Source organism: Microbulbifer sp. TB1203, from assembly GCF_030997045.1.
Lineage (GTDB): Bacteria > Pseudomonadota > Gammaproteobacteria > Pseudomonadales > Cellvibrionaceae > Microbulbifer.
The window spans coordinates 1903162-2018504 of sequence record NZ_CP116899.1 but is presented as its reverse complement, the minus strand read 5'-3'; the positions used below and the strand labels follow the sequence as shown (position 1 = coordinate 2018504).

Annotated in this window: 94 protein-coding genes, 4 tRNA genes and 1 pseudogene (2 of these 99 only partly in view); 65 read left to right on the top strand and 34 right to left on the bottom strand. The window is 58.0% G+C overall.

Annotated features, from left to right (window positions below):
• Positions 1-1534, bottom strand: partial view of an NAD-dependent DNA ligase LigA gene (gene ligA / locus PP263_RS08605; protein ID WP_308367993.1) — the 5' portion only. The gene continues 518 nt to the left of window position 1, outside the view; the window shows 1534 of its 2052 coding nt (coding positions 1-1534); it begins with the start codon at positions 1532-1534; its stop codon lies beyond the left edge, outside the window.
• A 113-nt stretch (positions 1535-1647) separates the two neighbouring features.
• Complete coding sequence (locus tag PP263_RS08600; RefSeq protein ID WP_308367992.1) at positions 1648-2640, bottom strand: tRNA-dihydrouridine synthase; 993 nt, start codon at positions 2638-2640, stop codon at positions 1648-1650.
• Between the two features lie 207 nt (positions 2641-2847).
• Between PP263_RS08600 and PP263_RS08595 the strand changes: the two genes are divergently transcribed.
• From PP263_RS08595 to PP263_RS08560, 8 genes are all read left to right on the top strand, one after another.
• Positions 2848-3087: an OadG family protein gene (locus tag PP263_RS08595; RefSeq protein ID WP_308367990.1), complete on the top strand. Its 240-nt coding sequence runs from the start codon at positions 2848-2850 to the stop codon at positions 3085-3087.
• Between the two features lie 44 nt (positions 3088-3131).
• Positions 3132-4916 carry a sodium-extruding oxaloacetate decarboxylase subunit alpha gene (gene oadA, locus PP263_RS08590; protein WP_308367989.1) on the top strand — a complete coding sequence of 595 codons (1785 nt, stop codon included), beginning with the start codon at positions 3132-3134 and terminating at the stop codon, positions 4914-4916.
• Between the two features lie 18 nt (positions 4917-4934).
• Complete coding sequence (locus PP263_RS08585) at positions 4935-6260, top strand: sodium ion-translocating decarboxylase subunit beta (RefSeq protein WP_308367988.1); 1326 nt, start codon at positions 4935-4937, stop codon at positions 6258-6260.
• A 489-nt stretch (positions 6261-6749) separates the two neighbouring features.
• Positions 6750-7523 carry a co-chaperone DjlA gene (gene djlA, locus PP263_RS08580; RefSeq protein ID WP_308367987.1) on the top strand — a complete coding sequence of 258 codons (774 nt, stop codon included), beginning with the start codon at positions 6750-6752 and terminating at the stop codon, positions 7521-7523.
• 23 nt (positions 7524-7546) lie between these two features.
• A complete protein-coding gene (locus PP263_RS08575; RefSeq protein ID WP_308367986.1) occupies positions 7547-7858 on the top strand; it encodes a BolA/IbaG family iron-sulfur metabolism protein in 312 nt (103 codons plus the stop codon).
• 301 nt (positions 7859-8159) lie between these two features.
• Positions 8160-8939 (top strand): OmpW family outer membrane protein, encoded by a 780-nt coding sequence (locus PP263_RS08570; RefSeq protein ID WP_308367985.1) that lies wholly within the window; start codon positions 8160-8162, stop codon positions 8937-8939.
• A 168-nt stretch (positions 8940-9107) separates the two neighbouring features.
• Positions 9108-9974 (top strand): OmpW family outer membrane protein, encoded by an 867-nt coding sequence (locus tag PP263_RS08565; protein ID WP_308367984.1) that lies wholly within the window; start codon positions 9108-9110, stop codon positions 9972-9974.
• A 227-nt stretch (positions 9975-10201) separates the two neighbouring features.
• Complete coding sequence (locus PP263_RS08560) at positions 10202-10957, top strand: OmpW family outer membrane protein (protein ID WP_308367983.1); 756 nt, start codon at positions 10202-10204, stop codon at positions 10955-10957.
• A gap of 111 nt (positions 10958-11068) precedes the next feature.
• Here the strand turns inward: PP263_RS08560 and PP263_RS08555 are convergent, their stop codons facing one another.
• Positions 11069-12022, bottom strand: a complete 954-nt coding sequence (locus PP263_RS08555) for a glycoside hydrolase family 43 protein (RefSeq protein WP_308367982.1) — start codon at positions 12020-12022, stop codon at positions 11069-11071.
• Positions 12023-12126: 104 nt separating this feature from the next.
• On the bottom strand, positions 12127-13512 hold the full coding sequence (locus tag PP263_RS08550) for an MFS transporter (protein WP_308367981.1): 1386 nt from the start codon (positions 13510-13512) through the stop codon (positions 12127-12129).
• 245 nt (positions 13513-13757) lie between these two features.
• On the opposite strand from PP263_RS08550, the gene PP263_RS08545 reads away from it, so the two are divergent.
• Positions 13758-14501 (top strand): FadR/GntR family transcriptional regulator, encoded by a 744-nt coding sequence (locus PP263_RS08545; RefSeq protein WP_308367980.1) that lies wholly within the window; start codon positions 13758-13760, stop codon positions 14499-14501.
• 133 nt (positions 14502-14634) lie between these two features.
• On the opposite strand, the gene araD1 is transcribed toward PP263_RS08545, so the two are convergent.
• On the bottom strand, positions 14635-15630 hold the full coding sequence (gene araD1 / locus PP263_RS08540) for an AraD1 family protein (RefSeq protein WP_308367979.1): 996 nt from the start codon (positions 15628-15630) through the stop codon (positions 14635-14637).
• Between the two features lie 189 nt (positions 15631-15819).
• Between araD1 and PP263_RS08535 the strand changes: the two genes are divergently transcribed.
• From PP263_RS08535 to ligB, 16 genes are all read left to right on the top strand, one after another.
• Positions 15820-17559: an IlvD/Edd family dehydratase gene (locus PP263_RS08535; protein ID WP_308367978.1), complete on the top strand. Its 1740-nt coding sequence runs from the start codon at positions 15820-15822 to the stop codon at positions 17557-17559.
• Positions 17560-17691: 132 nt separating this feature from the next.
• Complete coding sequence (locus PP263_RS08530) at positions 17692-18465, top strand: SDR family oxidoreductase (RefSeq protein ID WP_308367977.1); 774 nt, start codon at positions 17692-17694, stop codon at positions 18463-18465.
• 17 nt (positions 18466-18482) lie between these two features.
• On the top strand, positions 18483-20078 hold the full coding sequence (locus PP263_RS08525) for an aldehyde dehydrogenase (NADP(+)) (RefSeq protein WP_308367976.1): 1596 nt from the start codon (positions 18483-18485) through the stop codon (positions 20076-20078).
• The gene (locus PP263_RS08520) at positions 20065-21120 is read left to right on the top strand and encodes an aldose epimerase family protein (RefSeq protein ID WP_308367975.1); all 1056 of its coding nucleotides are present in this window, start codon (positions 20065-20067) and stop codon (positions 21118-21120) included. Before PP263_RS08525 ends, PP263_RS08520 begins: the two co-directional genes overlap by 14 nt.
• A gap of 150 nt (positions 21121-21270) precedes the next feature.
• Positions 21271-22218 (top strand): ABC transporter substrate-binding protein, encoded by a 948-nt coding sequence (locus tag PP263_RS08515; RefSeq protein WP_308367974.1) that lies wholly within the window; start codon positions 21271-21273, stop codon positions 22216-22218.
• Between the two features lie 15 nt (positions 22219-22233).
• The gene (locus PP263_RS08510; RefSeq protein WP_308367972.1) at positions 22234-23724 is read left to right on the top strand and encodes a sugar ABC transporter ATP-binding protein; all 1491 of its coding nucleotides are present in this window, start codon (positions 22234-22236) and stop codon (positions 23722-23724) included.
• A gap of 201 nt (positions 23725-23925) precedes the next feature.
• Positions 23926-24996 carry an ABC transporter permease gene (locus tag PP263_RS08505; RefSeq protein ID WP_308367971.1) on the top strand — a complete coding sequence of 357 codons (1071 nt, stop codon included), beginning with the start codon at positions 23926-23928 and terminating at the stop codon, positions 24994-24996.
• The gene (gene yjfF / locus PP263_RS08500; RefSeq protein ID WP_308368584.1) at positions 24996-25964 is read left to right on the top strand and encodes a galactofuranose ABC transporter, permease protein YjfF; all 969 of its coding nucleotides are present in this window, start codon (positions 24996-24998) and stop codon (positions 25962-25964) included. The genes PP263_RS08505 and yjfF overlap by 1 nt, the downstream gene beginning before the upstream one ends.
• A complete protein-coding gene (locus tag PP263_RS08495) occupies positions 25957-26853 on the top strand; it encodes an SMP-30/gluconolactonase/LRE family protein (protein ID WP_308367970.1) in 897 nt (298 codons plus the stop codon). Before yjfF ends, PP263_RS08495 begins: the two co-directional genes overlap by 8 nt.
• Before the next feature lie 234 nt (positions 26854-27087).
• Positions 27088-28473, top strand: a complete 1386-nt coding sequence (locus tag PP263_RS08490) for a family 43 glycosylhydrolase (RefSeq protein ID WP_308367969.1) — start codon at positions 27088-27090, stop codon at positions 28471-28473.
• Positions 28474-29085: 612 nt separating this feature from the next.
• Entirely contained in the window at positions 29086-30150 is a 1065-nt protein-coding gene (locus tag PP263_RS08485) for an Ig-like domain-containing protein (protein ID WP_308367968.1), read from the top strand.
• A gap of 19 nt (positions 30151-30169) precedes the next feature.
• Positions 30170-34462, top strand: a complete 4293-nt coding sequence (locus PP263_RS08480; protein ID WP_308367967.1) for an RHS repeat-associated core domain-containing protein — start codon at positions 30170-30172, stop codon at positions 34460-34462.
• 637 nt (positions 34463-35099) lie between these two features.
• Positions 35100-35678, top strand: coding sequence for a hypothetical protein (locus PP263_RS08475; RefSeq protein WP_308367966.1), 579 nt, complete (start codon positions 35100-35102; stop codon positions 35676-35678).
• Between the two features lie 140 nt (positions 35679-35818).
• On the top strand, positions 35819-36253 hold the full coding sequence (gene tnpA, locus PP263_RS08470; protein WP_308365546.1) for an IS200/IS605 family transposase: 435 nt from the start codon (positions 35819-35821) through the stop codon (positions 36251-36253).
• Positions 36254-36579: 326 nt separating this feature from the next.
• Positions 36580-36816: a hypothetical protein gene (locus PP263_RS08465; protein WP_308367965.1), complete on the top strand. Its 237-nt coding sequence runs from the start codon at positions 36580-36582 to the stop codon at positions 36814-36816.
• A gap of 203 nt (positions 36817-37019) precedes the next feature.
• Positions 37020-38849: an NAD-dependent DNA ligase LigB gene (ligB, locus tag PP263_RS08460; protein WP_308367964.1), complete on the top strand. Its 1830-nt coding sequence runs from the start codon at positions 37020-37022 to the stop codon at positions 38847-38849.
• Positions 38850-39064: 215 nt separating this feature from the next.
• Here ligB and PP263_RS08455 read toward each other — a convergent pair whose 3' ends face one another.
• A complete protein-coding gene (locus tag PP263_RS08455) occupies positions 39065-41437 on the bottom strand; it encodes a glycoside hydrolase family 127 protein (protein ID WP_308367963.1) in 2373 nt (790 codons plus the stop codon).
• A gap of 198 nt (positions 41438-41635) precedes the next feature.
• The gene (locus PP263_RS08450) at positions 41636-42685 is read right to left on the bottom strand and encodes an arabinan endo-1,5-alpha-L-arabinosidase (RefSeq protein ID WP_308367962.1); all 1050 of its coding nucleotides are present in this window, start codon (positions 42683-42685) and stop codon (positions 41636-41638) included.
• Positions 42686-42842: 157 nt separating this feature from the next.
• On the opposite strand from PP263_RS08450, the gene PP263_RS08445 reads away from it, so the two are divergent.
• The 5 genes from PP263_RS08445 to PP263_RS08425 all read left to right on the top strand — a co-directional run bounded on the left by PP263_RS08445 (position 42843) and on the right by PP263_RS08425 (position 50767).
• Entirely contained in the window at positions 42843-43862 is a 1020-nt protein-coding gene (locus tag PP263_RS08445; RefSeq protein WP_308367961.1) for a glycoside hydrolase family 43 protein, read from the top strand.
• A 50-nt stretch (positions 43863-43912) separates the two neighbouring features.
• Positions 43913-44941, top strand: a complete 1029-nt coding sequence (locus tag PP263_RS08440; RefSeq protein WP_308367960.1) for a glycoside hydrolase family 43 protein — start codon at positions 43913-43915, stop codon at positions 44939-44941.
• Positions 44942-45029: 88 nt separating this feature from the next.
• On the top strand, positions 45030-46970 hold the full coding sequence (locus PP263_RS08435; RefSeq protein ID WP_308367959.1) for a glycoside hydrolase family 97 catalytic domain-containing protein: 1941 nt from the start codon (positions 45030-45032) through the stop codon (positions 46968-46970).
• A 199-nt stretch (positions 46971-47169) separates the two neighbouring features.
• Positions 47170-48987 (top strand): family 43 glycosylhydrolase, encoded by a 1818-nt coding sequence (locus PP263_RS08430; protein ID WP_308367958.1) that lies wholly within the window; start codon positions 47170-47172, stop codon positions 48985-48987.
• Between the two features lie 232 nt (positions 48988-49219).
• Positions 49220-50767: an alpha-L-arabinofuranosidase C-terminal domain-containing protein gene (locus PP263_RS08425; RefSeq protein ID WP_308367957.1), complete on the top strand. Its 1548-nt coding sequence runs from the start codon at positions 49220-49222 to the stop codon at positions 50765-50767.
• Between the two features lie 156 nt (positions 50768-50923).
• Here PP263_RS08425 and PP263_RS08420 read toward each other — a convergent pair whose 3' ends face one another.
• The 9 genes from PP263_RS08420 to PP263_RS08380 all read right to left on the bottom strand — a co-directional run bounded on the left by PP263_RS08420 (position 50924) and on the right by PP263_RS08380 (position 61942).
• Complete coding sequence (locus tag PP263_RS08420) at positions 50924-51583, bottom strand: HAD family phosphatase (RefSeq protein WP_308367956.1); 660 nt, start codon at positions 51581-51583, stop codon at positions 50924-50926.
• Positions 51584-52321: 738 nt separating this feature from the next.
• On the bottom strand, positions 52322-52936 hold the full coding sequence (locus tag PP263_RS08415) for a hypothetical protein (protein WP_308367955.1): 615 nt from the start codon (positions 52934-52936) through the stop codon (positions 52322-52324).
• A gap of 633 nt (positions 52937-53569) precedes the next feature.
• Positions 53570-54175, bottom strand: a complete 606-nt coding sequence (locus tag PP263_RS08410; RefSeq protein WP_308367954.1) for a hypothetical protein — start codon at positions 54173-54175, stop codon at positions 53570-53572.
• 1 nt (position 54176) lies between these two features.
• On the bottom strand, positions 54177-55010 hold the full coding sequence (locus tag PP263_RS08405) for an RHS repeat-associated core domain-containing protein (protein WP_308367953.1): 834 nt from the start codon (positions 55008-55010) through the stop codon (positions 54177-54179).
• 196 nt (positions 55011-55206) lie between these two features.
• Entirely contained in the window at positions 55207-55743 is a 537-nt protein-coding gene (locus PP263_RS08400; RefSeq protein WP_308367952.1) for a hypothetical protein, read from the bottom strand.
• Between the two features lie 135 nt (positions 55744-55878).
• Positions 55879-56490 carry a hypothetical protein gene (locus PP263_RS08395; protein ID WP_308367951.1) on the bottom strand — a complete coding sequence of 204 codons (612 nt, stop codon included), beginning with the start codon at positions 56488-56490 and terminating at the stop codon, positions 55879-55881.
• A gap of 396 nt (positions 56491-56886) precedes the next feature.
• Positions 56887-58113, bottom strand: a complete 1227-nt coding sequence (locus tag PP263_RS08390) for an IS256 family transposase (protein ID WP_308368583.1) — start codon at positions 58111-58113, stop codon at positions 56887-56889.
• Between the two features lie 57 nt (positions 58114-58170).
• Positions 58171-58599, bottom strand: coding sequence for a hypothetical protein (locus PP263_RS08385; protein ID WP_308367949.1), 429 nt, complete (start codon positions 58597-58599; stop codon positions 58171-58173).
• Between the two features lie 592 nt (positions 58600-59191).
• Positions 59192-61942, bottom strand: coding sequence for an immunoglobulin-like domain-containing protein (locus PP263_RS08380; protein WP_308367948.1), 2751 nt, complete (start codon positions 61940-61942; stop codon positions 59192-59194).
• 416 nt (positions 61943-62358) lie between these two features.
• Here PP263_RS08380 and PP263_RS08375 point away from each other — a divergent pair, with 416 nt between their 5' ends.
• From PP263_RS08375 to PP263_RS08360, 4 genes are all read left to right on the top strand, one after another.
• Positions 62359-62670: a hypothetical protein gene (locus tag PP263_RS08375; RefSeq protein WP_308367946.1), complete on the top strand. Its 312-nt coding sequence runs from the start codon at positions 62359-62361 to the stop codon at positions 62668-62670.
• Positions 62671-62743: 73 nt separating this feature from the next.
• Positions 62744-65560: a TonB-dependent receptor gene (locus PP263_RS08370; RefSeq protein WP_308367945.1), complete on the top strand. Its 2817-nt coding sequence runs from the start codon at positions 62744-62746 to the stop codon at positions 65558-65560.
• A 303-nt stretch (positions 65561-65863) separates the two neighbouring features.
• Positions 65864-67612 (top strand): RHS repeat-associated core domain-containing protein, encoded by a 1749-nt coding sequence (locus PP263_RS08365; protein ID WP_308367944.1) that lies wholly within the window; start codon positions 65864-65866, stop codon positions 67610-67612.
• Between the two features lie 2 nt (positions 67613-67614).
• Entirely contained in the window at positions 67615-68145 is a 531-nt protein-coding gene (locus PP263_RS08360; protein WP_308367943.1) for a hypothetical protein, read from the top strand.
• A gap of 307 nt (positions 68146-68452) precedes the next feature.
• Here the strand turns inward: PP263_RS08360 and PP263_RS08355 are convergent, their stop codons facing one another.
• Entirely contained in the window at positions 68453-69679 is a 1227-nt protein-coding gene (locus PP263_RS08355; RefSeq protein WP_308368583.1) for an IS256 family transposase, read from the bottom strand.
• A 79-nt stretch (positions 69680-69758) separates the two neighbouring features.
• On the opposite strand from PP263_RS08355, the gene PP263_RS08350 reads away from it, so the two are divergent.
• Positions 69759-69902 carry a hypothetical protein gene (locus PP263_RS08350; protein WP_308367942.1) on the top strand — a complete coding sequence of 48 codons (144 nt, stop codon included), beginning with the start codon at positions 69759-69761 and terminating at the stop codon, positions 69900-69902.
• Between the two features lie 452 nt (positions 69903-70354).
• Positions 70355-71907, top strand: a protein-coding gene (locus PP263_RS08345; RefSeq protein ID WP_308363956.1) for an IS3 family transposase whose coding sequence is annotated in 2 segments (ribosomal slippage) — positions 70355-70808 and positions 70808-71907 — 1554 coding nt in all. Because the reading frame shifts where the segments join, the coding sequence is not laid out codon by codon here.
• Here the strand turns inward: PP263_RS08345 and PP263_RS22695 are convergent.
• The 6 genes from PP263_RS22695 to recQ form a co-directional block, all read right to left on the bottom strand.
• On the bottom strand, positions 71863-72120 hold the full coding sequence (locus PP263_RS22695; protein ID WP_374693704.1) for a metal-dependent hydrolase: 258 nt from the start codon (positions 72118-72120) through the stop codon (positions 71863-71865). The genes PP263_RS08345 and PP263_RS22695 overlap by 45 nt on opposite strands.
• A 169-nt stretch (positions 72121-72289) precedes the next feature.
• Positions 72290-72466 (bottom strand): hypothetical protein, encoded by a 177-nt coding sequence (locus PP263_RS08340; protein WP_308367941.1) that lies wholly within the window; start codon positions 72464-72466, stop codon positions 72290-72292.
• Positions 72467-72638: 172 nt separating this feature from the next.
• Positions 72639-74321 carry a non-reducing end alpha-L-arabinofuranosidase family hydrolase gene (locus tag PP263_RS08335; protein ID WP_308367940.1) on the bottom strand — a complete coding sequence of 561 codons (1683 nt, stop codon included), beginning with the start codon at positions 74319-74321 and terminating at the stop codon, positions 72639-72641.
• A 593-nt stretch (positions 74322-74914) separates the two neighbouring features.
• Positions 74915-76414 carry a CoA-acylating methylmalonate-semialdehyde dehydrogenase gene (locus PP263_RS08330; protein WP_308367939.1) on the bottom strand — a complete coding sequence of 500 codons (1500 nt, stop codon included), beginning with the start codon at positions 76412-76414 and terminating at the stop codon, positions 74915-74917.
• A 211-nt stretch (positions 76415-76625) separates the two neighbouring features.
• On the bottom strand, positions 76626-77960 hold the full coding sequence (locus PP263_RS08325; protein ID WP_308367938.1) for an aspartate aminotransferase family protein: 1335 nt from the start codon (positions 77958-77960) through the stop codon (positions 76626-76628).
• Between the two features lie 254 nt (positions 77961-78214).
• Positions 78215-80041 carry a DNA helicase RecQ gene (recQ, locus tag PP263_RS08320; protein ID WP_308367937.1) on the bottom strand — a complete coding sequence of 609 codons (1827 nt, stop codon included), beginning with the start codon at positions 80039-80041 and terminating at the stop codon, positions 78215-78217.
• A gap of 208 nt (positions 80042-80249) precedes the next feature.
• On the opposite strand from recQ, the gene PP263_RS08315 reads away from it, so the two are divergent.
• On the top strand, positions 80250-80678 hold the full coding sequence (locus PP263_RS08315; protein ID WP_308367936.1) for a hypothetical protein: 429 nt from the start codon (positions 80250-80252) through the stop codon (positions 80676-80678).
• On the opposite strand, the gene PP263_RS08310 is transcribed toward PP263_RS08315, so the two are convergent.
• A complete protein-coding gene (locus tag PP263_RS08310; RefSeq protein WP_308367935.1) occupies positions 80656-81510 on the bottom strand; it encodes a glutaminyl-peptide cyclotransferase in 855 nt (284 codons plus the stop codon). The two genes, PP263_RS08315 and PP263_RS08310, sit on opposite strands and share 23 nt — an antisense overlap.
• Before the next feature lie 9 nt (positions 81511-81519).
• On the opposite strand from PP263_RS08310, the gene PP263_RS08305 reads away from it, so the two are divergent.
• Entirely contained in the window at positions 81520-82140 is a 621-nt protein-coding gene (locus PP263_RS08305) for a DUF502 domain-containing protein (RefSeq protein WP_308367934.1), read from the top strand.
• A gap of 177 nt (positions 82141-82317) precedes the next feature.
• On the opposite strand, the gene mnmC is transcribed toward PP263_RS08305, so the two are convergent.
• The 4 genes from mnmC to PP263_RS08285 all read right to left on the bottom strand — a co-directional run bounded on the left by mnmC (position 82318) and on the right by PP263_RS08285 (position 86238).
• Positions 82318-84498 carry an FAD-dependent 5-carboxymethylaminomethyl-2-thiouridine(34) oxidoreductase MnmC gene (mnmC, locus tag PP263_RS08300; protein WP_308367933.1) on the bottom strand — a complete coding sequence of 727 codons (2181 nt, stop codon included), beginning with the start codon at positions 84496-84498 and terminating at the stop codon, positions 82318-82320.
• Positions 84495-85019 (bottom strand): flavodoxin FldB, encoded by a 525-nt coding sequence (gene fldB, locus PP263_RS08295; RefSeq protein ID WP_308367932.1) that lies wholly within the window; start codon positions 85017-85019, stop codon positions 84495-84497. The genes mnmC and fldB overlap by 4 nt, the downstream gene beginning before the upstream one ends.
• A gap of 9 nt (positions 85020-85028) precedes the next feature.
• Complete coding sequence (gene trmL / locus PP263_RS08290; protein ID WP_308367931.1) at positions 85029-85493, bottom strand: tRNA (uridine(34)/cytosine(34)/5-carboxymethylaminomethyluridine(34)-2'-O)-methyltransferase TrmL; 465 nt, start codon at positions 85491-85493, stop codon at positions 85029-85031.
• 211 nt (positions 85494-85704) lie between these two features.
• Positions 85705-86238: an ACT domain-containing protein gene (locus tag PP263_RS08285; RefSeq protein ID WP_308367930.1), complete on the bottom strand. Its 534-nt coding sequence runs from the start codon at positions 86236-86238 to the stop codon at positions 85705-85707.
• Positions 86239-86380: 142 nt separating this feature from the next.
• Here PP263_RS08285 and PP263_RS08280 point away from each other — a divergent pair, with 142 nt between their 5' ends.
• The 4 genes from PP263_RS08280 (at position 86381) to PP263_RS08265 (ending at position 88449) form a co-directional block, all read left to right on the top strand.
• Positions 86381-86683 (top strand): MTH1187 family thiamine-binding protein, encoded by a 303-nt coding sequence (locus PP263_RS08280; RefSeq protein ID WP_308367929.1) that lies wholly within the window; start codon positions 86381-86383, stop codon positions 86681-86683.
• Between the two features lie 21 nt (positions 86684-86704).
• Positions 86705-87514 (top strand): methyltransferase, encoded by an 810-nt coding sequence (locus PP263_RS08275; RefSeq protein WP_308367928.1) that lies wholly within the window; start codon positions 86705-86707, stop codon positions 87512-87514.
• Between the two features lie 64 nt (positions 87515-87578).
• On the top strand, positions 87579-87803 hold the full coding sequence (locus PP263_RS08270; protein WP_308367927.1) for a YheU family protein: 225 nt from the start codon (positions 87579-87581) through the stop codon (positions 87801-87803).
• The gene (locus PP263_RS08265) at positions 87796-88449 is read left to right on the top strand and encodes an alpha/beta fold hydrolase (protein WP_308367925.1); all 654 of its coding nucleotides are present in this window, start codon (positions 87796-87798) and stop codon (positions 88447-88449) included. Before PP263_RS08270 ends, PP263_RS08265 begins: the two co-directional genes overlap by 8 nt.
• Here the strand turns inward: PP263_RS08265 and PP263_RS08260 are convergent.
• Positions 88424-88711 (bottom strand): antibiotic biosynthesis monooxygenase, encoded by a 288-nt coding sequence (locus tag PP263_RS08260; RefSeq protein WP_308367922.1) that lies wholly within the window; start codon positions 88709-88711, stop codon positions 88424-88426. The two genes, PP263_RS08265 and PP263_RS08260, sit on opposite strands and share 26 nt — an antisense overlap.
• A gap of 126 nt (positions 88712-88837) precedes the next feature.
• On the opposite strand from PP263_RS08260, the gene tusA reads away from it, so the two are divergent.
• Positions 88838-89071: a sulfurtransferase TusA gene (gene tusA, locus PP263_RS08255; RefSeq protein ID WP_308367921.1), complete on the top strand. Its 234-nt coding sequence runs from the start codon at positions 88838-88840 to the stop codon at positions 89069-89071.
• Positions 89072-89214: 143 nt separating this feature from the next.
• Here the strand turns inward: tusA and PP263_RS08250 are convergent, their stop codons facing one another.
• Entirely contained in the window at positions 89215-89901 is a 687-nt protein-coding gene (locus tag PP263_RS08250; RefSeq protein WP_183458648.1) for a hypothetical protein, read from the bottom strand.
• A 240-nt stretch (positions 89902-90141) separates the two neighbouring features.
• On the opposite strand from PP263_RS08250, the gene PP263_RS08245 reads away from it, so the two are divergent.
• The 5 genes from PP263_RS08245 to PP263_RS08225 all read left to right on the top strand — a co-directional run bounded on the left by PP263_RS08245 (position 90142) and on the right by PP263_RS08225 (position 94907).
• Positions 90142-90708 carry an elongation factor P hydroxylase gene (locus PP263_RS08245; RefSeq protein WP_308367920.1) on the top strand — a complete coding sequence of 189 codons (567 nt, stop codon included), beginning with the start codon at positions 90142-90144 and terminating at the stop codon, positions 90706-90708.
• Positions 90705-91598, top strand: coding sequence for a 5'-3' exonuclease H3TH domain-containing protein (locus PP263_RS08240; protein ID WP_308367919.1), 894 nt, complete (start codon positions 90705-90707; stop codon positions 91596-91598). Before PP263_RS08245 ends, PP263_RS08240 begins: the two co-directional genes overlap by 4 nt.
• Complete coding sequence (locus PP263_RS08235) at positions 91595-92764, top strand: 4-phosphoerythronate dehydrogenase (RefSeq protein ID WP_308367918.1); 1170 nt, start codon at positions 91595-91597, stop codon at positions 92762-92764. Before PP263_RS08240 ends, PP263_RS08235 begins: the two co-directional genes overlap by 4 nt.
• Complete coding sequence (locus PP263_RS08230; RefSeq protein ID WP_308367917.1) at positions 92761-93897, top strand: ATP-NAD kinase family protein; 1137 nt, start codon at positions 92761-92763, stop codon at positions 93895-93897. Before PP263_RS08235 ends, PP263_RS08230 begins: the two co-directional genes overlap by 4 nt.
• Positions 93898-93977: 80 nt before the next feature.
• The gene (locus tag PP263_RS08225) at positions 93978-94907 is read left to right on the top strand and encodes a class I SAM-dependent methyltransferase (protein ID WP_308367915.1); all 930 of its coding nucleotides are present in this window, start codon (positions 93978-93980) and stop codon (positions 94905-94907) included.
• A 97-nt stretch (positions 94908-95004) separates the two neighbouring features.
• On the opposite strand, the gene PP263_RS08220 is transcribed toward PP263_RS08225, so the two are convergent.
• Positions 95005-95403 carry a hypothetical protein gene (locus tag PP263_RS08220; RefSeq protein WP_308367914.1) on the bottom strand — a complete coding sequence of 133 codons (399 nt, stop codon included), beginning with the start codon at positions 95401-95403 and terminating at the stop codon, positions 95005-95007.
• Entirely contained in the window at positions 95400-96617 is a 1218-nt protein-coding gene (locus tag PP263_RS08215; protein WP_308367913.1) for a pyridoxal phosphate-dependent aminotransferase, read from the bottom strand. The genes PP263_RS08220 and PP263_RS08215 overlap by 4 nt, the downstream gene beginning before the upstream one ends.
• A gap of 130 nt (positions 96618-96747) precedes the next feature.
• On the opposite strand from PP263_RS08215, the gene msrB reads away from it, so the two are divergent.
• The 11 genes and pseudogenes from msrB to queF all read left to right on the top strand — a co-directional run bounded on the left by msrB (position 96748) and on the right by queF (position 103139).
• Positions 96748-97152, top strand: coding sequence for a peptide-methionine (R)-S-oxide reductase MsrB (gene msrB, locus PP263_RS08210; protein ID WP_308367912.1), 405 nt, complete (start codon positions 96748-96750; stop codon positions 97150-97152).
• Positions 97149-97895 carry a DUF1499 domain-containing protein gene (locus PP263_RS08205; RefSeq protein WP_308367911.1) on the top strand — a complete coding sequence of 249 codons (747 nt, stop codon included), beginning with the start codon at positions 97149-97151 and terminating at the stop codon, positions 97893-97895. Before msrB ends, PP263_RS08205 begins: the two co-directional genes overlap by 4 nt.
• Before the next feature lie 160 nt (positions 97896-98055).
• A tRNA-Glu gene (locus tag PP263_RS08200) sits at positions 98056-98131 on the top strand.
• 1 nt (position 98132) lies between these two features.
• Positions 98133-98208, top strand: a tRNA-Gly gene (locus PP263_RS08195).
• A gap of 218 nt (positions 98209-98426) precedes the next feature.
• Positions 98427-98502, top strand: a tRNA-Glu gene (locus PP263_RS08190).
• Between the two features lie 41 nt (positions 98503-98543).
• A tRNA-Gly gene (locus PP263_RS08185) sits at positions 98544-98619 on the top strand.
• A gap of 200 nt (positions 98620-98819) precedes the next feature.
• Entirely contained in the window at positions 98820-99941 is a 1122-nt protein-coding gene (locus PP263_RS08180) for an IS110 family transposase (RefSeq protein ID WP_308367910.1), read from the top strand.
• 40 nt (positions 99942-99981) lie between these two features.
• A pseudogene (locus tag PP263_RS08175) lies at positions 99982-100119 on the top strand (IS110 family transposase); the annotation flags it as partial.
• A 432-nt stretch (positions 100120-100551) separates the two neighbouring features.
• Positions 100552-101487, top strand: coding sequence for an ABC transporter ATP-binding protein (locus tag PP263_RS08170; protein ID WP_308367909.1), 936 nt, complete (start codon positions 100552-100554; stop codon positions 101485-101487).
• Complete coding sequence (locus PP263_RS08165) at positions 101487-102260, top strand: ABC transporter permease (RefSeq protein WP_308367908.1); 774 nt, start codon at positions 101487-101489, stop codon at positions 102258-102260. The genes PP263_RS08170 and PP263_RS08165 overlap by 1 nt, the downstream gene beginning before the upstream one ends.
• Before the next feature lie 48 nt (positions 102261-102308).
• A complete protein-coding gene (gene queF / locus PP263_RS08160) occupies positions 102309-103139 on the top strand; it encodes an NADPH-dependent 7-cyano-7-deazaguanine reductase QueF (protein ID WP_308367907.1) in 831 nt (276 codons plus the stop codon).
• A 256-nt stretch (positions 103140-103395) separates the two neighbouring features.
• Here the strand turns inward: queF and PP263_RS08155 are convergent, their stop codons facing one another.
• Together PP263_RS08155 and PP263_RS08150 are read right to left on the bottom strand one after the other, a co-directional pair.
• Positions 103396-104079: a response regulator gene (locus PP263_RS08155; protein WP_308367906.1), complete on the bottom strand. Its 684-nt coding sequence runs from the start codon at positions 104077-104079 to the stop codon at positions 103396-103398.
• A 16-nt stretch (positions 104080-104095) separates the two neighbouring features.
• The gene (locus tag PP263_RS08150; RefSeq protein ID WP_308367905.1) at positions 104096-104812 is read right to left on the bottom strand and encodes an ATP-binding protein; all 717 of its coding nucleotides are present in this window, start codon (positions 104810-104812) and stop codon (positions 104096-104098) included.
• Positions 104813-104846: 34 nt separating this feature from the next.
• Between PP263_RS08150 and PP263_RS08145 the strand changes: the two genes are divergently transcribed.
• The 6 genes from PP263_RS08145 to PP263_RS08120 all read left to right on the top strand — a co-directional run.
• Positions 104847-105101 carry a hypothetical protein gene (locus tag PP263_RS08145; protein ID WP_308367904.1) on the top strand — a complete coding sequence of 85 codons (255 nt, stop codon included), beginning with the start codon at positions 104847-104849 and terminating at the stop codon, positions 105099-105101.
• Between the two features lie 89 nt (positions 105102-105190).
• Positions 105191-105472, top strand: a complete 282-nt coding sequence (locus PP263_RS08140) for a hypothetical protein (protein ID WP_308367903.1) — start codon at positions 105191-105193, stop codon at positions 105470-105472.
• Positions 105473-105591: 119 nt separating this feature from the next.
• Positions 105592-106626 carry a helix-turn-helix domain-containing protein gene (locus tag PP263_RS08135; RefSeq protein WP_308367902.1) on the top strand — a complete coding sequence of 345 codons (1035 nt, stop codon included), beginning with the start codon at positions 105592-105594 and terminating at the stop codon, positions 106624-106626.
• Between the two features lie 491 nt (positions 106627-107117).
• Positions 107118-108179 (top strand): POTRA domain-containing protein, encoded by a 1062-nt coding sequence (locus tag PP263_RS08130; RefSeq protein WP_308367901.1) that lies wholly within the window; start codon positions 107118-107120, stop codon positions 108177-108179.
• A gap of 281 nt (positions 108180-108460) precedes the next feature.
• Positions 108461-108856 (top strand): hypothetical protein, encoded by a 396-nt coding sequence (locus PP263_RS08125; RefSeq protein WP_308367900.1) that lies wholly within the window; start codon positions 108461-108463, stop codon positions 108854-108856.
• A gap of 51 nt (positions 108857-108907) precedes the next feature.
• On the top strand, positions 108908-115343 hold the 5' portion of the coding sequence (locus PP263_RS08120) for a LamG-like jellyroll fold domain-containing protein (RefSeq protein WP_308367899.1). It continues 230 nt past the right edge of the window; only the first 6436 of its 6666 coding nucleotides appear in the window; the start codon lies at positions 108908-108910; its stop codon lies off the right edge, out of view.

Genomic DNA, 115343 nt, shown 5'->3' with positions numbered 1-115343 from the left:
ACAACTGGGTGGCGGAGCGCTCGGCGAAGCCATCCAATGACTTGAAATCGTCCGTATCCAGGGTGTAGAGGTCCGCGAGGTTGTGTACCATCTCCCGCCGCACCAGCTGATCGGCGGCCTTTTCCCCCAGGTGATCGATATTCATCGCATCCCGGGCCGCGTAGTGCTGGATGTGGCCACTCAGTTGCGCGGCGCAGGAGAGGCCGGCGGTGCACAGGTGGTAGGCGCCCTCGCGCACCACTTTAGAATTGCAGACCGGGCAGCGCTTGGGCATTTTAAAGATCTTGCCGCGCTTCCTGCCGGGCTGTACAACCCGCTCCTCCACTTCCGGAATCACATCGCCGGCGCGAATGATGCGCACGCTATCACCCACGCGGATATCCTTGCGCTGCACCTCCCCCTCGCTGTGCAGGGTGGCGCGGCTTACGGTGACGCCGCCGATATCCACCGGCTGCAGCAGGGCGACCGGGGTCAGTATGCCGGTGCGACCCACCTGCACCGCGATATCCTCCACCTGGGTCACCTCCTTGCGGGGTTCGAATTTCCAGGCGATCGCCCAGCGGGGATTGCGGTCCCGGGTGCCCAGGGCTTCCCGCAGGCTGTGGTCGTTCACTTTGATAACGATGCCGTCAATTTCGTAGTCGAGATGGTCGCGGCGTTCGGCGAGTTTGCGGTGGTAGTCTTCGATCTGTTTGAGGGAGGAGGCGGATTCATTCAGCGGGCTGGTCTTTAGCCCCCAGCGGGACAGCTGCTTCAGCACTTCTTCGTGGGTCGGCGGCAGGTCTCCGTCGAGCGCGAGTATCTCGTAAAAGAACAGGCTCAGTGGCTTGCCGGCAACCTGGCGCGATTTGTACTGGCGCATCAACCCGGCGGCGGCGTTGCGGGGATTGGCGAAGGGTTCCTCGTCGCGTTCCACCCGCCGTTTATTCAGGGCCAAAAACCCGTCCCTGGGCATAAAGACTTCACCGCGGACTGCCAGGGTGGCGGGCGCGTCATCCCGGTGCTGCAGCGAGAGCGGCAGTGCGTGAATCGTTTTCAGGTTATGGGAGATGTCCTCGCCCACTTCACCGTTGCCGCGGGTGGTGCCGTATTTGAAGCGCCCTTTTTCGTAGATCACTTCCACAGACAGGCCGTCGAACTTCGGCTCCAGGACGTACTTGACCGATTGGCTGTCCGCTTTTTTGCACGCCGTTTTCAGGAAGGATTCAATATTTTTTTCGTCGAGACTGGCCTGCAGGCTGAGAAGCGGCACCTTGTGTTTTATCTTTTTCAACTGGCTGACCGGTTCGGCGCCAACGCGTACTGTGGGCGAGTCTCCGGACCGGAGATTGGGGAAGGCTTCTTCAAGGTCCTGTAGCCGTTGAAACAGTTTGTCGTAGACGGCGTCGGAAATTTTGGGCGAGTCTTTTACGTAGTAGAGATGGTCGTGGTAATTGATGCCTTCGCGCAGTGCGCGAATCTCCTCGGTGGCTTCTTTTTTGCCGAGTTTGTCGATGCCCTTGAAATGGGTGTCAGGATTGCGTTTGAAATCCATATGGATATGAAGATAGCAGTGGAATCCGGTTTTCCCCTGCCGAGGGTTCGCGGCGATTGGATTCCGGCTTGCGCCGGAATGACGGAGGTGCGAGGGCGGGTTTTGTATTCGACCTAGGCCGCTGCGCTTACCGCCAGCTCCCGCGCGAAGGCGTCCTCGATCACCGAAGCCTCCCGGTGGCGCTTGATCTTTTCGAAGAAGACCCCGGCTTCCGGGTAGGCGAGTTTCAGGTAGGCCAGCCACTGCTTGATGCGGTTGCCCAGGTACTTGGTCGGGTAGCACTCGCGGGTGATCTGGTAGTAGTCCCACAGCAGTGCGGCTACCTGCTGCCAGACCATGGGCGTGTAGTCCCGCCCGCTGCACAGGGCTTTGATCTGCAGGCCCAGGTCCGGGCGCGCCAGCAGGCTGCGGCCAAACATAAAGGCGTCGCAGCCGGTCACTTGGTGGCAGCGGAGAAATTCGTCCGGTGTCCAGATATCGCCATTGGCGATCACCGGGATATGCAGCTGCTGGCGTATCTCACCGATATATTCCCAGTAGGCAGGGGGCCGGTAGCCGTCCACCTTGGAGCGGGCGTGCACGGCGAGTTCGCCGGCACCGCCGGCTTCGGCGGCGCGGGCGTTGTCCAGGTAGCTGGACCTGTCCTGGTAACCCAGTCGGATTTTCGCGGACAGAGGAGTCGAGTCGGGGATGGCGCGGCGCACCGCCGCCACTATCTCCTCCACCCGCCTGGGACTCTGCAGCAGACAGGCGCCGCCGTCGCTGTTGTTCACGGATTTGGCCGGGCAGCCGAAATTCAGGTCGATGGCGCGGGCACCCACTTCCACCGCCCTGGCGGCGTTGTAGGCCATGGCCCGGGGATTGCCGCCCAGCAGTTGCAGGCGCACCGGGGTGCCGGTCGCGGTGGCGGCATCGGTTTCCAGTTCCGGGCACAGGCGCACAAATACCCGCCGCGGCAGGCGGGTGTGGGTCACCCGCAGGAATTCGGTGACGCAGATATCGATACCGCCGATGGCGGAGAGCAGGGCGCGCAGATGGTGGTCGATCACGCCTTCCATCGGGGCCTGGTAGAGCCGGGGAGTAACGGAGTCTGTCTTGTCGGTCATTGTTGATTGGGGTAACCACTGAATCTGGGCGCGGATTCTATCATGGAGCCGCCAGTGGCAAATGGTAGGAGCGGCCATGGGCCGCTCCTACCGGCGCGCGGTCATTCCGGGCGTTTCGATAGTTGCTACTGCAACCAATAACCGTTTGATTTTGCGGGTTTTTTGTAACGATAATAGCGGCCGCCAAAGCAGATCTAGGGGGAAAAAGTGCAGGAGACATTACTGCAACAGGGGCTGGACATTACGCTGTTCGGCATGGGAATTGTTTTTACTTTCCTGTTTTTGCTGGTGATTGGTACCGGCATTATGTCCCGCATCATCATCCGCTATTTCCCCGAGGCGGAGCCGGCGGCTCCCGCTGTCGGCGGCCAGGCTGCCGGCGATGCGCACCTGCGCGCGGTGATCCAGGCGGCGATCGAACAACACCGAAAAAATAAAAGACGCTAATCGTTCGCCGAACAACTTCAATCAATTGCCGAGAGAGACGACCCATGACTGAGGTTAAAAAGCCATTGGGAATCACCGACGTGGTTCTGCGCGATGCCCACCAGTCACTGTTTGCCACCCGCATGCGGCTGGACGATATGCTGCCCATCGCTTCAAGCCTCGACAAAGTTGGTTTCTGGTCACTGGAGTCCTGGGGCGGTGCCACTTTCGATGCCTGCATCCGCTATCTGGGCGAGGACCCTTGGGAGCGCATCCGCGAGCTGAAAAAAGCCATGCCCAACACGCCGCAACAAATGTTGTTCCGCGGCCAGAATATTCTCGGCTACCGCCACTACGCCGACGACGTGGTGGAGAAATTCGTCGAGCGCGCGGCGGAAAACGGCGTGGACGTTTTTCGCGTGTTCGATGCCATGAACGATATGCGCAACCTGCAGACCGCTTTGCGCGCGGTGAAGCGGGTGGGCAAACATGCCCAGGGCACCATTTCCTATACCGTCAGCCCGGTGCACACCCTGGATTTGTGGGTGGACCTGGGCCGGCAGATCGAGGACATGGGCGCGGATTCAATCTGCATCAAGGATATGGCCGGCCTGCTGCGTCCCTACGAGGGTTACGAGCTGGTGAAGCGCCTGAAGGCTGCGGTGGAAATTCCCATTCATATGCAGTGCCACGCCACCACCGGCCTTTCCACCGCCACCGCATTGAAATGCGTCGAGGCGGGAATCGACAATGTGGACACGGCGATTTCCTCCATGTCCATGACCTACGGCCACAGCCCCACCGAAGCTCTCGTGGCCATCCTGCAGGGCACGGATCGCGACACCGGGCTGGATATCGAGCTGTTGGAAGAGATCGCCGCCTACTTCCGCGAGGTGCGCAAGAAATACGCCAAGTTCGAGGGTTCCCTGCGCGGTGTGGACTCGCGCATCCTGGTGGCCCAGGTGCCCGGCGGTATGCTGACCAATATGGAAAACCAGCTGCGGGAGCAGGGCGCCGGGGACAAGCTGGACCAGGTGCTGGAGGAAATTCCCCGGGTGCGCGAGGACCTGGGTTTCCTTCCCCTGGTCACTCCAACCTCCCAGATCGTCGGCACCCAGGCGGTACTGAACGTGCTCACCGGCGAGCGCTACAAATCCATCTCCAAGGAGACCGCGGCAGTACTCAAGGGCGAGTACGGCGCGACCCCGGCCGCGATGAACAAGGAGCTGCAGGCAAAGGTGCTGGACGGCGCCGAGCCGATCAGCTGCCGCCCGGCGGACCTGCTGGAGCCGGAGCTGGAAAAGCTCACCGCCGAGCTGCGGCAGAAGGCCAATGACGAGAGCGTTCCGCTGACCGATGGAGAGGGGGAGATAGACGATGTGCTCACCTATGCGCTCTTCCCGCAGATCGGCCTCAAGTTCCTCAAGAACCGCGGCAATCCCGACGCTTTCGAACCGGTGCCCACCGGCAATGAGGGCAATGCGGTCACCAATGAAAACGGCGAAGAGGTGTATACGGTCACCGTTGAGGGCAAGAGTTACACAGTAACCGTGGCCGACGGCGGGGATGTCACCGGTATGGTGCCGGTTTCCGGCGGAGCCTCCGCCGGCAGCGCTGCGGCCCCGGCTGCCGGTGGCGGCAAACCGGTGGCGGCGCCGCTGGCGGGCAATATCTTCAAGGTGCTGGTGAACCCCGGCGACCAGGTGACCGAGGGCCAGACCATTATCGTGCTGGAAGCCATGAAGATGGAGACCGCGGTCAGCGCGCCGCGGTCGGGCAGCGTCACCGAGGTGGCGGTGAAAGAGGGCGATTCCGTGGCGGTGGGCGACACCCTGCTGTCCATCGCGTAACCCGGTTAGGAGTCGCTTGTGGAAAACCTTATCAATCTCTGGCAATCCTCCGGCGCCTACCAGATGGCGTCGGGCCAGTTTGTGATGATCATGGTAGGCCTGCTGCTGCTGTTCCTGGCCATCAACAAAAAGTTCGAGCCGCTGCTGCTGGTGCCCATCGGCTTCGGTGGCATCCTGGCGAATATTCCCGGCGCGGACCTGTCCCTCTCCGCCGCGGAGGCGGCGGTGGCGGGTGGCGATCCCCGTGTATTGCTGCAGATGGCACAACTGCTGGGTGTGGAGCAACTGGAATCCGCCTATGCGTTTGAATCGGCGCTGAAGGAGACCCTGGGCAATGCACCGGCGGCGCTGCAATTGCGGGCTGAGCAGGTGGCGCTGGATGCGGGCTACAGCAACGGCATGCTGTATAACTTCTACTCTGTGGCCATTGCCTCGGGAGCGGCGCCGCTGGTGATCTTTATGGGCGTGGGCGCGATGACCGACTTCGGCCCGTTACTCGGCAACCCGCGCACCCTGTTCCTGGGCGCCGCGGCACAGTTCGGCATCTTTGCCACGGTGCTCGGCGCGGTCGGCCTGTCGGTGGCCGGCATTATGGATTTCTCCATCGCCGATGCCGCAGCCATCGGTATTATCGGCGGCGCCGACGGTCCCACCGCCATCTATGTATCCAGCCTGCTGGCCCCGGATCTGCTCGGCGCCATCGCCGTGGCCGCCTATTCCTATATGGCGCTGGTGCCGCTGATCCAGCCGCCGATCATGCGCGCGCTGACCACGCCGGAAGAGCGCAAAATCGAGATGGTGCAGCTGCGCCATGTGAGCAAGCGGGAGAAGATCACTTTCCCGCTGCTGCTGCTGATCCTGGTGGCGCTGTTCCTGCCGGACGCGGCGCCGCTGCTGGGGATGTTCTGCTTCGGCAACCTGATGCGCGAGTGCGGTGTGGTGTCGCGCCTGTCGGATACCGCGCAGAACGCGCTGATCAATATCACCACCATCTTCCTCGGTCTGTCCGTGGGTTCGAAGCTGGCGGCGGATAAATTCCTCGATCCGAAAACTCTCGGCATCCTCGCCCTGGGTATTGTCGCCTTCGCCATCGGCACCGCCGCCGGCGTACTGATGGCGAAATTGCTGAATCTGGTGAGCAAGCACAAGATAAACCCGCTGATCGGCTCCGCCGGTGTTTCCGCGGTGCCCATGGCGGCGCGGGTATCCAACAAGCTGGGGCTGGAAGCCAACCCGCACAACTTCCTGCTGATGCACGCCATGGGCCCCAACGTGGCCGGGGTGATTGGCTCCGCGGTGGCCGCCGGGGTGATGATCACTATGGTTCGCGCAATGACCGGCTGACGCCCGGGACCGCGGAGCTATTTACCCTCGCAGCTGAAGGCTCCAGCTCCGCTCGCGGGCCCAAGGCCCACGCCCACGGCTTCCCGGTCCTTAACAGGCACCGGGGCGGCCCTGCTGCCGGTGGTTGTTCGCGGCACGGGCTGGGCGCCCCCCTTAAATCCATCCATGGAGGCTTGTCCGCGAGGTCCCTCTCGCAGACAAAACGGCAGGACTGCCGTTTTTGGACGCCGAAGGCGCCCGGAGGGCGAGGACCAGGGATGGTCCGAGTCACAGTCCCGCAAAAAGCCTCCGGCATCAGGACCTTCGCATCGCGCTCCGGTATTCTTTTCCGGGTGTCCCCGACCGGGCATCGGAAATATCCCCTTTTGCCATCGAAATCTGCGCCTGACCAGATGGTCGATCCCGTATCAGGGAGCGGCTCAAGCCGTGGTATCATAGGCGCGTTTTTTATTTTGGATCGGGCGCAATGGGGCGTCCAAAGGAGAGATTATGTCCTGGTTGGGCGCGGGAATCGGGGCCGGTATCGGTTTGATGTTCGGCGGTCCTATCGGTGCGGCGCTGGGTGCCTGGATCGGCAGTTCTTTCGGTTCCGGCCTGCAGCGCGCCGCCGGCGGCGCGGGCTCCCTGAACAGGGAAGGGGCGCAGGCCGTCTTTATCGTCACCCTGTTTTCCATGCTGGCGAAGATCGCCAAGGCAGATGGCCAGGTGTCCAAGGCGGAAGTCCGCCTGGTCGACGATTTTATTCAGAACAACCTGCGCCTGAGTGTGGAGGACCGCAAGCACGCCATCCAGATTTTCCAGAACGCAAAGAGCGACACCTACAGCATCTACGATTACGCCGAGCAGTACCGGCAGTTGGTGCACAACCAGGCGATGCGGGAAATGGTGTACCGCCTGCTATTTGCCGTGGCCTATGCGGATGGTGAGCTGCACGCGGCGGAAGAGGAGATCCTGCGGCGTATTCCCTCCCACCTGGGATTACACGAGTCCATCTTCAACGCCATGCACGGGGAATTCGGCCGGAGTGCGCAGTATTCGACGGCCTCACTGCAGCAGCACTACGACATCCTGGAGTGCCGCCCGGATGCCAGCGATCGGGAGTTGAAACTGGCTTATCGACGCAAGGCGGCGGAATTCCATCCAGACAAAATCGCCGCCAAGGGATTGCCCGAAGAGTTTATGCGCTACGCGGAAGATCAGATGAAAAGTATCACCGTCGCTTACGACACCATTGTCGCCGCGCGCAAGCGGGAAATAGCGTAACCGGAATAATAAGGAGGTAAGACATGAGCCTGGCAAAGCAGATAGAAGAGAAACTGAGAGCGGCCTTTGCGCCACAGCATATCGAAGTGCAGTGCGAGAGCCATTTACACAATGTGCCCGCCGGTGCAGAGATGCATTTTCGCGTGGTGCTGGTGAGCGACGCTTTTGTCTCGCTGCGCAAGGTGCAGCGGCACCAGCGGGTTTACGCTGTGCTGGCGGATGAAATGGCGGGGCCGGTACACGCGCTGGCGCTGCATACCTTTAGTCCGGAGGAGTGGGCCGGGCAGGCACCGCAGAGCCCGGAGTGCCTGGGGGGCGGAAAAAAGCAGGGCTAAAACGACGTTCCTGTTGTCGCACCTTTCCTTTAAAAAGAATATTTTCCGGACAAAAGGCAGGCGGTTTGGCGCTCGCTTCTTTATTTCTCATCTTATTTCGCGCCTGCCGAAGCGTTGAATCCCTCTTCTTCCGCTAAATTAAGTGCCAAAAAATAATTGGGCTGCCAAGTCTATATAAAAGTTCCAAATTCCGGGCGCTTTTTCGGGTGTTTTTTCTCCAGTGGTTCTTTTTCGCGTCTAGACTGACAAGTGATTGGGTTGATTGCTGTTCAATTTGCCGAAAATTGACGGAGCTATCAACATGAAAATGACGCGCATTCTGACCCCCTTGGCATTCGCCGTTGCTTCAACTGCGGCATCGGCGGGAGACTCCGGATACGTTCCGGCGCCTGCTGCTGCACCGGCACCGGTTTATGAAGCTGGCTCGGCGGTAGTTCGTATCGGTGCTTCCCATGTGAACCCCGACGAGGATTCAGATGAACTGAATTTCGCCGGCGTGTTCCTGCCAGACTTCGAAGGCAGCGACTACAGTATCGACAGCGACACCACCTGGAACTTCTCCGCCGCCTATTTTCTGGTGGACCATTTCGCGGTGGAGTTTGTCTATGTCGGAGAATCGGACCACGACACGGATGTGGACGGATTCCTCGGATTCTTTCCCCCCGAAGATAGGCTGCATCTCGGTGACATCGAGCGCCGTTCTTCCAGCCTTTACCTGAACTGGTTTCCGGTTTGCAAGGAGTCGTGGGTGCAGCCGTATGTCGGAGCCGGCATTGGCTACACGGATTTTGACGACAACAACGCGGGTACTGTGGCAGACGCGTACTTCGCCGACACTTTTGGCGCTGTCGGCCCTGCCACGCTCGAAGTGAAGGACGACTGGGGCTGGACTGGCCAGGTTGGCGTGGACGTGATGCTGGGACGCGACAGCAACTGGCTGGTTAACGCCGCAGTGCAATATATGGATGTCGACACTTCCACCCGGCTGAAATTTCCGGTGCCGGGCGCCATCGCAGGATTGCGCGCCGGTTTGGATTTCGATCCCTGGATTTATAACCTGGGTATCGGCTATAAGTTCTGATGACAGACGAAGAAGGGCGCTTTGGCGCCCTTTTTTAAATCAGTAACCCTGTCTTTACATTTTTTTTAGTTATTTTTTTCTACAAACAGGAAAACCCGGTCTAGACTAAAAATTAATCGGATGAGTTGCTCTTCGATTTACCGGATGTTCTAAATGGAGTTTTCATCTATGAAAATGATGCGCATTCTGCCTCCCTTGGCATTGACAGTTTTTTCCGCAGCAGCAGCAGCCGGACCTGCCGGATATGCTCCGCCTCCTGTACCGGACAAGATCTACGGTGCTGGAACGGTTGTGGGCCGTCTCGGCATTTCCTATATACACCCGGCGAGCGATGAGGTGACGTTCGCCAATGAATTATTTTTCGAGCCTGTCTTCGTCGATGCTTTCCGGGCGGACGTGGATCCGGACGGCGAGTGGGGCTGGAACGTCAGTGGCATGTGGTTCCCTATCGATCACTTTGCCCTGGAACTGAGCTTCGTCTACGGTAATGAGCACGATGGAGGAGATGACCACGGTTTCGTTGACATCGGTGGTTTTATCCCTGTCAATGGTTTCATCCCCGTGGACGGTTTCCGCAGAGACCGTGATGATCTTGGCGAGTTCGAATCGCGGAAGAGCCAGGCGATGATCAACTGGTATCCTCTCGATCCCACGTGCATGTTCCAGCCCTATATCGGTGTCGGTATCAACTATACCGATTTCCACGACGAAGATTTCACTCTCTTCAGAAGGGACAACCAGCCTTTCCAGGACGTCATTCTGGACGGTCAACTGGACATGGGGCACTCCTGGGGCTATGCGTGGCAGATAGGTGCAGACTGGGTCTTCGGCCGGGACAGCGCCTGGCTGGTTAACGCCGCCGCGGTCTGGGTGGATTCGGAAACCGAATTTGGCTTTGATATCTTTGCGGTAGATGGCTTTGTGGATGATGACGATGACTTCTTCGTTGAGGAGGTGATCTCATCCTATTCCGGCGACTACCGTTACAATCCCTGGACTTTCAACCTGTCAGTCGGTTACAAGTTCAGTTTCTAACTCATCGGAGTTTCTTCGAATGATGGGAAGGGCGCTTCGGCGCCCTTTTTTTGTATTACTTATCCGGCTTCCGTAGGGCCCGTCTTCCAGACTGGAATAGTCCGGCTAGTTATACCTTTATTTGCGCCGATTTTCTCGTTTCCCGGGAAACGCAGTTCTTTGCTGTCTAGACTGGACGCTGAGGGAATGGATTGCGCTTGGATCTCAAGCGCGGAATGGAGTTGCCAATGAAAATTATCCGTGCCACTCATACGCTGGCCTTCGCGGTTCTTGCCTTGGCTGGCGCGCCGCAGGTAATGGCGAATTCGGGCTATACCGTCGATACTTTTCTTGTCCGTATCGGGGTCTCCTACGTAGATCCCGATGAAGACAATACCAATTTTGTATTCGACGGTCTTTTCACGCCGGACTTCTTCGGCGCCGAACTGGATATCGAGGAGGAGTGGGGCGGAAATATATCCGCTGTCTGGCTGCCAGTGGAACATTGGGGGCTGGAGTTGATGTTGACCGCCGGGGTAAACCACGATGCCGATCTCCGTCATTTCAGGAGCCTGCTACCGGTTACTGATCGGATTCACCTGGGCAGCTTCGATGTGCAGATGTCTGATTTGTTTCTCAATTGGTATTTCCTGGATCCCAGCTGCCTGGGGCAGCCGTACCTGGGCATCGGAGTCAACTATACCGATTTTCACGATGAAGACCTCAGCAGTGTCGTCAGCCAGTACCTGATCGATAATCATAGTGCCATCGACTTCGGTTCGCTGGGAATGGGGTATTCCTGGGGTGTTGCAGCCCAGGCGGGCATCGACTTTATGTTCGGCCGGGACAGCCAGTGGCTGGGTAATGCTTCGATTATTTACCGCGATGTGGACGTGGACCAGATTACCATATCTTTTCCTGTCCCTGATGGTGGGAATCGGCTGATTGCCGATTTCGATTACGATCCCTGGACCCTGAATCTGGGGGTGGGTTACAAGTTCTGAAGTTCCCACCCCCGACGGAAATCATCCTGTAGGAGCGGCGACCGTCAGGGACGGCGGAAATGCAGATTTTGCAGGAGCAAAAATCTGTCCATGGGCCGCTCCTGCAGGGACTCAGGGCTCCGCGGGGTTGCCGAATACCGGCATTCCATCATCCGACCAGCCAAACGCCTTGATATAGGTGTGGCGGTTGGGGTCCCACAACGGATCTCCTTCGATCTTTGTGTAGGTGCGCGCGTGGTAGACCAAGATGTCCCGTTCGCCGTCCTCGGAGACGGTAAAGCTGTTGTGTCCCGGCCCGTAGATGCCCCGTTGGTGACAGCTCTGGAACACCGGTTGTGGTGACTTGTGCCAGCTGGCCGGGTCCAGCAGGTCTGCGTCCTCGTCGGCGTAGAGCAGTCCCATACAGTAGTTGTGGTCGGTGGCACTGGCGGAATAGCTGATAAACACCCGGCCGTGGCGCGCGATCACCGCGGGCCCCTCGTTTACCGCAAAACCCACGGTCTCCCAATCGAACTCCGGTATGCTGAGCCGGATCGGCTTGCCGACGATACTGGTGGGGGAGTCCATTGGCGCTATATACAAGTTCGAATTCCCGGGGATTCCGGGCTCCTTTTGCGCCCATAGATAGTAGCGCTCGCCCCTGTGGGCAAAACTTGTGGCGTCGAGGCAGAAGGCGTCGATGCCGCTATCCACCTGTGCCAGCTGCCAGTTCCCTTCCTGCGGATTGTCTGCGGTGGTGGTCAGTGCGTACATGCGGTGCTGGAAGAGGTTGTCGAGAATCTCCCGCGACGGCGCCGCGGCGAAATAAATACACCAGGTGCCGTCTATAAAGTGGATCTCCGGTGCCCAGATAAGGTCGGAGTAGGGGCCGGTTTCCGGCTTGCGCCACACAGTGATCCCGGGAGCTTCCGCGAGTCCGGCCAGTGTCTGTGAGCGGCGCAGCTCCAGGCGGTCATACTCCGGTACCGAGGCGATAAAGTAGTAATAGCCGTCGTGGTGTTTATAAATATAGGGGTCTGCACGCTGTTCGATCAGCGGTTCTATCAGGGGGGCGGATTCCGTCACGATTAACTCCAACAATTACTTCGGTGTAACAGGTTTCTGGCTGGTTGCCTGTGGGTTCCTATCGGGTCCCACAGGAAAACCGCCAATGGCCAGGCGTATTCGTATCAAGGCGCTGAGGGCTTCAGTTCAGTTGCAGAAACTTCGCTGTCGCTGTCCGGGCTGATTTCTCCACGCTTCAGGCGCTGGTAGTAGTCGTTGGTAATAACGTATTTGCGCATCAGCAGTCCCATCAGAAAATGAAAAAATCCGGGGATGATGGTCAACATCAGCGCAATTCCCATCAGCGAAAAATCACTCTGCGGCTGGTCGGGCACATAGTCGAAGAATGCCAGCAGTGAGCCCACCATGGCGCCCGCAACCCCCATGCCCGCTTTCTGGAAGAAGGAGATACCGCCGAACGCCAGGCCGGAGACCCGTTTGCCGGTTTTCACTTCGCCGTAGTCCACCGCTTCGGCGATGGCCGACCAGAATATCGGGGCGTGCAGGTCGACCACGAACGAGAGCACGAAATAGAATACGAAGGCCAGCACCAGATCGCCGGGCCCCACGGCAAAATACATCGCCAGGCTGATAGCGCCAACCAGCAGCTGACTGCGGCTGAACAACTTCACCTTGCAATAACGCTTGGTGATCCAGGTGGAAGCCACCATGGCCAGGATCGCCGCCACCACGCCGGTTGCGAGAAACAGTGACAGAGTCTGCGCATCCCCGCCCAGGTAGTACTTGGCGTAATAGGCAGCGACGGAGCCGCGCACCACATAGCCAACGGTGCCCACCAGGCAAACCCCGGTGAGGATCAGCCACTGATCATTGCGCAGCAGCGTCCTGGCCTGGACCAGCAAGGGGGTCTGTTCCGGCTGGTAGTGGACCCGCTCGGTGGTGGTGAAAAAGCAGAAGATAAACAGCGCGGTGGCAAGCGAGGCCATCAGCCCCATGGACACCTGGTAACCCAGGGCCAGCCTGTCCTCACCCCAGGAGGCCGCGAGCATCGGCACTACGATGGTGACCAGGAAGGCGGCGATTTTGGCGAAGAACAGCCGGTAGCCGTTGGCGGAGAGGCGCTCTTTGGGGTCGTCGGTCAGCACGCCGATAATGGAAATGTAGGGAATGGTGACCGCGGTGAACATCATTGTCACCAGGATATAGGTGGCGTAGGCCCATACCAGCTTGCCGTTGTAGTCCAGATCCGGCGTGCTGAAGGTCAGGAACACTGAGATGCCAAAGGGCACAGCCAGGAACAGGAAGTAGGGCCGGTAGCGCCCCCAGCGGGTAGTGTAGCGGTCGGTGATGGTTCCCATCAGCGGGTCGGTAACGGCATCGATCAGCCGCACCACCAGGAACAACAGGGCCATATCTGCCGGCTTCAGGCCGTAAATGTCGGTATAGAAGAAGGAGATGATCAGCATCATCGATGAGATGACCACATTCACGGCCATATCCCCGGCGCCGAAGCCGATCTTCTCGAGTACGGAGAGCCTATTGGACTGCATATTTATTCTCCCATCGCTGCAGGGGGACTGCGCGTTCTTATAATATTTGCAGTTATATATATTATTGTAGTATTAATGTCAAAAGTATACTGTGGGTGAAAGGGCGATCCGCAACGGGACTGCGATAAACTGTTAGGATGCATTAACCCCCGGTTTTTACCAGCCTCCTTCGGCAACTCGTCAAAAGGTCATAAGGTGGGCTCAAATAGGGTACTATTGCGACGATTGAGTCGAAGGAAACGAACATGGCGATACAAGCGAGAGACAAGCGGCCGCGGAGTGTGCACGCTTGGGTGGCTTACGAGTTGGGTACACGGATAGTCAGCGGCGTCTATGCTCCGGGCGAGTATATTCCCAATGAGGCCACCATTGGTGAAGAACTGAAGGTCTCCCGGACGGCACTGCGGGAGGCGTTCAAGCTGCTCACCGCTAAGGGGCTGCTGGAGTCGCGTCCCAAACTGGGTACGCGGGTGCGCCCGAAAGAGTCCTGGAACATGTTCGATTCCGATGTGCTCAAGTGGTGTTTTGAATCCCAGCCCTCGCCGGAATTTCTGCGTGCCCTGTTTGAGGTGCGTGAGGTCATTGAGCCCAGTGCCGCCGCCATTGCGGCGCAGCGGGCGAGCGAAGAGCAGATAGCTGCGATCGAAAAGGCCTACAATGCCATGACGGAGGCGGAAACCGAGACCGAAGATCACATCCTTGCGGATATTGATTTCCATATGGCCATCCTGCGGGCCACCAATAATGAATTTATGGTTTCCCTCGGCGAGTCCATCAAAACCGCGCTCACCGGCCTGTTCCGTATCAGCAGTTCACAGGAGTCGGAGTATGTCGGCTCGCTGCCCGGGCACAAAGCGGTCTATCTTGGTATCCGCGACCGCGACCCGGAGCGGGCCCGGTTTGAGATGAAGTCCCTGCTGTCCAAGTCTGTGCGCGGCGCCCTTGAGAGCCTGGGGCAGGAAAGCCAGAATATGGATGTTGCGGTATAGATTTACCCATCCCTTCGCATTTCCCCACCGTTGTATTGTAGGAGCGGCGGGGCGGCCATCCGCCCATGGCCGCGATCGATCTGGACTACGAAGTGACCTCGATCGCGGCCATGGGCCGCTCCTACAGTTCCCGCTACAACGGTTTCACCTCGGGAATTTTTCTCTCGTCCACCACCAACTGGTTGCGCAGCGGTCGGCCAAAAACCTCGGCTTCAATTTCGAAGCGGTCGCCTGAGCGGGGCTGGATACCATCGCCGAAACTCAGGGTGGCGGTGCCGAAAAAGTGCACGTGCACTTGGCCCGGGCGGCAGAAGCCGGCGTACTTGAAGTGGTGCGTCTCCAGGTTGGCGATGGTGTGCGACATGTTGTCCTCACCGCTCAGGAAGGCTTTCTCCCAGAGGACTTCGCCATCGCGCACAATCCGCGAGACACCTTCTATATTCCCGGGCAACTCGCCAAGCAGCAGTTCGGGGCCAATGGCGCAAGGGCGCAGCTTGGAGTGGGCCAGATAGAGGTAATTCTGCCGCTCAGTGACATGGTCGGAGAGTTCGTTGCCCAGGGCGAAGCCGATGCGGTGCGGTACCCCCTCGCTGTCGTTGAGGTAAATTCCGGCGATTTCCGGTTCCTCTCCCGCGTCCAGGGCGAAGGACGGGCTCACCAGGTCCGCTTCCGGAGCGGCGATAATGCTGCCGTCGCCCTTGTAGAACCACTCCGGCTGTACGCCGATTTCCCCCGCTGCGGGTTTGCCGCCCTCGACACCCATGCGGAACATTTTCATGGTATCGGTGAGGGATTCCTCGGTACCTTTCTGGTTTTGCGCATGCATGGCGGCGCGGGTGTCGGCACTGCCCAGGTGGGTCAGCCCGGTGCCGGCCACCAGCAGGTGGGCGGGGTCCTGATGGTCAATGGGTGCCAGCAGGCGGCCCTCTTCGATAATGCGCTGGTAGTCGAGGCGGGTGTCGGAGAGTTGCTCGCGTGCACGGTTCTCCAAAGTTGTCCCTGCCTCCAGGGTCTGCTGTGCCAACTGGTAGATGCTGTCGGCCCCGTTCAACTGGTAGATAGTGTCGGCGCTCTCGACGACACCCACTGCCCGCCGGCCGTCTTCAGTCAAAAACTGGATCAGTCTCATCTCTCTCCCTTCCTGCCTCTTGCTGTTTTTTGATGGTCTCGCACTAGCGAATTCTTATATCATACTATATGATATATTTCAATTAACCCGATCCCAGCCCCGCTCGCCCGGGATGGTCACGGTGAATACTTGTTTCGCAAAATATTAAGTCATACAATAATATCATTAAGAGCGAGTTGAGGCTAAGTTATGGCCAGTGATGATAAGAAAAAGACAGTGTTGCGGTCGGCCAGTTGGTTCGGAACGCGGGACAAAAACGGGTTCATGTACCGCAGCTGGATGAAGAACCAGGGCATTCCGGACCACCATTTCGAGGGTAGGCCGGTAATCGGCATCTGCAATACGTGGTCTGAGCTGACCCCGTGCAACGCGCACTTCCGCAAGGTCGCCGAGCATGTAAAGCGCGGCATCTATGAGGCCGGCGGTGTACCGGTGGAGTTCCCGGTATTTTCCAACGGCGAATCCAACCTGCGGCCCAGCGCCATGCTGACCCGCAATCTGGCGGCGATGGATACCGAAGAGGCCATTCGTGGCAACCCCATCGATGGCGTAGTGCTGCTGGTGGGTTGCGACAAGACCACCCCGGCGCTGCTGATGGGCGCCGCCAGCTGCAACCTGCCCACGATCGTGGTCACCGGTGGGCCCATGCTGAACGGCAAACACAAGGGTAAGGATGTGGGTTCCGGCACCCTGGTGTGGCAGATGCACGAGGAGTACAAGGCCGGCAATATCTCCCTGCACGAATTCCTCAGTGCCGAGGGCAGCATGTCCCGCTCGGCCGGTACCTGCAATACCATGGGCACCGCTTCCACCATGGCCTGTATGGCCGAATCCCTGGGTACCAGCCTGCCGCACAACGCCGCCATTCCGGCGGTGGACTCGCGCCGCTATACCCTGGCGCACCTTTCCGGCATGCGCATCGTGGATATGGTGCACGAGGACCTCACCTTGTCGAAGGTGCTCACCAAGGAGGCCTTCCACAACGCCATCCGCACCAATGCGGCGATCGGCGGTTCCACCAATGCGGTGATTCACCTGAAAGCCATTGCCGGCCGTATCGGCGTCGACCTGGAGCTGGAGGACTGGAAAGAAGGGCGCGGCGTGCCCACCCTGGTCAACCTGCAGCCGTCAGGGAAGTATCTGATGGAGGATTTCTACTACGCCGGCGGCCTACCCGCGGTGCTGAGGCGCCTGGGGGAATCCGGCAACCTGAACCGGGACTCGCTTACCGTAAACGGTAAGACCATCTGGGAGAATGTTGTCGATGCTCCCTGCTACAACGAGGATGTAATTCGCCCGCTGGACAATCCGCTGGTGGAAAATGGCGGTATCTGTATTCTCAAGGGCAATCTGGCCCCCCGCGGTGCGGTGCTCAAGCCTTCCGCCGCGACCCCTAAGCTGATGAATCACCGCGGCCGCGCCGTGGTATTCGAGAACTTCGACCACTACAAGCAGCGTATCGTCGACCCGGACCTGGATATCGACGAGAACTGTGTGATGGTGCTGAAAAACTGTGGTCCAAAAGGCTATCCGGGCATGGCCGAGGTGGGCAATATGGGCCTGCCGCCGAAATTGCTGAAGCGCGGTATCAAAGATATGGTTCGCATATCCGATGCGCGCATGAGCGGGACTGCTTTCGGCACCGTAGTTCTGCATGTGGCCCCGGAAGCGATGGAACTGGGCCCCCTGGCGGCGGTGCGCGATGGCGATATGATCCACCTGGATGCGGAGAGCGGTCGCCTGCACCTGGAGGTCTCCGACGAGGAACTGGCTGAACGCCTGGAGACTCTGAAATCCCAGCAGGTCATCGCCTCCACCGGCGGCTACCTGGAGATCTATCGGGAGCGTGTGCTGCAGGCAGACGAGGGCTGTGATTTCGATTTCCTCGTAGGTTGCCGCGGCGCCGAGGTGCCGTCTCACTCCCACTGAGCCGGCCCGATCCACCCTGTAGGAGCCGACTTACAGAGAAGGCTGCAAAGCCGGCTCTTGTTCGTCAGTAAGCGGGCTCCTACGGTGTGAGTGCCATGACCGACAGACACAGATGACAAAAGCGAACGAACAATGACGCTAACCAACCAATATCCCAGCCTGAAAGGCAAAACCGTATTTATCTCCGGCGGCGGTTCCGGTATCGGCGCCAGCCTGGTGGAATCGTTCTTTCGCCAGGGCTCCAAAGTGGCATTCGTGGACATCCAGGAGGATACGTCTCTGGCGCTGGTGGAGCGGCTGCGCCAGGAGCCGGGCGCAGCGGGCAGCGTGCATTTCTATCCCTGCGACCTGCTCGATATCGAAAAGCTGCAGAACACCATCGAGCGCGCGGCCGGTGAACTCGGCCCTATTTCCGTCCTGATCAACAACGCCGCCAACGACAACCGCCACGACTTCCGCCAAGTGACGCCGGAACAGTGGGACCAATGCACGGCGGTCAACCTGCGCCACCAGTTTTTTGCCGCACAGGCAGTCTACCCGCAGATGAAGCAGCTCGGCGGTGGCTCCATCGTCAATTTCGGTTCCATGAGCTGGCACGCGGGGCAGGGCGGCATGCCCGGCTACACCAGCTCCAAAGCCGCGATCGAGGGCCTGACCCGCGGCCTGGCCCGGGACATGGGGCCGGACAAAATCCGCGTCAACACCCTGGTGCCCGGTTGGGTGATGACGGAAAAGCAATTGCGCGAGCGGGTGGACGAGAACACGGCGGTGGAGATCGACCGCAACCAGAGTCTCAAGGAACGCTTGATACCTGAGAACATCAGTGCAATGGTGCTGTTCCTGGCTTCCGACGACAGCTGTATGTGTACTGCACAAAACTTTATAGTCGACGGCGGCTGGATCTAAGCAGAGGAGAATCAAAAATGTCGATTACTGGTAAACAACTGATCGCCGGCGAGTGGAAAGCCGGCAACGCGGACGGCTTCCGTGCCGTGAACCCCGCCACCGGGGAGAATCTGGAGCCGGAATTCATCGGCGCCGATGAACAGCAGGTGGCCGAGGCCGTAGCCGCAGCCAGTGCCTGCGCCGCGGAGTTTGCCAATACTGCGCCCTCGGTACGGGCGGAGTTTCTCAACCGTTGCGCCGAAGAAATTATGGCCCTGGGCGACGAACTGCTGGACCGGGTCACCGCCGAAACCGGCTACCCGCGTGCGCGGGCAGAGGGCGAGCGGGGCAGAACCTGTGGCCAGCTGAAGCTCTTCGCCGAGTGGATCGTCTCCGGTGAATATCTCGACGCGCGTATCGATACCGCATTGCCTGACCGCCAGCCGCTGCCGCGCCCGGATCTGCGCAGTTTCAACCAGGCGTTGGGCCCGGTGGCGGTATTCGGCGCGAGCAACTTCCCGCTGGCGTTTTCCGTGGCCGGCGGCGACACCGCCTCGGCCTTTGCCGCCGGATGCCCGGTGGTTGTGAAGGGACACAATTCCCACCCGGGGACCAGCGAACTGGTGGCCCGGGCAGTCGGCCGGGCGGTGGAGAAATCCGGCCTGCCGGGCGGCGTCTTCTCGCTGATCCTGGGTGCAGGCAGCCGCGTGGGCGCCGAGCTGGTGAAGGCGCCGGGCATCAAGGCGGTGGGCTTTACCGGATCCTTCACCGGCGGCACCGCGCTCTTTAAACTGGCCAATGAACGGCCGGAGCCGATTCCGGTGTTCGCGGAAATGGGCAGCGTAAACCCGGTGGTGCTGCTGCCGCAGGCGCTGGAGAATTCTGCGGAGACCATCGCCGAAGGTTTTATCACTTCGCTGAATATGGGCACCGGCCAGTTCTGCGTCAATCCGGGGCTGGTACTGTCAGTCGAAGGGGAAGGCCTGGACCGCTTTACCGCGGCGGCGGGGGAAGCCCTGTCAAAGGTCGGCGCCGGGGTAATGCTGAACAAGAATACCCTCAGCGGCTACCGCAGCGGCGTGGGCCATCTGCGCGACCAGGCGGGTGTGGAGCAACTGGCGGCGGGTGAAAGTGCCGGCGAAGACGGCGGCTTCACCTGCCAGGCCGGCCTGTTCACCGTCAGCGGAGCGGAATTCCTCGCCAACCCCGCACTGCAGGAAGAGGTTTTCGGACCGGTATCCCTGGTTGTGAAGTGCCGCGATCGCGAGGAGCTGCTGGCGGTTGTAGGGTCCCTGAAGGGCCAGCTCACCGGCACTCTCCAGTGCGCCGAGGGCGAACTCGACAGCTACGGTGACCTGGTGCAACAGCTGCGCCAGCGGGTGGGAAGAATAGTGGTCAACGGTTTCCCCACCGGCGTGGAAGTGTGCCATGCGATGATGCACGGCGGCCCCTTCCCGGCGGCGACAGACAGCCGTTTCACCTCGGTGGGCACCATGGCCATAGCGCGCTTCGTACGCCCGATCTGTTTCCAGAACTACCCGGAAAACCTGCTCCCGGATGCGCTGAAAAACAGCAATCCCCTGGGAATTTCCCGGCTGGTCAACGGCAGGAAAACCAGCGATGGCATCGGTTGAGACTTCCCTGGATTCCACCGTTGCCCGGTCGCAGCTTGCGCTGGAAGGGCTGGAGGAGCCGCTACAGGTTTTTACCCTGGGCAACCGGCGCGGCACCCAGGTGCAGCTTGCTGACCTGGGCGCGAGCCTGCTATCGGTACACACCGCGGATCGCAATGGCCGCCGCGGCAATATCCTGCTGACTTACGGCGACCCGAGCCATTGGTTGGACAACAGCTGGTTTCTCGGTGTCACCGTGGGCCGGGTGGCCAACCGGATCGGCAGGGCGCGCTTCCCCCTCGGCGAGGGGGAGGTGCAGCTGCCGGTCAACGATGGCGAAAACCATCTGCACGGCGGCCCCCAAGGCCTGGGCACCCGGCGCTGGTCTGCCAGCCCGGGGCCCGGTGCCGCGGTGACCTTCCGCTGCGAGAGTGCGGACGGCGACGGCGGCTACCCGGGCCGGGTGGAAGCCGAGCTGACCTACCGGTTGAGTGAAGAGGACGAACTGACTCTCGAATACCGGGCCCGCAGTGACTGCCGTACACCGATAAGTCTTACCAACCACGCCTACTGGAACCTGGCGGCGGGGGGCAGCATTCTCGATCACGAGTTGCAGATAAACGCGGCGCAATACCTGGAACTGGACAGCGGGCTGGTTCCCACCGGCCAACTGCTGAACGTGGACAGCACGGCGCTGGATTTCCGTCGGCCCAAACCGATCGGCCGGGACATCGACCGGCAGCCCGGTGGCTACGACAACTATTGGGTGGTGGAGCGGACAGGTGACAAAGCGCTGAAGTCCATCGCATCCCTGTGGGACCCGCTTTCCGGACGGCGCCTGGAGGTGATTTCCAGCGAGCCGGGAGTGCAGTTCTACAGCGGTAACTTCCTCGACGGCACCCGCAACCGCGAGGACGGCTCACCCATGGCGCACCGCAGCGGGCTCTGCCTGGAAACCCACGGGTTTCCGGATGCGCCCAACCATAGCGAATTTCCTTCCGTAATGCTGGAGGCGGGAGAAGAATACAGGCAAACGACCATTTATAGATTTTCTGCAAAGTAACAGAAGATTTAGTGCCGTAGGGTGCGCCGTGCGCACCGCCATAAGCTGGCGCGAGCTTCAGATCTTTTGGTGCGCACGGCGCACCCTGCGATTACTGCCGCGCCCAAAAAATAAATATAAACGAACGAACCTTGCGATGAGGAGGTTTCCATGAAAGTCATCCAATCACTAACCGCTGGCTTGGCCCTGTTGTTCTGCCTGGTGCAAAGCGCCGCTGCCATTACCGTGGGTTTCTCCCAGGTGGGTTCCGAGAGCGGCTGGCGCACCAGCTTCAGCGAATCCGTCAAGGCCGAGGCCAAGCGCCGCGGTATCGAGCTGAAATTTTCCGACGCCCAGCAAAAACAGGAAAACCAGATCAAGGCGGTACGCAGCTTTATCGCCCAGGGTGTGGACGCCATCATGATTGCACCGGTGGTGGAAACCGGCTGGAAGCCGGTGCTGCGCGAAGCCAAACGGGCGCGCATCCCGGTGGTGATCCTCGATCGCAATGTCGATGTCAAGAATGCCTCCCTTTTCCTCACCCGCATCGCTTCCGACTTTGTCGAGGAGGGGCGCCGCGCGGCCAACTGGTTGATGGAGGAGACCGGTGGCAACTGCAATATTCTGGAACTGCAGGGCACCGTGGGGGCCACCGCGGCCATCGACCGCATGAAGGGTTTCAACGAGGTCATCGCCAAGTACCCCAACGCTAAAATCGTGCGCAGCCAGACCGGCGAATTCACTCGCACCAAGGGCAAGGAAGTGATGGAGGCCATGCTCAAGGCGGAGAACAGCGGCAAGGACATCTGTGCACTCTGGGCGCACAACGACGAGATGGCCCTGGGCGGCATCCAGGCGATCAAGGAAGCTGGCCTGAAGCCCGGCGTGGATATGCTGGTGGTATCCGTCGACGGCGTGCCGGACTATTTCAAGGCCATGGCCGACGGCGATGCCAACGCCACCGTGGAGCTCAACCCGCATCTGGGTGCGCCGGCGTTCGACGTCATCGAGCGCTACCTGAATGGCGATCGCAAGATCGACAAGCTGATCACCACCACCGGCGATCTCTTCACGCAGGAGACTGCGGCCGAGGAGTACAAGAAACGCGCGGCCAAGTAATTAGTGGCGGTAACCATGACACTGTTAAGTCTCAGTAAAGTCGAAAAGCGCTACCCGGGTGTGAAAGCGCTGGACGGTGTCGACTTCCATTTGCGCGCGGGAGAAATCCACGCGCTGCTCGGTGAGAACGGTGCCGGCAAATCCACCCTGGTGAAGGTGATGACCGGCGCCCTGGAGGGCGACGGCGGCTCCATGACCTACCTGGGCGAGCCCCTGCGGCTGAAGAGCACCGCCCAGGCCCAGGCACGGGGAATCAGCACCGTCTATCAGGAGGTCAACCTGCTGCCCAATCTCAGCGTGGCGCAGAACATTTACCTGGGGCGCGAGCCGAAGAAATTCGGCCTGATCGACTGGAAGCGTATCCACCGCCAGTCCGCGGAACTGCTGAAGCGTTTCGCGCTGGATATCGATGTCTCCCGGCCGCTGTCGAGCTATTCGGTGGCGGTACAACAGCTGGTGGCCATTGCCCGCGGCGTGGATATGTCAGCCAAAGTGCTGGTGCTCGACGAGCCCACCGCCAGCCTGGATGCCGGCGAGGTGCAGCAGCTGTTCGGGGTGATGCGTGAGCTGAAGGCCAAGGGCATCGGTATCGTATTTATCACCCACTTTCTCGACCAGGTGTACAGCGTTTGCGACCGTATTACGGTGCTGCGCAACGGCACGCTTGTCGGCGAATTCGAAACCGCCAGTCTGTCGCGGGAAGAGCTGGTCGCGCATATGCTCGGCAAGGAGTTGCAGCGTGAGGCGCACCGCGGTGAGGCCCGCGAACAGCGGGAGGAAGGCGAGGCGCTGTTGTCCCTGCAGGGTGTCAGTGTGCGCGGTTCCCTGGGGGAAACCGATTTGACGGTGAACCGCGGCGAGGCGGTGGGGCTGGCCGGCTTACTGGGCTCCGGTCGCACCGAAGTTTGCCGCGCCGTATTCGGTGTGGATAAAAAATCCAGCGGATCGATAATTTTCAACGGCCGCGAGCGGAGTTTCAAACAGCCCGCCGACGCCATCGCCGCGGGCCTGGCCCTGTGCCCGGAGGACCGCAAGACCAGTGGTATCGTCGGCCCACTGTCGATCCGCGAGAATATCGCCCTGGCGGTACAGGCGCGGCGCGGCTGGTGGCGCCCAATGGGGCGCGCTGAACAGCAGAAGCTGGCGGAGCGCTTTATTGCGGAGCTTCAGATCGCCACGCCGGATGCGGACAAGCCTATCGAGCAACTGAGTGGCGGCAACCAGCAGAAGGTGATCCTGGCCCGCTGGCTGGCCACTGACCCGCAGTTACTGCTTCTGGATGAGCCGACTCGCGGTGTCGATATCGGCGCGCACGCGGAAATTCTCAAACTGATCAAGAAACTTTGCAGTGAGGGCATGTCACTGCTGGTGACTTCCTCCGAGCTGGAGGAACTGGTGGCCTTTTCCGATCGCGTAGCGGTGATGCGCGATCGTCGCAAGGTGGCGGAGATCAAGGGCGAGGATATTTCCGAAAGTAATATTATGCGGGCCATTGCCGAGGCCTGATCGGCAATCGCATCCAGGGCACCGTCGTCATTCCGGCGAATGCCGGAATCCAGGCTCCACAAAACTGGAACCAGTAACTGTAGAGCGGCCCACGGCCGCGATCGGGGGTGGACAATGCGGAAAATCCAATCGCGGCCATGGGCCGCTCCTACAGGGTGGTTTATTGGATTGCTGCGGAATTAGATAACAACGAGGCGTGATGTGAGTAACCTGCAAACCGCTGCCGTCGAAGAGCAGCCAGTTTCGTCGGCCGGCCCGCGTGGCAAGCTGCCCTCTCTCTCCGGCCGATACCTGTGGCCACTGCTGGGATTGGGTCTGCTGTTGGCCATCAACCTGGTTCTGGCTCCGGAATTTTTTCATATTGAAATCAACGACGGCCGCCTCTACGGCAGCCTGATCGACGTATTAAATCGCAGCGCGCCGGTGGCGCTGCTGGCCATCGGTATGACCCTGGTGATCGCCACCGGCGGTATCGACCTGTCGGTGGGCGCCACCATGGCCATCGCCGGCGCGGTGTGTGCCAGCCTGATAGTCGGCGGTGTGGATAGCGTGTTTCTGGTACTGGCCGCCGGCCTCGGCGCCGGGCTGATTGCCGGAGCGGTGAACGGCAGCCTGGTCAGCTACCTGGGAATTCAGCCGATCGTCGCCACACTGATCCTCATGGTGGCGGGCCGCGGTATCGCCCAGCTGATCAATGCCGGGCAGATCGTTACCTTCCAGCACTCCGGCTTTGCCTTCCTGGGAACCGGCGATTTTCTCGGCGTGCCTTTTCCCATTGTGCTGGTCCTGATTGTCTTCGCCGCGGTGCAGTTGCTGATGCGCAAGACAGCGCTGGGGCTGTTTGTGGAGGCGGTGGGCTGCAATTCGGGTGCCAGCCATTACCTGGGCATCAATGCGCGCGCGGTAAAAATGCTGGTGTACTGTATTGCCGGCCTCTGCGCGGCGCTGGCGGGGATGATCGCAACAGCGGATATCCAGGGTGCCGATGCCAACAATGCCGGCCTGTGGCTGGAGCTGGATGCGATCCTCGCGGTGGTGATCGGCGGCGCCTCGCTGATGGGCGGGCGTTTTTCACTGCTGTTGTCGCTGGTGGGCGTACTGGTGATCCAGTGTTTGAGCACCACCATTATCATGAGCGGGCTGCCGCCGAAATTTAACCTGTTGATCAAAGCCCTGGTGGTGATTTTTGTGTTGCTGTTGCAGTCGCCGCGCTTCCAGGCGCAGATGGCCGCATTGTTGTCGATGATGAAGCTGAAGGGGAGCCGGGCGTGATGCAATCGAAGTACACCACTCTCTATGTAACTGCGGGCCTGTTTGTATTGCTGTTCCTGGCTGGATCGCTGCAGTTTTCCGGCTTCGGCAGTACCCGCGTCTTTGCCAACCTGTTCAGCGACAACGCCTTCCTGGCGATTACCGCCATCGGCATGACCTTTGTGATTATCTCAGGTGGTATCGACCTTTCGGTAGGCGCGGTGATCGCGCTCACTGGGGTGGCCAGCGCCCTGTTGATCGGTGAGTACGGAATGCACCCGTTGCAGGTTTTCCCCCTGGTATTGATCGGCGGCGGCCTGTTCGGCGCGGGCATGGGGGCGCTGATTCACTACTACCGGCTGCAGCCATTTATTGTCACCCTGGCGGGCATGTTCCTGGCACGTGGACTGGCCACCACCCTGAGTGAAGAGTCCATTCCCATCGACCATCCGTTTTACGACGCCGTGGCGGATTTCGGTCTGCTCCTGCCGGGCAACGCCTGGGTGGGAACCTCTACGCTGGTGTTATTGTTGGTGCTGGTCGCCGCGGTATTGCTCGCACATTTCAGCCGGCTGGGAGGGTATATCTACGCCCTCGGTGGCAGTGCGCAATCGGCACAGCTGATGGGCGTGCCGGTGGCGCAAACCACTATCACCATCTATGCCATCAGCGGCTTTCTGTCGGCACTCGGTGGCATTGTTTATACTTTTTACACCTTCTCCGGCTACTCCCTGACCGGGGTAGGCCTGGAGCTGGACGCCATCGCCGCGGTGGTTATCGGCGGCACCCTGCTTACCGGTGGCTCCGGTTACGTGATCGGCACCCTGGTCGGCGTGCTGATCATGGGGGTTATCCAGACCTATATTTCCTTCGATGGCACACTCAATAGCTGGTGGACAAAAATCGTTATCGGCCTGTTGTTGTTCGCCTTTATCGCCATGCAGCGCCTGCTGACCGGCAGTGGAAAAGGAGGGGCAGCCCATGCATGAAGTACAGCTGCTCGATGCGTTCGAAGTGGGGAATACCCTCGGTGAGGGCGTTCAATGGAATGGTCAGGACCAGAGTGTCTGGTGGACGGATATTCAGGAGTGCAGGCTCTACCGCCTGCACTGGCCGAGCCGGGAGTTGGAGGTTTTTGATACGCCGGAGCGGCTCTGCGCCTTCGCATTCACCGACCGGGAGAACTGTATCGTCGCCGCTTTTGAAAGGGGCTTTGCTCTCTACGACTACCGGCGCAGCGAGATCCTTTGGGAGAAAGCACTGCTGCCGCCCGATTCCGGTATGCGCTTTAACGATGGCAAGATAGACCGCCAGGGCCGTTTCTGGGCCGGCACCATGGTCGAAGACGACTCCCCGGATGCAAAGGCGAGCCTGTATCGCCTGGAGGGAGACGGCACTGTGACGCAAATGGCCGGCGATATCCATATTTCCAACGGCAGCTGTTGGAGCCCGGACTCCAGCCACTTTTATTTTGCCGATTCGGTGCGCAGAAGCATCTACCGTTACGATTTCGATGCGCGAAGCGGCGACATCGGCAACCGCCAACTCTTCGCCCGCACCATGGTCAATCGCTATCCCGACGGCGCTACGGTAGATACGGAGGGGTATCTTTGGTCGGCCCAGTGGCGCGGGGCGCGAGTCGAGCGCTATGCGCCCGACGGCAACACGGCGGGCGCAATTCCTATGCCGGTCAGCCAGCCCACCTGTGCGGCTTTCGGCGGCGAGAATATGGATCTGTTGTTTGTCACTTCCGCGCGGGATTCCCTGAGCGAGTGGACGCTGGATCAGGAACCGCAGGCAGGCAGCCTGTTTGTGTTCCGGACACCGTTTCGCGGTCTCCCCGACTGCCGGTTCGACGCGGCATCACTTGTCGGTTAGACCGGCGGTTTATCTCCCACGGTGTGGGCAGGGAAACCTGTCCACTGCCGCTCCCCTCTTGATACCTGTCAATGGTGTCATTCATGACAGCATAACCTTGGACATTTGGGACAGAAGTCTCAAATCTTTTGCTGGCATGGTCCGGATTACTACTCCTCAGCTTTTCAGCAGCATATAATAATACAAATAACTTACGTCCCACCCATCCTTCAAAAATAAAGAAAGGTAAAAGCAATGATGCTGCGCACTTTAATCCGTGTGTTACTTCCCCTTTGCCTGAGTTTCCAGGCAATGGCGCTGGAGCTTACCGGCTTGGATAACTCCCACGATCCCGCGGCCCTGGTCAAAGATGACAGCACCTACTACCACTTCACCACCGGTGACGGTATCTGGTACTCCACTTCCCAGAACCTGGTGGAGTGGACTCCCGGTCCCCAGACAGTGTTTCCTCTCAACAGCTGGCCATCCTGGATCGACAGTGCAGTGCCCGATTTCGACGGCGAATTCTGGGCGCCGGATGTCATTCACATGAACGGCTATTACTATCTCTACTATTCGGTGTCCACATTCGGTTCCTCGCGTTCGGCGATCGGTGTAGTGCGTACGCCGTCGCTGAACAACCCCAACTGGCAGGACCTGGGTATGGTGATCAGCTCCAATGGGGGGATGGACGAGATAAACGCCATCGACCCGGCGCTGTTCCGGAATAACGACGGCAGGGTCTACATGTCCTACGGCTCCTGGCACGGCGGCATCGGGATTATCGAAATCAATCCCTCCACCGGAAAGACCATCGGTGGCGTGACGCACCTCTACGGCGGCGGCCACCAGAGTATCGAGGCACCCTACATCACCAAAAACGGTAACTATTACTACCTCTTCGTAAACCGGGGAGTCTGTTGCGACGGGCTGGACAGCACCTACTACATAGAAGTCGGCCGCTCGACCAGTGTTACCGGGCCTTACAGCGGCTGGCGCACCATATTGCCCAACCATGATGGCAAGTATCACGGGCCAGGGCATATCGGCCTGCTGCAGGAAGGCAGCTGCAGCTACGTGTCCACCCACTACTACGACGCCACTGACGGCGGCGCCGCCAAGCTGGATATCCTCAGCCTGACCTATTCCGCCGACTGGCCGGTCCTGTCCCGGGACTTTACCCCCGGAAATTGCCCTTCAGTCGCCGGCCCGCCCACCGACGGCACCTATATCATCGAGGCGCGGCACAGCGGCAAGGCGCTCGCGGTGGCAAACAACTCCACAGACAACGGCGCCAATGTTGAACAGGGCAGCTATGCCGGCTCCGCGGGCCAGCGCTGGCGGCTGAGCGACCTGGGCAACGGCTACTACAGCCTGATCAATGACCGCAGCGCCAAAAGCCTGGATGTATGGGAGGTCTCCATGGATGCCGGTGCCAATATCGCCCAGTGGGATTATTGGGGTGGTGAAGGCCAGCAGTGGCAGCTGGAAAGAGTCGGCGCCGGCTATTTCCTTATCCGCTCACGCCTGAGCGGCCATGTGCTGGACGTGAGCAGCAAGAGCCAGTCCGAGGGTGCCAATGTTATCCAGTGGTCCGAGACAGGCAGGAGCAACCAGGAGTGGTATTTCCGCAAGCCCTGAATTGAAGTAATGCGTTAAAGAAAAAGGAGAGCAATCGCTATTGGTGGTTGCTCTTTTTATTCACTACTCAGAAGGAAAAATCGTAGGAGCCTGCCTGCAGGCGAAAAAATATTATACCTCTTCTGATCTCTGGCTCAGTCCGTGCCACGTCAACATGACACCCTACCGATTGACAAAACACTCCTTCCATTTGTATCGTAGTACCGTACCTTAAATATAGTATGTGCCAAGGAATTTTTTATGAGGCCTAGGAAGAAAAACAAAAATTTCACGCTGTTGTCTGTCCGGGGAATAATTTTAATAGCGTTTGGGTTATGCGCTGCAGTGGCCAGAGCCTCTGACATTAGCGCAAGTGGCGTGACGCCGAGTTGGGGATGTGATGGTGGCGTGTGCTCTGTTACTGGCCAGGTGACGCTGAGTGGGTCTTGCTGGTCCGTCACCCACCAGTGCACTCTTAGTGCCACTAACGGTGCAACCCTATCCGATACCACCTTCACTGATGGAAGCGGGCAGGCAATACCCTACGAAACTGTTGCCACGGTTAGAACGGGTACCACCAGATTTACTCTGGAGTGGGTGGAATTGCAGTACGAGCAGGGGAGCTATAGATATGTGACCAAGACAGCTAGCGCAACGGTTTCTTTAACGAACCAGGCTCCCACCATTAGCAATATCGCCAATCAAAATATCAACGAAGATGGCACCAAGACAGTTTCTTTCAGTATCTCGGACAGGGAAACACCCGCGGGGCAGCTGAGCCTGTCCAAAAGTTCCAGCAACACCACACTCCTGCCCAGCGGCAACATCACTTTTGGTGGTTCCGGTGGCAGCAGGACTGTTACTCTCAAACCAGCGGCAAACAAGAGTGGTAGCACAACTATTACCATCAGCGTTTCCGATGGCGAAAAAACGGTGCAGGACAGCTTTATCCTGACAGTCAACGCAGTCAACGATACGCCGACCATCAGTAATATCGCCAATCAGGCCATCAATGAAGATGGTTCCAAAACGATCTCTTTCAGCGTGTCTGATGTGGAAACTGCGAACGGCTCCCTCACGCTATCCGCCACCTCCAGCAACACCGCGCTCCTGCCGATCAGCAGAATTACCTTCGGCGGTTCTGGTGGCAGCAGAACGGTAACGCTAAAGCCCGTCGCTAATAAAAGTGGCAGCGCGACTGTCATCATTACCGTTTCTGACGGCAGCAAGAGCGCCAGCGACTCCTTCCTGCTCACGGTTAATCCGGTCAACGACGTTCCGGTTATAGGGGTGATTTCAGATAAGACCACGAACATGAATACCACGGTGGAATTAATCGTTGCCATTTCTGATGTGGAAACCTCGCTCAGTTCCTTGCAGGTATCAGCCAGTTCCAGCAACACAACCCTGCTCCCCAATAATCAGATACAGCTTGCCAGTCACTCCGGTGGCAAACGGATCATACTAACTCCAGTCAGATATAAGTCCGGCAGTGCCACTGTAACTCTTACAGTTAACGACGGCACGGCTAGCGTGAATAAAAGTTTTACCTTAACCATCAAAGAACCTGGTGGCTTAGTGAGTTACCGCTATGATGAGCTGGGGCGCCTGGTTAAGGTTGTCGGCACTGACGGTAAGACAGCCAATTACCAGTATGACAAATCTGACAATAGAACAAACAAAAGTGTGAGCGAATAATCGAAAATAAGGAAGTTCGATGAATAAGATTTCATGTAACAACAGATTGTATTTTCTGCTTATATTTTTCGTTTTATCTGTGACAGCAAAAGCAGAGACCAGTCCCGATCAAGGTGTAACCGAAGCCCTGGCGCCTCCCCCGGTGCAATCTGTTGTCGATTCCCATGGGATCGACATGTTCAGTATGAAACCCGGGATAGGAGGCATGCATGTAAGTATCGGTACGGAAGGAAGTGGAATAAGCCGCAACCCAGGCCGGCAAAGATTCTTACACGATCAACATACGGGTACATTGACCAAGCTGGAGGTTTTACAGACTTATCACAAGCCTGTCTACATTGTCGGCCTGCCTGTAGGAACGTATACAAAGGTTGATAGCCTGGGACGGTCCGATATCTTCCAGCAGAGCGGTGATGGGTATGTGAATGTGAAAGGAACAGGGACCAGTTTTAGCTGTTCCGGAACTCTTTGCGCCTACGTGATTCAGGATGGAACAACGGCAACTTTCGATACCACCATTACCAATGGATATAAAAACCCCACGAACAGACTTCAAGAGGAAAATATCGGCCTACAGACAAAAGTGGTCAAGCCGGATGGCGAAATAATCAGCATGGTCTACCAGACTGTAGCTGGCTATTTCGGAACGTTACCCAGTGCCGTGTATAGCTCGCTCGGTTGGATGGTGAAGTATAGCTTTGGTTCAAAGTCAGAAGAAAGATCTACAAGTGGAACAGCAACTAATCTTACTGTAACGTCGGCCAGATCAGTAAAAGCGATCAATACTTCTGTTGAATTGTGTGAACCAAGCGCTTCAAACTGCGATGGTCTGAATAACCCCTGGCCGACGTCAAAATTGGAAGGCTCTCATACTATAATGATGCCATCCAGTGCTGATGCTTCAGAATGGGGACATAGTATTACTAGCTCTGTTGAAGATGCACTCGGCAATAAAGATTCGCATACTTATTTTTATATGTACGGAAGCCCGAATAACGAAGGATATACAAATGCTCTGGGCGTACAGGAAGGTTACTCTTTTGGTGGTTATGCATGTTACAACGGATCTTGTACGGAAACTTCTATAACCAACAAACTATTGTTAAAACGTATAGGTGATTACAGTTTTTTATACTCACCAGCAGCACGTCCAAAAGGTCCGGATGGTGAGTACGGTTTTTTGGGCCATGCTTCCCTAGGTACATACATAGACAATTTGGGGCGTGAAAACACTTATACCTATACGGATGAGTGGAATAATTATATAGATACCGTCGTCAACCCGGACGGCAGTTATACCGATTATGACTACGACACCCGCGGAAACATCACCGAAATCCGCGAATACCCGAAAAACGGCGGCAGCCCGATCGTCAAGGCCAAAGCCACCTACCCGGCAAGCTGCAGTAATATCAAAACCTGCAATAAGCCGCTTACCGTCACCGACCAGAATGGCGTTACCACCACCTACACCTACCACGCCCAAAGTGGCAAGGTGGCCACGGTTACCAAACCTGCGGTGGCCGGAGTGCGCGCCCAGACCCGCTACAAATACGAACAGATCACTCCCAAGGTGCTGAACAGTAGCGGAACCCTGGTCAACAGTACCCCTGTATGGAGGCTGACCGAGATCTCAAAGTGCATGAGTATGAGCCTCGACTCCTGCGTGGGCACGGTGGACGAGCAACTCACGATCATCGGGTACAACCACAACAATGTGCTGCCCACTTCAAAAACCCTGAAACTGGGCGATGGCTCCATCTCGTTGACCACCACTACGGGTTACGATATCTACGGCAATGTCAGATGGGTGGATGGGCCCCGCCCGGGCACGTATGACCGGGTTTATTATTACTACGATAAGTTGCGCCGTCCCATCGCGGAAATCGGAGTGGACCCGGATGGCTCCGGCCCAATGCCGCGGCCGGCAAAGCGCACCTATTACAACGCCGTCGGCGACGTCACCTCGGTCAGAAACGGGGTTGTCAGCAGTATCTCTCTCTCTGCCGTCAACGGTATGGTTGTCCAATCCCAGATGGATACCCAATACAGTATCGCGGACGCGGGCTTGCCCGTGGCGGAGAAGATATACATCGACGGCGTCCTGGAAAGGGTGGTGCAGAAAAGCTACGACGACCAACTGCGTTTGGAGTGCGTGGCTCAACGCCTCAATCCCAACACCTTTAGCAGCTTGCCGGCGTCGGCTTGTGAACTGGCAACTGCCGGTCCGGACGGCAACGACCGCATTACCAAATACACCTATGACGCAACCGGTGCGGTTACCAAGATCACCAGCGCCTACGGCACCGCCAACCAGCGCGACGATCGCGTCAACAACTACCGAGCCGACAATGGCCTGCTGGCATCTGTACAGGACGGCCGTGGCAATACTACATTCTATAAATACGATAGTTTCAACCGCCCATGGAAAACCGTCTATCCCCAGCCGGGCAATGGTAGTACCGAGAGCAGTACCGATTATCTTCAAACAAACTACAGTGGTGCCAAAGTAAGTAGTATACGTTTGCGCGATGGACAGACTGTCAACTTCTCTCACGATGCACTGGGTAGAGTGGAGACCAAGACCGGCGCCATCGCAGAAACCTTTACCTATAACAACTTCGGCCAGGTCACGGAGCACACCAACACCACCGAAGGTATCGCCAACACAGCCAGTATTCACCAGTACAACGCTCTTGGCCGGAAACTTTCGGAAACCACAGCCCGCGGCACAGTGAGATACGGCTACGACCCCTACGGCCGACGCAACCGCCTCACTTGGCCGGACGGCTTCTACGTCACCTACGATTACTCCGTAAGCGGCTACTCCGGCGACCACCTGCGAGGAATCAAGGAAAGCGGCTCCACCACTATCGCCAGTTTCGCCTACGATAACTACGGCCGTAGAAGGAGCCTGTTGCGCGCCAACGGTGTAGTCACCGCCTACGACTATGACGGCGTCTCTCGCCTTACCGATTTGGCCACCGATGTGGGGGGTGGTGATTACGACGATATTGGCGAAAGTTTCACCTATAATCGCGCCGGCCAGCTCGCTGGCCGCGGCCTGGAAATAGAGAATCCGGATTATGAGTTCAACCCGGATGTGGGCACCAATATTGGTTACAGCAACAACGCCCTGAATCAGGTTACCAGCGCCGGCGGCACCAGCATCACCTACGATGCCCGCGGCAACCTGAAGGCCCACGGCGGCAAGACCTATAGCTACAATGCCAATAATCTGCTGATTGAGGCAAACACGAGCGGTACCACCCAACTGCGCTACGATGCGGAAAACCGCCTGCACAGCGTGGAGAAATCCGGGAGCTACACAGGTTTTCTCTACGATGGCAGTGACCTGATTGGGGAAGTGGATGAAAACGGTAACGTCTTGCGCCGCTATGTCCACGGCCCCGCCATCGACGATCCTATCGTCTGGTACGAAGGCGCTGGGACCGGCACCAAGCGCTACTTTCACGAGAACCACCAGGGCAGTATCGTCGGCATCACCAACCAGTCCGGCGGGAACTACGCGATCAATGCCTACGACGAGTACGGCAATCAAGCATCCGGTAATACCGGCCGCTTCCAGTACACTGGACAGCTGTGGCTGGAAGATGTGGGGCTGTACTACTACAAGGCACGGTTCTACAATCCTGGCCTTGGGCGATTCATGCAGACGGACCCGATTGGATACGCGGCTGGACTGAACTGGTATGCCTATGTTGTAAATGACCCTATTAATTTGCTTGATCCGTCAGGCATGAATCAGGTGACTCGTGAGCAGTGTGAGGCAACGGGTAGCAGTCAATGCCATTACCAACCTCCTGAGAGATCGAAAAAGGAGAAAATGGAGGAAGTAGAAGTTACGGGTCGACGAACTGACCAAGGGTCAGAAACTAGAATAAATGCTATGTTACTTACAGTGAGAAAAGGAATTGATCACTCAGCGTTGTGGCTTGAAGATGATGGATATGGTAATGGTAAAGTACTTTACGACCCTGCAGGGCAAGAATATTTTCCTGATGGGCTCGATGCCATAGGAATGAGACATTCCGACATTTTTACTGACGAGTATGCTGATCCAAATGCATATATTAACAATTTTGATGGAGACGTAGATGTAATAGAATTCATTATCACTAATGAAGAAGCAAGATTGATGAGCTCAGAGTTTGTTGTGTCAACAGCTCCATTTTGTGCCACTAGTTGTGGATACGCTTTATCTAGAGCCCCTAGATTTAAGGAGGTTCGAGGTTTTCACCCTGGATCGCTCCATAAGTCGCTATTGAAATCCTTGGGGAGGAGTGAATAACCATGCAGTCCTATAATAAAATGATTTTATTGGTCCTCATTTCTTATTTTAATCCTATGGTATATTTTCTATTCCTATTTTTCTATAAGAGCTTTGAAAGTACCATTTATTATATTGTTCTGTCCGCGGCAATCTCTATGCTAGCAGCTTTGATTTTTAGGAAAATTGCTTCATTCAGGTTTTTATTTTATATGCCTTCTATGCTAGCCGTAGGTGCTTTATCATCGGTGTTTGTTTTAATTGTAGGGCAGATTATATTTACCGATAGAGTAATTGGGTATTCTGAACTCGAAGGGTACACCTTTATAACGTACTTGGCTCTGGCTGTTTTTATTCCTGTTTTTTGGGTTAATGTCTTTATTGGTATGATAATAAAATATTTAGAGTTTAGAGTTTCGCGGATCGAAAAATAAGAAAGCAAAGATGAGTCCACACAATTCGGAAGCGGTAAAGGTTCAAGATTCTCGGATGGTAGCACTCAAGACGCGAATGGAAACGATTTCCAGGTTCAGACTGTCGATACAGATGCGGCCGGAAACCTAAAAGCCAGAGAATCAGCTGCAGCTCGCGGCATAGCCGAAAGAAGTCAACAACCCGTCGTGTGCGTTTGGAAGAAAACGTGTAATTAGGAGCGAGGATGCCAGGACAAAGCTGCTATTTTTTTGCTGATGAAGGAGATCTTTTGGATTTGCTGGAGGCTTTCGGTCAGCTCGGCGATCACAAATATGTCCAGATTAGGTCGGGCTTGAACGAGCCTAATCTGATCTTTACGGACCCTGCTCAAGTGCTTCCCCTGGCCAGGGTAATATCTGAAAACCCAACACGAGCGCAAAGTTTTCTGGTTATCAAAATGGGTCAAGAAACTTTTCAACGTGAGATCGCCTTACGGGATGGCAGCGGGATCAGAAAAATCGCCGATCAAAACAACAATTTTGACAGTATCGTTTTGGCCTTTGGTGGGGACGCCGGCGATCAAACTCTAATTATGAGTGAAATCAACACAGTCGGAGATACTCATAGGGCTCTCGAAATGTACAAGAAGTTCAAGAAAGTGGTGATCTCAAAGACAAAAAAGATTGGCGTAAAGGGAAACCCGCATCGATTAATGCCAGGGGCTATAAAAATGCTCAAGGCAGGTTGGCGACTGGCGAGCAGCAAGGGCTGGTCACGCGACACGGATGCGAACATTCCGCCGGACGAAGTTGCTGCACTATGAACGACAATAGGACATCCAATAATTAACACATAGGTAAACCACCGCCTCTGGCGGTGAGACTTGACAGGGCTCTGCCGTTCAGTCGTGCAGGGTAGAGAATATGGCCTCCCATGAACCGGCAAGTTCTATTAGGAGGCCATATGAGAGATTGGCAGAGCCAAGCTCACGTCAAGCATTATTGCAGGTATCACGTAGTATTTGTCCCGAAGTACCGAAAAAAGGCGATATTTGGGACTTTACGCAGAGAGATCGGAGCCATATTCCGTGATCTTTGCCGCCAAGCGGGAGTTGAGCTAGTTGAGGGTTATGCAATGAGGGACCACATCCACATGTTGTTAATGATCCCTCCGAAGTTCAGCGTGGCTCATACGGTAGGGCTTCTGAAGGGCAAGTCGGCGATTCGAATATTTCGTGAGTACTTGCAGGTGAAGAGAAATTTTACCGGTAGGCATTTCTGGGCCAGAGGCTACTGTGTTAGCACGGTTGGCTTAGATGAGCAGATGATTCGAGAGTACATCAAGAATCAAGAAAGTGAAGAGCGCCGTCAGGAGCAGATGAGACTGACGGGGCTGTAACATAGCCCCCTCTGGGGGCTTTCATCATACCACCCGCTCTGCGGGTGGTTGCTGATTTGAAAGATGAAGCAGAAACGACTTCAAGTCGACTATAAGGCACAATGAATTTAGTCGATGTGTGGTGTTATATCGATGGGCAGTGCTTTCTTTGGTTCAGTAGAGGCGACAACTATCCTGGCACAAGGGGATGGTTTGAAGGAGTTATCGCTAATAATTGTACGTATTATTGAGATGGAACGGGCTGGTATTTTCGTCCCAACTTCATTTCTTCTACAGCGGATAATTCGAAAATAAAATTATGAAAGAATAAACTCGGTTAAATGGATATGAATGATTATACAAAGCGTCTCCTGAAGAGGCGATTCACTATCTACTTTTTTTTATTTTTTGTGTTGTTCGGATTGCTTGCTCTTCTTGCACGAAAGATGGATTTTATTCAATCGTTGTATATGGTTCTAGGTGGGGCGTTTATTATGGCTGTGATAGTCATTGTGGTTTCTGCTTTGTTAGATCCAATGCTTGGTGCTCACCATTCATCTAAGCAGGATGAAGATAACCAATAATCTGAATTTGCAAGTCCTTGATGTACTCCATAAATTACCTAACCTTTGACCATCAGACAGCTTAGGGCGAAAAAAAGAAATTATAATATTTCTCGGTTGCACAAGGTGGTGGCATCTATGGAGCACCGAGGAGTGGCCATTAGCCGCGATCAGCGACACCTGTTGCGGGACGATACCAGTCGCGGCCAGCGGCCGCTCCTACAATGGAACTTCGCCCTTTATCGCCAGACGAGATTGCGGTAGCCTTCTACGCTTGGACAGCAACCGACAATCGGTACAGGGAAATGGAGATATTCCGCTCAATATTCAGTTCAAATTTTCCCGGCTTCTTCTCTCGTCTCTCCCTACCAATGCTGATTGGCACGACCGTCTTATGTTTTTCAGTTTCCTTCGCTTTCGCAGAATCGCAGGAGTGTCCATCGTGGTCAGATTCGCGGGCGGCAGCGGAAATCGATCAGCTTCATCAGAAAATTTTGCAGTGGGATGAGGCTTATTACTTCAGACACGAGGCACTGGTCGACGATTCGGTTTACGACCAGGCTCGGGCTAAGCTGGCGGATTGGAACCGCTGCTTTTCGGAATCTGCGCGAACGGTAACACCGTCCGATCAGGTGGTGGGACGTAGTGTGGTGCATCCCGTTCCACAGACCGGCCTGGAGAAGTTGGCAGATAGCGATGCGGTGGCGAATTGGCTCGCCGCACGAGACGAAATCTGGATACAGCCGAAGGTCGACGGCGTGGCGGTGTCTCTGGTGTATCGTCGCGGCAAGCTGGCGCAGATGATCAGCCGCGGCGACGGCAATCGCGGGCAGGACTGGACATCCCACGCCCACAGGATCGCGGCGATCCTGCCCGAGATTTCCGATACCCGTGCGCAACTGGTCCTGCAGGGAGAGTTGTATTGGCGCTTTGATGGGCATCGCCAGAAAAGTGGCAGTGCCAATGCGCGCGGGCTGGCGAGTGGTGCCATGGCATCGAGGGAGCTGTCGGAAGAGCAGGCACAGAGGCTGGCGGTGTTCGTCTGGGACTGGCCGGGCGGCCCCGCGGCAGTACCGGAGCGTTTGCAGGCGCTGAAGGCCATGGGCTATGACTCCACGGGTTTTACCCATCGGGTGAGTGGGGTTGAGGAGGTCGCCCATTGGCGGGAACACTGGTACCGGGAACCACTGCCGTTTGCTACCGACGGTATTGTGTTGCGCCAGGGCCAGCGGCCTGCGGCGGAGCACTGGCGTGCCGAGCCGCCGCTTTGGGCCGCGGCCTGGAAGCACCCGGCGAAGACGGCGCTGGCGGAAGTGGTGGACGTGGAATTTCCGGTGGGTCGCACCGGCCGGATAGTACCGGTGGTGGAGATACGCCCCACCCAACTGGACGACCGGGAAATCCGACGGGTGAGCAGCGGTTCCTTCGCGCGCTGGAAACAGTGGGATATCCGCCCCGGCGACCAGTTGCGCATCGCGCTGGCCGGGCAGACGATCCCAAAAATACTCGATGTGGTTTTGCCGGCGACACAGCGGGCTGCATTGGATGTACCCGACTCCGGGGAATTCGGCTTGCTGACCTGTTGGCGGCCAACGGTAAAATGTAAAGGGCAGTTTCTGGCGCGGGCGGTTTGGCTCGGAGAAAAACTGGATTTCCGGGCCATGGGGGAAGGGCGCTGGCGGACTCTGATGGAGGCGGGCGCGCTGTCGGATTTGCTGGCTTGGACGGAGCTGTCACATCAAGAGTTGACCGACATGCCGGGTATTGGCGATGTGCGTGCGAGTAAGCTGGAGAGGAATTTCCAGCAGGCGAGGGCGCGTACTTTCCGCGAGTGGATGGTCGCCCTGGGCATGCCTTCGGCGGCTGCTCTGCCTGCGGAATTCTGGCACGACGAGAGTTTTGCTACTCTTTCAAAACGCAGCATTGACGACTGGCAGCGGCAGCCGGGTATAGGCCCGAAGCGCGCGCGGGATATCACGGATTTTATGCGACACCCGGAAGTTCTTGCGTTGGGGGCCAGGTTGGCTACGCTTGAGGTCGATGGTTTCCATTGAGTGGAAAACTTTCTGAGTATAACTACTCCCTCCCTGTAGGAGCGGCCGTTGGCCGCGATCAGTTTCCACTACGAGGGGAGGCCGATCGCGGCCAGCGGCCGCTCCTACAGGGAAATATCGACGTTTCCGTCATCCATCAGGGCGGGCCTGCGGCCCGCAAGCGGAGCTGGAGCTCCGCGGTCCCGGCGACCCAAGTAACAACCTTTACCGGCTACTTACTGCCGAAGCAACCGAACGCCGTAGATGCCACCGGCCACGGAGCCGTTCCGGGCTTCGAAGCGCAATTCAAGATTGCCCTTGTCGGTTTTTGCCAGCACTTCCTCCGGCACCGGATAGTCGACATGGAAAAATTTGTCTCCTTCACTACCGTCCAGAACAACGTCTGCTAGCTTTACACCGTTGAGAGAAATATCGAAGTTGCGATCTTTGTCGAGGCCATAGTAGGTGATGCGTAGTGTGGATGCCTCGCCCTTCGGATCTTTCAACTGGTAGCTGAACCAGCCGCTGGCGTGGCGCCAGTGGCGCCCCTTATGCACGCCCGCCTCGGTACCTTCCCCGGCAAAGAAGTGGTCCGATTCCGGCTGCTGCTCGCCGGGGGCCACCTTGTCGATGGTCATCTTCTCCAGCGTCAATCGCGCTTTGTCGGCTTCGGCATTTTTCCGCTGGCGTTCCGCCAACTGTTGCGGTGTGCTGAAGGGCCAGTAGAGCATATAGCGGGATTCGTGCAGGCGGAAAAAGGGAATCAGTTCCAGGTTTTCATCGCTTTCGCTTTGGAGTTCCTTCGGTGCGGCAAAGCGCAGCCGGGAGCCGGGCAGGCGCCGTAGTTTGTCGAGAAAATCGTGGCTGTCGCTGACGAACAGGGGGGCGGCCTCCAGGGAACACATCGGCCCGCTGGCGATATGTCCCATACGACTGTCGTCGGCGAAGAAATCGAGTTTCTCATCGGCAAAGGGCTGGGTCTTTGCCGCCAGCACCACCGGGCCGTAGAGCAGGGCGTAGTAGTCCGAGCCGTCCGGCATCTGCTCCAGTTGCGGGTGCATGGGCAGCTTTATGTCCACGCGGTCGCCGGCCTTCCACTCGCGGCTGATGGGAATATAGCCGCCGGGTTTTGCGCTGTATGCAAAGGGTTTGCCGTTGATATTAATCGACAGTCTGGCCCCGGATACCCAGGCCGGCTGGCGTACTTGCAGGGTAAAACTGGCATCGCTGTCCAGGGTGATGATGGTTGTGTCTTCATCGGGGAAATGATTGGTTTGGGAGAGCGAAAGGTCTTTCTCTTTCCAATTCAGGGTAGAGGGAATAAAGAGATTGACGAACAGCTCGTCGCCTCGGTGGGCGTAAATCATTTCGCCGTATTTGCTGTGGTTCTCGATGCCCGATCCCACGCAGCACCACATGGCCTGGTCCGGCTGTGAGTAGACGCGGTAGTGCTGCGGCCGCATGGAGGTAAAGTAGACCAGGCCGCCAGTGTCCGGGTTCTGGGAGGAGAGGATATGGTTGTACAGCGCCCGCTCGTAATAGCGGATATAGCGGGTGTCCGGGTCCGTCTGGTAGAGCAGGCGGGTGAGCTTGAGCATATTGTAGGTATTACAAGTTTCCGGCCCTTCCACGTCGCTGACCATTGAGGAAAAATCCCCGCGATCGTGGAAGTGCTCGCGCACGCTGTTGCCGCCGATGGCCACGGTGCGATGCTCCACCACCTCCCGCCAGAAATATTCCGCAGCATCCTGCCAGTCGCTGTCGTCGGCCAGATCCCCCACGCGCTTGTAGCCGATCACCTTTGGAATCTGTGTGTTGGCGTGCAGCCCGGTCAATGCATCCCGGCGTTGCTCCAGGGGTTGGAGAATTTCCCGGTGGGAGAGGCGGCGGGCGACGTCCAGGTATTTGCTTTTGCCAGTGATCGCCGCCACATCCGCATAGACTTCGTTCAGGCCGCCGTGTTCGCTTTTGAGTATCTGCTGGACCTGGCTGTCGGAAAGTTTCGAGACCAGCTGGACGCCCCAATCGGACAGTTTCACCAGCATATCCAGCGCCTGGCGGTTGTCGGTATACAGGTAGGCGTCGCGCAGGCCGGAAAAAATCTTGTGGATATTATACAGGGGTACCCATTTTCCATTCAGGGTAAACAGGTCCGCCTCAATTTCCCCCTCGGCGATCTGTTGCCATATCGCCGCGCCGCCAGGTATTCCGCCCAGGTAGCCGTTGCCATTTTTGTCCTGTGCGCGTTTCAGTTCGTCCAGCATATATTGCAGGCGCTCATGGGCCTGGTTGTCGCCGGTGGCCGCGTAGGCGAGGCTGAGCGCAGACAGGTAGTGACCGCCGATATGACCGTCCAGCCCGCTGGACTCCCAGTTGCCGTAGCTTTCCGTGCGGGGCTCCAGGCCGGCTTCGCGCAGGAAGGGAGCGAGCAGGCGGTCCGGCTCCATGGCCATAATGTAGGCTAGGTTTTTTTCCTGGGCGTGCTTGAAGGGGCTGTCCAGCAGGCGGACGTCGGAGAGGGGGAACATCTGCACCTGTTGCTCTTGCGCTGCGGCATTGCCGGCGAGCGCGAAGGTGGACAGTGCGAACGATAGAATTATTTTTTTCATGGTTGTGGTGAACTATGTCTATTCCAGAGCGTCTCGCTGTAGGAGCGGCCCATGGCCGCGATCGAGTCCAATTCGTGGCCAAGTGGCGGCCCTGCTGCTGGTGGCTTTTTGGACCTTCCCGTCAACGGAGCAATCTTTAGCTAACGCTGATCGCGGCCATGGGCCGCTCCTACAGGGTGGTTACGGTTGATTGATGGGTTATTCCACCAACCGGCTTTGATAACTGTCCAACTGCGCCGCATCCACCACCGGCCACAGTTCCTCATCCCATTCCAGGTCGAGAATTTTCAGCTTCTGCAGGCCGTTGTCTGCGGACTCATAGGCGTGCAGCACCAGATAGTCCCTGCCATCGAAGGTGTAGGCACTATTGTGTCCCAGGCCGGGCCAGCGCTGGTTGCCGGCGATCAGTGGGGTGCCACCACCCCGGGCCATATCCACGCCTTCTTTGTCCAGGTAGGGGCCGGTGACCGATTTGGAACGACCCACCGCCAGGCGGTAAGTGCTGTCGTTGCCGCGACAGCAGAGGCCGCGGGAGACGAACAGATAGTAGTAGCCGTTCTTTGGAAAAATAAACGGAGCTTCCAGTTCCGCCGGGGCCGCTTCGTCGTCAGGGGTGAAGGCGGGGCGCTCCGCCCGGGCGATGGTGCGCCACTCCTGGGGTTCGGCGAGGGCGGTCCAGCTCTCGTCGAGCTTTACCAGCTTGAGCCCGTCCCAGAAGGAGCCGAAGCTCATCCAGGCGTCGCCCGCTTCATCCAGCACGATATTGGGGTCTATGGCATTCCAGTTGTCGCGCCCCGGTACCGACTGCACCAGGATGCCCTGGTCTTCCCAGCGATAATTCGGTGATTGCGGGTCCAGGGTTCTGTTGATGGCGACGCCGATGGCGGAGGTGTTTTTGCCGAAGGCGGATACCGAGTAGTAGAGGTAGAAGCGGCCGTTCCGGGCGATCACGTCTGGTGCCCATAAGTGCCCGTTGAAGCCGGGAGCCACACTTTTGGCCCAGTCCGGCTCGCCGGCGAAAACGCGGCCTGCGGGGGTCCAATTCACAAAGTCTGGTGAGCGATAGATGGTGATTCCCGGTCCGGTACTGAATAAGTAGTAATCGTCGCCCTCCTCGGTCATCACCGGGTCGTGAATACTGACTTGCGGAGCTCGGGCGCTGATATCGGCCTGGGCGCAGGCGCAGAGCAGGGCGCTCAACAGCACGCCGGTGCTGGGGCGGATCAGTGAGGACAGGAAGCGGGGCATAGGAAACTCTCTCTTCTTATATATAGATACAGACTCTTTCAGTCGCTGGATAGTTGCCACTTCCGGGTTGTGACTCTAATAGTATTATAATAATATCGTTAGAAAGGCAGCAACAAGCATTGCCCGACGTGCCACAACAATAATCAAGGCGATGAAAATGTCATTTCAACTCCCGCAAAAGACCGCCTCCGCCCTCCGATCGGCCTTCCTTTGCCTGCTGTTGGCCATAGTTTCAGGGAAGGCCATGGCCTATGACAATCCGCTGATAACCCAGCGGGCGGACCCCTGGGTTGTCCGGCATACGGATGGCTACTACTACTTCGTGGCCACAGTGCCGGAATACGACCGCATCGAGTTGCGCCGTTCCCGTACCGTCCAGGGCCTGGCCAGTGCCCGGGCCGAGGTGATTTGGCGCAAGCACGCCAGCGGCCAGATGGGCGCGCATATCTGGGCCCCGGAACTGCACTGGATCGACGATGCCTGGTATATCTACTTCGCTGCCGGGGAGGTGGAGCGCCCCTGGCATATCCGCATGTACGCCCTGCGCAATACCTCCGCGGTGCCCACCGAGGGCGATTGGGAGGAAATGGGGCGGATCACCACACCGCATGACACCTTTTCCCTGGATGCCACCAGCTTCTCCCACAAGGGCAAGCGCTACCTGCTCTGGGCCCAATCTGATCCCGAAAGCAACTACAACTCCGCCCTGCTGCTGGCAGAGATGGAATCCCCCACCCGTATCAAGGAGCCGGTGGTGACCCTGACCAAGCCGGAGCTGGACTGGGAGACGGTAGGCTACAAGGTCAATGAGGGGGCCGCGGTACTGCAGAAGAACGGCCGTGTATTCGTCACCTACTCCGCCAGCGCCACCGATCACAACTATGCCGTGGGCCTGCTCTGGGCCGACGAGGATGCGGACCTGCTGGACCCGGACGCCTGGCACAAGTCGCCGCAGCCTGTCTTCCACACCAATCCCGAGGTCAAGCGCTTTGGCCCCGGTCACAACAGTTTTACTGTGGCTGAGGACGGTGTTACCGACCTGATGGTGTACCACGCGCGGGACTATCGCGAGATTGAGGGCGACCCCCTGAACGATCCCAACCGCCACACCCGTGTCCGGGTGCTGCACTGGGATAAAAACGGCATGCCGGATTTTCGCCAGGAAAAGGGCGATTGATATTGCTGTATTGATATTGCTGTATTGATATTGCTGTGTAGGAGCGGGCCATGCCCGCGAACCTGATCGCGGGCATGGCCCGCTCCTACAATGCCTGTCCCGAGGTTGAAGAGCAGAGAAATTACGCGATGAAAAGAACGAGTTTTGCGAAGTTAATGGGAGCGGCAGGTTCTGCGCTGCTTTCGGCTTTTGTCCAGGCTGCCAACCCGGCGATCACCCACGTACTCACCGCCGATCCCGCCGCGCTGGTGCACGACGACACCGTGTACCTCTATACCGGTCACGACGAGGCGAAGGACAACAAAGATTTCTACAAGATGAACAAGTGGCTGGTGTTCTCCTCCACCGATATGGTGAACTGGAAGGAGCACGGCTCGCCGCTTTCCGTCGACGACTTCAAATGGGCCAAGAAAGATGCCTGGGCCGGCCATGTAGTGGAAAAGGACGGGAAGTTCTACTGGTATGTGACCGTCAGCCACGCCACCATCGACGGCTTCGCCATCGGCGTTGCGGTGTCCGACAGCCCCACCGGTCCCTTCAAGGACGCCCTGGGCAAGGCGCTGATCACCAACGATATGACCACCGATACCGAAATCAGCTGGGACGACCTGGACCCGGCAGTATTTATCGACGACAACGGCCAGGCCTATCTCTTCTGGGGTAATACCAAGCCCCGCTACGCCAAGCTCAAGGACAATATGGTTGAGCTGGACGGGCCCATCCACAGCCTGGACCTGCCGGATTTCACCGAGGCGCTCTATGCGCACAAGCACGGCGACTACTACTACCTGAGCTACGCCACCGGCTTCCCGGAAAAGATCGCCTATGCCATGAGCAAATCCATTGAAGGTCCCTGGGAATACAAGGGCATTCTCAACGAGCTGGCGGGCAACTCCAATACCAACCACCAATCGGTTATCGATTACAAGGGGCGCTCCTTCTTTATCTATCACAACGGTGGCACCCCTGAGGGCGGCAGCTTCCGCCGTTCCGTATGTATCGACGATCTGCACTACAACCCGGACGGCACCATTAAGCGGGTGATAATGACCTCCGAGGGTGTGGAGCCAGTGAAATAAAGGTTTTTGTTCTCTCACAGGATGGACAAAAATGGACGACTCGCCACGGATGGCCGGGCCATATCAGAATAATATTTTGGTGATATCGATGAAGAGAATTCTGTTAATCAGCGTATTGCTGTTGTTATCCGCCTGCGGTGCGGAACAGCAGTACTCTCTGCACAGCCCTGACGGCAGCTTGGCGGTTACCCTGGAGTTGAACGAAGCGGGGCGGCCGCTGTACCGGATAGAACGTAACGACGGAGTAGTGCTGAAACCCTCGCAACTGGGCGTGGTGCTGGACGGTGTCGACCTGAGCTCTGGATTGATGATGGAATCCGCCGGCGCACCCACTGTGATCAGCGACGACTACACCATGCTGCACGGCAAGCGCCGACAGATTTCCTACACAGCCAATGAGCAGGTGTTCAGTTTCCGCAACGCCGGGGGCGCGGAACTGCAAATTGCCTTTCGCGTCTCCGACGACGGTGTGGCTTTCCAGTACCGCTTCCCCGGCCAGTCCGACAAGATAAAAGTAGTTGAAGGGGAACTCACCAGCTTCGCATTTCCCACCGGCAGTAAAGCCTGGTTGCAACCGATGGCCGAGGCGCAGACCGGCTGGGCGAACACCAACCCCTCCTACGAAGAGCACTACCAGATCGGCATCGACGTCGGCGAGACTTCACCGTCCCCCGCCGGCTGGGTCTTCCCCGCGCTCTTCCACACGCCGGGTGGTTGGGCGCTGATCAGCGAGGCGGGCATGGATGGAAACTACCACGCATCCCGCCTGCAGGCTGAATCCTCCGACGGCGAATACCGTATCGGCTACCCGATGGATGCGGAAGTGTTTACCGACGGTGCGCTCAAAGCGCAGTCCACACTGCCGTTTCACTCCCCCTGGCGTTTTATCGCCATAGGCGAGCTGTCCACTCTGGTGGAATCCACCCTGGGCACCGACCTGGCGGAGCCAGCCGTCGCCGAAATGGATTGGGTAGATCCTGGTCTGGTGACCTGGAGCTGGGCACTGCTCAAGGATGCCTCGGTCAATTACCAGACGCAGAAGGTTTTTATCGACTATGCCGCGGAGATGAGCTGGCCCTATACGCTGGTGGACGCGGACTGGGATCGCAATATCGGCTATGAAAAAATTGCCGAACTGGCGGACTATGCCGCGCAGAAAAATGTTCGTCTGCTGCTCTGGTACAACTCCTCGGGCGACTGGAACAAGACCGAATATTCGCCCAAGGGCGCACTGCTGGAGCGCGACAAACGCCGCGCGGAGTTCGCGCGCCTGCAAAAAATGGGCATCGCCGGGGTGAAGATCGATTTCTTCGCCGGCGACGGCCAGTCGATGGTGGCCTACTACCGCGAGCTGTTGGAGGATGCGGCGGATTTCCAGTTGCTGGTGAATTTCCACGGCGCCACATTGCCGCGCGGATTGCAGAGGACTTTCCCCAACATGATGACATCGGAAGCGGTGCACGGCTTCGAGATGATCACCTTTATGCAGAAATCTGCGGATCTGGCGGCGGCGCATATGGCCATGCTGCCCTTTACCCGCAACGCTTTCGATCCTATGGATTTTACCCCGACGGCTTTTTCGGAAATTCCCAATATTGAACGCCGCACCAGCAACGGTTTCGAGCTGGCGCTGCCGGTACTCTTCCTGTCAGGCCTGCAGCATATTGCCGAGACAGACGAGGGTATGGCCGCGGTACCTGAATACGTGCGCGATTATATGCGAGCGGTGCCGGTCTCTTGGGACGAGAGCCGTTTTGTGGCCGGCTACCCGGGAAAATTTGCAGTCGTTGCCCGCCGCGCGGGCGACACCTGGTACCTGGCCGGCATCAACGGCGAGCCGGAGGAACAACAGCTGACCATGGATCTGTCGTTTATCGGTGCTCGCACCGGTGAACTGATTACCGATGGCGACAACCCTCGTTCGTTCAGCCGCAGCGAAGTGGAGACCGGCGGTGCGGTTTCCCTGAATATGCTTGGTCTCGGTGGTTTTGTAATGAAATTCCCGGCTGCGGGTTTGGCGAAAAATTAATTGTATTTTGTAGGATGGGCACGCTCCGCTTTGCCCATCCTACGATGCTAAATAGTCCTTGTAGGAGCCTGCTTACAGGCGAATGAATTGCCAGAAAAGAAACCTGCAATTTTCGCCTGCAAGCAGGATCCTACAGGGCAATTGCGTATTATTGCGTATTGAGAGACGCAAACGGTGCTGAAGTACTTGAGGTGAAAAAGTGATAGAAACGATAACAAGTCCGCGGTCCCGCCACCTGTTCGTGTGTCTCGCAATAAGTATCCTGGCCGCCTGCCAGCCGCCTGTCGACGAATCCAGGCCGGCTGTCTCGGAATCCAAGCCGCAAGTATTTGCAGCTCCCCAAGGCACATTCGCCAACCCCCTGTTCAGCAATGGCGCCGATCCCTGGCTGGAGTACTACGACGGCAACTACTATCTCACCACCACCACCTGGACCTCCCAACTGGTGATGCGCAAGTCGCCCACCCTGGATGGCTTGGCTACTGCGGCGCCGGTCAATATCTGGTCCGATACCGATCCGTCCCGCTGCTGTAATTTTTGGGCGTTCGAGTTCCATCGTTTAAACGGTCCCTCCGGCACGCGTTGGTACCTGATGTACACCTCCGGCCAGCACGGCACCCTGGATCACCAGCATCTCTCGGTACTGGAGAGTGTCGGCGACGATCCCATGGGACCTTACGTCTACAAGGGTTCGCCGATGCCGGATACCTGGAACATCGACGGTTCCTATCTCGAGCATAACGGCGAACTCTACCTGCTGTGGTCCGAATGGGTGGGAGACGAGCAGCTCAACTGGATCTCCAAAATGACCAATCCCTGGACCATCGAAGGTCCGCGGGTGGTGCTTACGCGCCCGGAAGAGGATTGGGAAAAGAGCGGGCGCAAGGTAAACGAAGGGGCGGAAATCCTCAAAAAGGACGGCCGCACTTTCCTCGTCTATTCCGCCAGCTTCTGCAATACCCCGGACTACAAGCTGGCCATGAAGGAGCTTACCGGCGACGATCCGATGAATCCGGAACACTGGACCAAGTACCCGGAGCCGGTATTCCAGCGCGGCAACGGCGTCTTCGGTCCCGGTCACAACGGCTTTTTCAAATCTCCCGACGGCAGCGAGGACTGGATCGTCTACCACGGTAATTCCAAAGAGACAGACGGCTGCAGCGCTACCCGCTCGGTACGCGCACAGAAGTTCACCTGGAGCCCGGACGGCACCCCGAATTTCGGCGAGCCGGTCCCCGAAGGCGAACCGCAGTTGCTGCCCTCCGGCGAAAACGGCCCACTGACCGTCCAACTGCAGGGCGCCCGCTGGCAGCTCGCCGGTGCGGATGGCCGCTGTCTCGCTGGCACCGGACTGGGCAGTTGTGCGGAAGAGAGCAGCTACTGGGTGCTCGACAACACTGCCGACGGCGCCTACCGCCTGGCCCACGCCGCCAGCGGCCAATTCCTCGGCGCCGAGGGCGAACTGGCTCCCTGGATCAACAGCGGCGCTCAGCGCTGGCAATTGAGTCAGGGGGAAGACGGCTGGGTGGGTGTGGCCAATATGCAAACCGGCGAGCCTCTGGCGGCCCGGGGTTGCGAGGGTGATTGTACCCGCTGGTCCCTGCGTCCGGCGGAAACCGTGGCTATCGCCAGCGTACAGAGTGGCCGGATGTTGCAGAGTTGTGGCGAAACCATAGATCAGGGAGCCTGGCGCGGTGACGCCTGCCAGCGCTGGGACTTCACCACCGCCGATGACGGTTTCCTGCATATCCGCGCTGGCGATCGATGCATGACGATAGAAAACAACGCGGTAGTGCCGGGTGCCGGTGCAGTCCTCGGCAGCTGCGATTCCCCCAGCAGCCAGTGGCGGCTGGAGGCGCTGGCGGACGGCAGCCTCAATATCATCAACCGCGAGAGTAAACTCAGTCTCGACCTGGCCCACTGCGGCCTGGCCGAAGGCACGGAGCTGGCCCAGGCTCCCGGGCAGGAAAATGATTGCCAGAAATTCCAGCTGCGGCGGATACCGGTACGGTTATGACCAACATGCTGTAGGAGCGGCGGGGCGGCCATCCGCCCATGGGCGCGATAGATCTTGGGAAATGATTCCGAATCGATCGCGGCCAGCGGCCGCTCCTACAGGAAGAGTGGCTGCTTTCTGCAGGAAAAGTTGTATTGCGTGCGCCTGTTGTTATCGGGCTTGGGTGGTTGCATCATAGATGTATACCACCTTTTTTTTATCAATAATCCAATAAATGATAGAGAGGAAACCCATGAAAGCGTCAATAAGAAGATGGTTGGCACTCGCCGCCTGCAGTTTGTCACTGCCGCTGTCTGCGGCGGAAATCAGCCGGATTGAAATCGATAGTACACAGCCGGGCCCGCGCATCCACCGGGACATCTACGGCCAGTTCGCTGAACACCTGGGGCGCGGTATCTACGAGGGCATCTGGGTGGGTGAAGATTCGGAAATCGAAAACATCCGCGGCTTCCGCACCGATGTGATCGAAGCACTGCGGGACATCAAGGTGCCACTGGTGCGCTGGCCAGGCGGCTGCTTCGCCGACGAGTACCGCTGGCGCGATGGCATAGGTCCGCGGGACCAGCGCCCCGTGCGAGTCAACACCCACTGGGGCGGCGTACCCGAAGATAATGCCTTCGGCACTCACGAATTTTTCGAGCTGGTGGAACTGCTCGGCGCCGAAGCTTATGTCAACGGCAACCTGGGCACCGGCACACCGCGTGAGATGGCCGAGTGGCTGGAATACATGACCGGTGACAGCAATTCGGCTGTAGTGGAAGAGCGCCGCAAAAACGGCCGCGACAAGCCGTGGAAAGTCGCCTACTTCGGTGTCGGCAACGAGGCTTGGGGTTGCGGCGGCAATATGCGTCCAGAGTACTACGCCGATCTCTACAACCACTACGCCACCTTCCTCAAAAGCCCCCACGGAACGCGCCCGAAACTGGTTGCCAGCGGCGGCACTGACGTCCGCACAGACTGGACCGAAGTGCTGAGCGCGAATATCCGCGATGCGAGCGGTATCAGCCACCACTTCTACACACTGCCCACCGGCAATTGGAACGATAAGGGCGAATCCACCGGTTTCGGTGAAGACATGTGGATCTCCACCCTGTGGCAGACACTGCGCATGGATGAATTTATCCGCAAAAACAAAAAGGTATTGGACAAGAACGATCCGGAGAAAAAACTGGACTTCTATGTGGACGAATGGGGCACTTGGTACAACCCGGAGAAGGGACGCGAGCCCGGCTTCCTGTACCAGCAGAACACCCTGCGCGACGCATTGGTGGCAGCGCTCAACTTCAATATTTTCCACGACCACGCTGACCGGGTGACCATGACCAACATCGCACAGATGGTGAATGTGCTTCAGGCCATGATTCTCACGGAAGGCGAACAAATGGTGCTGACGCCCACCTACCATACCTTCGGCATGTACAAGGTTTTCCAGGATGCCACCGCGCTGCCACTGGAGATCGAGAATCCGCTGAGCTATAGCCACGGTGACGTTACCGTCCCCGCCATCAGCGCCTCCGCTGCCCGCGGCAAGGACGGGCGCCTCTACCTCTCCCTGGTCAACCTGAACCCGGACTCCGCCCAACAGGTAGCGGTGCGCGTCAAGGGCGAGGAAGTTAAGGAAGCGGAAGGCCAGTTGCTGACCGCCAATCAAATGGATGCACACAATACCTTCGCAAAACCGCAAGCTATTAAGCCTGCGGGTTATCGGGCCAAGGCGAATACCGGAAGCCTGACTCTCGAAGTGCCGGCCAAGTCGGTACTGGTGGTTGCCTTGAACTGATTCCCACGACGCAGGGGCGAACTTATGTTCGCCCCTAACAAGGCGCTCTCGTCGTTCCGGCGCAGGCCGGAACCCAGGTGCTGCGGAGCTGGATACTGGACCGGATCAGGTCCGGCATGACGTTCCTGCTCCTGCACTGGTATACGAGAAGCTGTTTCAGAGAAGTCTTCTCTCCACCCACTCCCCGACCTCATCCATCCGCGCGAATTTCTCCCTTGCCCTGGAGAAGTCGTGGTGCATTGACATATCGTTCGGAACCACCAGGCAATCGATGCCGGCCTCGGCGGCCGCGTTCAGGCCGGCTTCCGTATCCTCGACGGCGAGGCATTCCTTCGCAGACAGGCCGAGACGTTGCATGGCCAGCAGGTAGCCTTCCGGGTGCGGCTTGTTGCGCTGCACATCGTCCCCAGACACTACGGTTGCAAACAGGGACAGCAGAGAGTGGGTGCGTGTTGTGGCGGTTACCACCTCCTGCCCGGAACCGGTAACAATGGCCAGCTGCAGGCCCAGCGCGTGAAAACGGCGGACTGTCTCCCGGGCGCCGGGCATCAGTGGAAATGACTTCCGGGATATAAAGTCGCTCATTGCGAGCACTTTTTCCCTTACGAGAGAATCCGGCTCCGCTTCGATGGAAAAGCGGGAAACCATATCGAGCGCATTCGCCCGGCTTGGAACACCTGCGTAATGGTCCCTGTACTGCTGCTCACTCAGGTCTACGCCGTAGCCCGAAAGTACCTTTCTCCATATCCTGAAATGTTCGGGCTCCGAGTCCACGAGGGTTCCGTCGTGATCGAAGAGGATGGCCTTGATTGACAAGAGTACACCTATGCTTGGTTGGTAGCCTTACGCCTGAATTGAACGGAAGGGGGTTGCATTCGGTTTATAAAAATACAAGCCACTGTGATTATTGGCAAGTTTCCGTGTCAGGCGATTCTGCGTAAAAGTAATACAAATTCTGCCTTGAGATGTTTGTGCCGAACGAAAAATTTCACTCTGACACCAATATTCAAAAGTATTAAAGGTGCACAGTGCACAGCACTATTGCTTCTTTTGGTTATGGTACCTCTAAAAATTAGTTTCTCGTCACCCCCGCGAAGGCGGGGGTCCAGTAACCGCGGGGTTTCTGGATTCTCTCGTGAGCTTCGCTGCTCTGACGAGTCGCGGGAATGGCGATTTTTTGGAGGTCCCTGTTAGCCACATAAAGGAAGTATGAACAAATACATTGATTTATTTATGCAAGGCTGCTGCAGCCTGAAATGGAAGAGTCTTGGATTGTGGTCAAGATGAATTTGGTGACACTTTGCTTGGGTCTCTCGAATGAAGTTCTGGACTTAAAAGGTATAAGCGGGGATAGTTGCTTGGCCTCTAGCGGCGTAAATGGATAGACACCGGCAGATGACATGCTTTGGTTTCCATCTTCAGTTCATCATCTGATATTAAAGTGAGGTAAGTTGACGTGCCAATTTTTGCCTATCAATCCCTGAACTCCAACTCCAGCACTGAACACGGTATAAGCGCGTCAAACTCGCAGCATTTCACCAGGATGACCCACAATCATCTGGCATCGAGCAGCGGCCGCTGGGCGCTGGGGATGCCCACCGCTGAGGGGGCATCGCCCGATGTTCGGTGCACGGCCCCGCAGAGCTTCTGTCGACGGCATCGCAAGGCTTTATGAATAAAGGCCAGCACGACAATACAGGCTTTCTCAGCATGATAGAGGGCAAAGCGCGGCAGACCCACCAGCACCTTATCCGGGCGCTCGGTGGATGCGACCTGTTGGTTTACGGCGAGCTGGACGGCAGCCACAGCCAGTGGAGTTCCATGCAGCAGAATGCCGGCCAATTGTTTTCCGCTTCGTCGGCGAGCAAGGCGTGCAACTGTTTCAGTGTCCATAAAAGTAATGGGAGTATGCACAAATTCCTTGGCGAGGGCGCAGGATGGATAGCCATCAAGAGCAACAATGTAAATGCCGTTTTCGTGCATGTTCCGAATTCCATCGCCAAAAGTGAGTCGGGTACCGTTGACTTCTACAAGGCGATCAATAATCACTTGATGCATTCGGGAGCCGGTCAGATCGATATTGTTATGGGGGATACCAACCAGCCCAGGGATGGATTTACCCAGGGAGCGGCAAGCAAAGCCGTAGGGCAGGTATTCGCCGATGCACATCCAGGTACAACCATACAGCCCTACGATTCATATCAAAAAAGCTTTGGCGGCACTAATAGCACTGGGACGAGTAAATACGATGTAGCAGTGTACAACACAGGTACTGTAAGAGTTGGCAATATGATCTACCTGTCACAGTGCACGCCGGTATCTGACGGGGGCGGCAGGCATGTCGCGGCGGTTACTGACCATATGGGTATTGGTGTGACGGTAGTAAAATAGCCGCTTGATCGGTTGGCTCAGGCCTAATTGTCTGCTACTTGTCCGTCATAGGATAATCGGCAGTCTGCTCTGTTTTGCTTGATTGACAACCGTCGGTGAAAGTGAAAGAAACGTCAGGGCGCCGGTAAATTACTCGAGAATAAAGGGAGTCCCATGTGAGAAGTCATGGGAATACTGGGCGCCGCCAGGATGCCCAGCTCCAGCCCAAGGGGCCATAGGCCCCGTCTTAAGCCACTTTGAGCGGCTCACAAATTTAAAGCTCCGGCTTTGCCACTCATAAGTATGAACAAGTGCATTGATTTATTTTTGCAAAGCTACCCAGTGAGTATCCTCCTCCCATGCCACCTTTCCAACTTATCTCCATACACTGTGACTAGTACAACTCCTTACTCAAGTAGAGCAGTTCAGATTCTAGTTTCTCAAAATTTCAAATTTAACTGGCTTTAGTTCAATAATGCGACCGTATTTAGACCATTCTTTGTCTTTGCTATATAAGTTATTTATGGCGTCAATATCATATTCTTTGACTGAATAAAGATACTTTAAATTGTTTGGTCTAGGAATGTATATCCAATTCGAGTTGTAGGCTTCGCAATCAACGACACCCAGTAAATATGACACGCTGAAACTCCCAGAAGATAATTCGTATAGCTCTGTCAGATTATATTTAGCGGAGATGGTTTTATTTTGAGGGACTATAAAAATTGCGATGTTTTGATTTTCAATATCGAAGTCTCCTTTTCGGCTTATATATCTAGCTAATTTTCCCTTGTAATCTTTCACAGAAAACATATCTTGATAAGTGGTGTCTGCAGGGATAGATTTTGAGTCTGACCAATATTGTAGGCAGGCGGATTTTCCTGAATTATTCTTAAAGTTAATCTCTAGAATAATATTGTCCTTCCTTTCTGAAGGAATAATTTTTCCTGTGAGCTGGTATGCAGAAGATTCAGCAATACTTGTCGTTGTTAATAGTGAAAAAGCTATTGCTAATATATTTCTGTGCAAGGTTTTCATATCAAAATCCACAGTATTCTGAGTATATTAAACATGCATAACTGTCTGCATTCTCTGGCATAGGGAATTCAAGTCTGATGCCTTTCCGTATTTCGTAGCTTTTGTAGAACTCAATAATCGATGAAGCTGTTACAAGATGGGCAGTCTCATGAATTACAGTGCTTTGCCTGGCTTCAGGATTTCTGTCATTAAGAAAATCTTTGTTAAAATAAATGCTATATTTTTGCCCATCCGTAACATAGGCTCTGGCTGGCCTGCCATTAATGTCTTTTACGTTATCATCACCCCTGTTCAGAAGCACACCTTGACCTTCTGGACCAATACGTCTTGCCATAGAGGAAAATCTATTTGATAGATCTTTCAGCTCTTTGCTACCTTTGAAGCTATTGCCGAATTTTTCTTTCACTGCGTTTACTGCTGAATTCTCAGCTTCGGTAAGGGAGTCAGTTCCACTATTTTTATTTTTTTTCGAGATTCTTGCTAAAGAGTCACTTATTCTTTGGGCTTTAACTCGAGCAGCCTGAGCAGCTGTTAATGCATTATTGCATTGGTCATCATAAAGATTTCCACATTTTGCCTTTCCGGAGGGGTCGATAGAATTTATAGGGTCATTTCCTACATATGCATATAAATTCATTCCTTCTTTATAACCAAGTGGGTCTGCTTGCATAAATCGCCCAAGGCTGGCATTGTAGAATCTGGCTTTGTAGTAGTACAGCCCGATTTCCTCCAGCCATACCTGCCCAGTGTACTGGAAACGGCCCGTATTGCCGGAGGCGCGGTTGCCGTACTCGTCGTAGGCGTTGATGGTGTAGCTGGCGCAACCATACGCCAACCTGTGTACAGGCGCGTAACCTTAGAAGGCATCGATACAAAACAGGGATACCAGGAAGAGCAGGCACCAACTGTACAGGCTGTTGTATTGACAGTGATTCTGGTTTCGCTTTCTTTCGCCACCTTGTATGGCCTTAACATTTTTTTTGTTCTCTACATAGAAAAATTGGTACAAGACTGCCGGCAATTGCAGGTGATTATTCGTGTTCCCAAACCTTCTTGAATTCGAGACCGGTAAACCCATTCTGCATATACTGGATATAAAAATCAGTATCTGGATTGGGAAAACCTGAAACGCAGATCGATAAAGTCGATTGCTGTGGATCACGGAAAATGCAGCAGCGGTCGAAAGCGGAACGCCGGTAGGGTGGCGCGACCATGTTGGCAATCAACTGTCTGGCCATCTCCTTTGACGGGCGATTCGGATCTTTCGGTGGTATTGCCTCTATGGCTGTTATGGGATGGATCAGTACATACTCGTCGTCATCCAACCCGCGGATGGTGATCGGCAGTATCTCACAATCGGCTTCTAGGCATGGCCGTATTCGCTTCAACACCGAGCGGCTGCAGGCGAAATTGCCGGAAGATACATCGAAGAAATCGCCGCGCTTGAGGCTCGTATCCAAAAGGTAATATTCAGACGTACGCCAGCGCTCGGCGATAGGTTCCATCCGTTGCCGGTCCACCGCAAGAGCCAAACCGACTTCCCTGCTCTCGTTCGTCATATTCAGCATTTGATATGCGTCATTGCTACTGATGCGATATGCCGTTACCAAAACCTGCCCCCCTGTGAAAGTGATTCCCGCACACCATCCAGCATATCCCTGACGCCTTGTGCATCGTTCTTGTTGTAGGCCTCCTGGCAAAGATTATTTATGGCTTGATAGTATTCCCTTGTGTGAATATTCGTGTTTCCAAACCTTCTTGAATTCGAGACCGGTAAACCCATTCTGCATATACTGGATATAAAAATCAGTATCTGGATTGGGAAAACCTGAAACGCAGATCGATAAAGTCGATTGCTGTGGATCACGGAAAATGCAGCAGCGGTCGAAGGCGGAGCGCCGGTAGGGCGGCGCGACCATGTTGGCGATCAACTGCCTGGCCATCTCCTTTGAGGAGCGATTCGGGTCTCTTGGCGGTATGGCCTCTATGACCGTTATGGGGTGAATCAGCACATAGTCGTCGTCATCTAGCCCGCGAATGGTGATTGGCAGTATCTCGCAATCCTCTTCGACACAGGGTCTTATCCGTTCCAGCACTGAACGGCTACAGGCAAAATTGCCGCTATAGGCATTGAAAACGTCTCCACGCTTCCTTCCTGGATACAATATCTGGTACTCGGATGTCCGCCAGCGATTGGCTATGGGCTCCAGCGGCCGCTCAAATACCGCAAGGGCTAGACCGACAGCTTCGCTCTCGTTCGCCTTTTCAATCGTCTGGTATTCCTCATCAAATGTGATGCGATATGCCGTTACCAAAATCTTTCCCCCCGTGAAAGTGCTTCGCGCGCGCCATCCAGCATATCCCTGACGCCTTGCGCACCGTTCTGGTTGTAGGCTTCCTGGCAAAGATCATTTATGGCTTGATAGTATTCCCTTGTGTGAATATTCTGGTGCGGCAAAGCCTTGGTGGGTGCAAGACTGCCGGCAATTGCAGATGATTATTCGTGTTTCCAAACCTTCTTGAATTCGAGACCGGTAAACCCATTCTGCATATACTGGATATAAAAATCAGTATCTGTATTGGGAAAGCCCGAAACACAGATTGATAAACTTGATTGCTGTGGGTCGCGAAAGATGCAGCAGTGATCGAAAGCGGAGCGCCGGTAGGGTGGAGGCTGTAAATAATTCTGTGTAACCGCCCGTACCAGTTGGTTACTGGTAATCGGTCAAGCGATCACCAAATTCAATCATAAAACGGTTCAGTGCTGGCTTCCAGTTGCGGATGGGCATCGTCCACTTTTTCGCTGCGGACTGCATGGCCAAGAAGACTACCTTCATCGCCGAGTCGTCCGTTGGGAACACCTTCCGCTGTTTCGTCGCCTTGCGGATAACGCTGTTTAGGGACTCAATGGCGTTGGTGGTGTAGATCACTTTCCGGATCTCTGGCGGATACTCAAACAGAGTGATCAGGTTTGGCCAGTGGGTTGCCCAGGACTTGCTGATCTGCGGGTACTTGTCGTCCCACTTCTCCGCAAAGCGCTCCAGCTCCGCGTGTGCTGCCGTTTCGGTAACTGAGGTGTAGACCTCCTTCAGGTCAGCCGTTACGGCCTTGTAGTCCTTCCAGGAAACGTATTTCAGCGAGTTACGGATCATGTGCACAATGCACAGTTGAACCTTGGTCTCCGGGTATTCCGCCGCGATGGCTTCCGGGAAGCCTTTCAGGCCATCCACGCAGGCGATCAGGATGTCTTGCAGTCCGCGGTTCTTCAGCTCGGTGAGTACGGATAGCCAGAACTTGGCGCCTTCCGTTTCCGCCAGCCACAGACCCAGCAGCTCCTTCTGTCCCTCCATGTTGACGCCAAGGGCGACGTACATGGCCTTGTTGATGACCCGCTTGTTCTGGCGGATTTTCAGAACGATGCAGTCCAGGTAGACAATCGGGTAGACGGCATCAAGGGGGCGGCTCTGCCACTCGGTGACCGTCTCCATGACCTGCTCGGTGACCTTGGAGACGAGTGTTGCCGAGACGTCCGCATCGTACATCTCCTTGAAAGCATCCACGATATCGCGGGTGCTCATCCCTTTCGCGTACAGCGCCAGAATCTGGTTGTCCATCTGCGTCAGGCGGGTTTGCCCTTTGCGCACAAACTGGGGCTCGAAGGTGCCAGAGCGGTCTCTGGGGGCATTGATCTCGACTTCGCCGTGCTGGCCCTTCAGGCGTTTGGAGCTGGTGCCGTTGCGGCTATTGCCGGAACCACGCCCTACTGGATCATGCTTGTCGTAGCCCAGGTGGTCGTCCAGCTCCGCGCCTAGCGCCGCCTCCACTGTCATCTTCACCAGCTTCTGGGTAAGGTCGTTCAGGTCGGCCTCGGACTTGACGCCCTTGGCCAGCTCAGTGACGTGGGCTTTGAGTTGTTGTTCCAGGTCGTGGTTTTTCATTGTTCTGCTCATAGTATCCTCTGGTGCAGAGTACGGAGGCATGAGCAGTTACACAATTTAATTTACAATCTCGTAGGGTGGCGCGACCATGTTGGCAATCAACTGTCTGGCCATTTCCTTTGGCGAGCTATTCGGGTCTCTCGGCGGCATTGCCTCAATGACTGTTATGGGATGGATCAGTACATAGTCGTCGTCATCCAGTCCGCGGATGGTGATCGGCAGTATCTCACAATCCGCCTCTATACATGGCCTTATTCGCTCCAGCACCGAGCGGCTGCAGGCGAAATTTCCGGAAGACACACCGAAGAAATCACCTCGCTCGAGATCCGAATCCAGAATATCGTATTCCGCGCGCTGCCACTGTCTGATAATAGGTTCTGCTGGCCACTGGGCTACCGCAAGGGATGCCCCCCCTTCCCAGCTTTTGTCCGTCATCTTGATCATTTGATAAGTGTCGTCATTGTAGATTCGATACGCTTTTACCAAAATCTTACTCCCTGTGAAAGTGATTCGCTTACACCGTCCAGCATCTCTCTGACACCCTGCGCATCGTTTACGTCATAGGCCTCTTCTCAAAGGTTCTTTATGGTTTCATAATAGTTATCGGTATGAATGCCCTGAGGGAGTGCACTGGTGGGTGATAGACCAGCAAGACCCGGTCAGTGTCACCATCCCAGTAACAAAACATCCGCTACCATCACACCCCCAATTCGGCGTTACTTCACTCGCACTAATGTTAGAGGCTTTGGCTGTAACAGCACACAATCCAAGCATTATCAGAGGAAGGCCCTGGGCTGACAGCGCCCGCTTCTGGCCGCTGGTATACCGGTTCAACTTCATCCTGTTGGAAAAAACCTGCTTTTGCAGCTCCTATCCACTGGGGGATAAAAAACTCACCATTTGGCGGTTCGAATTTCCGGCATCTAGTATTCCACCAGCCGCGAATCCTATTTAGCCACAGAGTGAAGCTGTAGGCGTTGTCGGCGATCAGGTGTCAAGAAGCGCTACGCTGGAGCCGCCATCATATACCGCAGCCTAGCCGGCTACGCCCTTGTTCAAAGCCATAGCCGGCGATTGCTTACGGCACAGCGTTGGCCTTGACTGTGACCTGGAATTCCTTGACCTGCTGTTCGTCGTTCAATGTCAGGGCGGCAGTGAGGGTGACTTCCGTATCCACGCTTGGTTGGGTGACCCTGCCGGTTTCGCCGTGAATACTGATTATCGATGGATTCGATGAGCTCCAACTGATGGCGCTGGCGTAGGCGCCGCTTGCCGGCAGGAAGAGGTCTTCGCGTACAGCGCTGAGGTCGCCCAGATCCAGCAGGTTGGCCGCGGACGACAGCAGTTCGCTGTTGGATTTGGGTGTTATATCCATGAACTGGATTTCCTCCGCGGAGAGGGCGCTGTCGTAGACCTTCAGTTCGTCGATCAAACCGTTGTAGGGTGTATTCCAGTAGTTGACGCCGAGCGCGAACCTGCCGTTGGCGCCGGTGAAGAAATCATCCAGGGTGCCTCCAGAGAATTTCTGTACACCATTCAGGTAAACATTGACCTGACCCTGTTTTACCGCAAAGGCCATATGAGTCCACTCGCCAGTGGGAATGCGCTCGCCGGCAGAACCATCGAACCACTGTTCACTGCCGCTCCAGACCATGGTGTTGTCGTCCCAGCTCTGGGGTAGGAAGCTGATCCAGCGGGTGGAGTAAGGAATGCTGCCGCTGTTCAGCTGCTCGTCCACTGCACCGAAGAAGGCGGTGGTGGAGGTGCTGATGCTGGTGGGATTGGCCCAAAAGGATACGGTGTACTCGTAGTTGTCGATCAACTTTTGCGGCAGCAGTACGCCGTTGGTGCCATTCAGTTGAAGGGCCTGGCCGCTCTGGCCAGTGCTGTAAGCGATGTTGCCAGAGTTCCAGATGCGGTCGGCTGTAGCAGTCCCGGTGCCAAAGCGGCCGAGGGAATCCGCAAGGTCATTTTCAAAGGTGAAGTGGGCGCTGCGGTTATAGGGCAGCCGCTGCGGCACTTGTACGGTGAAGGACTCGCTGAGGGTTTCGCCGTTCAGGCTGATGGTGGCGGTGAGGATGGCGCTGGCGTCGCCGCTGCCGACATTCGGGCGGGTGACGCGGCCGTCGCTGTTGATCACCAGCTCGTCACTGCTACTCCAGTCTATTTCCGCTGCGAGGTTACCGCGTTTGGGCAAATTGAGGGCGCTGTCCTTGGCTATGGCGGGTTGCTTCAGGTCCGCGGCGATATCCGCCAACACTTCGCCGGTACTGCGCGGTGCCATGCGGCTGCCCCAGATGGATTCGCCCTGGTCGTTAAGCGCAGTGAATATCGGCACCAGTTCGCCGGCGCTGTCGTTCCACTGCCACTGTATTACACCGCGATAGTTTTTGCTTTCGTCATCGACTGTGAGTTCCAGGTCGATGCGCTTCGGATCGTCCGCAAAAAGCGTGTAACGGCCGGTGGCCTCGCCGGTAATGCTGCCGTCTTCGCTCAGGGTGATGTACAGGCTTCCCCTGGCGGTGCGGTTGATGTCCTTGCCGTGATCGATGAACTTGTAGTTCCCCGGCAGGTCTCCGGCGTCCACGACATTGTTGCCGTCGATGGGTGCGTAGCGGTGGGGAGATACCACCGGCCAGTCGTCGGCGTTGATAAACATTTCGTGCACGCGGATTGCGTGCTCTTCGCCTCGGTCGGGGAAGCGGGTGTGGGCAATCAGGAAATGCCGGCCGGTATCGGCATCGTAGTAGGCGGAGTTGTGGCCTGGGGACAGGTAGCCGCGGCTGGGCTCCGGGTCGCCTGGATCGGATTCGAACACGAAACCACCCATCAGCTTGACGCCGTAGGGTGCGATGCTGGATAAGCCTCCGCGAGAGGAGGCCATATCCCGCCCCTCGGCATCCAGGAAGGGGCCGTCGGGGTTGCGCGAGCGGGCTACGCGGATGTTGTAGCCGTCGGTTGAAACGTAGCCGCCGAAGGACATGAACAGGTAGTAGTAGTTGCTCTCCGGGCTGTAGAGCATGTAACTGCCTTCAATGGCGCTATGGTTGCCTCCGGCCAGGTGTTTGCCGTAACCCTGACCGGGTTTGGGCTTGGCAGTGGCTTCGTCCATCTCCAGGATAAAGATGCCTCCGGAATAGGAGCCATAGGTCATCCAGAGTTTGCCGCCATTGTCATAGAAGACATCGGGGTCAATGGTATTTGGATGAATGGTGGGATCGTAGCTCTCGACGCCCTCGGGGCCGTAGCCTTCGGCGATTTCTCCGGCGGTCATGCCGGAACGCAGGAAGATGCCGAGATCGATATAGGGCCCTTCGATACTGTCGGACACCGCTACCCCCAGGTAGGAGCGGGGTAGGTTGCAGTCACCGGCTTCGCTTTCGGGGTTGGCGCAGTGGTTGTAGTAGAAGTAGTAGCGACCGTCATTCAGCCGGATCACGTCCGCCGCCCAGGAGCCCTGGTGGCCTACCCACTCGATCCCTTCGGATATCTCGCTGGCGTAGGTATTGAACAGCGGGTTGGTATCGTTCGCCCCCTCCGCAACCCTTTTCCAGGTCATTAAGTCGGTGGATTTGGCGGCGGCCAGATGGGAGCCAAAGACATAGAAGGTGCCGTCCTGATCGCGGATCACCGAGGGATCGTGAACCGCCATATCGTTGTAGCTGATGGCCGCAGCGTCTGCGGTCGGGCCCGGCAGATCTTCGGCTGGAGGCTGTCCGATAGGGGGTTCTCCCGCAGGAGTTTCATTTTCATTGGACTTGCCAGAGCCGCCGCAACCGGCAGTGACGAGAATGCCCGCCAGAAGTAACGCCATTGTTGATGTTTTCATGAGTATTTCCTTTGGCCCCCTTTTGTCATTATTATAAATATCGTATTACAATATTATTAAGAGATAAATAAAGGAATAGCATAGGCCCAAAAGAGGTCAATTTTTGGGCTAGTGCTAGCTTTCTAGTCCTATTTTGAGCTAGCGGATCACTAAATACCTCAATTTGTGACGTTTAAACCTTTTATAGTATATGAATGTGATAAGTTTGATCAAAGGAAGAGAGTTGGGTCATAAATTCCAGTGGAGCGCTGGCGGTGTTGCAGACTGACAGTCAACGATAGTCATGAAAGTCACAAAAGTTCTGATGAATAATCATAGAATATAACAAAAAGCGCTTTTTTACCGTTGACGCCCAAAATTTTGCTGGATAACATGGCCAATTGTAATACAAATAAAAGCCACGCAGGCGATTTTCAATGGTAGTAGCCAGCTACCTGACCAATAACAACAACGGTGCGCGCCGAGGCCTCAGTGCGTACCGGATAATAACGGGAGAGGAGCAAGCGATGATCGAACCGCGTTTATTCCGCATGCCTGCCGTCGCACCCGCCACCCCGGCAGGCTCCTGCGCCGAGCTGTTTGGCGGCGCCCTCCCCGATACCGAGACAGACTGTGTGCTCAGTGAGCGCCACTCCGACCTTGAAAGCCACCAACCTCTTTTGTGCGACAAAGCTGTTCAGTCGGCAACGGCGTTGCGCACGGGAGATGTTGGCAGGATCTCACGCTGATCTTGCGGGGCTGCAGCTAGCCAGGGCCCTGTAATTTCGGCAACAAAAATAAACTCAAATGGGAGATGATTGTATGTTCAAACAGCGTTTGCTCTGTTCCTCCATAGCCACGGTGACTGCCCTGGGTGGCCTGCAGGCCGCCCAGGCGCAGGATGCGGAACTGATAGAGGAGATTGTGATTACTGGCGTTCGTGCCAGTTTGAAGAAGGCGATCGACATCAAGCAGGAGAAGTTCCAGATTGTCGATTCCATCGTTGCTGAGGACATCGGCAAATTCCCCGACAATAACGTGGTGGAAGCCCTACAGCGGGTTTCCGGTGTGCAGGTGACCGATCGCGGAACCGGCGAGGTGAACAGGGTTGCCATCCGTGGCCTTGACGACGTCACCACCACCATCAACGGCCGTCAGATCTTTACTTCAGCCGGTCGCGCCGTAGCGCTTGCGGATATTCCGGCGAGCCTGCTGAAGAGCGTGGATGTCTACAAGACCCGTTCCGCCAACCAGATCGAAAGCGGCATAGCCGGCCAGATCGATATTCACACCCAGCGTCCGTTCGACTTTAGCGGTAGCAAAGTGGTACTGGCGGGGCGCGGGATCCAGCAGGAACAAGCGGACTCCACCGATCCGAACCTGAGCGGCTTGTTCAGCAATCGCTGGGAAACCAGCGCCGGCGAATTCGGTGCGCTGGTGAACGTTTCCTATGCTGAAACCAATTACCGCGACCAGAGTATTACCCCCGGCGCCTTAGTACCTTTCGTAACTGCTGATGCCCCCGATGGCTGGGCGCCCTACGAGCGTATCTTCCTCACCGATGGACGCGTGAGCGAAGATCCCATCTGGCAGGCGGGCCTGGAATCTGGTCTGCCCTACGGCGCCGGCTCCACTCTGCAGATGAACGGCGAGGAAGTGGAGTACGTGCTTGGCCGCGATGCCATTTTCGCGAGTGATTTCACCGGCGAACGCAAGCGCCCTGCAGCTAATATTTCTCTGCAGTGGGCTCCAAACGAGCGCTCCGAGTATCTGTTTGAGGCTTTCTACAACGGCTACCGCAACGAGTCATTCAACTCGCTGATGTTCTCCTTCGCAGACTGGTGGGGTGACGCTTCCGACTTACCGCGCGGTGGTGAGGTAGAGTTTTATCCGGGTACGAATGTAGTCAAGGCCCGTGATGTGGCGGCGCCATACGGTTTTACCAGCGGCGATCTGACTGAAAGCAAAACTGACAGCTACGTTTATGCGCTGGGCGGCAAGTGGGATATCAGCGACAGCTTCCGCCTGGAGTCTGAACTCGTTTACCAGGACAGCGAATTCGAGTCCAATTTCGTTGCCATGCGTACCGATCGCGTAGCCTATGGCATAGGTGTGGACTTTAACAGCGGCGGCGGCATGCCGGACCTGGAATTCTACGACAACCCGGCCACTGAGGTGGATGAGAGCGATCTGACCGACACTTCCCAGTGGAATGTTGCCCAGTTGTACGATAACGGTGATAGCAGCGAAGGGGATGCGGTCACCCTAACCTTGGATGGTGAGCTGGATGTGAATTTTGGCTGGGTCAACCTTCTTAGCTTTGGTCTGCGCCATGACGTGCGTGGGGCTTCCGAAGCTACTCGTGGACAGGATCGCCATATCGCCGATCTGGCTGCGCAAGGCCGAGGTGTATCGTTCAGCGAGCTCAACGAGGATGCGGTGTACACCAGCCGTAGTTTCTTCGACGGCCGTACAGATATTCCCAGCTCTTGGGTGGTGGCTAATGGCCACTATCTGAGCGATCATATTGACGAAGTCCGCGCACTCTACGGCTTCGAAGCGGAACCGCTGGAAACCACTTTCGATATCGACGAGACCACTACGTCTCTGTACGTGCAGGCAGACTTCGAAACCGAGCTCGTCGGCAGGGTACTGGATGGCCAGTTCGGCCTGCGCTATGTCACTGCCGATACCGATATGACGTTTTACGATATCGATGTGGATCCGGGATTGCCGGGTTATGAGAGCGATGCGTCCGCCAGCAATTCCAAACTGCTGCCGAGCTTCGTCGCCCGCTATCACCTGACTGATGATTTGATGGCGCGTTTCGCCTATACCGAGACACTGCGCCGTCCGAATTTTGATCAACTGAATTCGTTCATCTACTATTTCGATGATGTGACCAATATCGGTTACGGCACCGCCTCCAGCGGCAATCCGGACCTGAAGCCGGTGGAGTCGCAGAACTTCGATCTGTCGCTGGAGTGGTATTTCTCCGATGCCAGTGCGCTTTACGGTACCCTGTTCCGTCGTAATGTGGACGGCTTCGTCTACGATTCGGTGCGCCGCGTTACGTATCAGGCGCCGGATGCGGACGCGCCTTATCCGTACATTCTTTCCCAGCCGGACAACAGTTCCGATGGTGTTCTGGAAGGGCTGGAACTGGGCTTGATCTACTTTCCGGAAAACCTGCCGGAACTACTTGACGGTTTCGGCATTCAGGCCAGCTACACGGCGCTGGATTCCGAACAGAATATCCCGGTATACGACGAACAGGGTAACAAGATTGGTACGGACGAGACTCCGGTATTCGGCGTGTCCGATTCCTCTTACAGTGTAGTATTAGCCTACGACAAAGGATCTCTGGACATGCGTCTGTCCTATGTATGGCGCGACGACTTCCTCAACAACTATGAGGCGCGCCAGTTTGCCAACCCGCTGGGGGTGTATCGTAAGGCGGAGACCAGTATGGATTTCCAGGCGAGTTACGACGTTACGGATAGTTTGCTGATCACCTTTGATGCGACCAACCTGACAGACGAGGAGTATCAGAGCTACTACGAAGAGCCGACCATCTACAATTTCGGTTCCGCTATCTATAGCCGCACCTTTGCATTGGGCGCGCGCTATTCCTTCTGATAAGACCTCGCGTCTCACAGTCAAGGCAGCCTTCGGGCTGCCTTTTTTATTGATAAAAATGCCCAGCAAAGCCGTCCTTGGCGACCGTTCATACTGTAGGAGCGGCCAACCATTACAGAGAAAAGTAAACAGCTCTCTCTCGCACCCCCACTCGTCGGCCAGCGCTGAGTCACTGTCTTGTATTTGGTGTAGAAGCGCAACAGGTCTGGTCGTATAGTGGCCTCAACCGCCTGACCAGCGCCAAAGTGGGGGATCGGGAAGCCCGGGCGGTGCAGCTTCGGGAATATCATTCATAAATCCGATGTGGGTGACTACCGCTACGGCAGCCAGTGCGCCGATGGCTACGGCCCCCACGCTGTCTGTGAAGCCTCCGACGGCGTGGCTTACCAATACGATGCCAACGGCAATATGGAAAGGGAGTACTACATCGAAGGCGAAGCCACAAGGCGCAGCCTGTGGTACAGCACCTTCGACAAGCCGCTGTGGATCGAAAAGGATGGTCATGTCACCGAGTTCCAATACGCTCCCGACAGAAGTCGTTACCTGCGCATAGATACCGACAGCAGTGGCAGGCGCACCGAGACCCGCTATATCGGCAACGTGGAGAAGATCACCCGTCCCGATGATACCGTAGAGATAAAACGCTACCTGCCCGGCGGCGCCGTGGTGACCATAACGGCCGATAAGCGGGAAAGCCGCTACCTGCACAAGGATCACCTGGGATCGGTGGATGTGATTACCGATTTCAAAGGCTCAGTGGTGCAGCAGATGTCCTTCGATACCTGGGGGCAGCGGCGGAATGCGCAGAGCTGGAACGCACTGATTACAGCTGAACTGAAGGGTTTCGATAGCAGTCTCACTACCCGGGGATATACCGGGCACGAAATGCTGGATCAGGTGGGCTTGATCCATATGAACGGGCGGATCTATGATCCGAGGCTCGGGCGGTTCCTGCAGGCGGATCCGTTTGTGCAGGCAGCGTCGGATACGCAGATGTTCAATCGGTATAGCTACGTGCGGAATAATCCGCTGAATGCTACGGATCCGAGTGGTCACTTTTTATTCGAGCTGTTTGCTGTAGCTGCGTCGGTCTGGCTTGATCAGCAGATCATTAAAGCTATGCCGGACCCCATGGCACAAATGGTGCAGATCATTGGTACCGCGGTGACGAGTGCTGTGTGTGGCCCATGCTCAATAGGCTGGAACGCATACTTCAGTGCACAGCGCGGCTATGCCAAAACAGGTGACTTCGGTGCGGCGTTACGTGCAGGTGCCATATCGGCTATTAGTTCTGCTGCCTTTTATGCCGTTGGAACCTATGTGCCCGAAGGAACCGAACGTATCTTTGCTCATGCTATGGTCGGTGGAGTAATGGCTGAGCTCCAAGGCGGTAAGTTCGGGCATGGATTTACTGCTGCAGGGTTTACGGCATTGGCAGCTGATGCTGGCCTTATGGGGGAACCGGGACAAGGGCCGACTTTTGACGGAACTCTTACAGCGGCGGTAATTGGCGGGACGGCTTCTGTTTTGTCGGGGGGTAAGTTCGCAAATGGAGCTGTAACTGGTGCATTTAGTTATGCGTTAAATCATTCATTACATCAGAGAAAATCTTGCTCAGGCCAGATGTGTCATGGGTCAGTGTCTGGTGATAAGAGAAGTTTATGGGAAAAACTTACTTCTTGGCACTTTGAGGGCCGTGATGCAAGGAATGCAAAGTTTGAGTCGTTGTCACTGGAGGGTGTCTCTAATAGTGAGGAATGGAGCGAGATGTCAGGAGTGCAAGCGTCGGCTCATCAAGATCCAAGCACCAAAAGTCTCGAGCGTAAGTTTATTCATAATTCTTCCGGCGCGGAATTGGTTTTTAATGGGGATACTGGGGCATTACTAACAAATCCTGCATATAAAGGGACATATAATTATATTAATGCTGTTGCATGGAAGGATGTAGATGGCCCCTTAAGTTTTGGTGCGTTTGTAGTAAAGGGGGCTGGGCATTTTGCGGTGGATTACGTTCCTTGGGCTTTAGGTGGAAATGTACGCGGAGATGGATAGGTATGATGTATGGAATTAAAATATATCGAATTTTTTCTATAATTGGCGCAGCTCTTTGTTTTTTGGTCTCTGGCTGCATGGTGGAGTATTATGAGCTTGAGCATGCGCCAACAAAGATTTTTTTGAAGGGAGTGTCGAAAGAGGATGTTGAGGGAGGTGAAGAATATTCATTGGATGGGGTTCTTTTTGTTCCTTTTTTTAATAAATTGACGGTTTCGTATCCTGTCCCTGAATCTTATATGAGGATTTATAGTCTGGATAGGGAAGACGTTAAAATAGAAAAGGCGATTCTTTCTTGTGGGGGGGAGATCTATGCTTTAGAGTTGGATAAGGAGGTTCGACTTAAAAAAAACGAAAAGGGTTATTTTTCAGGGGGAGTTAAGCTATTCGATGGTAGCAAATTTGATGTGAGCAGGTTGTCAAAAGGGGATGTTGTGAAATTGGAAGTTTATGTGACGGTAGATGCGAGGCGTGAGAAGCTAACGTATTTTTTGGATCTGGTTGAGCATCGAGGAATAGATTGGCCGACTTGAAGGTATATCTCGGGTAAAGATAAGAAGGATGTCCTTGGTGTCAAGTTGAATCGCGATAAAAATCACAACTGGCCAAAAACAGGGAGAAAGTCCGGCCACAGCCGGTGTGGGATTGGGTGTCGTTTACTTCCCGGAGAACTTGCCGGACTTCCTTGATGGCTGGGTGTAGAGGCGAGTTATACGGCGTTGGATTCCGAGCAGAAGGTTGGTGACTTCGACAATAAAGGCAGAAACCAGCCTGGATTTCCAGGCCAGCTACAGCCCGAGAGGCTGTAAATAATTCTGTGTAACCGCCCGTACCAGTTGGTTACTGGTAATCGGTCAAGCGATCACCAAATTCAATCATAAAACGGTTCAGTGCTGGCTTCCAGTTGCGGATGGGCATCGTCCACTTTTTCGCTGCGGACTGCATGGCCAAGAAGACTACCTTCATCGCCGAGTCGTCCGTTGGGAACACCTTCCGCTGTTTCGTCGCCTTGCGGATAACGCTGTTTAGGGACTCAATGGCGTTGGTGGTGTAGATCACTTTCCGGATCTCTGGCGGATACTCAAACAGAGTGATCAGGTTTGGCCAGTGGGTTGCCCAGGACTTGCTGATCTGCGGGTACTTGTCGTCCCACTTCTCCGCAAAGCGCTCCAGCTCCGCGTGTGCTGCCGTTTCGGTAACTGAGGTGTAGACCTCCTTCAGGTCAGCCGTTACGGCCTTGTAGTCCTTCCAGGAAACGTATTTCAGCGAGTTACGGATCATGTGCACAATGCACAGTTGAACCTTGGTCTCCGGGTATTCCGCCGCGATGGCTTCCGGGAAGCCTTTCAGGCCATCCACGCAGGCGATCAGGATGTCTTGCAGTCCGCGGTTCTTCAGCTCGGTGAGTACGGATAGCCAGAACTTGGCGCCTTCCGTTTCCGCCAGCCACAGACCCAGCAGCTCCTTCTGTCCCTCCATGTTGACGCCAAGGGCGACGTACATGGCCTTGTTGATGACCCGCTTGTTCTGGCGGATTTTCAGAACGATGCAGTCCAGGTAGACAATCGGGTAGACGGCATCAAGGGGGCGGCTCTGCCACTCGGTGACCGTCTCCATGACCTGCTCGGTGACCTTGGAGACGAGTGTTGCCGAGACGTCCGCATCGTACATCTCCTTGAAAGCATCCACGATATCGCGGGTGCTCATCCCTTTCGCGTACAGCGCCAGAATCTGGTTGTCCATCTGCGTCAGGCGGGTTTGCCCTTTGCGCACAAACTGGGGCTCGAAGGTGCCAGAGCGGTCTCTGGGGGCATTGATCTCGACTTCGCCGTGCTGGCCCTTCAGGCGTTTGGAGCTGGTGCCGTTGCGGCTATTGCCGGAACCACGCCCTACTGGATCATGCTTGTCGTAGCCCAGGTGGTCGTCCAGCTCCGCGCCTAGCGCCGCCTCCACTGTCATCTTCACCAGCTTCTGGGTAAGGTCGTTCAGGTCGGCCTCGGACTTGACGCCCTTGGCCAGCTCAGTGACGTGGGCTTTGAGTTGTTGTTCCAGGTCGTGGTTTTTCATTGTTCTGCTCATAGTATCCTCTGGTGCAGAGTACGGAGGCATGAGCAGTTACACAATTTAATTTACAATCTCCAGCCCGATGGAGAACCTGACGTTCACCTTCGACGCAACCAACCTGTTGGACGACTACTACCAGAGCTATTACGAGTATCCGGATATCTACAACTTCGGCTCGTCCATCTACAGTCGTACCTTCGCACTGGGCGCGCGCTACTCCTTCTGATACAGCGCTACTACGCGGCACGTTTGAGGCAGCCCTTGGGCTGCCTTGTTTGTTTTTTAGGAAGGCAACCGGCAAGCTGTTCGGTGGAAGGAGAAAAAAGTGAGAAGTGAGCAATTGCAGCCAGCTCGTTAACCCGATATCAGATGTCAGGTTTCCGGCGCCGGCCGCTATTCATTTTTCGCACGATAACGCCTTGTCAGTGCGCCGAGAGTGCCGATCACAAGCCCCGGAATCAAAACCCAGAAAAGTTCTGAAGATATCACTCGCAGCCCATTTTCCGTAAAGAAGGCGCCAACGCCAATCGGGGAAACCTGGATAGGCCGGTAGGGAAGGAAAATCCTTTCCGAGCTGAACGGCCAATACAGGGCTACGCCGAGTCCCCCCTGTGTCAGGATAGTTGTCGCCTCTACTGAACCGAAGAAGCCAAGACAGGGGGCGGTAAAGAGGAGCAAATGCCCCGTTATTCCACAGAACGCAAAGCCTCAGTGTTGAAGAAGCTGCTGCCGCCGGAGAACCGGCCCATCCCGGACGTCGCGGCGGAAGAAGGCATCAGCGAAGGCACCCTGTACAATTGGCGCCAGCAAGCCAAAGAGAAGGGTATACCGGTGCCGGGTAGTGGTAAACAGAGCGAAGATTGGTCGGCGGAAGCCAAGTTCGCGGTCGTCGTTGAAACCGCCAGTCTCAGCGAAGCCGCGCTGAGTGAGTATTGCCGCAGCAAGGGGCTGTACCCGGAGCAGGTACAGGCCTGGAGGGCGGCCTGTATTCAAGGCACGTTGACCGATGCCGAGCGCCGCAAACAGGAGCGGGAAGAGGCGCGGCGGGCCAAGAAGCGCATCAAGGAGTTAGAGAAGGATCTTCACCGAAAGGAAAAGGCCCTCGCGGAAACGACAGCGCTGCTGGTGTTGAGAAAAAAGCTGAATGCCCTCTGGGGAGAGGACAGCGGGGAAGAATGACCCCGGCCCCGGAGCGGCGTCAACTGATTGGGTGGATAGAAGAGGCTGTGGCTGCGGGTGCCCGCAGAGGCCGGGCCTGTGCGGAGGTTGGGATCAGTCTGCGGACCCTGCAGCGCTGGACTGCCCAGGGGGCGCCGCAAGAAGACCGGCGACCCGATGCACAGAGGCCAGAGCCACACAACAAACTGGCGGAAGAGGAACGGCAGGCGATCCTGGCCGCGTGCAACAGTCCGGAGTTTGCCAGCAAGCCACCGGGCCAGATAGTGCCCACGCTGGCGGACCGCGGCGAGTATATTGCGTCAGAATCGAGCTTCTACCGAACGTTAAGGGATGCGGACCAACTGCATCATCGCGGACGGTCGAAGTCCAGGAAGAAACGCAAGGCCCCCGCCACCTTTGTGGCCGAGGCGCCCAACCAAGTGTGGACCTGGGACATCACCTATTTGCCGTCATCGGTGAAGGGGCTGTATTACTACCTGTATCTGGTGGAAGACATCTATAGCCGTAAGGGCGTGGTCTGGGAAGTACACGAGAGCGAGTCCGGCGAACATGCGGCGGTGCTGATACAGCGGGCTATGCTGCGGGAGCAGTGTTTTTGCAGTCCCCCGGTATTGCACTCCGACAACGGCGCGCCGATGAAGTCGCAGACCTTGCAGACCAAGCTGTACGATCTGGGCATCCAGGCTTCGCACAGTCGCCCACGGGTGAGCAACGATAACCCCTACTCGGAATCGTTGTTCCGCACGGTGAAATACTGTCCACGCTGGCCCTCGGAGGGCTTTGCTTCACTGGACGAGGCGAGGCAGTGGGTAGAGAGATTTATGCACTGGTACAACCACGAGCATCTGCATAGTGGCATCAAGTATGTCACCCCGGCGGACAGGCATGACGGCAAGGATGTGGCCCTATTATCCGAGCGGGAGAAAGTCTACAAGCTGGCGAGGGAAAGAAATCCATCGCGCTGGTCTGGAGAGACAAGGGACTGGACACCGGTTGGTGCAGTGGCCCTAAATCCACAGAAAGAAGAACCAGAAACCAAAGTCGCAGCGTAACGAAAAAAGGCGACAACTATCTTGAAAAACGCCGAACCCCCGGTGCCCCCATTGCGATTCGTAGGGGATGCCAAACTTAAAGGCAACAACGTCCAGGTCGGGAAGTACGGAGAGTGCGGCTGCGACGACGAGTAGTCGAATATTGATCGAACCACTTTTAAAAGCAGCGTAAATCACAGCGGGAATGATGACATGGGAAAAGGCTGATGCCATCCTGCGACCTCGAATCTCCTGGTCTGTTTTTTCTGGCTCATATCTCTATTTGACGAGGTAGTCTGCAGGAAAGTCGTTATCCTTGTCCACTGCAATTTGGAGCTGTACGGAACCAAATGTAGAGATGTCCCCGTGCGATGTTGGGGTGCGCGGAGCGCATCCCAGAGGATCAGCTGCTGCTGGGAAATGTAAACTGCACCCCCTCCCGCACCCCACTAGCCGGCCAGCGCTGGGTCACTGTCTTGCGCTTGATGTAAAAACGCACCGAATCCGGCCCGTAGGCGTGCAGGTCGCCGAACAGGGAGCGTTTCCAGCCGCCGAAGCTGCGGTAGGCGACCGGTACCATGCCCACCTTGATATTGTCGGAGAAGTAGCGTTCGGCCTCGTCGTCGCGGGTAAAAGAGCGTAACTAATTTTCTCATGGTCATAGCGGTATTCCCATCAACGCTGATATTAATTCTATAAAAGAATTGCAGCGCCCTTCGTTACAAAGGGCACTGCTTTATCGGGAGTACAGATTAATTGGTGGTTAACAAGCCGAGTTTCCACGGCAGCAGGTTGTAATCCACGTTAGTGCTGTTGGGATCAACGCCCTGATACAAATACTGCATATTGCACGCGTCGATTTCCATTTTCTGGTCATAGCCGGCCCGGATCATTTCACCGTGGCTGATATCGTTTGTCCACCGGCCACCGGGGAAAGAAACATTGCTTGAGCCCACAAAGGGATCGGACTCCGAAGTCTTATAAGCCGTCCAGGGTCCGTCCAGGCTGCTCGAGGTCCAGGCTCTGAAGAAGCGTGGACCTGATTGCCAGCCTTCCACCATCAGAAGGTATTTGTTAAGCCCCTGCAGTTTATACACATTGGCGGCTTCAAACAGCACGTTCTGCGCACCGGACATGACTGTTGTGTAACCACTGAAGTTCGGGAAATTGCCAATGGTGGTTTTGCTCATGTACAACGCGCCGTCATCCCGCGAGAAGAACAGGTAACAATTCGCATCATCACAAATCACCCAGAAATCCAGGGAACCATTGGGCTCTCCAGCTAACAGGGTTTGCGGCGAGGTCCAGCCGTTCGGATTAGTGATGTCCGTGTTGGTCGAGTATTTACCGGGCCATTGCGAAATGAGGTACCACTTGTTCTGAGGCGCGAAGTAGAACACTTGCGGAGCGACGGTGGAACTTCCGCCGGGTGCAAAGTTAAGTTGATCCGCGGCGGCCGCTTGGTTGAAATCGGTAAAGTTCAGGTAAATGGATCTATAGGCAGTGTCATAAACCGTCGAGATTACATGATACCGACCATTGTAATTAATGATCGTCGGGTCCTTCACCGATACCTTGCCGTTCTTCGGTGTGATTAACGGTTGACTGGAGGTCCAGTTCAAGGAACCGGGCAGATCGCATGCCTGGCCGTTGCCCGAGACGGGGCCGAAGTTGATGTGGCCGTTGCAGTGCAGCCATTCGGTGTTCGAACCTCCGCCACACTGGTTGTTGCCCCAGGCGCCGGTGTTCTCGCTCTGGTTCTCGGCCTGGCGGACTTGGCCGTTGACCTGCACGAAATCAATCTGCACGTCGGCATCGCCGTCGTTGTCGTTGGTGAAGGCCACGATGACATCGCCTTCCAGGTTGGTGGTGGCGGTGTAGTCCATCATGGCGGTGGTCAGCGTCCAGCTCTGCACATCGGTGCCGCCCACCCGCAGGGTGATCGACTCGGTGCCGGTGGTGCCGAGGGCGCGAACGGTGATCGCGTTGTTACCGCCGGAACTTGAACTGCTTGAGGAACTGGAACTGCTCGAAGAACTACTGCTCGAAGAGCTGCTGGATGAGCTGGAACTTGTATCACCGTCGCCGCTGACCGTGACACTGACCGCGGACAGGTTGCCGGGCGAGGCGGTGAAACCGAACGTCGCCGAGGCGCCGGGCGCTATGTTGGCGTTCCACGCGGCCGGCCCGATCACGAAATGGTTCCCGCTGCTCCACTGGATCTGCGCGCTCCAGATGTTGTTGATGGAGATGGCCATGTCGAATTCGGCCGTCCAGTTCGACAGCGTACTGCTGCCGTCGTTGATGACCGTCACTTGGCCCTCGAAACCCGAGCCCCAGTCGTTGACGATGGTCATGGAGCCTTGTGCGGCGTGGACCGTCGGCCACGCCAGGCACAAAAGTACTGCAGCTAGGCTGCGCTTGATAGCATTCATAGCAAACCCCTCCTCATTAGCGTGACTTGATCCAGTCCCGCGCCGTCTTCGCGCCGCAGAATTCGCAGTGTAAGGACGTTACTTTTTACTGGAAGTCAGGCTCAGTAATTACCTGCAGACTTATCGTCCCAGGTAGTTCATCAGCCAGGTCATGGTTGTTGAGAAAGGCGCACAGGGAGCGCCGGAAAACTGGGGTGGCGCAGTTGGCGTGGGTGGGTACAAACGGGGACAAGCGTGGATTTTTTCATTTTCTCAACGGTCGCCGTTGTCGGGCGGAACCCGCGGCGACACCTCTCCTTTTCGCTGTTTGCCGCAGGCTCCCTTGCAACAACCCCGGAAGTGTCTCGGCGATGTGGTTATTATTGATTTCCGTTGTACTGCCGGAAAATGGTACCGCTACCATCAATACTCACATCATGAGATAAGGTGTGTCAATAGTATTGTATGAGAAATTTTTTCGGGCGCTGATTGCATCGTGTCGGTCCAGCTTCGCGACCATTGCCTGTTGTGATGAGATTCAGTGATTTGTGCAATTGGCACAAATTTGATCGCGGCCGTGGGCCGCTCCTGCAGGTTAGGTTGTTCTGCGAGTCTCAGCCGTTACTGGGAAAAGTAAACTGCACCCCCTCCCGCACCCCACTAGCCGGCCAGCGCTGGGTCACAGTCTTGCGCTTGGTGTAAAAACGCACCGAATCCGGCCCGTAGGCGTGCAGGTCGCCGAAGAGCGAGCGTTTCCAGCCGCCGAAGCTGTGGTAGGCCACCGGTACCGGCAGGGGGACGTTGATGCCCACCATGCCCACCTTGATATTGTCGGAGAAGTAGCGTGCGGCCTCGCCGTCGCGGGTGAAGATGCAGGTGCCGTTGCCGTATTCGTGGGCGTCGACGATTTCCATCGCCTCCTGCATGGTTTTCGCGCGCATCACACACAACACCGGGCCGAAGATCTCGTCGGAGTGAATGGTCATTTCCGGGGTGACTTTGTCGAACAGGCAGGCGCCCAGGTAGTTGCCGCTTTCAAAGCCGGGTACTGTCAGGCCGCGGCCGTCCACCACCAGTTCCGCGCCTTCCTCCAGCCCCTTGGCGATATAGCCTTCGACTTTTTCCTTGTGCGCGCGGGTGACCAGCGGGCCCATATCGTTGCCGTTGTCCATGCCGTCGCCCACTTTCAATTTGGCGATCTGCTCTTTGAGTTTTTCGATCAGTGAGTCGGCGGTGGCGTCGCCCACGGCGACGGCGACGGAGATGGCCATGCATCGCTCGCCACAGGAGCCATAGGCGGCGCCCATCAGCGCGTTGACCGCGTTGTCCAGGTCCGCGTCCGGCATTACGACGGCGTGGTTTTTCGCTCCACCGAAAGCCTGTACCCGTTTGCCGTTGGCGTTGCCGGTGGTATAGACGTACTCGGCTATCGGCGTAGAGCCGACGAAGCTCACCGCCTGTACGCGGGAATCGGTGAGCAGTGTGTCCACTGCCTCTTTATCGCCGTTGACCACATTGAGCACGCCGGCGGGTATGCCCGCCTCCAGCCCCAGTTGGGCGATAAACAGCGCGGAGCTGGGGTCGCGCTCCGAGGGCTTGAGTACAAAGGTGTTGCCGCAGGCGATGGCCATGGGCCACATCCACAGGGGCACCATGGCCGGGAAGTTGAACGGGGTGATGCCGGCACAGACGCCCAGGGGCTGGAATTCGCTCCAGGAGTCGATGGCGGGGCCGACGTTTTTGCTGTGCTCGCCTTTTAATAGCTCCGGTATGCTGCAGGCGTACTCCACATTTTCGATACCGCGCTGCAGTTCGCCCATGGCGTCGTTGAATACTTTGCCGTGTTCGTGGGTGATCAATTGGCAGATTTTCTCTGCATTCTCTTCCAGCAGGTCCTTGAGGCGGAACATGAGCCTCGCCCGCTTGATTGGCGGGGTATTGCGCCAGGCGGGGTAGGCGGCCTGGGCCGCGGCGATGGCTTCGCCCACGGTGGCCCGGCTCGCCAGGCATACGCGCGCGCTCACTTCATTGGTGGAGGGGTTGGCAATGTCCTGGTGGCGGTCGCCTTCGCGGTTGACCTGTTCGCCGTTGATCAGGTGGCCGATGGTGTTCATGGTTTTGCTCCTTCGGGTTGTCCCGCTTTCACGTCGGGCCTTTTCATTCTTTGCTCGTCATACCGGCGCAGGCCGGTATCCAGTTTTGTGGTATATGGGTTCCGGCCTGCGCCGGAACGACGAATGAACGATGTAGGAGCCTACTTGCAGGCGAATATTTCGGGGCTTCGTTTTAGCCTTTTTTCGCCTGCAAGCAGGCTCCTACATGGGATCAGTTAATTTCTTTCAGGATTTCCGCCAGCGTCTGCGCAATCTGATCTATCTGTGCCGGTTGGATAATAAACGGCGGTGCCACGGCGATGGTATCTCCGGTCCAGCGCAGCAGTACACCGCGCCGGTAGGCCTCCAGCACCACTTCCATCGCGCGTTTGCCGGGCTCGCCGTCGCGGGGTTGCAGTTGGATGGCGCCGGCCAGGCCGTAGTTGCGAATATCGATCACATGGGGCTCGCCTTTCAGGCCGTGCAGGGCATCCTCGAAATGGGGGGCCAGTTCCCGGACCCGCGCGAACAGGGTTTCCCTTTCGTAGATATCCAGGGTCGCCATGGCCGCGGCGCAGGCCACCGGATGCGCGGAATAGGTATAGCCGTGGGCCAGTTCGGGGATATGCTCCGGGCCCTGCATAAAAGCGTCGTAGATGCCCTCGCGGACAAACACTGCACCGAGGGGAACTGCGCCGTTTGAGATGCCCTTGGCGGTGGTCATGATATCCGGCTGTACGCCGAATTCCTGCGCGGCAAACGCGGAGCCGGTGCGGCCGAAGCCGGTGATCACTTCGTCGAAGATCAGCAGGATATGGTGCTGGTCACAGATTTCCCGCAGGCGCTGCAGATAGCCTTTCGGCGGTAGTATCACCCCGGCGGAGCCGGCGAAGGGTTCCACCATCACTGCGGCAATATTTTCCGCCCCCTGGAGATTGATGATATCCATCAGCCGCTCGGCCATGCTCGTGCCGCCGTGTTCCGGCAAGCCTCGGGAAAAGGCATTTTCCGGCAAAAGGGTATGGGGGAGGTGATCCACGTCCAGCGCCGGGCCGAAGGTTTTGCGGTTGCCCACCATGCCGCCCACGGAGATGCCGCCGAAGTTCACCCCATGGTAGCCCTGGGCGCGGCCCACCAGGCGGTTCTTTTCCGGCCGCCCCGCGACGCGCCAGTAGGCGCGGGCGATTTTCAGCGCGGTGTCCGCGGCCTCGGAGCCGGAGTTGCAAAAGAAGACCCGGTTCAGATCGCCCGGCGCCATGTCCGCCAGACGCCTGGCCAGCTTGAACGCCAGCGGGTGACCGAATTGGAAGGCGGGAGAGTAGTCGAGGGCGGTGAGCTGCTGGGCTACCGCGTCGGCGATTTCCTTGCGGCCGTGGCCGGCGTTGCTGCACCAGAGGCCGGAGAAGCCGTCCAGCACCGAGCGGCCGTCCGCCGTGGTGTAGTGCATGCCCTCAGCGCTGACAAACAGCCGCGGTTCGGACTTGAAGTGGCGGTTGCCGGTAAACGGCATCCAGTGGGCGTCGAGTTCCTCGTTGCTCAAACCGGCGCGAATGTCGATCTGGGCCATGATTCACCTCTGTTTTTGTTTGCTTGAGGGGAGTCTAGGGGTGGTTAATAAAGTTTACAATAGTTGAATGATCATTCGGTTTGGTGCGGAATTGGTAGAGCTGTGGAGGGTCGTTCAAATTGAGCCTTTATTGATTCGTCATACCGGCGCAGGCCGGTATCCAGTCCTGCACCGCTGGGTTCCGGCCTGCGCCGGAACGACGAAAATGTTGTTGTAGGATGACAAGGTTCGCTTCTGCCTAGGTGTTAATTATATTAATCAGTTGCGACGCTATCATGCTCCCGCAAAACTGCCAGAAAGGCATCGCCAAACCGCTCCAGCTTGCTGTCGCCCACCCCGGAGATGGCCAGCAGCTCCTCCGGAGTTTGCGGTTTGGCGCTGGCCATTTCACGCAAGGTTGCATCGTGGAAGACCACATAGGGCGGCACGCCGTTTTCTTCCGCCAGTTGCTTGCGGCAAGCGCGCAGGGCCTCCCAGAGAGGTTCGTCGGCGGCGGTGAGTTCCGTGGCCGGGGCGGCAGCCCTGCGCGGTTCCGCGCGGGCGGCTTTGGGCGGCAGCTTGCGCAACTGGATGGATTCCTCGCCGCGCAGCAGTGGGCGGCAAGCTTCGGTCAGCCGGACGCTGCTGAATTCCCCCTCCACCTCCAGGTAGCCGCGCACCACCAGTTGACGGACCACACCGCGCCACTCGGCAGCGGATAGATCCGTGCCTATGCCATAGGTGGAGAGGTTCTGGTGGCCAAACTTGCGCACCTTTTCGTTTTCCGAGCCGCGCAGTACGTCGATCACGTGGGCGGCGCCGAAGCGCTGGCCGGTGCGGTAGACGCAGGACAGCAGTTTGGCCGCGGCCTGGGTACCGTCCCAGGTCTGCGGCGGTTCCAGGCAGGTGTCGCAGTTGCCGCAGGGCTCCGCCAGTTCCTCGCCGAAATAGCGCAGCAGGGCCTGCCGGCGGCAACTGGTGATCTCGCACAGGCCGAGCATGGCGTTCAGGCGCGCGCGCTCCTGGCGCTTGTGTTCCTCGCTACCCTCGGAGGATTCCGCCATCTGTGCCAGCTTCACCACGTCCTCCAGGCCGTAGAGCAACAGTGCGGTGGCCGCTTCGCCGTCGCGCCCGGCGCGGCCGGTCTCCTGGTAGTAGGCCTCGACACTCTTGGGCAGATCCAGGTGGGCCACGAAACGCACGTCCGGTTTGTCGATGCCCATGCCGAAGGCGATAGTGGCGACGATGATCACGCCCTCCTCGCGCAGGAAGCGCCGCTGGTGTTCCGCGCGCAACGGCGCCGGCAGGCCGGCGTGGTAAGGGAGGGCGGTAAAGCCCTGCTGGCACAGCCAGTCGGCGGTGTTCTCCACTTTGTTGCGGGACAGGCAGTAGATGATACCGGCGCTGCCCTCCTGTTCTGCGCGCAGGAATTGCAGCAACTGGCGGCGGGGGTTGTCCTTCTGGGCGATACGGTACTGGATATTGGGGCGATCGAAGCTGCTGACAAAATGCCGCGCATTTTCCAGATCCAGGCGGTGGGCGATTTCCCCCCGGGTGCGCCCGTCCGCGGTGGCGGTGAGGGCGATACGCGGTACGCTGGGGAACTGCTCGTGCAGGCAGTTCAGGTGCAGGTAATCGGCGCGGAAGTCGTGGCCCCACTGGGACACGCAATGGGCCTCGTCGATAGCGAACAGCGACAGTTCAATTCGCTGCAGAAGCTCCAGTGTGCGCGGTTGCAGCAGGCGCTCCGGTGCCAGGTAGATCAGGTCCAGCTCATTGCGCAGCAGCGCGCCCTCGATGGCCTGTGCCTCGTCGAAAGGCAGGGAGGAATTGAGGAATGCCGCGTTGACCCCCGCGGCCCGCAGTGCCTCCACCTGGTCCTGCATCAGCGCGATCAGCGGCGAGATCACCACCCCGCAACCGGGCCGCGCCAGCGCCGGGATCTGGTAGCAGAGGGACTTGCCGCCGCCGGTGGGCATCAGTACCAGCGCGTCCCCGCCGGCCATCAAGGTGTCGATGATCTCCCGCTGGGGGCCGCGGAAGGCGCTGTAGCCGAAGACGTGTTCGAGGATTTGTTGTGGGTCTTGTGGGATGTTTTGCATGGGGGTGGAGTATAACGTTTTGGTGGCCGGAGCTGGCGATGTTTGCGGGCTTATTACCCTGTAGGAGCGGCGGGGCGGATGGCCGCCCCGCCGCTCCTACAAAGAGAAAGGACAATGGAATCTCTTCACAATTTTGTCGCCATTTTCCTTCTGGTACAAAAGAGAGCGCCTATAATCGGCGGACCACAGACATAGCAGGGATAAGGCTATGCGTGCCCCGATAACGCTCTTTTTGCTGTTCACCCTGGGTCTCGCCGGATGCGCGACCACGACGCCCCGTCACTCCCTGGTGCAGTCCGCACTGGCGGACACCCATCTCGGCTGGCAGCCGGCGCCGAAGAATCAACTGGCTTTCTCCGTCGCCACTGCCAGCGGTATCGCGCGGGTGGAGCTGCGCCCGCTGCCGGCTGATCTGCACGTCCTGACTTTGCATCTGCCGGGAATGCGCCGGGTGGAAGGGGTGCAGTGGCAGGCAGACGACGGCGACAATACGCAGCTCTACGACGGCGTCGACGGATCCGAAGGCGTCAGCCTGCAGCCGTGGGGCCATGGCTTCCGCCTGCAGATTTCCGGGGAGGCACTGGAACTGGTGCGTGGCGGTGGGGTACTGACTGTTATTGATGTCTATCGCGGCTGACCCCGGGAACGCGGAGCTCCAGCTCCGCATTCGTCCCTGATGCGGAGCTGGAGCTCCGCGTTCCCGGGGCATCAAATCCCAGCCCCCGGGGCCGGATCAGATAGAGCGCGGGCCAGTATTTCCCCGTCACCCAGAGCCCGTTGCGCTTTTCATCCCAGGCGATGCCGTTGGCCACAACATCGGGGTGGCGCCTCTCCGGCGCCAGGGTTTGCAGGTCGACCAGCCCGCGCACTTCGCCGCTGGCGGGATCGATGGCAATGATGCGCGTGTCCTGCCAGATGTTGGCCCAGATCAGTCCCCGCACATATTCCAGTTCGTTGAGGCGCGTCCACTCCTCGCCGCCGCCGTGCACCTTCACGCGCCGTTCCACTTCGAAGGTTTCCGGGTTGCGAAAAGTGAGTTCGCCGGAGCCGTCGCTCATAATCAGCTGCTCGCCGTCGCTGGCGAGCCCCCAGCCTTCGCCCGAGTAACCCAGTTTGTTCACGGGGGCCAGGTCTTTGCGGCGATAGACCTGCAGTTCGCCGGCCCTGTAAGTGAGCAGGTACAGCTTGTCGCCGTGCACCGACAGGCCCTCTGCGAAGCGGTTCTCAGCCAGCCATTTGCGCCTTAGGGGATTGCCGCCGGGGTCGGTATACTCGGCCAGCCAGGAGCGTCGGTAGAGCCCGCTGCTCTCCCACCAGCGCTCGCCGTCGAAATAGAGCCCCTGGGTAAAGCGATCCGCCGGGCGGCTGCGCTCATCCAGCAGTTCGAACGGGGTTTCCGGCAGCGGCGCCTCCGCGGCCAGGGCCGCAACGGACGCCAGCGCCAGCAACAGTGCTTTCAGTATTCGCATTGGAAAATTATGACCAGAGTAAAAACCTTTATCACCTTGACCCTTTTGGGCGGACTGGCGGTGGTGCTGCCCATTGCCATTTTCATTCTGCTGTTCCAATGGCTGTTTGGCCAGATCAGCGAACTGGTGGCGCCGGCCACCCAGTGGATGGAAACCCACACGACGATCAAGGATACCCTCGCCCAGCTGGTGGTGATAGGGCTGATTCTCGGCGGCTGCTTCCTGATCGGGCTGGTCGTCAAGACCGGGGTGGGGCGCTGGATGCACAATCACGTGGACCGGTGGCTGAGCCGCCTGGCGCCCGGCTACAGCACCATCAAGGACCTGGTGCTGCAGTTTATCGGTGGCGGTGGCGAGGGAGTGCTGTCCGGGCCGGTGGCGCGAGTGCGTATTCACGGCGCCGACAACCCGCTTTCGGTCACCGCCATCGTCACCTCCCGGCACCCCAATGGCGACTACACCGTATACGTCCCCACGGCGCCGGTGCCCACTTCCGGTTTCGTGTTCCATGTGCCGGCGGACTGTGTCGAGATCCTGCCCAATGTGACCGTGGAGGCGGCGATGAAGTCGATTGTGGCCTGCGGGTCCGGTAGCGGCAGTTTGCTGGCCCCTCCGGAGCCTTCTGCGTAGGAGCGGCGGGCGCAAGGGGATTCAGTTCCGAATGGCACTGACTTAAGCCGGGATTCGCTATTTTTGTAGGATGGGCAAAGCGCAGCGTGCCCATCAAAGCCGCGGATGATGGGCACGTCGCTACGCTCCTTTGCCCATCCTACGGAGGTTGCAACGCTTAAGTCAGTGCCATTCGATTCAGCTCCTATTCTTTTTTCCCAGGGCGCGAATGGCAAAGCGCGCCGGGTGTAGTGCCTTTACCAGATCGCAACTGACCGGCATCGCTTCCCCGCACAGCCAGGCGGCGAGCACCTCCGCCGCCAGCGGCGCATAGGTGAATCCGCGGGAACCCAGCCCGCCGAGGACGAACAGGTTCCGCTGATAGTCGGCGGTCTGCGCGATCAGCTGTTTGCGGTTTTTTCCCAGTGCCGCGTAGGTGTTGTTCAGTGATTCCCAGTGGGGCACCGGGCCGGTCACCGGGAGGTAATCGGGGGTGGCGGCGCGCACCGCGGCGCGGCCCTGCATTGGGCCGGTGGAAAACTCCCCGGCTATCTGCGGCAGCAGTTCGGCCAGGTTGGCCAGGTTTTCCTGGTGCTCCGCTTCGCGCAATTCGCTCTGCGTTTCTTTTAACTTGAAAGTGGCACCGTAGGTGTGGCGGCCGTGAAAAGCGGGGGCCAGGTAACCCTCGCCGCAGAGCACGGTTTCGAGCTTTTGCGACTGCGGGCCGGCGGCCGCGCTGGAAACCTGGCCGCGAATGGGGCGCAGGGGCAGAGGGCTGGTTTGAACAAGCTGTGTCATACCGTTGGCGGTGCAGATGATCACCGCATCTGCTGAAAATTCTCTGGCCGCGATTGGCATCTGTTTCGGTGGAAAGTCAGATCGCGGCCATGGGCCGCTCCCGGCTGGACCGCTCCTACAGGTTCGCAGCAGCCAGTCGTTTTCCTGCCGTTGCAGTTTCTCGACTGCCGTATTGCAGTGCAGTTCGATATTTTTGTGCTGCAGCAGTGTCGCGCAGACTTTTTGCGGTTCCAGCCAGCCGGCGGAGGGAAAATACAATCCGCCGAAATCCAGCGGCAGGCCGGCGATTTTTCCGGCCTCTTCGGCGCCCACGGCCCGGGCCAGATCCCCGGCCTGGTGGAAGTCGAGCCACTCGGCGACCTGCCGCTGCAACTCCCGCTCTTTGTCGCTCTGCGCCAATTGCAGCAGGCCGCAGAAATGCGCCGCATCCGCGCAGTAATTGCGGTAGTAGCGCAGCGCGAACAGCAGCGCGTGCAGGTTGAAGTCGCCGTTGGGGCCGGGCTTGGGAGACAGTTTGGCGTAGAGGATGCCCTGGTCATTGCCGGAGGCCCCGCTGCCGGGCTCCGGCCCCTGCTCGAAAACCCTGACCTTCAGGCCGCGTTCCGCCAGGGCGCGGGCGGCGGTGGCGCCGGAGATGCCGGCGCCGATAACGGCGATTGGCTGTGAGGACGGTTCGCGGCCAGCGGCCGCTCCCGACGGGGCCGCTCCCGGCCGGACCGCTCCCGGCCGGACCGCTCCCGGCCGGACCGCTCCTACAACGGGGGGAGCAGGCTGTAGGAGCGGCCGTTGGCCGCGATCGGACTCGCTGTCTGGCAAATGCCAGGGAGTGGAAGTAATTTCGGCAGGCCCGGTTTTTTCCAGTACACCCCGCAACATCTCCCGCTTGCGCCCGTAACCGGGTACCTTCTCCAGCCCAAAACCCGCGTCTTTCAATCCGCGCTTGACCAGGCCCGCGCAGGTAAAGGTGGCGAAAGTGGCTCCCGGTTTGCTGAGCGCGGCCATATTTCCGAACAGTTCCGGTGTCCACATGGCCGGATTCTTGGCCGGCGCGAAACCGTCCAGGAACCAGGCGTCGACAAGCCGGTCGCGGCGCTCGTCCTCCAGGCACAGGGAGCGGAGCGCTGCGCTGGCCTCGCCGATCACCAGGGTCAGGCAGATACGCTCGAAGTGCAGCCGGTGCACGCCGGCGGCGAGCAGGGGCGGGTAGTCCCGCAATAGCTGCCCGGCCAGCGGCCGAAGCTGCGGCCAGAGGTCGAGGGCGCGTTGCAGGTCTGCGCGGTGGAGGGGATATTTTTCCACCGAGATGAAATGCAGGCGGGCGTCTGGTGGCGCTGTGTCCAGCCACAGCTGCCAGGCGGCGAGGAAATTCAGGCCGGTACCGAAGCCGGTTTCGCCGATGGTAAAACCGGCGCCTTCCGGCAGCTCCGCCCAGCGCTCGGGCAGCCGATTCTGTTGCAGGAAGACGTAGCGGCTCTCCTCCAGCCCCGACGAGCTGGAGAAGTAGATATCGTCAAAGGCGCGGGAAAGGGGCTGGCCGTCGTCACGCCACTCGATATCCGCGTGAAGTTTGTCTTTGCTCACTGGCTCAAGCCGAACTCACGCATCACCTGGGCGCACCACTGGTCGATGCGCTCGTCGGAGAGCTCGAATTCGTTTTCCTCGTCCAGGGCCAGGCCGACAAAACAGCTGCCGTCCTCCGTCAGCCCCTTGGATTCCTCAAATTGATAGCCCTCCGCGGGCCAGCAGCCCACCGTCCGCGCACCCAGGGCCACAACCTGGGCGTGGAGGTAGCCGAGGGCGTCCTGGAACCACTGCGGATAGCCCTCCTGGTCGCCGAGGCCGAACAGGGCCGCTGTCTTGCCGTGCAGGTCGAGCAGGGCCAGGTCGTCCCAGCAGTTTTCCCAGTCCTCCTGCAGTTCGCCGTAATCCCAGGTGGGGATGCCAAAAATCAGGAAGTCGTAGTTCTCCACTGCGGCAATATCGCCGTCGGCGATATTGTGCAGGTCCACCCACTCGGCGCCGAGGCGCTCGCGGATTTTCTCCGCGGCCATTTCCGTGTAGCAGGTGCTGGAGCCGTAAAAGAGTCCGATCGGTGCGTGCATGGTCAATCTTTATTGCGCTTCGGGAAATCCCAGCTGCCGCCAGGCTTCGTAGACGACCACGGCGGCGGCATTGGAGAGGTTGAGGCTGCGGCTGTCGGCGCGCATGGGGATGCGCAGCGTGTGCTCCGCGCCCACGCGGGCGAGGAATTCCGCCGGCAGGCCGCGGGTCTCGGGGCCGAAGACGATAGCGTCGCCAGGGCGGAAGTCAATTTCCGCGTGGTACCGGCGACCCTTGGTGGACAGCGCCAGCACCCGCGCGGGCTGCTCCGCATCCACAAAGGCCTGCCAGTCCCGGTGGCGCTCCACGCGGCTGTACTCGCGGTAATCCAGCCCGGCGCGGCGCAGCCGCTTGTCGTCCATGGCGAAGCCCAGCGGCTCGATCAGGTGCAGCTCGGCGCCGGTATTGGCGCAGAGGCGGATGATATTGCCGGTGTTTGGGGCGATTTCCGGTTGGTAGAGGACGATTTTGAACATGGGGCCTGTAAACAATGCCGAATCAAGCAATAAGCGTGATGAGAAGGTCCTGATGCCGGGTACTGCCTTGCGAGACTGTCTGCGAGAGGGACCTCGCGGACAAGCCCCCAGGGATGGGTTTACGGCGTGTCTCGCAAGGCAGTACCCGGTAGCAGGGCCGCCCTGCACATTGCTACGAGTGATGCGCGTCATCCAATGGGCGCGGATTATTTCACAGTTGCGGGGGGGAAGTCTTCTCGCAGTCGATCTCCACCCCCAGCTCGTCGGCGATCTCGTCCAACTCGTCGCGCAGGCCGTCGAGATCCATATCCTCCGCCACGCCGATGGTGCACTCGGCGGTAAACAGCGGCTCGCCGCTGCCGGGCACACTGCTGCAGCCGGTTTCCAACTGCTCCATATTGATCTGGCGCGCGGCCAGGGCACGGGAGATCTCCCGCACTATGCCGGGGCGGTCGTTGCCCACCAGCTTCAGGTTCAGGGTCTGGAGGGGGCCGCTGGCCACCGCCAGCGACTCCTCGATTTGAATCCTGTAACCTTCATCGGCGAGAGCTTCCAAGGCCTCTCGCAGCCCCTGGCAGGCGTCCGCGGACACGCTGACGCGCAGGATACCGGCGAACTTGCCGGCGAAGTGCGCCATGCGACTGTCCTCCCAGTTACCGCCGTTTTCCGCCACCGCGGCGGAGAGTTTTTCGACTACGCCGGGCTTGTCATCGCTGATCAGGGAGATTACGAGATGCTGTTGCATGGGGTATTCCTTAGCTGCGGGGTGTGGTTACACTGTGCTGCATTGTAGCGACTGGCGCTTTACCTGATAACTCCATCGGGCTGCCGAAAAAAACTTTCAGTCTGTCTGCCAATAGTGCCAGATAAACCCGGAGGGCTTCTCGATGAAAGTACATGCGGATTTATGTGTTATCCCCATCGGGGTCGGCGTTTCCGTATCGGACTATATAGTGGAATGCCAGCGGGTCCTGCGCGATGCCGGCTTGAAGCACCGGATGCACGCCTACGGCACCAACATCGAGGTGGAGTGGGATGAGGTGATGGCGGCGATAAAGCGCTGCCACGAGCGCATCCACGCCCTGGGCGCGCCGCGGATCAGCACCAGCCTGAAACTGGGAACCCGTACCGACCGCGAGCAGTCACTGCAGGATAAGATCGACAGTGTGGAATCGAAGCTGGATTCGTAATCAATAAAAATGGGAGACACTATGAAAATGCAAAAATGGCTGGGAGCACTGTTGTGCTCCGCAATGATTGCCGGTACCGCCCAGGCCGCCAACCTGAAATCGGCGATCGGCGGCGACCACCGCACTCCCGCCTATGCGGAGAGGGATCAGTACCGCCATCCGGCTGAGACGCTGGAATTCCTGGGTGTCGAGCCGAATATGACAGTGGTGGAGATCTGGCCCGGCGGCGGTTGGTACACGGAAATCCTCGCCCCCTACCTGATGGAAAAGGGTACCTTCTACGCCGCTCACTTCCCCGCGGATACCAGTTCCGATTACTTCCGCAACTCCCGCACCGCCTTCGAGAAGAAAATTGCCGCCGATAAAAAGGTCTATGGCAGTATCCGGCTGACCGCCTTCGATCCAGCCGGCGGCAGCGAGATTGCGCCCGCCGGCAGCGCCGATGCGGTGCTCACCTTCCGCAATGTGCACAACTGGATGCGTGGTGACAACGAACAGAAAGCCTTCGAGACCTTCTTTGCCGCGCTGAAGCCCGGCGGCGTGCTGGGTGTGGTGGAGCACCGGGCCAAGCCGGGCACCAGCCGCGAGGATATGATGAAGAGCGGCTATATGACCCAGGACTACGTGGTTGAACTGGCGAAGAAGGCCGGCTTTGAACTGGAAGCCACCAGCGAGATCAACGCCAACCCGAAAGACACCGCCGATCACCCGAAAGGCGTGTGGACCCTGCCGCCGTCACTGCGCCTGGGCGACCAGGACAAGGACAAGTACCTGATGATCGGCGAGAGCGACCGTATGACATTGCGTTTCCGCAAGCCCGCCGCTGAGTAATGGTGAGAGGCCGGTGGTTGGCGGTTAGAATAGCCGTTTATTAGCCACTGGCCATCCCACCACTATGAAGATTCCCTACCCACAACTGGACCCCGGCACCCTGCAGAACCTCCTCGAGGAATACGCCACCCGCGACGGCACCGACTACGGTGAGCGGGAGGCGAGCCTGGAGGACAAGGTGACCAGCCTGCGCCGGCAGTTGCAGTCCGGCGAGGTGGTGATCTGGTTCGAGCCGGGGGAGGAATCGGTCAACCTGGTGCTGGCGCGGGATCTTCCCAAAGATGATTGAAATGCTGGTCGACAGGCCGGAGGGGAAGGCCGCGGCGCGCTTCCTGTTCGCCCACGGTGCCGGCGCGCCCATGGACAGCGAATTCATGCAGGCGATTGCTGCCGGCCTCTGTGCACGGGGTATCGAGGTGCTGCGCTTCGAGTTCCCCTATATGGCCGAGCGCCGCAGCGGCGGGGGCAAGCGGCCGCCCAACAAAATGGAAGTGTTGCAGGACTGCTACCGGGAACAGATCCGGGAGCTGGCCGCGGAAAGGGAGAGGCTGCCGCTGTTTATCGGCGGTAAGTCCCTCGGCGGGCGGGTGGCGAGTCTGCTGGCCGGGGACGAGTATCTGCAGGACCACATCGGCGGACTGGTCTGCCTGGGCTATCCCTTCCATCCCCGAGGCAAGCCGGACAAGCTGCGCACCGAGCATCTCTATTCCCTGGATTGCCCGGCGCTGTTTGTGCAAGGAACGCGGGACCCCTTGGGCAATTTCGACGAAGTGGCCGGCTATCGACTGCCGGATTCCATTTGCTTCGAATGGCTGGAGGATGGCGACCACGATTTCAAACCGCGCCGCCGCGCCAGCGGTTTCACCCGCGAACAGCATTGGCGGGCGGCGGTCGCTGCGGCGGCGGATTTTATTCTGCGTTCTCGAGAATCGTGACGCGCTCCTCCGACGCCAACAGGGGAGCGAGCTGGGCCATCTGTGCGCGGCGTTCCTCGCTGGTGTACCAATGCTGCCAGTGTAGTGTCGACTGCCACTTGGAGAGGGTGAAGCGACGCAGCGGATTGTCCTGCGCGCGATAGGTGTGCCCCTCGATAAATCCCACGGTGCGGTAGGCGCGGTTCAGCAGCTGGCGCGCCGTCTCCTCGTAGGTACTCTCCATATCCTCGGCAATTTCCCGCTCGATCAACACGTAAATCATTTTCCACTCTTCTTGGCTTGGATTCGGAAATTTTAGCCGGACTGCCGCTTCTGCAGATAGGCAAATTGGCCGTGCATAGCGGCAAATAAGATGACGGTGTTGGGAAAATCCCGGACAATGGCCCCCATGAAGTCAGATCATATATTGGATGCCCGCGGCCTCCTGTGCCCGGAGCCTGTCATGATGTTGCACACAGCGGTGCGCAAAGTGGGCCCCGGCGAGGTGTTGCAAATGATTGCCACCGATCCCTCCACCCAGCGGGACGTGCCCAAGTTCTGCCAGTTCCTCGGCTACGAACTGGTGCAGCACGCGGAGGAAAACGACGAGTTTATCTACTGGATCAAAAAGGCCGAGCCTTAGATACTTTGTTTCAGGCAGGCTTGCCCTGACTCGTCATACCGGCGCAGGCCGGTATCCAGCCTCGTGGCACCTGGATACCGGCCTGCGCCGGTATGACGAAGAGCGATGTGGGAGCGAACCTTGTATTCACCCCACAGAGTTAATCAGGGAGAAGTCACCAGCGCCGCAATGGCCGCCAGCGCTTCCGGGTCTTCGGATTTGATCTTGTTGGCGATATGGTGTTGGAAGAAGTAGCGAAAACCCTCCGCCTCCTGTGCCGGATAGAGGCAGTGATCGCCGGGTAGCACCGGCGTGGTTTCCACATTGTCGTGGTCGATCAGCATGCCGTGAATATCGCCGTTGGCATACAACCGCCAGCTGACGACCTCGGTGAGTGTGAGATTTTCCCGCTGCGCGTCCATAAACACCCCGTGGGTGCCGATGGTATCGGGGATCTCCTGTATCACTTCCTCGGCCCGACTGTTTTCAAACTCGAAATACTCCGCCGCAGTCTCCAATTCGACGATTTTGTGGATGGGAGCATCGTGGAAGATCTCCTCGATGCCTGGATCGTAGTAGCCTTCGAAGCGCCCGTCCAAGGGGTCCTTGATGTCCGGGCAGGGGACGATGGCATTCAACCAGGGGACGAGGCCGACGACCTCGCCATTCGCTTTGAGGCCCCAGCACAGGATTTTCAGGCTGTAGAGGTCTGAGCCGCTGGAGCTGTTGGAGTAGAGCATTTCCAAGCCGTCTAGCTCCGGCGAAAGGCGGATGAAGCGCCTGCTCGCAGAAGTTTCGATCGGCTCGCCGGTGAAGAGGTCAACCACGTTGCTGACGCTGTGGTCGGTCATAGAGCACCTCCTTGCAGGGCCGGTTGTGGTGCAGGAGGGCGTTGAACTGCTTATTCCCCCCTGGGGAACCCGGGACCGGGTGGGGGCCTGTTCCAGGTTCCCTGTGACTAAAGGTATATGCTGGTTTACCGAAATACAACTCGCCTCTTAGATCGGTTGGTTATCGCTGGCCTGGCTTTTGATCACAATGGTGGCGCTGGTATAGTTTGGCTCGCGCTGATTTCTACGCCGGAGCGAATTTTGCCAGCCCTATCCATTACCGAAGCGGAATACCCAGTCACGGAGCGTATTACCGGGGTGTTCAACCGCTGTTTTGCCGCTGCGCTCAATACCCGCCTGTGCGGGGGCTTCGAGGAGCCCTACTACCGGCCGGCGGGAGCGGTGTGCCCGCACCATCGCATCGAGTTCACCCGGGACTACCCCGCCAGCGCGCTGCATGAGGCCGCCCACTGGTGCGTGGCCGGGGAGCGGCGGCGTCAGCTGCCGGATTACGGCTACTGGTACGCCCCGGACGGGCGCAACGCCGAACAGCAGCGGGAGTTCGAGCGGGTGGAAGTGAAGCCCCAGGCGCTGGAGTGGATTTTCGCCCGCGCCTGCGGCCTGCGGTTCCGCGCCAGCGCCGACAACCTGCACAGCGGCCTCGGGCCCAGCGACGCCTTCAAGGAGGGCATCTGGCGGCAGGTGCGGAGGTATTGCGAGGAGGGGATGAACAGCCGGGCCCGGGGATTCGCCCTGGCCCTGGCGCGGGAGTTCGGGCGGCCGGACCCGATGGACCCGCGGCACTACCAACTGGCGGAGCTGGCATGAGCGCCACCTATCTGATCGACGCCTCCGTCTATATCTTCCGCTACTATTTCGCCCTGCCGCCCAACTGGGTGAGCCGCTCCGGCTATACCACCGAGGCGGTCTACGGCTTCAGTAACTTCCTGCTGGAGCTGCTGGCGCGGCGCCCGACGGCAATCGCCTGTGCCTTCGACGAATCCCTGGGCAGTTGCTTTCGCAACGAACTCTACCCGGACTACAAGTGCAGCCGCGCCCTGCCGGACGAGGCTCTGGCTTTCCAACTGGCGGCCTGCCGGGAGATGGCAGAGGTTCTGGGGATCGCCAGCTTTGCGAGTCCGCGCTTTGAAGCGGACGATATCCTCGCCAGCCTGACCCGTATCTGCCGCGAGCAGCGCCCGGTGATCGTCAGCCGCGACAAGGACCTGGGCCAGTTGCTGGCCAGAGGCGCCTCCACGCTTTGGGACTTCGCCGCGGACAAGCAGATGGGAGAGGCCGATATCCTCGCCAAATTCGGCGTGCGCCCGGTGCAGATCGCCGACTACCTGGCCCTTGTGGGCGACAGCAGCGACGATATCCCCGGTGTGCCCGGCATCGGGCGCAAAACCGCCGCGCGCCTATTGGAGGCTTTCGGCGACGTGGAATCCCTGCTCGCCCGGCCGCGGGAAGTGGCGGCGCTGCCCCTGCGCGGCGCCGCCGGTATCGCAGCGCGGCTGGAGGAACACGCGGCGCAGATCCGGCTGGCCCGGCGCCTGGCAAGCCTGGAAGAAAATGTGCCGCTGGATATCGGCGCAGGGGCGCTGGTCTGGAAGCAGCCGGATATCGGGCTGGCCTGCGCCCTGGCGGAGGAATTCGGTATCGGCGGCCTGAATGGCAAAATCCGGCGCCTGGCGTCAGTGGAAATGGAGGCGGTGTGAGCGGATTGAAGATAGTTGCCGATGAGAATATCCCGGCGCTGGAGGAAACCTTCTCCGACCTGGGCGAGATAGTGCGCGTTCCCGGGCGCGGCCTGGAGCGCGGGCAGTTAAAGGATGCGGATATCCTGCTGGTACGCTCCGTCACCCGGGTGGACGAGGCGCTGCTGGCCGGCACCCCGGTGCGTTTCGTGGGCAGTTGCACCATCGGCACCGATCACCTGGATACGGACTGGCTGGAAGCCCGGGGCATTGCCTGGAGCGCCGCCCCCGGCTGCAATGCCAATTCGGTGGTGGAATACGTCTTCTGCGCGCTGGCGGCGCTGGGTATCGACTGGAGCCGGCGCCGCTTCGGCATCGTCGGTTGCGGCAATGTGGGTGGCCTGCTGCAACGGCGCCTGCACGCGCTGGGCATCCCCTGTGCCGTCTACGATCCCTGGCTGCCGGACAATCCCGACAGTGCGGACCTGGAAACCGTACTGCGCCAGGAGGTGATCTGCCTGCACGCGCCGCTGGTCAAAGGCGGCCCCCACCCCAGCCTGCACCTGATCGGCGCCGAACAGATTGCGCAAATCGGACAGGGCGCGGCGTTGATCAGCGCCGGCCGCGGCGCAGTGGTGGACAATCGCGCGCTGCTGAAGGAGTTGCGGGTCGGCAAGCGCTTCCAGACGGTACTGGACGTCTGGGAACACGAGCCGGATATCGATACCGAATTGCTGGAGCTGGTGGACATCGGCACGCCGCATATCGCCGGGTACAGCCTGGACGGCAAGCTGGCGGGGACGCGGATGGTGCGGGAGGCGTTGGACCAGTCTGGCTTCGGTTTTGTTGAACCTCTATCCCCTGTAGGAGCGGCCCATGGCCGCGATCGGCGTGTGGAAGATCCGCAAGGCCGATCGCGGCCATGGGCCGCTCCCGGCCGGACCGCTCCTACAAGGGCATTGGCCAACTCCTCCCGAATTTTCGATCTCCTGCTGCAAATCTACGACCCCCGCACAGACGACCAGCGCCTGCGCGCTGCGGCGCGGGGCCCTCTGCCGATGGCGAAAGCCTTCGACCAACTGCGCCGGGAATACCCGGAGCGGATGGAATTCTCCCACTACCGAATTGAAGACGCCGCCCTAAGCGAAGACCAGCGGCGCCAGCTGGCGATACTGGGGTTGCGGTGAAACTCAAGAGGCTCGGACTGATCATCAACCCCTGGGCCGGCGTCGGCGGCCCGGCGGGGCTCAAGGGCAGCGATGGGGCGGAAACTGTCGAACAGGCCCTGGCCGCCGGTGCCGAGCCCCAGGCGCAGAAGCGCGCGGCCACGGCGCTGGAGGCCCTGCAGCCGTTTCGTGATCAATTGGAGATCCTCTGCTTCTCCGGGGCCATGGGAGAAACGGTGGTCCGGGACCTGGGCTTTCGGGCGACCGTGGTGGGCGGGGCCCCGGCCGAACCCTCCACCCCAGAGGACAGCGAGCGCGCCGCGCGGGTGATCCGCGACGCCGGCGCGGACCTGATCATCTTCGCCGGCGGCGACGGCACCGCGCGCAATATGGTCAACGCCCTGGGCAGCGATTTTCCGGTGCTGGGTATTCCCGCCGGGGTGAAGATGCACTCCGCCTGCTTCGCCATTTCCCCCAGGGCTGGCGGCGAGGTGCTGCGGCGGCTGATGGCCGGGGAACTGGTGGACCTGCAGGAGCGGGAAGTGCGCGATATCGACGAGAAATCCTTCCGCGAGGGCCGGGTGAGCACCCGCTACTACGGCGAATTGCTGGCGCCGGAAGAGGGGCATTTCCTGCAGGCGGTGAAAAATGCCGGCCGCGAGGTGGAGGAGCTGGCGGTGGCGGATATCGCCGCGGAGGTGGTGGAGGAACTGGATCCGGACACCCTCTATATCGTTGGCCCCGGCTCCACCACCCTGGCGGTACTCGGGGAACTGGGCTGCGAGGGCACCCTGCTGGGGGTGGACCTGCTGCGCGGGGGCGAGGTGATTGCCGCGGATGTGAGTGCGGCGGATATCGAGGGGGCGCTCGCCGAACATGAGGGCCCGGCAAAAATCATCCTCACCGCTATCGGCGGCCAGGGCCACCTGATCGGCCGCGGCAACCAGCAGTTCTCCCCCGCGGTACTGCGCGCGGTGGGCAGGGACAACCTGGTGGTGGTGGCCACCAAGACCAAGATTACCGAACTGAACGGCCGCCCGCTGTTGATCGACAGTGGCGATGCGGCCCTGGACGAGAGCTGGAGCGGATTTATCCGCGTGATCACCGGTTACCGGGATGCGATTCTCTACCCGCTCAGCAACGGAAGCCTTTAATGATGGAAACTTTTTCCTGTAGGAGCGGCGGGGCGGATGGCCGCCCCGCCGCTCCTACAGCGCGATGGTGGGAAGAGATAATGTATAGGAACAGCCTGCTGGAAGAGGTGGGAGCAAAGCTGGCGGAGGCGGGCGCGGACAGCCGGCGCCTGTTTCACGGCCGCGGCCGTTGTTATCCGGGGCTGGAGCAGGTTTGCGTGGACAGTTTTTCCCCGGCGCTGCTGGTTACCTTTTTCGAAGAACAGGAGAGGGAGGCGGAGCTGTGCGAGCGGCTCTGGCAACTGGCTGAGCCCCGAGGCTATCTCGGCCTGGCAACGCAGCGACGCTACCTGCCGGGCGCACCGGTGGACTGGCCCTGCGGCCAGCCGGTGATGGAACCGGTGGCGCGCCGCGGCGATCTCAAATTTCCGCTGACCTTCGCGCGGCAGAATGTGGGCTTTTTCCTCGATATCGAACCCGGACGCCGCTGGCTGGAGCAGCGGGTACGGGAGCGCGCCGGCGGGGAAGGCGGCCTCAAACTGCTCAACCTGTTCGCCTTCACCTGCGCCTTTTCCGCGGTGGCGCGCGCCGCCGGCGAAGTGGAGGTGGTGAATATCGATGTGAACGGCGGTGTGCTCAAGCGCGGCCGGGAAAATCACCTGTTCAACAAGCTGCCTTTGAAGGGGATCAAATTTCTGCAGTTGGATGCCCTGCGCGAATTCAACCGCTTCGACCGCCGCGGTCCCTTCCAACTGGCGGTCGTCGATCCGCCCACACGGCAGAAGGGCCGCTTCGACGTGAGTGAGAATTACGAAAAACTATTGAAGCAACTGCCCGGTTGCCTGGCGCAGGAGGCGGACCTGCTGGTGGTGCTCAACTCGCCGCGTCACAGCGAAGCGCATTTCCGCGAGTTGATCGGGCGGGCGGACAGCCGCTATGAGGTGGTGGAGCGCCTGCCGCAGAATCCGGATTTTCCCGACAGCGACCCGGATGCGGCCTTGAAGATGCTGCACGTCAAATTCCGCAAATAACGTCCGCAGCACTTTCTCTGTAGGAGCGGGCCATGCCCGCGATCAGTGCCAGATCAAGCATCGATCGCGGGCATGGCGGATGGCCGCCCCGCCGCTCCTACTGGGTGTGAAACTCCCGCATCAAATGCTCCATCAGTTCCTGCAACTGCGGCGAGGAACCGTTGCGCAGGGTATCGTGCAGCAACTGTGCATTGCTCTGGCCGCCGCCGTCCCGGCTGACCAGCAGCAAAAATCCCCGATGGCTCAGCACCGCTTCCTCCACCGCCTCCTGGCGCACCAACTGGGAGAAGTGGATATAGCCATACTGCTTCAGCCAGCTGATCGCCCCGAGGCAGGCCAGGTGCCGGGGGGAGTGCAGCCCGAACTCGTCCGGGGTGTCCGGGCCGGCGATGTCCTCCACATAGACGGTGGCCGGGGCGGGGAACTGGTTGTACAGCGCCAGCAGTATCCGCCCGGCATCTTTGTAGAAGTCGTGGATATGCAGATCGTCCATCATCGGGCTGAGTAGCGCTCCAGGAATTCCCCCAGGCGGCCGATGGCGTGGGACAGGTCGTCGACCCGGGGGAGGAAGACGATGCGCAGGTGGTCCGGTGCGTCCCAGTGGAAGGCGCTGCCCTGTACCAGCAGGATTTTTTCCTGGCGCAGGAATTCCAGTACGAAGTGTTCGTCGTCGTCGATGCGGTGCCTGTCCAGGTGCAGTTTCGGGAACAGGTAAATGGCCCCGCTGGGTTTGACGCAGCTGACCCCGGGGATATCGTTCAGCATCTGGCAGGCCAGGTCCCGCTGCTCTCGCAGGCGGCCGCCGGGGAGCACCAGGTCCCTGATGCTCTGGTAGCCGCCGAGGGCCGTCTGCACCGCGAACATCGCCGGTACATTGCCGCACAGGCGCATGGAGGAGAGGATATCCATGCCCTCCACGAAGCCGCGGGCGCGGTGCTTGGCGCCACTGACAATCATCCAGCCGGAGCGGAAGCCCGCCAGCCGGTAGGACTTGGAGAGACCGTTGAAGCTCAGGCAGAGCACATCCTCCGCCAGTTTGGCCAGGGGGGTGAACTCCGCGTCGTCGTAGAGGATCTTGCTGTAGATCTCGTCGGCGAAGATCACCAGGTCGTGCACCCGTGCGAGTTCTACAATTTCCTCCAGCAGCGCGCGGGGATACACGGCGCCGGTGGGATTGTTGGGATTGATGACCACGATGCCGCGGGTGCGTGGGGTGATCTTGGCCTTGATATCGTCGATATCCGGCAGCCAGTCCGCCTGTTCGTCGCAGCGGTAGAGTACCGGGTGTGCGCCGGTGAGGTTGGTGGCGGCCATCCACAGGGGATAGTTGGGCATCGGCAGCAGCAGTTCGTCGCCGTTGTTGAGCAGTGCCTGGGTGGCCATGGAAATCAGCTCGGAGACGCCGTTGCCGAGGTAGATATCGTCGATATCCACACCCTCGATGCCCAGGGTCTGGCACTCCTGCATAATGGCCTTGCGGGCGGCGAACAGGCCCTTGGATTCCACGTAGCCCTGGGCCTGGGACAGGTTGTGGATCACATCCTGGATAATCTCATCCGGGGCGTCGAAACCGAAGGGGGCCGGATTGCCGATATTCAGCTTGAAGATGCGGTGGCCCTCTTCCTCCATGCGGTAGGCCGCCTCCATGACCGGGCCGCGGATTTCGTAGCAGACGCCGTGCAGCTTTTCCGATTTGAGAATGTCCTTCATGATGGCTGTGGTAACCCTAAAGCGGTTTCCCTGTAGGAGCGGCCCATGGCCGCGATCTGTGGTTCTGACGAAGTCCGATCGCGGCCATGGGCCGCTCCTACAAAAAGGATGGGTGGAAAAGGAGCAGAGTATGTCAAAAGAAAAAGGCGATAACTACTGGCGCGACAAGCTTTCACCGGAAGAATTTCAGGTGTGTCGCGAGGCCGGCACGGAGCGGCCGTTTTCCGGTGAGTACTGGGATCTCTTCGAGGACGGCAGCTATCGCTGCCGCTGTTGCGGCGAGGTGTTGTTCGAGTCCGAATCCAAGTTCGATGCCGGTTGCGGCTGGCCCAGCTTCGACGCGGAAGCCCGCCAGGGCGTGGTGGAAGAGCGGGTGGACAACACCCTGGGAATGCAGCGCACGGAAATCGTCTGTGCCAACTGCGGCTGCCATCTGGGGCATGTATTTCCAGACGGCCCCACAGAGACGGGATTGCGTTACTGTGTAAACTCGCTATCGGTAAAATTCGACCCCGATCAGGGAGAGGAAAAATGACAGAGGGACACTGGAGCCGCTGGCTGGTGGGCATTCAGGTGCTGCTGCTGACGATCATCCTTCTTGCGGGCCTGGCCCTGCGCCTGGAACTGGTGCACTTCCGCCTGGTGTTCCAGGTATTCAGGTACGCCGGCCTGGCGGCACTGGCGGTGGCGCTGCTGTGCATGCCGGTGTTTATCTGGGGGCTGGTAAAGCGACACCCGGAGAGCCGTCGCGCGGCGCTCTGGGGCATGGTGCTGGGGCTGTTGCCGGTGGCGGTACCGCTGCTCACCGTGGGCAAGAACAACTTCGAGGTGCCGCCGATCCACGATATCACCACCGATACCAGGGACCCGCCCCGGTATGAACAGGTGCTGTCCCTGCGCGAGGAGGGCGACAACAGCGCCGAATACGCCGGGGAGCCGGTGGCGAACCAGCAGCGCGAGGCAGATATCTACTCGGATATCCAGCCGCTGCAACTGGCCCTGCCGGTGGAACAGGCCACCCAACTGGCGGCCGACGTGGCCGGAGACATGGGCTGGCGGGTGGTGGCGCAGGACAACCGTCGCGGCCACCTGGAAGCGGTGGACAGGACCCCGTTGCTGGGATTCCGGGACGATATAGTGGTACGGGTACGGGCGGAAGGAGAGGGTAGCCGGGTGGATGTGCGCTCCAGCTCCCGTGTGGGCAAGAGCGACCTGGGAACCAATGCCAAACGCATTCGGGAGTTTCTCTCGGAGATGGAGGGCCGGGGCAAATCCTAGGTCGGAGTGAAGCGGGTAAGTGCCTGACTTAGAAAGAAAAAAATACAGCAAAAGTTATCCCGCGGGTGTTGACAGCCCCGGGGGTGCTACATAGAATGCGCCCCACTTCTGACGCAGTGCTGATCTTTCAGACGCCAGCCGGGCGGCAGAGGAGTTCCGGGTCCCCTTCGTCTAGAGGCCTAGGACACCGCCCTTTCACGGCGGTAACAGGGGTTCGACTCCCCTAGGGGACGCCATGCGGGAATAGCTCAGTTGGTAGAGCGCAACCTTGCCAAGGTTGAGGTCGCCGGTTCGAACCCGGTTTCCCGCTCCATATACCTACGTTTTGTTAAAAAACATCCATGTTTTTTTAACAAAACGTCGCAGCGAAAAAGCTGGCGCAAAAATGTGATTTTGCTGGTTTTTCGCTGCTCGCGCCGGCAAGCCGGCGGCGGTGCATCCATGCACCGCAGAGTGCCACTGAGATATCTAGTGGCGATGCCATCGACAGTGTGGCAGCATTGGCCCTGATGGACCAAGTGCAAGTTTTCTGTCCCCATCGTCTAGAGGCCTAGGACACCGCCCTTTCACGGCGGTAACAGGGGTTCGACTCCCCTTGGGGATGCCATATTCGAAGGGTCACTGCAGGTGATCCGAGAAGACAGTCAGGCGGGAATAGCTCAGTTGGTAGAGCGCAACCTTGCCAAGGTTGAGGTCGCCGGTTCGAGCCCGGTTTCCCGCTCCAAATAAAAAAGCCGCTCAATCGAGCGGCTTTTTTTTGCGCAATTTTCTGAATCCGCCGGACGAACACAAGGTTCGCCCTACAGATGCCTGCATTGTCTCCCTGTAGACATCATGGATTGACCTGCCCAGCCTCGACATCGTGGGTTATGTTTGGAGGCTGGAAAGAACCCTAAACACAGAGCCACATCGAGGGGGCAGGTCATGCAAGAGTTTAACAATATCTACGTCGGTTTGGATGTTCACAAGAACAGTATTGCGGTTGCGGTGGCCCGGGAAGGGCGGGACAACCCGGAGTACTTGGGAGAAATTGCGCACGACAGCACCTCTATCCGCAAGCTGCTCAAGCGCTTGAGCCCCAATGGTGAGGTACTGAACGTCTGTTATGAAGCGGGCCCCACCGGCTACGGGCTGTATCGCGAGCTGACCAACCGGGGCCATGAGTGCGACGTGGTAGCGCCATCGCTGATCCCCCGCAAGCCGGGGGAGCGGCTAAAGACGGATCGCCGGGATGCCCAGATGCTGGCGCGCCTGCACAGAGCTGGAGAGCTGACCCCGGTGTGGGTACCGGACCAGGAACAGGAAGCCATACGCGATCTGACCCGTGCGCGGGAGGACATGAAGGCGATAGAGCTGAAATCCCGCCAGCGACTGGGCGCCTTCCTGCTCCGGCACGGTAAGGTTTACCAGGGGAAGAGCCGCTGGACCCAGGCCCATTGGCGCTGGCTGGAGGAAGTGAAGTTTGACAGTCCCGTCCAGCAGATCGTCTTGCAGGAGTACGTCGATGCGGTCAGTGCGGCTCAGCAGCGGGTAGAAGACCTGGAGAAGGTCATGCGCGAGGCGCTGCAAGGTTGGACATTGCAGCCGGTGGCGGAAGGCCTGATGGCCCTGCGTGGTGTCGACGTGGTTACCGCGATGACGATCCTGGCGGAGCTGGGAGACATCACCCGCTTCGACTCCCCACGGGAACTGATGGCCTATCTTGGCGTGGTACCCAGCGAACACTCCAGCGGGGAGAGTCGTCGCCAGGGCGGCATCACCCGCACGGGCAACGGCCACGTGCGGCGGGTACTGGTGGAATCAGCGCACAGCTACCGCTACCCGGCGCGCAAGACACGCTGTATCCAGCGGCGGGCCGAGAAGACCTCAGACCGGGTGCAAGCCATAGCTTGGGAGAGCCAGAAGCGCTTGTGTGGGCGTTCAGGCTGTAGAAAAACTCGAGCACTTCTTGAAGTGGCAAAGTTTTCGTGCGGAGAGTGCTCTGAAATGCTTTTCGCCATACAAAACAGGTCCAGAATTCACGTAGGAGCGCGATTTTCTGGGTAAAATATAACCAGAACGAAAGGCCGGAGTTTTTCTACAGCCTCGTTACCAGAAGCTGCTGCAGGCCGGCAAATTGAAGAACGTGGTCGTCACAGCGATAGCCCGCGAGCTGGCGGGTTTTATCTGGGCGATCGCCTGTGAAGTAGCCGGCAAGCCGCACGGCAGCAAGGTTGTGGCATGAACTGTTGTCAGTGGCTTCGGGTCAGGGCATGGGAGGCCGGTGAGGAGAACCCTAGAGGCTCCTATGTGGCGCCCTTCGAGCCCGGAGGGTGACCCACGACAGTAGAGAAAGGCAGCTCCGCGACGAAGTGAAGTCAGGTCGGTAACCAACCCACGCATATCAGAATGATCCACCGTCGCAAACAGCCTTTCATGTCCTGACCCGAAGCCACTGACAGAGAGGAACAACGGAAAATGCAGTGCCAATAGTTGACAGGTCAATCCATATCAGGAGCCTGCTTGCAGGCGAAAGGAGCAGGGCTCCGTAGTGATTCGCTTGCAAGCAAGCTCCTACAGGGTGCCCGATTCACCCTTGGCGTTTCCCGCAAACTTTGTCCGGTTGAAATATGCCGGCCATGGGCGTTGAATAGGCGCTCAATTCCAGGAGGCAGTAATGACAGCCGCGCTCTCCATCCGCAATCTGCAAAAAACCTACGACAATGGCTTTCGGGCGCTGAACGGCATCAGCTTCGAGGTGCAGCCGGGGGACTTTTTCGCTCTGCTGGGCCCCAATGGCGCCGGCAAGTCCACCACCATCGGTATTATCTGCTCGCTGGTGCGCAAGACCGCGGGCCAGGTGTCTATCTTCGGTATCGATATCGACGAGAATTTTCCCGCGGCCAAACAGCTGCTGGGCGTGGTGCCCCAGGAGTTCAATTTCAGCCAGTTCGAGAAGGTCTACGATATCGTCGTTACCCAGGGTGGTTTCTACGGCATGCCGCGCAAGCTGGCGGAGGAGCGCACGGAAAAATATCTCAAGCAGCTGGGGCTGTGGGACAAACGCGGCACCCAGGCACGTATGCTCTCCGGCGGCATGAAGCGCCGGCTGATGATCGCGCGGGCGCTGATTCACGAGCCCAAACTGCTGATTCTCGACGAGCCCACCGCCGGTGTGGATATCGAACTGCGCCGCTCCATGTGGACTTTTTTACAGGAGATCAACCGGGAGGGCACAACGATTATCCTCACCACCCACTACCTGGAGGAGGCGGAGAGCCTGTGCCGCAATATCGCCATAATCGACAAGGGCGATATCGTGGAGAACACCTCGATCAAATCACTGCTGAAAACCCTGAATAAGGAAGTCTTTATTCTCGATTCCCGCGATACCCTGAATGAGTGCCCGGCCTTGAAAGGCTTCGAGGGGCGCCTGCTGGACGATCACAGCCTGGAGGTGACGGTGGAGAAGGGGCAGTCGCTTACCGAGCTGTTCGCCGCACTCGGGGAGCAGGGCATCAGCATCGTCAGTATGCGCAACCGCGCCAACCGCCTGGAGGAGTTGTTTGTCTCCCTGCTCGCGGAAAACAAGCAGCTTGAGGGGGAAGAGTAGTGAACACCAACGCCGTCTGGACTTCCTTTTCGACCATTATCCGACGGGAGGTGCGCCGCTTTATGCGCATCTGGCCGCAGACCCTGGTGCCGCCGGTGATCACCATGTCACTCTACTTCGTGATTTTCGGCTCGTTGATCGGCAGCCGCATCGGTGAGATGGGCGGCTATTCCTATATGGAGTTTGTGGTGCCGGGCCTGATCATGATGGCGGTGATCACCAACTCCTACGCCAATGTGGTGTCCTCCTTCTACAGCGCCAAATTCCAGCGCAACGTGGAGGAGCTGCTGGTTTCGCCCACCCCGAACTGGGTGATCCTGGCCGGATATGTGCTGGGGAGCGTCACCCGGGGCCTGATCGTGGGGCTGGTGGTAACACTGATCGCACTGTCTTTTACCTCGCTGAGCGTGCAGCATATCGGTATCACCATCGCCATCGTGCTGCTGACGGCGGTACTGTTTTCCCTGGCGGGGTTTATCAACGCCATCTTCGCCAACAGCTTTGACGATATCTCCATTATCCCGACCTTTGTGCTGACGCCGCTGACCTATCTCGGCGGGGTTTTCTATTCCATAGAGTTGCTGTCACCTTTCTGGCAGGGGCTGTCCAAGCTCAACCCGATTTTGTATATGGTCAACGCTTTCCGCTACGGCGTGCTGGGCGTGTCCGATATCAATGTGGTCTGGGCTTTTGCCGGTGTACTCTCATTTATCGTCCTGCTGTTTGCCTGGGGGCTGCACCTGATGACCCACGGCAAGCGTTTGCGACATTAACTTTTTCGCTTGCAGGCAGGCGAAAAACCACGGAGTTCAAGAAATCCTATGAACCGTGAAGACTGGAAAGATCTTCCCCTCGGCCGGGAAACCCGCTACGAGTCCACCTATAACCCGCAGTTGCTGTTTCCCATCAATCGCTCGATCTCCCGTGCGCACCTTGGGCTGGGCGACAGCGAGCTGCCGTTCTGCGGCGTGGACGAGTGGTGGGGCTTCGAACTCTCCTGGCTCGATCCCAAAGGAAAGCCACAGGTGGCCGTCGGACGCTTTACCTTCCCTGCGCAGAGCCCGGCGATGGTGGAATCCAAGTCGTTCAAACTGTACCTGAATTCGTTCAACCAGACACCGTTCGACTCCTGGAATGTGGTGCAGGAAATTCTGGCAAAGGACCTGAGTGCCGTTTCCGGCGCCGAGGTGTCAGTGGCGCTGTACCAGGTGGAGGAAACTGCACTGGCGGTGGAAAAACCCCAGGGCTTTTGTCTCGACCAACTGGATATCGCCATTCACCACTACCAGCCCGACGCGGCGCTGCTGAATCTGGAGGAGAGCCGCGGCCAGGTGAGTGAAACCCTCTACAGCCACCTTCTGCGCAGCAACTGCCCGGTTACCGGCCAGCCGGACTGGGCAACGGTCTGCGTGGAGTACAAAGGCACCGCCCTGGACCGGGAAGCGCTGCTGGCCTATATCATTTCCTTCCGCGAGCACCAGGACTTCCACGAGCACTGCGTGGAACGGATCTTCTGCGACCTGCAGCGACTGACCAGTTTCAAGGAGTTGACCGTCTGTGCGCGCTATACGCGCAGGGGAGGGCTGGATATCAACCCGTTGCGCAGCACTCTCCCGGACAAAAAGCTGCCGCCAAGATTTAGCCGTCAGTAAGTGAAAAGGTAAGTGTCACACTGGAATAAACCCTGAAGGCAGGCCGTGTGTGCGCCCAGCGGCGGTCACCGGGCGCGCGCAGTAGTTTTTCAGAGATTCTTTAGGCACCTCTAAAATCCGCTTCGTAGGGTGCGCCGTGCGCACCGATACCGCCAGAGCCCGCACTAGGGCGGGTTGGTGCGCACGGCGCACCCTACGCTGGTTGGGAAATTGGCACAGCTCCGCTGTGCTGCATCCTGCAGAAATCATCCACTGCTCAATCTTCCCACTTGTATCCCATCGCATAAATGGAGTGAATCAACTCCACCTCCGGCACCACACTGGCAATTTTCTTGCGGATAGATTTGATATGGGTATCGATGCTGCGCTCGGTCACGGCGCGGTAGTCGCTGTACGCCAGGTCCAGTAACTGGCTGCGGGTGTAGATGCGCCCCTTGTGGTCGTAGAGCGGGCGGAGAATGCGATATTCCGTAGCGGTCAACTCCACCGGCTGACCCATCAGCAGCAGGCGATTGTCGTTTTCCAACAGCAGCGCCCGGGGCTCACCCGCCTCCGGGCCCTGGGCTTCAAACTCTATCCGCCGCAGCAGCGCCGCCACCCGGGCGGCGACGTTTTTCAGGTTGAACGGCTTGCAGATATAGTCGTCTGCGCCCAGCTCCAACCCCAGTAACTGGTCCACTTCCTCCACTCTGGCGGTGAGCATGATGATGGGCATGGTAGAGCGCTCGCGCACCGCGCGGCACACTTCCATACCGTCCATGCCCGGCAACATCACATCCAGCAGCATCACGTCGGCGCGGTTGTTTTCCAGCCAGTCCAGCACCAAGTCACCGCGGTCCAGCAGGGCGCACTTATAGCCCTGGGCCTGCAGGAAATTTTTCAGCAGTCGGGCCACCTTGGCCTCGTCCTCGACGATCAGCAGTCGTGCGCCTTCAGTCATAAACCCTTCTCCCCTGTCAGGTCATCAACGGTAGACGGCAGGTGATCGCCAGTCCGCCCAGTTCGCTGTGTCCGGCTTCAATGACGCCGTTCTGTGCCTCGACGATACTTTTGCAGATGGACAGCCCCAGGCCCGATCCGCCCGTTGCACGGTTGCGTGAACTCTCGACCCGGTACAGCCGCTCGAACAGTTTCGGCAGGCTCTCCGCCGGCACGCCGGGGGCGCTGTCCTGCCAGCACAGAACCAGTTCCCGTTCGTCCTGATACAGCGAGAGTTGCACCTTGCCGTCTGCATCCGTGTAGCGCCGGCTGTTCTGCAGCAGGTTGTCCAGCAGTTGCTTGAGACGGCTTTTGTCGGCAAACAGGCTGAGTTTTTCATCCAGTTCTATATCCGGTTCCAGGCTGAGGCCGTGGGGTTCCAACTGGCCTGCGGCCTTGTGGGCATAGTCGTCGAAGAAGCGCCGCGCCGGTATGCGTTCGCGCTGGAAGGACAGGCCGCCCAGGTCCGATTGGGTCAACGTGCGCAGGTCGTTGATCAGGGTATTCAACTGATGGATTTCCTCGCCCATGGACTCGAGCATGTTACTGTCGAGGTGGCGGCGATGGAGCTGTTCGGTGATACCGCCGAGACCGGAGCGCACCGCAAGGTAGCCACTGGCATAGATGGCTGCGGCGGCAATCAGGGTTACCCCGAGTATCGTTGCCATCAGTTTGTGGGAGATTTTCTTAAGCATAGGGGGTGGCCAGTATGTGGAGCACTATAAGGTTGTGACGTCTTCCACCAGCCTGAACTGCTGGTCCCGGCGGGCCACGGAAGTGATTTTGCCCTTTGTCACCCCGGATGAAAAAGGCGCCTTATTACCAATCCTCAAATTTTCCTCAAATTTGCCTGATAGCCTCTACAAAAATGTAAACCTGTACGAGGAATGGGCTATGTCCTGGGAAGATTGGTATAAAAAATCATCATTGTTGCTTCTGCTGACTAGCTTGGCGACGACGGTTTCGTCCATTCTCCCTCGATGATTTTGCCGCCACGGCTAACCGATCATGGGTATAATCCGCCTGGGTGGAGCGGGATTGCTCCGCCGGTTCGGAAAGCGGTTGCGGCGCCGATGGCGAGCGCAGCCGCCAAGTTGGTGGACCCGGACACTGACAGGGCTGCCACCTCCACGTCTGGCCACTCCATCGGCGCTGACAGCGGCGTCCACTTCAAGGATTACCACTACGACACCGGCCTCACGGCCCAGGGTAACGGCGACCTGGATGAGCTCAACGGCCACGCTCTTCGCGCCTGGAGCGCGACGGCAAACAGAGACTTGCCAGCAGTTTTGTCGACCTGGATGCCCCGGAACTGGTGCTGCACAGTTTCAGCAGCTCGCCGCCGTGATAGATAAATCGATGACTACTGCATGGCATGGGTCAGCAGGCGGCACCGGTAGCCGGTGTCGCCAGCTGGCCGACGGGCTAGTGAAAACAATAAAACGATAAAAACTATAAAAGAGAAGAAGTTCAATTGAGCGAAAAAATTCCTCATTCCCGATTTGACACCCACGGGATGACCCCGAAAGAAACGTTGACGGCCTGGTATGAAAGCATCGATGTGATGTTTGATGCGCGCGTGAATGATGTGTCGGGCGAGGCATTCCAGGCGTCCATAGATGCCTACATGTTGGGTGACCTCATGCTGGCCAGCGCGCATGTCGGTGCCCAGAGCTATGAGCGTTCCAACCTGCGCATCGGCCGCGATGGGGTTGATCATTATCTGCTGCAATTTTACCTGACGGGAGGGGTTGCACGGCGCGATAATAAAGGCGAAATAAACAGCACTCAACCTGGCGATCTCTGGATCACCGATCTGGCGCAACCGCTTTCGAGTCTTGCGGCGCGCTCCGACGCAATCAACCTGATCATACCGCGCCGTCTCCTGTCTCCTTCGCTCGAGGCGCCGGACATTCACTCTATGCGCATTCTTTCCGGTCAGAAACCTCTTGTGGCCTTGCTGCGTAGCCATTTACAGGCACTGATGGAGCAGGCAGCGTCCATGACCATTGAAGATGCCCGGGCGGTGATCTCGCCGACGCTGGGGCTCGCCGCTGCCGCGCTCAATGGCTGCACCGATAGGGAAGAGACAATCCTGGGCGTGGAAAACGCGCTCCTCAATACCATTTGCCGTCATGTAAAGGGGGCGTTGCCGAACGCGGATATTACCGCTGAGCAGGTGGCCGGACAGTTCGGAATCTCCCTGCGTAAACTCAGCTACCTGTTTGAATCCTTCGGAGGATTTGCATCATGGCTGCGCAGGCAGCGCCTGGCACTTGTTCGCGAGGCACTGACCGATCCGGTACAGAGGCATCGCACGATCGAAGAGATCGCCGAGGCACACTGCTTTAGCCACAAGGCCAATCTCGGGCGGGCATTTCGCGCGCTTTACGGTATGACGCCGGGACAGGTACGCGCCCTGGCGCGGGAGCGGCTGGCGGAGGCGGGCATTCGGGATGTGGACGTTCGCGCGGGCAGTGAATGGCGGCATTGGATCGCAAAAATGTGATTCCCCGTCTTCGGATATGACCAGTACGGCCAGAAGGGTCTGCGCAAACTGACTACCGGAAGACCGGAAATTTGCGCGTATTGATAATAATCGCCTGTATCCGCTTGATTCTATTGTGTTGAAACGCTCGTTGACGCTACTGTGGCGCGCGTTTTTAACTCAAGGCGCCAGCGGACGGCGAGCCGTGATACTTGGCGCAGCTGCTATACGTGGCGCGGGGAAGACCGTGCGCCGGCCTTCTCCTGTTGCACCGGCCGGTGGGCGAAAATTGATCCTCAAATTTCCCCCACATTTGGGCGCTACCCTTGTCATCTCTATCTGGCCAGAGAACGGAAGAAAACTGAGATATATCCGAAATTCCGCATACTCGACGGAACGATTGTGCGGGCGATAAAAAGTTCGGGGCCTTTTTTTGGGGGGAGATTTTTGTGGAACGTGGTTTATCTGGGAAGCTTCATCTCTGTGGGCTCTTTGCGGGGGCACTTGTTTGTATGCCCGCTTTGGTGTCTGCGCAGGTTCAACAAGACGCGGGATCTTTGCTGCGCGAACAGGAGCGGGCAAGGGAGCTGGAGCGCCTGGAAAACCGGATTCCCCAACCGGACGAAACACCGGACAAAGCGCCCGCAGTAGAGTCCGAAACCGGCGAAACCGTCCTGGTCAAGGAAATCCGCTATACCGGCAAGGTAGAACTTCTCGCCGAAGCCGGAGGTGCGGGCTCTGTGGAGGTGGAGGGCCTCAGGCTCGGGGTTGCCGGGTTGCAGGCACTGGCTGACCGTATTACCTATACGCTTCAGCAACAGGGTTTTCTTCTGGCCCGCGCCGTCCTGCCCCCCCAGGACATCACCAACGGCGTGATCACCATCGAAATCATCGAAGGGCTGATCGAGAAAGTCGAATTCGCCCCGGGTACCGGCGTCCGCATCCGCAACCGGGTTTTGCGCGGCATGATTCAAGGTCGTGTCACGTCCGATCACCTGACCAGGCGAGACCTGGAAGAAACCCTGTTGCGGTTAAACGACCTGCCCGGTGTAAGCACCAGGGCGCGCCTGCAAGCGGGCGATAGCCCCAATACCAGTCGTCTGATCATTGATGTCGAGCAGGCGCCGGTCTTTGGCGCGGCGCTATCGGCGGACAATCACGGTAGCCACAGCACCGGCCGTGCGCAGCAAACCGGTCTGCTCAGCCTGGCCGATATTTCCGGCTTTGGCGACGACACCCGTGTGCAGGTCCTCGCCTCCGAAGGCATGCGCTACGGCCGCCTCGGTTTCGACATGCCGCTATTCATCGGCGGACCGAAGGCGCACCTTGACCTCAGTACGCTCACCTACGAAAACATCGACGATACCGGTCGCGAGCTCGAGCTCGAAGGCAAGGCACAGCGGGCGAGCGCCGGCCTTGACTACGCCCTGGTTCGCACGCGCGATCTCACCTTGCGTATCGGCGGCGATTTCGAATGGCAGGCACTCACCGACGACAGCATCGTCGGACGGCTGCACGACAAAAGGATAAAGTTGTGGGTCCGTACAAAAAACACTCAGAAACAGGTGTTTTGATCAGCGTCTGCCCTGGTGGTCACGAAAAGGCGGGATACAGCTCCAGTTCCTCAAATTTCCCTCAAATTTCGCTGTTACTTTTCTCACCGTAAAAGCGCTGCCCTGGAAACCCGAAGCTTCTGATTAGTTATTGAGCATTTAAAGAAGCAATTCCAGTTCTTGAGGGTTTTGGTACTCCTTTTTCGTAATTACTTATCAGTGAAAGGATTGACTGTCGGGCAGGCTGAAAGCCCCAAGGGATCATACCCAAACTCAATTTGACAGATGTACAGAAAATGATCATGACCAATGTTGCAGCCCTGGAAGTTCCCGCAGCCAATCCAGTGCCAAAAATTTCCCTGCGCTTCTACCGCGACGAGATTTCGGGCCTGAACCTCTATATCCACGTGGTGGACTTCCAGATGGGGCCGCCGGAGCTGGCTATGAAGGGGCGACGGCCGACAGGGCACGGCCACCTCTACATCAACGGCAGAAAAGTGCGGCGGGTCTACGGCCCCCACCAGCACCTGCCTGACGGACTGTTCAAACCGGGCGTCAACCTGGTGATGGTTTCGCTGAACGATCACGACCAGCGCGCCTGGAGACGCGATGGTTTGCAGATACAGGCCAGCAGTTTCCTGGACCTGGAGGCACAGGAACTGGTGCTGCACAGCTTCAGCAGCTCGCCGCCGCACTGATCGTGGAGCGCGGCGCATTTGTTCAAGATTCAACTAACTCAAGGGAATAAAATGAAAAAGTCAATGGGGCTATTTTTAATAGGGATAGGTCTTTGCCACCAGGCCTATTCACAGCCCGTCCTTAACGTAGAGAGCTATACGATCGACGAGAACACCGCCAATGGGACGTTGGTCGGCCAGGTTTCCGCAACTGGCGGCGGCTATACGTCGACGCTGCAGCTGGATGTGGGCATCCGCAGCGCGAGCAGTTGGAGCACGCGTGGAGAAGATTATGAACAAATTCATTTCGGTAGCGCTTTCACCACAACGCCGATCGTGTTCAGCCAGATCCAGAGTACCGGCGATTACGGCGTTATCTATTCGATAGACACCTATTCCTATACGGGAAAAACCTCAAAAAAAGGGTATGAAATCCTGTTTCGCCCGCGCCAGAAAAATGCGTCGACCATCGGGTTTGAAGGCATTCTGGAAACCGATCTGCAAATTGGTGGTGGCAGTGTCGTCACCTCCATTGACAGTGTCGGAGGCTCTGAAACCATCGGCTGGCTCGCCGTCAGCGCGGCGAGCGAAGGTATCTGGAGCGGATTTCCGTTCGAGGCGACACAAACCGGTTCGACGGTAACGGAAGCGGATGCAACCATCGGTTTTACCGGTCCTTTCAGTAACACACCGAATGTCCTGACGAGTGTTGCCACCAGTAACGATGTCAACCAAACCGGCGTGGGCATCAATCAGCTCAGCAAAAGCCAGATCAAGGTCTATATGGACGAACTTGACGATGGCGCTCATGCGGCGGAGGCGGTCAGCCTGTTAATGCTGCAGGGAAGCGGTGTGCTAACGGACACCGGTGGCGCAGTCATTGGCGAAACCGGCGCCGTCGATATCTCCGATACCAGCCGCGGCAACGCACCGACCATTAGCCTGTCCAGAAGCTATACCCAGCCGGTGGTTTTTGTCCAACCCGCCGACGATGATATCCAGGATTCTGCGTGGCGCTTTACCAATATCGCCAGCAACAGTTTCTCCGGATATTTGCATTACGAAAATGAAAGTTCGCTTCCAAGCAAGTATGGCAATTTCAAGCTGAACTATGTCGTTCTGGAAGCGGGTAGCTGGGCAGTGGGTATCGAGAACTATACCTATGCCATTACCGGCGGCAATGACAGCGGCGCGTTTACTATCGACCCGCGCACCGGCGAAATTCGCGTGACCGACAGCACAAAGCTCGATTATGAAAGCGGCATCACCCAATTCGATCTCGCCATTGAAGTCACCGACGGAACCGGGCAGGTCAGCACCCAGACGCTGATGGTCTCGGTAAACAATGTTCAGGACGCGCTAAACTCGGACGCCCAGGTCATACAGGGAATCGCAAGCGACGACTGGAACGGCTGGGCGGTGACTGGCGCGGGCGATGTGAATGGCGACGGCTATGACGACGTCATCGTCGGTGTGCCGCTGGACGATAGCAACGGGACCAATGCTGGCAGGGCCTACGTGCTATTCGGCAACGGCACGGGTACCTTGCCGGACTTTAGCGCGGTGTCGGCAGGCAATAATGGATTTATGATTAACGGTGCCGGAGCCGGTCATAGAGCCGGAATGGCTGTCGGCGGCGGCGACATCAATGGCGACGGCCTGGACGACGTCGTCGTCGGCGCACCCTTTGCTTCAGTCAATGGGGGAGAGTCGGGCGCGGCCTATGTGGTGTTCGGCAAGGCGGACACCGCGACCGTGGAGCTGTCCGCTATTGCCTCCAGCACCGATGCCGGAGGTTTCGCTATTTACGGTGCCTACGGCAAAGACCATGTCGGCGGTTCCATTGTGGTTGGCGATGTGAACGGCGATGGCCTTGCGGATATCACGTTGGGAGAATTCTCTCATAAGGATCACCTGGGCACGGACAGTGTTATGTCAGCCAGCTGGTCTACTGACAATAATCTTGTCTATACCGTCTATGGCAAAGCGGACGGTGAGTTGGTGAATCTGACGAGCATTGCCGCGAGCGACAACGACGGCGGCTTTGTAGTAAGAGCCAGCAATCGCTCGGTATCATCGGGCTTTCCCTTCGCCAGTTCCGTATTGCCAGTCGGGGATTTTAATAGCGATGGTTTGCTGGACTTTGTGGTTAACGGCGATTGGTACCAGAAATCCAACGAATCCAATGTGCTGATTTTTGGCCATGTGGGTGGTGACCTTGTCTACAATAACCAACTTGCCAATGGGGATGTCGGCATTAACCTGTCACCCGAAAGCGGCACCTATGGTTTTGACACCGTCAACGGTGCAAATTCGTACCCCGGCTTCACCACAGCCGCTGTCGGCGATGTGAATGCCGACGGCCTGGACGATATCGCTCTGATGGCCGTCGACTCCGGCTGCTGTAGCAGCATCCAATATCCCACCGGCTATATCATTTTCGGTACCACTGATAAAGCCACGATTAACCTGCAGGATATCGCCGCGGGCAATGGCGGCTTCGTGATTCGCAACAATGCATCGGCCAAGTACCACGCTAAATTGGATGTGGTTTTTGGCACTATTGGCGGCCTGGGAGACATCAATGGCGACGGCTACGACGATATCGCCATCGGCGACCCCTACGCCGACAGTAACAACGGCCGCATTTATGTAGTCTACGGTAAGGCCGATACCACGGCGGTGAACCTGAGTGACGTAGTCGCCGGTTCCGGCGGATTTTATACCAGCGGCAATACCGGCGACGGCCTGGGCCACTGGATTGGCCGTGCGCGCGATGTCAACGGCGACGGCATTGCCGACGCGCTGTTCGGTGCGCCGGAAGCGGATAACAGCGCTTTGAACAACGCCGGTGCCTTTTACCTGATGCTGGGCCAGGGCGACAATGTCACCCACTGGGGAACCGCCGGGGACGACGCCATTAGCGGTACCAGCAACTGGCCGGACAGCATTGCGGCGGGCGCGGGCAACGACACCATCAACGGCTACGGCGGCGCTGACGTTATCTACGCCGGTCCTGGAGACGATGCCATCGTCATTTCCGATACCGACTTCGTGCGCATAGATGGCGGCACCGGAACCGATACGCTTCAGCTTGAGGGCGCCAACCTGTTTTTAAACCTGGCGGCCGCCAGCAGTCGCGTGCGCAGTGTGGAAATCATCGATATCCGCGGCACCGGCGCCAATGCACTGAGCTTCAATAAAAGCATCAGTGGAACCACCCAGGTGATGGTGAAGGGCGACGCCGACGACAAGGTCTACTCCACCAGCCAGCAGTGGGTATCGAGCGGCGAAACCGCAATGGTCGATGGCGTGACCTATGAAGTTTACAGCGCGGGTACGGCCCGGCTGTTGCTGCAAAGCGGAGTCTCGATCGCCACCAATGCCGCGCCGACAATTGCCAACCAGAGCTTCCAGGTAGATGAATACACCGTTGGCGGAACCTCCTTGGGTACCATCGCTGCCGATGCGAATGACGTTGGCGACAGCGTCAGCTTTGCCGTGTTGTCCGGCAATGAAAAGGGCTTCTTCAGCGTTGACGGAACCACGGGTGAACTGACCATTTCCGACAGCGTGAGCCGCCTGGACTATGAAAGTGGCGCTACCTACAGCCTCACCGTGCAGGTTACCGACTCCTTTGGAGAAAACGTCCAGGCGGTGGTAACGATCAACGTCAACGACCTCAGCACCATCACGCACAGCGTGGCTATGGATGCCAGCGGCGGCGGCAGTATCTGGGCGGACTGGAGTTCGCTGATGGCGGTACTGGGGCAGGACAATACGCTGACCAAAACCTCCACCTATGACCTAGGCGCGGTACCGGGATTGCCCATAGACAGTGAGGTGATGGACCTGAGTATGGCGGGCAACCTCTCCATACTTACAGAACTGGAGTTTAACGGCGGCACTGTCGAAGCGAACCTGCCAGTGGATTTTTCGGTGAGTTATCCCGACGAGGTACAGCCCGGTGGACGGATAGAAGTGGTTACCTCCCTGGCCCTGAAAGACGGTGCAAAATTCACCGCCACCTCGCCCAGCTTCCGGGCCGAAGCGAAACTGAGCCTGAGCGACTACGATTTCAGCGTCGGCACCGAATTGCCCGCGTATATCAGTTCGGAGATCGGCGGCTTCAACGAACGGATTTCCGGCGACTATGCTTCCTATTCGGAAAGTATTTCGTCGTCATCGGGAACGGCCACCGGCACAGCGGTTTCCGGCAACAGCCTGCGCTTGGAGGGGCAGATTTCCCTTCCGGAATGGGTTGATGAAGTGGTGTATACCCCCTCTGACTGGGACGAACTGGCAATGAGCCTGAGCGGGGAAAAAGAGGGCTGCAAGGACGAATTCTTCGCCTCTAGCAATGGTGATGATCTCTACTACAAAATGAAATACAGCGTGCTTGAGTCCTACTTGTGGGCAACGGCGGATCTACATCAGACCTTCTCCATCGAATTGATTCCGACAGCGGTGCTCACGCTGGAGGATGGTACAAAGCACACATTTGACCCGCGCACCAGCCTCATCATGACGCCGGACGCCGCTAATGATTCGAATGGAGACGGCATTATCGAGGCGAGTCTGTCAGTCACGCTGAATCCCGTATTCACTAATGACACGGTTCTTAACGCCGGAGTGAGAGTGCCTTTCAAAACAGCGCAGGCGTCTTATAACATTCAGGAGGCAACCTGCACGCCTACCAATGTCTATTTCTACGGGGCCCAGGGTTCCGTTTATAAAAAAGGCTCGTACGGGTCCCTGTTGGATGAGCAGTTCGAGTTTACCGTCGGCGATCTGGTGCAGGATGCATTCAGTTATTCGCTTTCCGATATTACTTACACTGAAAAACTCTCCTTCGACTTGTGCGACGGTACCGGCACTGCCTGTGCGGCTGCGCTCAATACGCCGCCTGAGGCGAGTTCCGTGATGGTTGCAGGTGCACCGCGCGAGGGGTATACCCTGAGCGGAAGCTACGAGTACAGCGATGTCGACGGCGATGCCGAGAGCGGCAGTACTTATCAATGGAACATGGCGCCGGATTTGGCCGGAACCACTGTCACCACCCTGGGTACCGGCAGTTCCTACGCCCTGGGCCAGGGTGTAGGCGGCAACTATCTGCAGTTCTGTGTTATACCGTCGGACGGCACCGAGAGTGGTAGCCGGGCCTGTTCCGGTTGGGTCTATGTCGAAGGACAGGAGGCCTCCCTGCTCAATGCCGGTTTCCACAAGGCGCTGTACCTGAACGGCACTAATCAGTATGCGCGCGTGCCGCTGAACGGCACTTTCAATCCGGCCACCACCTCTTTCACGGTGGAAACCTGGGTCAAAGTGGATGCACTTGGAGGGATGAATCGCCACATATTCCAGCAGCTCGATAGTTCGGGCCCCGGGCGCACATTGCTGGGGCTATACCGCGACGGGCAAATTTTTAGCTGGTTGGGAAACTCCGGCACATACAGCTCCACACGGCTAACGGTGGATACCTGGTACCACATCGCCCTGACTTACGATGCGACAACCTCCACTGTGCGTATGTACCTCAATGGAGAACTGGAAGCGGAAACTCTTAAAAACGCCGAAGCTTCCTACGGTGATATCGTGCTGGGACCCAACAAGCTCCTGAGCGGCGACTGGCTTGAGGGTGCGCTGGATGAAACCCGCGTATGGACCGACGCCCGCTCCCAGGAACAGATACGGCAGCATATGAACCTGGCGGTATCACCAAGCGAGCCGAACCTGCTGTTCTACTACAACTACGACCAGGACAACAGCGACACCCTGACGGATCGCACGGCCAACTACTACAACGCCACGCTGTATAACAGCCCCGGGTATATCTACAGCACCGACAACAGCCTGAGTTTTGACGGCAACGGCGACTATATCCAGGTAGCGAATGATCCGCAGCTGGAGTTCGGCACCGGTGACTTTAGTGTGGAAGCCTGGGTGTATGCGGACCCCAACAGCACGGGCAGCTACCGTAACATTGTCGGCAAAAAGCTGGGCGGGTACGCTAAGGCGGGTTGGCTGTTGCGCCTGGACTGGATTGATAGCAAATTGCGGCCAGGGTTTTTCCTGGCGGATGGCAGCCAGGCCTTGTGGGTCATCGACGCTAATGAGATCACTCGGGGCACATGGATTCACCTGGCGGGGACAGTCGACCGCTCGACCAATACGGCAACGCTCTATGTCAATGGGCAGGCTGTTAAGAGTGGTTCTACGGCAAATATCGCCAGTGTTAATGCGGCAACCGTTCTGCGGATCGGCGCCTGGAGTACAATTAATCATTCTTACTGGAAGGGCGGGATCGACGAGGTCCGCATCTGGAATAAAACGCTTACGCAAGCGGAGATCGCATCGAATATGCAGAAGCGCTTCGACACACCGCCAGCCAACCTGGCCGCTTATTACACCTTCGAGAATGGCAAGGCAGATGATATGAGCGGCAACGGCCACGACGGCTTCCTGGCCGGCGATACCGCACCGGCCCGGCGCGGGATTGCCGTGGCCA

Excerpts from the sequence above, each read along its gene's own strand:
- PP263_RS08600 (WP_308367992.1), bottom strand. The coding sequence starts at position 2,640 with ATGACCGACAAGACAGACTCCGTTACTCCCCGGCTCTACCAGGCCCCG.
- oadA (WP_308367989.1), top strand. The coding sequence starts at position 3,132 with ATGACTGAGGTTAAAAAGCCATTGGGAATCACCGACGTGGTTCTGCGC.
- djlA (WP_308367987.1), top strand. The coding sequence starts at position 6,750 with ATGTCCTGGTTGGGCGCGGGAATCGGGGCCGGTATCGGTTTGATGTTC.
- PP263_RS08575 (WP_308367986.1), top strand. The coding sequence starts at position 7,547 with ATGAGCCTGGCAAAGCAGATAGAAGAGAAACTGAGAGCGGCCTTTGCG.
- PP263_RS08570 (WP_308367985.1), top strand. The coding sequence starts at position 8,160 with ATGAAAATGACGCGCATTCTGACCCCCTTGGCATTCGCCGTTGCTTCA.
- PP263_RS08565 (WP_308367984.1), top strand. The coding sequence starts at position 9,108 with ATGAAAATGATGCGCATTCTGCCTCCCTTGGCATTGACAGTTTTTTCC.
- PP263_RS08560 (WP_308367983.1), top strand. The coding sequence starts at position 10,202 with ATGAAAATTATCCGTGCCACTCATACGCTGGCCTTCGCGGTTCTTGCC.
- PP263_RS08550 (WP_308367981.1), bottom strand. The coding sequence starts at position 13,512 with ATGCAGTCCAATAGGCTCTCCGTACTCGAGAAGATCGGCTTCGGCGCC.
- PP263_RS08545 (WP_308367980.1), top strand. The coding sequence starts at position 13,758 with ATGGCGATACAAGCGAGAGACAAGCGGCCGCGGAGTGTGCACGCTTGG.
- araD1 (WP_308367979.1), bottom strand. The coding sequence starts at position 15,630 with ATGAGACTGATCCAGTTTTTGACTGAAGACGGCCGGCGGGCAGTGGGT.
- PP263_RS08535 (WP_308367978.1), top strand. The coding sequence starts at position 15,820 with ATGGCCAGTGATGATAAGAAAAAGACAGTGTTGCGGTCGGCCAGTTGG.
- PP263_RS08530 (WP_308367977.1), top strand. The coding sequence starts at position 17,692 with ATGACGCTAACCAACCAATATCCCAGCCTGAAAGGCAAAACCGTATTT.
- PP263_RS08525 (WP_308367976.1), top strand. The coding sequence starts at position 18,483 with ATGTCGATTACTGGTAAACAACTGATCGCCGGCGAGTGGAAAGCCGGC.
- PP263_RS08520 (WP_308367975.1), top strand. The coding sequence starts at position 20,065 with ATGGCATCGGTTGAGACTTCCCTGGATTCCACCGTTGCCCGGTCGCAG.
- PP263_RS08515 (WP_308367974.1), top strand. The coding sequence starts at position 21,271 with ATGAAAGTCATCCAATCACTAACCGCTGGCTTGGCCCTGTTGTTCTGC.
- PP263_RS08510 (WP_308367972.1), top strand. The coding sequence starts at position 22,234 with ATGACACTGTTAAGTCTCAGTAAAGTCGAAAAGCGCTACCCGGGTGTG.
- yjfF (WP_308368584.1), top strand. The coding sequence starts at position 24,996 with ATGCAATCGAAGTACACCACTCTCTATGTAACTGCGGGCCTGTTTGTA.
- PP263_RS08495 (WP_308367970.1), top strand. The coding sequence starts at position 25,957 with ATGCATGAAGTACAGCTGCTCGATGCGTTCGAAGTGGGGAATACCCTC.
- PP263_RS08490 (WP_308367969.1), top strand. The coding sequence starts at position 27,088 with ATGATGCTGCGCACTTTAATCCGTGTGTTACTTCCCCTTTGCCTGAGT.
- PP263_RS08480 (WP_308367967.1), top strand. The coding sequence starts at position 30,170 with ATGAATAAGATTTCATGTAACAACAGATTGTATTTTCTGCTTATATTT.
- PP263_RS08475 (WP_308367966.1), top strand. The coding sequence starts at position 35,100 with ATGCCAGGACAAAGCTGCTATTTTTTTGCTGATGAAGGAGATCTTTTG.
- tnpA (WP_308365546.1), top strand. The coding sequence starts at position 35,819 with ATGAGAGATTGGCAGAGCCAAGCTCACGTCAAGCATTATTGCAGGTAT.
- PP263_RS08465 (WP_308367965.1), top strand. The coding sequence starts at position 36,580 with ATGAATGATTATACAAAGCGTCTCCTGAAGAGGCGATTCACTATCTAC.
- ligB (WP_308367964.1), top strand. The coding sequence starts at position 37,020 with ATGGAACTTCGCCCTTTATCGCCAGACGAGATTGCGGTAGCCTTCTAC.
- PP263_RS08455 (WP_308367963.1), bottom strand. The coding sequence starts at position 41,437 with ATGAAAAAAATAATTCTATCGTTCGCACTGTCCACCTTCGCGCTCGCC.
- PP263_RS08450 (WP_308367962.1), bottom strand. The coding sequence starts at position 42,685 with ATGCCCCGCTTCCTGTCCTCACTGATCCGCCCCAGCACCGGCGTGCTG.
- PP263_RS08445 (WP_308367961.1), top strand. The coding sequence starts at position 42,843 with ATGTCATTTCAACTCCCGCAAAAGACCGCCTCCGCCCTCCGATCGGCC.
- PP263_RS08440 (WP_308367960.1), top strand. The coding sequence starts at position 43,913 with ATGCCCGCGAACCTGATCGCGGGCATGGCCCGCTCCTACAATGCCTGT.
- PP263_RS08435 (WP_308367959.1), top strand. The coding sequence starts at position 45,030 with ATGAAGAGAATTCTGTTAATCAGCGTATTGCTGTTGTTATCCGCCTGC.
- PP263_RS08425 (WP_308367957.1), top strand. The coding sequence starts at position 49,220 with ATGAAAGCGTCAATAAGAAGATGGTTGGCACTCGCCGCCTGCAGTTTG.
- PP263_RS08415 (WP_308367955.1), bottom strand. The coding sequence starts at position 52,936 with ATGTGCATCGGCGAATACCTGCCCTACGGCTTTGCTTGCCGCTCCCTG.
- PP263_RS08410 (WP_308367954.1), bottom strand. The coding sequence starts at position 54,175 with ATGAAAACCTTGCACAGAAATATATTAGCAATAGCTTTTTCACTATTA.
- PP263_RS08400 (WP_308367952.1), bottom strand. The coding sequence starts at position 55,743 with ATGCTGAATATGACGAACGAGAGCAGGGAAGTCGGTTTGGCTCTTGCG.
- PP263_RS08390 (WP_308368583.1), bottom strand. The coding sequence starts at position 58,113 with ATGAAAAACCACGACCTGGAACAACAACTCAAAGCCCACGTCACTGAG.
- PP263_RS08380 (WP_308367948.1), bottom strand. The coding sequence starts at position 61,942 with ATGAAAACATCAACAATGGCGTTACTTCTGGCGGGCATTCTCGTCACT.
- PP263_RS08375 (WP_308367946.1), top strand. The coding sequence starts at position 62,359 with ATGGTAGTAGCCAGCTACCTGACCAATAACAACAACGGTGCGCGCCGA.
- PP263_RS08370 (WP_308367945.1), top strand. The coding sequence starts at position 62,744 with ATGTTCAAACAGCGTTTGCTCTGTTCCTCCATAGCCACGGTGACTGCC.
- PP263_RS08360 (WP_308367943.1), top strand. The coding sequence starts at position 67,615 with ATGATGTATGGAATTAAAATATATCGAATTTTTTCTATAATTGGCGCA.
- PP263_RS08355 (WP_308368583.1), bottom strand. The coding sequence starts at position 69,679 with ATGAAAAACCACGACCTGGAACAACAACTCAAAGCCCACGTCACTGAG.
- PP263_RS08350 (WP_308367942.1), top strand. The coding sequence starts at position 69,759 with ATGGAGAACCTGACGTTCACCTTCGACGCAACCAACCTGTTGGACGAC.
- PP263_RS22695 (WP_374693704.1), bottom strand. The coding sequence starts at position 72,120 with ATGGCATCAGCCTTTTCCCATGTCATCATTCCCGCTGTGATTTACGCT.
- PP263_RS08340 (WP_308367941.1), bottom strand. The coding sequence starts at position 72,466 with ATGGTACCGGTCGCCTACCGCAGCTTCGGCGGCTGGAAACGCTCCCTG.
- PP263_RS08335 (WP_308367940.1), bottom strand. The coding sequence starts at position 74,321 with ATGAATGCTATCAAGCGCAGCCTAGCTGCAGTACTTTTGTGCCTGGCG.
- PP263_RS08330 (WP_308367939.1), bottom strand. The coding sequence starts at position 76,414 with ATGAACACCATCGGCCACCTGATCAACGGCGAACAGGTCAACCGCGAA.
- PP263_RS08325 (WP_308367938.1), bottom strand. The coding sequence starts at position 77,960 with ATGGCCCAGATCGACATTCGCGCCGGTTTGAGCAACGAGGAACTCGAC.
- recQ (WP_308367937.1), bottom strand. The coding sequence starts at position 80,041 with ATGCAAAACATCCCACAAGACCCACAACAAATCCTCGAACACGTCTTC.
- PP263_RS08315 (WP_308367936.1), top strand. The coding sequence starts at position 80,250 with ATGCGTGCCCCGATAACGCTCTTTTTGCTGTTCACCCTGGGTCTCGCC.
- PP263_RS08310 (WP_308367935.1), bottom strand. The coding sequence starts at position 81,510 with ATGCGAATACTGAAAGCACTGTTGCTGGCGCTGGCGTCCGTTGCGGCC.
- PP263_RS08305 (WP_308367934.1), top strand. The coding sequence starts at position 81,520 with ATGACCAGAGTAAAAACCTTTATCACCTTGACCCTTTTGGGCGGACTG.
- fldB (WP_308367932.1), bottom strand. The coding sequence starts at position 85,019 with ATGCACGCACCGATCGGACTCTTTTACGGCTCCAGCACCTGCTACACG.
- trmL (WP_308367931.1), bottom strand. The coding sequence starts at position 85,493 with ATGTTCAAAATCGTCCTCTACCAACCGGAAATCGCCCCAAACACCGGC.
- PP263_RS08285 (WP_308367930.1), bottom strand. The coding sequence starts at position 86,238 with ATGCAACAGCATCTCGTAATCTCCCTGATCAGCGATGACAAGCCCGGC.
- PP263_RS08280 (WP_308367929.1), top strand. The coding sequence starts at position 86,381 with ATGAAAGTACATGCGGATTTATGTGTTATCCCCATCGGGGTCGGCGTT.
- PP263_RS08275 (WP_308367928.1), top strand. The coding sequence starts at position 86,705 with ATGAAAATGCAAAAATGGCTGGGAGCACTGTTGTGCTCCGCAATGATT.
- PP263_RS08270 (WP_308367927.1), top strand. The coding sequence starts at position 87,579 with ATGAAGATTCCCTACCCACAACTGGACCCCGGCACCCTGCAGAACCTC.
- PP263_RS08265 (WP_308367925.1), top strand. The coding sequence starts at position 87,796 with ATGATTGAAATGCTGGTCGACAGGCCGGAGGGGAAGGCCGCGGCGCGC.
- PP263_RS08260 (WP_308367922.1), bottom strand. The coding sequence starts at position 88,711 with ATGATTTACGTGTTGATCGAGCGGGAAATTGCCGAGGATATGGAGAGT.
- tusA (WP_308367921.1), top strand. The coding sequence starts at position 88,838 with ATGAAGTCAGATCATATATTGGATGCCCGCGGCCTCCTGTGCCCGGAG.
- PP263_RS08250 (WP_183458648.1), bottom strand. The coding sequence starts at position 89,901 with ATGACCGACCACAGCGTCAGCAACGTGGTTGACCTCTTCACCGGCGAG.
- PP263_RS08240 (WP_308367919.1), top strand. The coding sequence starts at position 90,705 with ATGAGCGCCACCTATCTGATCGACGCCTCCGTCTATATCTTCCGCTAC.
- PP263_RS08225 (WP_308367915.1), top strand. The coding sequence starts at position 93,978 with ATGTATAGGAACAGCCTGCTGGAAGAGGTGGGAGCAAAGCTGGCGGAG.
- PP263_RS08220 (WP_308367914.1), bottom strand. The coding sequence starts at position 95,403 with ATGATGGACGATCTGCATATCCACGACTTCTACAAAGATGCCGGGCGG.
- PP263_RS08215 (WP_308367913.1), bottom strand. The coding sequence starts at position 96,617 with ATGAAGGACATTCTCAAATCGGAAAAGCTGCACGGCGTCTGCTACGAA.
- msrB (WP_308367912.1), top strand. The coding sequence starts at position 96,748 with ATGTCAAAAGAAAAAGGCGATAACTACTGGCGCGACAAGCTTTCACCG.
- PP263_RS08205 (WP_308367911.1), top strand. The coding sequence starts at position 97,149 with ATGACAGAGGGACACTGGAGCCGCTGGCTGGTGGGCATTCAGGTGCTG.
- PP263_RS08180 (WP_308367910.1), top strand. The coding sequence starts at position 98,820 with ATGCAAGAGTTTAACAATATCTACGTCGGTTTGGATGTTCACAAGAAC.
- PP263_RS08170 (WP_308367909.1), top strand. The coding sequence starts at position 100,552 with ATGACAGCCGCGCTCTCCATCCGCAATCTGCAAAAAACCTACGACAAT.
- queF (WP_308367907.1), top strand. The coding sequence starts at position 102,309 with ATGAACCGTGAAGACTGGAAAGATCTTCCCCTCGGCCGGGAAACCCGC.
- PP263_RS08155 (WP_308367906.1), bottom strand. The coding sequence starts at position 104,079 with ATGACTGAAGGCGCACGACTGCTGATCGTCGAGGACGAGGCCAAGGTG.
- PP263_RS08150 (WP_308367905.1), bottom strand. The coding sequence starts at position 104,812 with ATGCTTAAGAAAATCTCCCACAAACTGATGGCAACGATACTCGGGGTA.
- PP263_RS08140 (WP_308367903.1), top strand. The coding sequence starts at position 105,191 with ATGGCGAGCGCAGCCGCCAAGTTGGTGGACCCGGACACTGACAGGGCT.
- PP263_RS08130 (WP_308367901.1), top strand. The coding sequence starts at position 107,118 with ATGCCCGCTTTGGTGTCTGCGCAGGTTCAACAAGACGCGGGATCTTTG.
- PP263_RS08125 (WP_308367900.1), top strand. The coding sequence starts at position 108,461 with ATGACCAATGTTGCAGCCCTGGAAGTTCCCGCAGCCAATCCAGTGCCA.